The organism is Corynebacterium pelargi (genome assembly GCF_014635485.1).
Taxonomy (GTDB): domain Bacteria; phylum Actinomycetota; class Actinomycetes; order Mycobacteriales; family Mycobacteriaceae; genus Corynebacterium; species Corynebacterium pelargi.
Window position 1 is genome coordinate 115,343 of the sequence record NZ_BMCX01000004.1, and the last position, 113,358, is coordinate 228,700.

Below are 113,358 nucleotides of genomic sequence, written 5' to 3' on the forward strand. Positions count from 1 at the left end.
GCCCAGGTGGCGTGGCCATAGGTGGCAATTTTGCCGGCCTTGACTAAGAGCATGCCGGCGCCTTCGATAAACACCACGGCCTCTACAAAGAAAGCGGCGATGGAGTTCGAGCCGTAGAAGCGGGCAAGGCGCTTGCGCCCGCCGATGCTCAAGCGAAGGGCGAACAAGAAGGTAATGCCTACAACCGTGCCGATGGCTAAGACCTCTTCGAGGAAGTGGTAGATGCTCCAGGAGGAAAGCAGTGGCCAACCGCCGGCGGGGTTGAAGGTTTGGATATAGGCCTCGAACCACACCAAGGAACCGATGATGAAGCCCAACATGACAAACCAGTGGGCAATTGCCACCGCTGGTTTGCGCATCATTTCGGTGTGGAAGAAGACTTCCTTGAGCATCACTACGAGGCGTCGTAGTGGTTGATCGCTGCGCCCAGGGGAGGGGCGGCCGCTGCCAATGAGGCGATAGAGCCGAGCGACCGCGGCGATGAACATGCCCCACGCGGGAAGGGACAATACGATGCCGATGATGCCAAGGGTAGTTTGCACGTTGTTTACCTTAGAGCCTTTGCGTGGGCATGACGCACCATCTCGTCCCATTCGACGATTTTTTTGCGTTCGCGTCCTTCTTGTTGGCCGAGGGTGCGTTCTTGTTGGTCGAGTTGGTACCAGCCGTCCCAGGTGGTGATGGGGATGTTGTTGGTGGTCAGGTGGTTGATGATGGCTTGGGGGTCGCGGTTGGGTGCGGGGGTGAGGTGGCCTTGGTTCCAGTCGTTTAGCAGTGCGGTGGTGGTTTCTTTGGCGTCGGATTTGGTGTTGCCGATTAGACCTACGGGGCCGCGTTTGATCCAGCCGGTGGCGTAGAGGGCTGGGATGGGTTGGCCGTCGGTGGTGGTGACGTGGGCGCCGTCGTTGGGGATGGTGTGGGTGGTGGTGTCGAAGGGCACGCCTGTGATGGGGGTGGAGCGGTAGCCGACGGCGCGGTAGACGGCTTGGATGTCCCAGTCGGTGGTGGTGCCTGTGGTTTGGACGTTGCCGGTGCCGTCGAGTTGGGTGCGTTCGGTGCGCAGCCCGGTGACGTGTCCGTTGGTGCCGAGGATTTCGGTGGGGGATTCGAAAAAGTGGATGAATAGTTTGTGGGGTGCGCCTTTGGGTTCGCGCATGGCGTAGGCCTCGAGTGTTTGGCAGACGAGGTCTTGGGATTTGGATTCGTGTCGGGTGGTAATGGAGGCGTCGTCGTAGTCGATGTCTTCGGGGTTGACGATGACTTCGATGGTGTCGGAGTGGTCGAGTTCTTTGAGTTCGAGTGGGGTGAATTTGGCTTGGGCTGGGCCGCGTCGGCCGAAGATGTGGATTTCTTTGGCCTGGTTGTTTTTGAGGGTGTTGTAGACGTTGTCGGGGATTTCGGTGGTGTGGAGTTCGTCGGCGGTTTTGGCGAGGATGCGTGCGACATCTAATGCGACGTTGCCGACACCGATGACGGCAACGCGTTCGGCGCTTAGGTCCCAGGTGCGTTGGAAGTCGGGGTTGCCGTCGTAGAAGCCGACGAATTCGCCAGCACCGTAGGAGCCTTCTAAGTCGATGCCGGGGATGGTGAGGTCGCGGTCACCGGTGGCGCCGGTGGCGAAGATGATGGCGTCGTAGTATTCGCGGAGTTCGTCGATGGTGATGTCGTTGCCGACGTCGATGTTGCCGATGAGGCGGATCTGTGGTTTGTCGAGGATGTTGTGCAGGCTGGTGATGATGCCTTTGATGCGTGGGTGGTCGGGTGCGACGCCGTAGCGGATGAGGCCGAAGGGTGCGGGCATGCGTTCGATGAGGTCGATGGTGACGTCTTGGCCGGATTTGATGAGTAGGTCCGAGGCGTAGATCCCGGCGGGCCCGGCACCAACAACAGCAACACGCAATGTAGACACAGATCTTCCTTCTTATTAGTTGACAGTTTTGTTTAGTCTACGCGCTGGTATTGCTAGGAATCTAGCTAGGGTGGGCACCTTAAAACGGGAAAACTCGTGGTTGTCGCATCACGCTGTGATGCGGGGCTCAAAGCTGTAAGCTGTGTGGTTGATGCCATGCGGTGCACGATGCCGCAATGAATGAAAGGATGCCCGTGACTGATTATCAGCCCACCTCCGTGTTGCTCACCCGCGCAGGCCGGAATTTTGACTCCTTTAACCTCGACGCCTTCGCAGATCAGCTTGGTTTGCAGGTTCGCGAATTGATCCAGGACACCCCCGAGCTGGGTGCCATTCTCGCCGAGGATCCCCTAGGCGCGGGCGAGGTGCTGCTGGTGGGTTCCGGCAACGTCGACTTCGACGCCAAGGCAGCCTCCGCACTCGGTGTGCCGCTCCTTTTGCTTATCGACGCCCCCGGTGTGCATATCGACCTTGCTCAACAGGAAGCAGCCGCCCTCGAAGCCACCCTGGCAGCGACCTTTAGCGCAGAAGAGGCCATTAGCGCTGATGGTATTGAGAGGATCCGCAACGCCATCGCCTCCGCCGATGCGCGCCAGGTGATGAGTGCGCCGGTCTTTGAGCATTGGCTGCTTGATAAAGCCCGCCAGCAGCCAGCCCACATCGTGCTGCCCGAAGGCGATGATGATCGCATCCTCGAAGCCGCCCACCTGCTGCTTGCCCAAAAGGTTTGCGAGCTCACCATCTTGGGCGATCCCGACACCATTCAGCGTCGCGCCGAAGAGCTCGGCTTTGACCTCAGCGAGGCTCACTTCCGTGACCCGGAAAATGATCCCCAGTCGGAGGAATTCGCCCAAGAATTCGCGGAATTGCGAAAGTCTAAGGGCGTGAGCATCGAAGAGGCGCGGGAGACGATGAAAGACATCTCCTACTACGCCACGATGATGATTTATAAGGGTCTTGCCGACGGCATGGTCTCTGGTGCCGCGCACACTACCGCGCACACCATTAAGCCTTCCTTCCAAATCATTAAGACTTCCCCCGGCACCTCGGTCGTGTCTTCCATCTTCCTCATGGTCATGCGTGATCGACTCTGGGCCTTTGGCGACTGCGCCGTAAACCCCAACCCCACCGCCGATCAGCTTGCAGAAATTGCCGTCGTCTCGGCACGCACCGCCTCGCAATTCGGCATTGATCCCCGCGTGGCTATGCTCAGCTACTCCACCGGCACTTCCGGTTCTGGCCCCGATGTTGATCGCGCAGCACAGGCCGTGGAAAAGACGCGCGAGCTGGATCCGGAAGTCAAAATTGATGGCCCACTGCAGTTCGACGCTGCCTGTGATCCCTCTGTGGCAAAGAAGAAGATGCCCGATTCCGAGGTGGCAGGGCGCGCGAACGTCTTTATCTTCCCGGACCTCGAAGCCGGTAATATTGGCTACAAAACAGCACAGCGCACTGGCCACGCACTTGCAGTAGGCCCAATCCTGCAGGGGCTGAACAAGCCTGTGAACGACCTTTCGCGCGGTGCTACCGTGCCCGACATTGTCAACACTGTGGCAATTACCGCCATTCAGGCAGGAGGAAAGTAAATGTCTTTGGTTCTCGTCCTCAACTCTGGTTCTTCCTCCATTAAGTTCCAATTGGTTGATCCAACCCAGCACGCCACCGACGAGCCTTTTGCCTCTGGTTTGGTCGAGCAGATTGGCGAGCCTCAGGGCAAGGTCACGCTCAAGCATGCAGGCGAAAAGCATGAGGTGGAAGCGCCCATCCCAGATCATTCCGCAGGCTTGGCGCTCGCCTTTGAGTTAATGGACGAGCACCAGTGCGGCCCGAGTGACGCAGAGATTGTTGCCGTGGGCCACCGAGTGGTGCACGGAGGCATTCTCTTTTCCTCCCCGCAGGTGATTACCGACGAAATCGTCGATATGGTCCGCGACCTGATTCCGCTTGCCCCGCTGCACAACCCGGCAAATATCGACGGCATTGAAGTTGCCCGCGAGATCCTGCCCGATGTGCCGCACGTTGCCGTCTTCGATACCGGCTTCTTCCACTCCATGCCCCCGGCTGCTGCGCTCTACGCGATTGAGGCCGAAACTGCCGTGGAGCATGGCGTGCGTCGATACGGCTTCCACGGCACCAGCCACGAGTATGTGTCGAAGAAGGTAGCGGAACTGCTTGATTTGCCTGCCGAGGCGATTAACCAGATCACGCTGCACCTTGGCAATGGCGCTTCCTGCGCGGCCATCCGCGGTGGCCAGGCCATCGATACCTCCATGGGCATGACCCCGCTTGCCGGCTTGGTCATGGGTACGCGCTCTGGTGATATCGACCCGGGCATCGTCTTCCACCTCTATCGCACCGCCGGAATGAGCATCGATGAGATCGACCAGATGCTCAATAAGCGCTCCGGTGTGAAGGGCCTTTCGGGTGTGAATGACTTCCGTGAGCTGCGCAAGATGATTGATGACGAGAATCAGGACGCGTGGCTGGCCTATAACATCTACATTCACCAGCTCCGCCGCTATATCGGCTCGTACATGATCGCCCTCGGCCGTGTAAATGCCATTACCTTTACCGCCGGCGTTGGCGAAAACGACGTGGATGTGCGCGCTGATGCCCTGGCTCACTTGGAGGGCTTTGGCATCAAGATTGATCCAGAGCGCAATGCTCAGCCCAATACCGGCCCGCGTGAAATTTCCACGGATGATTCGGCCATCAAGGTGTTTGTGGTTCCGACGAATGAGGAGCTTGCGATCGCACGCTACGCCCAGGAGCTTGCTTGCACGTAGTGGGCCTGTTGCGAGCCACCCAACGATAGATAGTCCTGGCCGGGTAGGGCAGTAGCTCAATGAGCCGCCCTAGCAATGGCCAGGGCTTTTTCATGTGCAGAAGCAGTTGAGCTATCGCTTCGTGTTCCACGTACTCTTTGCCCTGCTCAACCCAAAGCGCTGTGCTGTTGAGGTCTACCTGGGTGTCCCACGTTGTGGCGAACGTTGCGGTGGTTCGTGGCCTGCAAAAGTTCACCAGCCGGGTGCAAAGCCCGCAGTCCGAGTCGTAGACGAAGGTTCCCATGGCAAGAGGTTAACAGGAAATGAATATAGAATAAATGTTCGAAAATGCCCTTGTGGGGTTTGGGGTGGTGGCTTAAGGTTGTGTTAGAACATATGAACGACTCAAGGGGGTGACCAATGCAAGCGAACTACAAGATTTGCGACTTCGACGATGAACTCGCCCAACAGGGTGCGTTTATCCGCCGATATGAATATCTCATGTGGGAACAGGCAACACCCGAGGTTGCCGGCACCAACTGGGAGTGGGAAGCCCGAGATGTTGGGGCAAGCCTGGGCATGAGCGATCAAGCGGTACTCAACCGCTTCCTGGCGGTGTACACGCTTCAACAAATGCCCAAACTCATGGCCGTCTTCCGGCGCTACTGGCACCTGGATATGCGCAGAATCCTTGCCATTAGTTCGGCCCTGAATTTCGTAGAAGATGCCGAGGCCTACGACGAAGCGCTGGCAGATTTCCTCACCCCCAGGGTGGAAAACGAAGACATTCCCTCGCCGAGGAAAATCCGTGCCTTCATCGCCGGCTTGGTCGAAGTGCCCACGCCCGTAGAGGAAGAAGACCAGATTTGGACCCGATCCAATGGAGATGGTCGCGTCGCTATCGGGGTGATCACAAGCACCGCCACCGCGGAGCTCATACGCCAAACCCTCAGAGAAAAATCAGCATCGAGCGAACGCCCCCTGGGCGAGCTCTTCTTAGAGCTCATTGGCGGCAAAGTCACCATCAATGTCTACGAAAACACCGCAGGAAAGCTCTGCCGCGCCAGCGGAGCGCGCTTCAGCCACGTTGAAGCCACCTGGTTACGCGAACAAGCAGCGAGGCGCCTTCTCCAGCGCGACGAGGCCACCAACGCCTACCGCTTCACCCCAAGGATGCGTGCCTACATCGCAGGCCGCGACGGCCACTGTCGCTATCCGGGATGCCAGGTCCCGGAGTATGCCTGCGATATCGACCATGTGGTGGAGTTCGATCGAGGCGGAGCAACAAGCCCCACCAATGCCCAGATGCTGTGCCGACGCCACCACAACCTCAAAACCACCAAGCAGGTGCAGTGCCAAATCGATGAGCACGCCGCAGTGACCTGGCAACTAGGACAACACAGTGTCACCACCTTGCCCGGCGGGCCGATACCTCCTTAGAACCACGTCATCGGGCGGACCTTATTGGCCATATCGGCTAAGGCATAACGATGGTGGGCATTCGGGGCGCTACGAGCCAGGGTGCGCAAAGACTCATACAAACCAACCTGCAATCCACGCTGGGTAAAGGGGTAACCAAGCAAATCACTTGCGGCTGCGGCTGCGTCGAGTTGATGCTCACGCAGCCAATTCAGCCCTGCGTTTAACACCGCAACCTTAATCTGCAAGAAGCGAGCCTCATTATTCGGGATCGCCTCAATTCGGCGTGCAGCCCTGCGGATTCGAGATTCTGTGAGCTCACCACTGATCAAATGCAGAATCGCGGTCAGCTCAGCCATGCGGTAGTGCGTTGAAGCAGGGGAGACGGAATCGAGCGTGGCCACAGCCATATCTACCTGCTGCTCGGCCATGAGCTGACGTGCCAAACCAAAAGCCGAAGACACGGTGGTGGGGTTAGTCTTCCACACCAAGGCATAAAGATAAATCGCCTTAAAACGCAGAATCTCCGGCTTGCTGGCAAGCAACCTCCAAGTGCCACCCACTTCCGCGATGGCCTCACCCTCAAGGTTTGCCGCCGCAATCGCAACAGAGGAATCGAGCAACTTGGTGTTGTTTTTGCCCCGGTCTTGCAACAACAGTTCAGAAACTGCTGCGCGAGCCAGTTTGGGGGCCGGCTCACCAGGTAAGACGTTATACACCTCATTGAAGGCGTGTTGGGCGCCGGCGTAGTCGTCGAGAAGCAAGTGGGTAATGCCCGAATACCAAATATGGCGCCAGTCGGTGTCCATGGTGGAATCGAGCTTTTCCAGCCACGAGCGCGCCTCGCGGATAAAGCCCAGGTCAAGCAGTGAACGCACGACGGCCAGCGGGATTTCTTTGGAGGTGGCAAACTCCTCCTGATTCATGGCCTGCCGCATCGTCTCGAGGGCTTCCGAAGGCTCCGAATAGGAAGAACCACTAATCAAGCTGGCGCCGGGATCACTGCGATCAAGCAGCGGCACAGGGAGTGCGGCGTTGATCTCCTCGCTGGTGATTTTTACGCTGCGCTCGATGCCGTCGATAAGCTGATCGGTGCGATACACCAGGTGCTTGGTGCCAAAGGTGGAGCGCTGGGGTGAGTAGAGCGAATGCTGAGCGGGGAATTGCTCATCGCGGTGCACAGCCAAAAACTCTCGAAGCACGCCGTAGAGCTGGGTTTCTAGCGTGCGCACATCCTGAAAACGCGCCTGGGGGTCAGGATCGGTCGCGCGCCGCAGAAGCCTATACAGCGACATATTGTGCGCGAAGAGGGGTTCATCATCAGGCGTTGGAAGATCCTGCATCACCCCATCTTCTTTGGGCATATGCACCACCATCGAGGCCAAAGTGCGGCCAATGGTGAAAATATCGCTGGCAACCGACGGGCCTTCCGTGGCCACCTCGGGGGCCTGGAAACCCTTCGTGCCGTAGATATAACCAAATGCACCAATGCCAGAAACCGCACCCAAGTCGATCAGCATGACTTGATCCTCGGTGAGGATAATATTGTCCGGCTTGAGGTCGTTGTAGAGCACCCCGCGTGAATGGAGATACTCCAGGGCAGGCAGAATTTCGAGGATATAGCCAATGGCTACATCGAGGGAAAAGACCCCGTTTTCCTGGCTTTGCTGCTGTGAGCTCAGCGAAGGCCCTGGCACATACTCCATGACGATGAGCCCACCCACGCGCGGATCGTCGACGAAGTTATAGGCCTTCACAATTTCCGGGTGGCTAATACTTGCCAGGAATTCCCTCTCGGCCTCCGCCGCACCGATCTGCTGAGCCTCAGCCTGTTCGCGGATGCCCTTGAGCACCACCATGCGGCCGGACACATTGCGGTCATTGGCAAGGTAGATATAGCCCATGCCGCCGTGGCCGATCACACCAGCGATCTCATATTGCCCCGCCACCACGTCGCCGGCAACAAGCTGCGGAGGAGGATCGCCCGGTTCTTTCAGCGCATCTTCCAGCGGAATCAGCGGAATAAATGGCAAGGTAACCATGCCATTTGCCACCGTGCGATCGGAGTGGCTTTCCTTGCTTTGGCTACGGAAGGTAGAAAGTGCCTGTTCGCGCGCGCGGATGCCTACCTGGGCGCGGTAATCCTCAGGCTGTAGCTCGGCGACGATGCCGGTGAGGTCATCTTCATCATCAGCAAAGGGGTCGAAGGGGACAGCCTCGGTATGTGGTTCTGTCATGGCTGCTCCTTTCGGTAATTCAATGCGGGTGGATCCTGGGGCGGAAGATATGCCCCAAACCATTCCTCAAACATCTTCTCCCAGGTGCCATCACGGAAAATGCGCTCCAAGGTGACATTGACCTGCCGGATCAGCCCTTCGGTTTTATGGCGCGCACCAGGTTTAGCAAAAGCAACACCATAGCTTTCGCGCGCAAGAGGATCGCCCACAATTTGAGTGAGAGGATCCTGCGCCACCATGCCCGACAAGATCGTGTTATCCGAAACAATGGCATCGGCCTGGTTTTGCTGCAAAGCCAGCAAACAATCGGCGCTGGAACGCACAATGAGGAGGGTGGAATCCGGTGCGGCCTTGGCAATGCGCTGCACTCCCGTAGCGCCCTCAGCAGCGCAAACGGTGCCCTCGCCGATATCTTCGGCCTGTTCAATCCCGGAGTTGCGCTCACTGAGAAGCTGCGTATCGCCCGTGAGATAAGGGGTAGAGAAGAAAACCTGGTCTTGGCGGTCCCGAGTAATCGAGACTGAACGAATGACACAATCGACGTCTTGTTCTTCCAGCGCCTGGATCCAAGAGGCGGAATCCACAAAGCGAAACTCGACTTTTTCAGGATCACCAAAGATATCCCGAGCAATTTCCTTTGCCAATGAGATTTCGAAACCACTGAGTTCCCCGGTCGCGGGGTCACGGAAGCTGAGAAGGTTCTGGGACTGATCCACGCCCACCACCAAGCGGCCGCGTTTCTTGATCTCCGGAATATCCTGCTCATTTGGCCGAAGGGAACCCAAAAGATTGGAAGTAATCAGTTCGTGGTGGCGTATGTCGCCAGCAGGAACTTCCACGGCGCCTTCCGGAAGTGGCAAGGCGGCCGGTGGATTGGGGGCTTCTTCAAGCGGGGCTTCTGGGGCGGCGCAGGCTACCAGCGCGCTGAAAAGGATCGGCAACATGCGGCGCATCAGAGGTACTCCTGAAGTCGGGGGCGAATACCAACCCACACGGCAATAATGGCAAGGCCAGTCATGATGAGCACACCAAGGCTCAGCAGCGAAGACGCCACAATGCCGCGCTCAATAAAGGAGCGGGTCGCGCTTCGCGTATCGCTAATGATGGAGGCGAGTGCCTGATCTAATTGCTCAAAACTTTGGTCACGATCAGTGGTGGCACTCCAAGCAGAATCGAAATCGCCGGTACTGATTGCTTCTGCAATGCGCGTATGCTCCCTCGACCACTGCTCGGCGGCATCGTGTGCGGTATCAATCAAGCCTTCGTTGTCTTTAGCCAAAGGGGAATGCGAAAAATCTTCTAAGGCGCTATCGACGTGCTTGAGCGCGGCATCGAAGCTTTGTTCCGAGTTCTGCAGCGATTGCCTGCGAACCAATGCGAGCGTTTCCGATGAAAGAGCCTGTTGGGCTGTAATGCGTGCGTCGGTAAGCGCCTCCATGGGGGCAATGGCCTGCTCATGGCCTCGCACCCCGGCCTGCCAGGTGACGATGCTGGCCGCCGCAGACCATGCGGTGACCACTCCCAGCAGGATCGTGGCGGCAAGGAAGCCGGCGTTGAGCCTTCTGCGCGTGGTGCGGGCAAGCCACAACTGCGCAAGAACGAGCCCCAATAACGTGATCCCAAGCCCGGCTAAGGGAATCAGGAGCGGGCGAGAAGCATGGTGTTGCTCCTGGGTCACTGTTTCGCCGGTGAGCGTGTAGAGCTCCGAAGCCGCCGGCAGGATTTGCTCGCGCATCAGCGTGGAAGCCTCAGACATATACGCCACGGCCACGGGGTTGCCCTGGCGGGCATTCGCGCGCGCGGTTTCCACCAAGCCCGCATATACCGGCAGCTTTTGCGAGATCGTGCCCACCAATTCCATGGGCCGGCCCTCGCTATCGTTCATGCCACCGGCTGTGGAAGCCACGGCCGCGGCGGCATCTTGAAGCGCCTGGTTATACTGCTGCCTCCGGCTTTCGGATCCTTCTGCGGAATTCACAAAATTGACGGTGGCCAGGGTATTCGCCAGCGATAAATCCGAATAGAGGGTGTGCGCGAGGTAGCTGACGGGTTCGGTGTTATTGACCAACGTGTCGAGCTCCGCGCGACGCTGCGCCGCGGTTTGCGCCATCGTCACACCAGTCACCACCATCGCCACGGTTAGCAACACCACGATGGACGTCATTTTGCCGGGTGTGGTGGTGAGGTAGCGCCACAGTTTTTGAGCCCATGCCTTTGGGTACTTCACTGAGTCGTACCAAAGCTGCTGCCAGCGATTACGACGCTGGCGGCGATGGGCACTAATGCGATCGAGCCAGTGATCCTCGGTATCTTGATCCACCGCGGCAACAGGGCTGAAGGACGTCGCAGGAAGCTTCGTGCGAAGCGTCGAGTGATCCTCCATCCGAAAACCTCCGTGATGTGACAATTGTGATAACCAATTTAGCAGCTACCATGAGGTGCTATGGCTGGCGAAGGCAATGGATGGGCAGCAGGACCTGAAGGCATGCGGATGTGGGGTCGCTTCGGTGCCGCCGGCCTGTTCCTGGTCTACCAAGAGGGAAGCGATTTTCGCGTGCTCATGCAACACCGCGCCGCATGGACAAGCCAGGGCAACACCTGGGCGCTACCGGGTGGGGCCCGAGATTTGTGGGAAACCCCCGAAGAAGCCGCCGGCCGTGAAGCTTTTGAGGAAACCGGCATCCACCCATCGCAGTATTCGGTGCTGGGCTCAAAAATTACCGCAGGGCCATTTCCCGCAGATCCGCTCAGGCCAGAGCTCGCAGGCGACTGGAGCTACACCACGGTGCTCGGCCTTGCCCCCGAAGCGCTTGAAGTAGAAGCGAATGAGGAATCATTTGAGTTGCGATGGGTCGCAGCAAGCGAGGTGGAAACACTTGCGCTGCTACCTGCCTTTGCGCGCTCTTGGCCGCAGTTGCGCACCTGGGCTCAAAAGCTATTAAGCCAAGGCGGTAGCTAAGCGCACCAAGAGACCTCGGATTGGTGGGATCAGCAGCACCACCAGTGTGCCAATCACGTTGTAGAGCAGATGCACCAACGCCACCACCAAAGCAATCTCACGCAAGGGGCCGTCGAGAGCTAGGGCAGCCAGCACGGCGGTAAAGGTAGTGCCGATATTGGCGCCCAAGACGATGGCGATGCTTCGCCGGCTGCTGAGCGCCCCGGAAGCTGCCACCCCGCAGGTGCAGGCAATGGTGGCGGCTGAAAGTTGCAACACCATGGTGCTGAGCACACCAATAGCCACTCCGGTGGTATCGCCAATATTCATGTCATGGCCCGTGCCGCGCAGCAGTCGAGCCGCGATGGCGCGGACACAAAACATCAGTGCAATCAGCCCGCCCACACTCAGCGCCATGGCGATCGGTTGGGCTGCGGTGCCGATGGAAAGCTCTAAGCCCGCATGCGGGGTTTCCGGCTGCGCAATCCAGCTAGCCAGGTGATAGAGCGGATGAAATACCAGCTCAATGGGCAAAAGCGTGGCGGCGCCGGCGAGGTTAAACAAGGCATGTTGCCAGGCCACGGTGCGCGCAGCAGAAGATCGCAGCACCAGGCTTAAGAGCATGGGTGTTAATACCGTGCCGATATTGGCGCCGAAGATCGCCGCAATCGCTGCCTGTGTGGGCAATTGAGAGGTAGCCACCAGATTCACAATGAGCACTGAGGCCAGGGAGGATGATTGCAGCATAATCGTCACGGCAATGCCCAACAGGAGGGCGAAGACCATGCTTTGCGGCTGGGCGAGTAAGTCGCGGCTGGTATCACTCAACAGCACGCCGAGGCTTTGGCTGAGTACCCCAAGGCACAAGGCCATAGCGCATAGGCAAGCAAGCAGCGCGCCGTAGAGTGCCGCCTGCCCCAAGCGTGTGAGCGATATTTCATCCATGCCGCTTCATATTCTTACATGCGCCAAGGAGTAGCGTGGAAAACTCCCCACGTATGAAAGGCGGCGTTGTTGCGCGAATCTAGGATTAGTACCGGTCTTCTTGCAGGCCTAGCCCTGCTCATGGCCTCGGGGCCATTTGCAATCGACATGTATTTGCCCACATTGCCGGCACTGGCAAAGGACCTGCGTACCCCCGAAAGTTCAGTGCAGCTCACCCTCACTGCATTCATGGTGGGCATGGCGCTCGGCCAGCTCATCGTGGGCACCATCTCTGATGCTTTGGGCAGAAGGCGTCTTTTGCTCGTGGGTGCCTTATTGAGTCTCATCTCCTGCATTGCCTGCGCTCTCACCCCGGGCATCGGCATACTCGTCGCCGCGCGTTTATTGCACGGCCTCGGTTCCGGTGCCTGCGTGGTGTTGGCGCGAGCCATCGTGCCTGATCTCGCCCGAGGCGCAGAGGCAGCGAAGGCATTCACCTTGATGATGGTGATTCAATCAGTAGCGCCAGTGGCAGCGCCGGTACTCGGTGGCGTCTTGGCCTCGCCCATTGGTTGGCGGGGCATCTTTTGGGTGCTCGTGGCTTTTTCTGCTCTGCAGGTCTTGGTGGTGTGGCGAGGCATTCCCGAGACTCGCCACCAGCGCGCGCCGCTTCGGATCCGTCCGGTGCTCTCGAATTTCCGCACCGTGCTAGCGAATCGACGTTTCGTGCAGATGCTCCTGGCCTTTTCCTTCGGCTTCGGCTCCATGTTCAGCTACATCTCCGCCTCGTCCTTTGTGATCCAAGACGTGATGGGCTTGAGCGTCCACATCTACACCCTTTGCTTTGCGGGCAATGCTTTAGGTTTGATGCTCACCGGTTTGCTAAATAACCGCCTCATCGACCGTTTCCGCCAAATCACCTTGTTGCGCGCCGGGCTGAGCGTGTTATTGCTGGCCAATATCTCCCTGGTGGCGATCACGCTGTTGGGCATGGCTCCGCTGTTGTATTTCCCGGCCCTGTTCTTCTGCGTGGCGCCACTTCCGATGGTGATGGGCAACGCCTTTTCTATGGGCACAGATGAGGTGCGCGAATACGCAGGATCCGCCTCTTCCCTCATGGGTTTTGTGCAATTCCTCGTTGCGGGAATCGCCACCATGTTGGTGGGAATCGGCGGAAATATGGCGCTATCGATGGGGCTGAGCATGGCGCTGATGAGCGCGATCGCCTTCTTCGCTAGTATGCGAGTGCCTGAAGCTGATCCAGGTACTGCTTCCTCTCGCGTTTAACCTGCTTCTTATCGCTTCCCTTCAGAGCTTTTCGACGTTGCTTGCGTGGCGCAATTGCTGCCGCCACGGCAGGCTCTGGCTGGGGAAGCTTTTCGCTTGCCTGCTTGAGGTAGCGTCGCTCTTCTTTGAGCACATAGCGCAGCACGAAGGAGAAAATGACCAGGAAGATGATGATCTTTATGGCCATGAGCAGGAGGCCAAGGTCTTCTCCAAGTGGAGCGTTCCACACAAAGTGCACGCCCCAGCCCAGCAGGAAGAAGCCGAGGAAAGCGCCGATGCGGGCCCCAAGCGAACGTTGCTTGATGCTTCTGCCAAGGGCAATGGCAACGCCGACGCCAATGATGCCGGTATAAAGCCAGTGCGAGGCGATGCCGACCAGGCTTCGCACAATGGTCACACCGAGCGCGCCCTGCAAATTGCTATTCGCATCCGCAGTGGCCAGGTTGGCGGCGTAGGAGACATTTTCAAAGATCTGGAATCCCAGGCCGATGAAAGCACCCACGAGCAGCCCATGCATGGGGCGCAGCATCGTTTTCGAGGCGATGAGCATAATCAGGAAAACGCCAAGCATTTTCGACCACTCTTCGCTGGTCGGCCCAGCGGCAGCGGCACCCCAGGCAGCGCCCACACCCTGGGGCAAGAGATCTGCGGTGATCCTGACGATGTGCTCATTGGCGTGAACGCCTAGCCAGGTGGGCACCGTGGCGCCAAACACCATGGCCAGCAGGAGCACCCACGGCCTGCGGCTGCGGTAGGGGTCGGTGAGCAAAATGATGGCGGCAAAAATTGCCAAGGTGAGGGCGAAGAGTGGGGCAAGCGTCCACAGTGATTCGCTGGCGGCTTGGAAGGATTGGGCAACGGCAATGCTCACTCCGGCCGTGCCGAGGGCGACGGCGACAACGAATACCCACCAGGTCCAGGCTTGAGGCCTAAAGAACTCGTGCATTATGCCTCCTTTTGGATGCTGATCGAATCAATTAGCGGCTGGATATCTGGGGCATTGTCTGGGTCGGCAGCAAGGTTATACACCAACACCATCTCGCCATCTTTTTCTACAAAACCGCATTCGCCACCGTGTTGATCGGAAGCGCGGAAAACATAGCAGCTTCGGCCCTTGAGACCCTTAGCCGTCTCGATTGGCTCGCCGTCGTAGGCCAGGGCAATGCCAGCGCGGTCGAGCTCGGCGGCTTTTCTGCGTGCGGAGTTATCAAAGTCCTTGACGTCGCTGACAACCTCCACGTCGATGGTGGAACCGTCGTCGTCAAGCAAAGTGATACCGCTGGCAGCGGTTTGGTGCTGGACGCGCCAATCCTGCGGTGGGGTGAAGGTGGCGGTGGCCGTGGCGGATTCCACTTCGAGGGTGGAGGCCGGATCTTCGGTGGCGGTGGGCACTGCTTGGTTGATCAGTGCGGGCACAGACCACGTGGCAGCGAGGCCAAGAGTAATCAGCAGCGCAGGTAAGAACTGCTGTGATGGAAACGTTTTCTTTCTCACTTGAAAAGATGCTGCACTACTGCAGTGCGGAGGTCAAGCGCATAATGTTGTCGACATATCGACGAACGATGCCGCGCTGATTCCACTCATCGAGGGTGAGCACCGTTGAGCTTTGCTTATATTCCTCGGTGAGTTCCGTGAGCTGATCAATCAGGTTGCCGCGGGCCATGAGCAAGGTCACTTCATAGTTGAGGCCGAAGCTTCGCATATCCATATTGGAAGAGCCCATCGCACCCACGGCACCGCCACCGGCCTCGCGCTCTGGATCGGCCAGCACAAACTTTGAATGCAGCACCGTCGGCGCAGCATAGCGATAGATTTTCACCCCGGCCTCTAACAGCGCCTGATAGTAGCTCGATTGGGCGTGGCTGACCATAAACTGATCGCCCTTTTCGCTCACATACAGCTCTACTTCCACGCCGCGATAGCAGGCGCTGGTTACCGCCTCCATCATCGATTCATCGGGAATGAAGTATGGCGAGCACATCACCAGACGCTCCTTGGCGTGGTGAATGATCGAATTGAATAGGCGCAAATTCGGCTCGGTGGTGTATCCGGGGCCCGAGGGCACAAGCTGGAGCACATTCACATCGGACTTATTGTGCTCGGGCAACTGCGGGTTCGGTGGGCGCTCGCCAGAATCGAGCAGTTCTTCGGACTCCAAGTACCAGTCCACCGCAAAGACCACGTCCATGGCAGAAACCACCGGGCCCGAAAGCTCCACCATTACGTCTTTCCAGTGCCTGCCGGCCTTGATATTGCCCTTGAGCAGGTAGGAGGAGTCGATCATGTTTTGTGAGCCCATGAAGCCCAATTTGCCGTCGATGATGAGCATCTTGCGGTGATTGCGCAGATCCGGGCGGCGGAAACGCCAACGCCAAGGCTGCAAGGGGAGCATGAGATGCCATTCCACACCAATGGCGCTGAGCCTTTTGCCCAGTTTGCGATACCCGGGGTATTTCCACGATCCCACTTGGTCGAAAAGCAGGCGCACCTTCACCCCGCGCTGCACCGCGCGCTCCAGGGCTCTAAAGAAGACGTCGGTGGTATCGTCCCAGGCCATGATGTAGATCTCTACATGCACATAGTCCTTGGCCTCATCCACGGCATGAGCCATGCGCGTAATCGAGGCCTCGTACTCGGGCAGAAGGCCATGATTTACGCCAGTTACCGCGGGCAGACCCGTGAGCGTGCGATTCAGGCGAATCATCGACTCCAGCTCATCGTTAATTTTTGCATGAGGTGGAAAATCGGGAATGGAGTCCTGCTTTTCATGGATCTCCGCCAAAGCCTCTAACTGCACCTTGTGGCGCCGCCTATTGATATAGGGGCTGCCCATGAGCAGGAATAGCGGCAGGCCCACGAAGGGCAGAAGCAAAATGGCCAATAGCCACGCGGTAGAAGAACTTGGCCTACGTCCTTCGGGCACGAAGCCAATGGCAATGATCTTGATGGAGTAATCAATGATCAGGCCGATGGTTTGCCAGTTGGCGATATCGATATGCCAATTCATTCGCGAACCTCATAATCAACCACCACCGGTGCATGATCAGACGCGCCCTTGCCGCTTCGCTCTTCGACGTCGATAAAGGCATGCGTGGGCTCAAGTTGCTTGCTGGCAAGCTGGAAATCGATCAGCATCCCCTCATTCTTGCCAAAGCGCCCAGCTTTATAGTCCCAATAGCTATAGCCTTCTAGGGGGCTCGTGACCCGCAGGCCGGTATCGAGCAAATGCTCAAAGGCCTGGCGCTCAGGTTCGGTGACGTGGGTGAGGCCATCAAAGACGCGGATATCCCACACATCTTGATCGCGCGGGGCAATATTGAAATCGCCAAGCAACACCGTGGGCGTGCCTAATTCCTGGCCAATAAATGCCCCCAGGTGATACAGCCAGCGCAGCTTGTAGTCGTAGTGGGGATCGGCAATCGCGCGCCCATTTGGCACATAGAGGCTCCAGATCCTCACCCCACCACACAGCGCACCAATCGCGCGAGCCTCAATGTTTTGTGGGGCAAGGGGATCCTTGGCAAAGCCAGGCTGGTTGGGGAAATGCGTCTGCACATCCTCGATGCCCACCCGCGAAAGAATCGCCACACCATTCCACTGATTGAGGCCAACATGCGCGACCTCATAGCCAAGAGCTTCAAAGCGCTCGCGCGGAAACTGCTCGTCGGTGCATTTCGTTTCCTGGACGGCGAGAACATCCACGTCCTGTCGGCGCAGGAAATCCACCATGCGGTCTGCCCTCGTGCGGGCAGAATTGACGTTCCAATTGGCTATGCGCATAGCCAATACTTTAGGACAATGTGGCGTAACGATGTCGGTGGTGTTCTTCGAAGCCTAATTTTCGGTACAAGCGAATACCCGCCTCATTCGAGGCGATCACTTGCAGATAGGCCTGCGTGGCACCATGGGCTTTGCCCCAGGCCAGCATCTGTTGGCCCAGCGCGGTGCCGAGGCCGCGGCGTCGAAAAGCTTCTTTGACCTCCACCGCCGAATACCCAAGGTACTGGTCGCTAATGGTGCCTCGGGTAATCGCCACCGTTTCTCCCTCATGCACCAGCCGGCCAAAGCCCATCTGACCATCGATGCGGGTACGCAATAACTCAAGGGCATGCGCAGGAAGAGGCTTGCCGCGGAAGTGATACATCTGCAGCCACTCGGCATCCGGCTGATCATCAATCCTGAACTCAAAACCTTCAAGATCCACCGGCGTGATGGCATCAAGCTGGCGCAGCATCACCACGATCTCTGGTCCAAGCTCATGGTCTTGCGCCAAAGCCTCCGCGGGCTTGGCAATGCGCTCCGGGATCAAGATGCGGGCAGGAAGCTGATGGCGGGCATAAAAAGCGCGAATCTCATCCACCGGCACCGGCTCAAACATCGCAGAAGGGCCAAGGGGTGCTGCAGAATTCGAACGCTCAGTAATGCCATCACCAGCGCGAAGCAGCCACTGGCCGCACCAGGTGTGCTCGATGCCAGGAAACGCCTTGGCGGTGGCTAATTCAATGGCGCGGATATCGCGATTACGCACCGTGCGCGGGCTGAGCCGCTTGATGATGAGCGCGTCCTCGGTAGGGATCCACACCTCGGGCAGGCTGGAAACGAAGCCACCAACCTTTTGGGGGCGAATAGCAATGCCGGTGGCATCAATGCGCTGCACATGGCCGATGACGTCGTTGTGGGTACGTCGAACCACCACCCGGTCGCCGGGGGAGACTGCATCGGAACGGAAAATGCGCGACACTACTCGTCCCAGCCGAAGGGATCGGGATCAATACCCGGAGTCCAGGTCTGGCCGGCCTCGGTCCAACCATTGCGCTTAATGGTCTTTTTGGCCTTGCGGGCATTGCGGCCAATGAGCACATCGGTGTACACAAAGCCATCGAGGTGGCCAACCTCATGCTGGAAGCAGCGCGCCAAAAAGCCGGTGCCTTCTACCTCAACGGGGTTGCCGTCTTGATCCAGGCCGCTCACCTTCGCCCACTGTGCGCGGCCGGTGGGGAAGCTTTCGCCGGGAAGCGAGAGGCAGCCCTCGTCATCGCTGCCATCTGTTTCGGGCATCGTCTCTGGGATCTCAGAGGTTTCGAGCGTGGGGTTAATGATGCAACCGCGATGAAGGTGGCCTTCATCATCGGGGCAGTTATACACAAATAGGCGCTTATTTACGCCAATTTGATTCGCGGCGAGGCCAACGCCGTGGGCGGCCTCCATCGTCTCAAACATATCGGCGATGAGCTGGGATAACTCACTTGCCGGCTCGCTTACAGGTTCGGTGGGGGTGTGTAGCACCGGGTCGCCGCAGATCACGATTGCTCGAACAGTCATGCCCTACAGTGTAGGCATGAGCGAAGCCGAACTAATTCAACACCAGCTTGCACTGTTGGAGTTTGAAGCGCAGGCTCCTCGAAGTGCAGGTGCCAAAGAGGATGCCATCGTGGCAACTTTTGGTATCTCTCCGATCCGTTATTATCAACAGCTCAACGTGGCTATCGATCAGCCCGCTGTGATGCAGCGCTTTCCAAGCCTCAGTGCGCGGCTTCGCAGAATTCGAGATACAAGAGCAAACGCTAGGATGAACAAGCGTGACTGAGCAATCTGAATACCAAGGTGGCGCCCACCGCCTCGAAGACGCCGAACCCGCGCAACGCTCCCTCCCGTTGCGTGGCCTTGCCATGATTCTGATCGCCGTGGCAGTGCTACTCGTGGCCTGGGGCATCTATGCCGCCAACTCCGATGAAGACACCGTGGCAGAAGTTGAGCCAACCCAGGTGGAGCAAACTCAAGAGCAGACCCAAGCCACCCAGCAGAGCGAAGAAGCCGAGCAGCCGCAGCCATCGCCGGAGCCCACTGAGCAGCAGGCAAAGCCGGTGAAGCAGGTGACGGTGCTGAATAACTCCACTGTGCAGGGCATGGCCGCCGATGTGGCCAACACCCTGGCCGCAGAGGGCTGGCAAAAAGGCGAGGTGGGTAACTTCTCCGACGCCGTCTTGCCCCAAAACACCGTGTACTTCAACCCCGAAAACCCTGGTGCTGAGCAGTCTGCTCGCGAGCTGGCCGATCGCGTCGGTGGCGTGGCTCAAGCTGGTGGCCCAGCCAATGATCCCAATGCCTTAGTGCTGGTGTTGGCGAAGAACATTCCTTAACACCTGCACGTTTTAGAGTTTGAGCACGCACCACTAGGAAAGGGGCTACTTATGGCCCAGGCCTTTCATGCCTCTCCGGAACCAACCATCGGGGTGGAATGGGAGCTTGCGATTGCAGACCCACGCACCCGCGATCTGATCCCCGCCGCCAAGGAACTCATTGAGCGTGCCAGCGCCATTGACCCGAAGGTGCAATTTGAGCATGAGTTCTTGGCAAATACCGTCGAGATCGTGACCCCGGTGTGCCAGAACACCGCCGAGGCGCTTGATGCCTTGCGCCGCGGTTTGCGGGCCTTGCTGCAGGCTGCCGATGAGCAGCAGGTGGCGCTGTGGAGCTCCGGTTCCCACCCCTTTGCTAAATCCGCTGAGCAAAAAGTGGGGGAGAAGGGGCACTACAACGAGATCATTGAGCGCACCCAGTTCTGGGGCACCCAAATGCTGATTTGGGGCTTGCATGTACACGTCGGCATTAGCGATAAAGATCGCGTCTGGCCGATCATCAATGCGCTGATGACCTACTACCCCCACCTGCTGGCGCTCAGTGCCTCCTCTCCTGGCTGGGAGGGTTTGGATACCGGCTACGCCTCCAACCGCACCATGCTGTACCAGCAACTGCCCACAGCCGGCATGCCCTATCAATTCCAAAGCTGGGGCGAGTGGGAAGCCTTCATGGAGGATCAGGACCGCTCCGGCGTGATCAGCCACACCGGCTCCATGCACTTCGATATCCGCCCAGCGGGTAAATGGGGCACCATTGAGGTTCGCGTTTCCGATGCCGCCCCCAAATTAGAAGAAATGGCCGCCGTGATCGCCTTGACCCACTGCCTGGTGGTGTACCTGGATGAGGCGCTGGCCCGTGGCGAAGAGATGACGGTGCTCCAGCCCTGGCATGTGGCTGAAAATAAGTGGCGCGCGGCCCGCTATGGCCTCGACGCCATCGTGGTCACTTCCCGCGATACCGATGAGCACCTCGTGAGCGATGAGCTGCGAGAACTTGTCACCTTGCTGCTACCAACGGCCAAGCGCCTGGGCTGCGAGCGGGAATTGCTCCTGGTCAACACCATCGTGGATCAGGGTGCGCCCTATCAGCGTCAGCGGGCGCTGTACCAGCAGAGCGGATCTTGGGAGGCTGTGGTGGATCAGTCGATTGAGGAAGTACGTGCCAGTGCTGAAGGATAAAGGGCCTTTATTATGTGCGCCTTTCCTCCTTGTGCTGAGCGCACTGCTGGCCTTTAAGGTGCTGGTTCGCGAATCCTATATCCCTGCTGAAAAGCAGATTAATAAGTGGATGCCGGTGGACCTGGAGGTCTATACCTTAGGCGGCAAAGCGGTGGCGGAGCATCAACCGCTGTATGCCGGGCCTTTTGTTAAAGACCTCCCCTTTACCTACCCGCCCTTTGCCGGGCTGGTGTTCTCGCCTTTTTATCGCCTGGATCCTCAACTGCTCACCATCGCCTGGCAGACGCTGAATTTTTTCGCGCTCGTTGCTGTGGTGCTCATGGTGTTTGCTCGCAGGCGTGAGTGCACCCCGCTTTTGTGTATTGCGGCGCTGACCTTTGCTACGGCCATGTTTGCCTCCGAACCGATCAGGGCAAACTTCTACTATGGGCAAATCAATCTCTTGCTCATGGCGCTGATCGCCCTGGATTTTCTGCCTAAGGAGCATCGTTGGGCAGGCATTGGCGTAGGCCTTGCCGCCGGTTTGAAACTCACCCCAGCGCTTTTTCTCCTGCTTTTTGTGCTGCAGCGTCGTTGGCGGGCTCTGGGCGTGGCGCTGGCCACCTTCGCCGCCACCGTGGTGCTCGGGCTGGTGTTCGTCCGCGATGCGAGCCGTTTCTGGACGGAGGCGATCAGCGATTCTTCGCGCGTGGGCCAGCACACCAACCCGGGGGCGCAATCGCTGCAATCGGTGCTTATCCGCGTCTTCGATGCTCATAGCCCCTGGCTGTGGTTGGCCTTGAGTCTGCTGGTATTAGCGCTCACGGCCTTGGCCTCCTATTGGGCGATTCGCCACGACCACATGGCACTAGCACTGGCACTTTGCGGTTTTGCCGCTTGTTTAATTTCGCCATTTGCCTGGTACCACCACTGGGTGTGGGTGGCCCCGGCTGCGGCTGGAGTTATCTTGCTTGTCGACGAACTCGCCTATCGTTTTCATGGCTGGCGCCGTTGGTTGGTGTCCCAGGCGCTCTTGCTGTGCTCGATTGTGCTGTTGTGCCTCTGGCTGCTGCCCACCGTGAATAAGGCTTTGGCCCCGGATGTGGCCCAGCGAATCCGCGGGGAGGCCTTTATGCATGAGCCCTTGAATGTGCTCTTTGTATGCGTAGGGCTTGTGGCTATCGCTGGCTATGCGGCCTTTGGTTGGTTGGGCTTAACTACGAGAACCGTAGAGAAGTTCTCCGGCGGTGCTTAAAGCAGCGGCGATGGATTGTTCGGGGGTGCCGCCAAAGCCCATGGCCCAGCGGGTGTGAATATCGTTGCCGGCCAGGATGAAGGTGACGGTGGATTCGAAGATCTGGCACTGGTGAAAGCGCAGCATTTCAATGCGGCGGCCTCGATCAGCCAGCAATTGGGTACATGCCATAGCAGCGCCGGTGCTGCGGATGCAGTGGTGTTCTTCCTGCAGCCCCTGCTCGGTGTTGTTGAGGATGGTGATGTGGAAGTTCTTTAAGGTGCCGGGCAGCGTTTCAACTTCGGTGATGCGAAGGCGCAGATCGGCGATGGGCGCGAAGGTATCTGAGAACGTAGCCCAGGAAATACCTTCTGCTTGTTCTCGCAAGCCGGTGGGCAGTTCTTTGCCAAAACGAGCGGCAAATGGATCTTGGGTGCGAGTTTGGGTGAACATCATTTTTCTAGGTCCAATCAGTTGTGGTGGAAAAACTGTGGACTGACTCTGTTGCCTTGGTGTTTAACGGCCACTCCCCTCGAAGCGGGGAGTCGGTCCTAATTTCCCGCTTGAGGGTACGTAGCCCAAAGCACTCGCTTGGCCACTACGGCCGCGAGGAGCACTGCGAGAAGGGAAATGATGTAGGTCACGAAGATGAAGATAGAAAATGACTCACGCCACTGCAAGTGTGTGGCGCGAGTCACCCCCTGTGCGGGGGTATTAGAGATGACGGAGGAAGGCCGCTTCTGCCGTTGCAATGTGCAAAATCTCATTGGGATCCACCGACTCATTGGGGGAGTGGATCTTGCACAGCGGTTCCTCCACCCCGTACAGCGCCAATTCGGCGCTGGGGTTGACGTCGATAAGCTCCGAACACAGTGGAATCGAGCCACCGGAACCAACCACCGTGGTCTTCTCGGCACCATAGGCTGAGCGCAAGCACTTGCTCAGCAGGGTCAGCGCCGGGCCGGAAATATCCGTGGAGAAGGGGGCATTGACATCGGCAACCTCGCACTCAATGCGTGCATGCCACGGCACATGAGCCTTGAGGTGCTCAACCACCTTCTCGGCCGCATCGCGGGCATCCATTCCCGGGGGAACGCGCAGATTCAGGCGAGCCTGGGCGGTAGCGGGCACCGCATTAACGGCCTCGGCAACAGGGGTGGAACTAAAGCCGGTAATGCTGATTGCAGGACGCGCCCACACCAGGTCAGCCGGGTTATCGCTACCAAGCAAATCCACCCCATCTAACACGCCGGCATCCTCGCGGAAGGTATCCGGATCGTAGCTCGCGCCCTCAAAGTGCTGAGTGGTTTCGAGCCCATCCACCTGGATTGCGCCCGAAGCGTCCTTGAGCGAGTCCAAGGTGCGGATCAAGGCGGCGGTGGCATCGGGGGCGGCGCCGCCAAAGCTGCCCGAGTGCACGGGGGCTTCGAGGGTATCCACCTTGACCGTGATCTGTGCGCCACCGCGAAGGGAGGTGGTCAGCGTTGGCTCTCCCACCTCGGCGTTGCCGGAATCGGCAATGAGGATCACATCGGCTTTGAATAGCTCCGGCTGCGATTGAATCAGCGCCGAAAGCTCCTCGCCACCCATCTCCTCTGAGCCTTCCACCAGGAAGGTGATGCCCAGATCCGTCTCGCCTACCTCTCGCAGGGCGGCTAAGTGCATGACCAAATTGCCCTTACAATCCGCCGCGCCGCGGGCGTACCAGCGGCCATCGCGCTCGGTGAGCTCGGTGGCGGGAGTGATCCAGGCCTTCGGGTCGCCGGCGGGAACCACGTCATAGTGGCTATAGAGCAAGACGGTCGGCGCGCCATTTTTGGCTTCCTTGCGGCCAATGACGGTGGGCGCATTGCTGGGATAGACGGTGACGTCGAGGCCCGCCTCGGAAAGGGCGTTGCGCACCCATTCGCAGGCCTGGGCGTGATCTTCAGCATCGGCCGGGCTGGAATGCACTGAGTGGTAGGAAGTGAGCTCTTTGAGCTCCTGGAATACGCGCTCGCGCTGAGCAAAGATGGCGTCTTTGATCGTTTCAATTGAATGGCTCATGGTGGCCAGTGTAGGTCGTGTCCGCTGCCAGCGAACGTTGCTTGCACTCAAGGGGTGCGACTGCTAGAACGGATTTAGCACTTGGGTTAGCCGAGTGCCAACAACTACGAGTGAGGTTGGTACACACTCAGCCAACCAACGCCGTCGCGGGCGCTACGTAGCGATCGATAGACGTGAGTGTCGTCTTTGAACAAAAACAAGGAGCACAAAAACACATGGCAAAGATGATTGCCTTTGATGAGGAAGCACGTCGCGGACTCGAGCGAGGCCTGAATACCCTCGCCGACGCCGTGAAGGTCACTCTTGGCCCTAAGGGTCGCAACGTAGTGTTGGAAAAGAGCTGGGGCGCGCCCACCATCACCAACGACGGCGTTTCCATCGCTCGCGAAATTGAGCTCGAAGATCCCTATGAGAAGATCGGCGCCGAGCTTGTTAAAGAAGTAGCAAAAAAGACTGACGACGTAGCAGGCGACGGCACCACCACCGCCACCGTGCTGGCACAGGCGCTCGTGCGCGAAGGTCTGCGCAACGTCGCTGCCGGCTCCAACCCCATGGGCATTAAGCGCGGCATCGAGCAGGCCGTATCCAAGGTGACCGAGCAACTGCTTTCCGGCGCCAAGGAAGTAGAAACCGAAGAGCAGATCGCTGCTACCGCCGGCATCTCCGCTGCCGACCCGGCTATCGGTGCTCAGATTGCCAAGGCCATGTACGCCGTTGGCGGCGGCAAGCTGAACAAGGAATCGGTTATCACCGTTGAAGAGTCCAACACCTTCGGTGTGGACCTCGAGGTAACCGAGGGTATGCGCTTTGATAAGGGCTACATCTCCGGCTACTTCGCCACCGATATGGAGCGCCTCGAAGCCGTACTCGAGGATCCCTACATCCTGCTGGTATCCGGCAAGATCTCCAATATCAAGGAACTGCTGCCGCTGCTGGAGAAGGTTATGCAGACCTCCAAGCCGCTGCTGATCATTGCCGAAGACGTCGAAGGCGAAGCACTGTCCACCCTCGTGGTGAACAAGATCCGCGGCACCTTCAAGTCTGTGGCCGTAAAGGCTCCGGGCTTCGGCGATCGTCGCAAGGCTCAACTGCAGGACATGGCCATCCTCACCGGCGGCCAGGTGATCTCCGAAGAAGTTGGCCTCTCCCTTGAAACCGCCGATCTGCCGCTGCTGGGCCGCGCACGCAAGGTGGTCGTGACCAAGGATGACACCACCATCGTGGAAGGCGCTGGCGATGCCGCACAGATCGAAGGCCGCGTAAACCAGATCCGCGCCGAGATCGAGAACTCCGACTCCGAGTACGACCGCGAGAAGCTCCAGGAACGCCTGGCAAAGCTCGCCGGTGGCGTTGCTGTGATCAAGGTTGGCGCAGCCACCGAAGTTGAGCTCAAAGAGCGCAAGCACCGCATCGAAGACGCCGTGCGCAACGCAAAGGCAGCCGTGGAAGAGGGCATCGTTGCCGGCGGTGGCGTGGCCTTGCTCCAGGCAGCCCACGTGCTCGACGGCGACCTTGACCTCGCAGGTGATGAGGCAACCGGCGTGAAGATCGTGCGCGAAGCACTGTCTGCACCGCTGAAGCAGATCGCCTTCAACGCAGGCCTGGAGCCCGGCGTGGTTGCAGACAAGGTTTCCAACCTGCCCGCAGGTGAAGGCCTCAACGCCGCCACTGGCGAGTACGTCGACCTCATGGATGCCGGCATCAACGACCCGGTGAAGGTCACCCGCTCTGCACTGCAAAACGCAGCCTCCATTGCGGCACTGTTCCTCACCACCGAGGCAGTGGTAGCCGATAAGCCCGAGCCCGCAGCACCGGCAATGCCCGGCGCTGACGAGATGGGCGGCATGGGCTTCTAAGCTCACCAAAGACACACTCCCCGACGCACGTCGGGGAGTTTTTGGGTTTGGGGGTGCCCACCGGGGGCAGGGGAGGGTGCGCTGGGGCGAAAATACCCCGGTTTTAGGGAAAAGAGGGTGCGCTAAGGCGCTATTATCGGGGGTATGAGCGAAGACAGTGGCGAGCTTCCAGTCATCGATCTTGCGGCCACGGAGGGTTATACCGTGGACGATACCGATGAGGACGATCCGGTTCTCTTGGCCCCCGATGGGCGCCCGGTCGAGACGTGGAAAGAAAATTATCCGTATCAGGAGCGCATGACGCGCGATGAGTACGAACATGTGAAGCGCGCGCTGCAGATCGAGCTGCTGAAGTGGCAGAACTGGACCAAAGACACCGGCCAGCGCCACATCATCTTGTTCGAAGGCCGCGATGCTGCCGGCAAGGGCGGCACCATTAAGCGCTTCAATGAGCACCTCAACCCCCGTGGTGCCCGTACCGTGGCGCTTGAAAAGCCCTCGCCTCGCGAGTCCACCTCCTGGTACTTCCAGCGCTATATCCAGCACTTCCCAGCAGCCGGCGAGATCGTCTTCTTCGACCGCTCCTGGTACAACCGCTCCGGTGTGGAGCGCGTGATGGGCTTTTGTACCGAGTCGCAGCACGCAGAATTCCTGCGTGAGGTGCCGATGCTGGAGAACATGATCCTGGGCTCTGGTATTTCGCTTACCAAGTTCTGGTTCTCGGTGAGCCAAAAGGAACAGCGCACCCGCTTTGCTATCCGCCAGGTGGATCCCGTGCGTCAGTGGAAACTTTCGCCCATGGACATTGCCTCTTTGGACAAGTGGGATGATTACACCCGCGCCAAGGAAGAGCAGTTCCGCTACACCGACACCGACGAGTCGCCCTGGATCACGATCCGCTCCAACGATAAAAAGCGCGCCCGCATCAATGCGATGCGCTACATCTTGAATAAGTTCGACTACACCAACAAGGACTATGACCTGGTTGGTGAACCGGACCCCAATATCGTGATGCGTGGTCGCGACCAGATCGGCGACTAATACAAAAAACCCGCCCGAGGGCGGGTTTTTTCATGTGCGCTTATGCCGTGGGTAGCCCTGCGGCGATCCAGGCGTCGGTGCCGCCTGCGACGTTAATGGCTTCGATATCGCGCGCTGCCAGGTACTCAATCACGCGGGCGCTGCGGCCACCTGCCTTGCAGATGACGTAGATATCGCGGCTTTGATCGAGCTCCTCGACGTGCGCGGTGAACTCGCTTAGGGGGATGTTCTTTGCCTGCTTTGCATGAACCTCGGCAAACTCATCAACCTCGCGGCAGTCGATAAGCTGGGCATCCTCAGGAACTTCTTCAACAGGTACTTCACGCATTTTAGGCACCGAACCGTTCGATAGCTTCCTGGTGGATCTTTTCTGCCTCTTCCTTATTGCCCCAACCGGAACCGGTGACTTCCTTGTTGGGCTCCAGGTCCTTGTAGTGCACGAAGAAGTGCTCGACCTCATCGCGCAGGAAGGCGGAGACATCGTCGATGTCTTGGAGGTGGTCGTAGCGGGGATCGTCGATCACGCAGAGCAACTTATCGTCGCCGCCGGCCTCGTCGGTCATCTTGAACACGCCGACGGGGCGAGCCTTGACAATCACGCCGGGGAACACGGGCTCGGGCAGGATCACCAGGGCATCGAGCGGGTCGCCATCTTCACCGAGGGTGTGGTCGATAAAGCCGTAGTCCAGGGGATAGGCCATCGGGGTGAAAAGGTAACGGTCCAGGTACACCTTGCCGGTCTCGTGATCGACCTCGTACTTGTTGCGTGAACCCTTCGGGATCTCGATGGTGACTTCGACGCTCATGAGCGCTCCTTTTTGCTTGATCGTTGTACAAAATGCTCCAACCATTGTAGCCGAGCGCTAAGGTGTTATCCGATGAAGAAAGCTCAGTGGTGGACGTCCTTGCTCGGAGCAGGCGTAGTGGTGGCAGTAACCGCAGGTGCGGGGCTGTGGGTAAGCCAGCAAAACGCCCTCGAAGTAGACCCTCCTGCGCAGATCGCGGCGCCACAAGCTGCCATGGAAACACTGGGCGCCCCGGGTGAGCTCAGCCTCAATGCCCAGGTAGCCAAGCTCGCCCAAGACCCAGCACTTGGCACCTTTGGGCTCAGCGTCATCGACGCCAGCACCGGGGAAGTCTTACTGGAATCCAATGCGGAACAAGCGATGGTGCCGGCATCGTCTACCAAGATGCTCACCGCGGCAGCCGCCTTGCTCAAGCTAGGCCCGGAAGACGTGATCGAAACCAAGGTGCTCAAAACCGGCGAAGATTCCATCGTGATTCAAGGCAGCGGAGATGTGTGGTTGAACACCGAGCGCATCGATGCCCTGGCTACCCAAATCCAACAGGCCATGCCGAAGGTGAACTCGGTGCTCGTCGATACTTCCGCCTGGCCGGGGGAGAAGATCCTGCCCGGCTGGAACCCCGAGGATATCGACGGCGGCTACGTGGCCCCCTTGGAGCCGCTGATGATCAACCAGGGCCGCATCGGCGCAAGCAGCGGTGATGTACCGCGTAGCCACACGCCTGCCCTGGACGTGGCCAAGGCGCTGGCCCAAACCTTAGGCGCGGGCACCTTCGGGTACACCGACTCAGGCGAAGGCGAGGTCATCGCCACCAGCCAATCGCCCACCTTGGAAACTCGCATCAGCGCCATGATGGAAGATTCCGACAACGTCATGGCTGAGGCCATCGCCAGGGAACTCGATCCGGCGGCACCCCAAGCCGCAACCCTTGAGGTGCTCAGCGAAGCAGGCATGAATATCACCGGGGTCCAGTTGCTGGATAACTGCGGTTTAAGCCTTGATAACCGCATCCCCGCCCGCCTGCTTTCCCAAATCGCCACCGAGGCCGCCAGTGGTCAGGATCTACGCCCCTTGCTTGCCACCTTGCCCATCGCCGGAGCCAATGGCACCTTAAGCGATCGTTTTGGCGGATTAGATGGCCGCGGTTGGGTGCGCGCCAAAACCGGAACCTTAACCAAAGTGGCTGCTCTGACAGGCGTTGTACCAAGCGAAAGCGGCCACCTGATCGCCTTTGGCATGATTTCCAATGGCGCAGAGGTTGATGGAGCCCGCCGCAAAATGGACGAAATCGCTAGCGCACTGCGTGATTCCTAATGTTCTGGCCAGATAAGAGCCCCCACTTTTTAGCTTGTCGACGCGCCACGCGCCCCACACCCGAACGCGTTGCCGTAGGCCTATCTGGCGGTCCTGATTCTCTTGCACTCCTCGCAGCGCTTCGGGCAGAAGGGGCTGCGGTGACAGCCCTTTGCGTGGATCACCAACTCAACCCCGACTCCGCCGCTGTGGCCGAACGCGCAGCCGAACAAGCCGCCCTCCTGGGGGCAACGCCACGGATTTTGCAGGTGGCAGTGGCCAAAGGCAAAGGCATGGAAGCACAGGCGCGAAAGGCTCGCTATGAAGCTTTGGAAAAAGCCAGCCGCGATGGCGGCGTGCTCGCAGTCGGCCATACCCGCGATGATCAAGCAGAGACACTGCTGTTGAGTGCGCTTCGGGGCAAAGCCGTGGGGATGCCCGAGTGGAGAAACCTAGGCCAGGTGCGCCTATGGCGGCCCCTCTTGGCGGTGAGCAGAGCCGATACCGTGGGCGCCTGCAAAGAACTCGACATCTCCTTTTGGGAGGACCCCTTAAATAACCCCCACGCCTCGCGCCGGGTAGCAATTCGCCAAGAGATCATCCCGCAGCTATCGAGGCTTATCGGTGGCGATGCGGTGGCTGCATTGGCTGCTGCTGCCGCCGAGCAGGCTCGTGATGAGCAAGCGCTTGGCCTTTGGGCTGAGCAAGTAGAAGAACTCACAAGCGCCCCCGGTGCCGTGCGCAGACGCGCCATTGCGGCAATGTTATTGCAGGCAGGTGTGGAAGTGAAGAAAGCCCACCTGGACGCAGGAGAGGATTTATTGTGCAATTGGCACGGTCAGGGGGCGGTGAACGTGGGAAATAGGTTGGCGTTAGTGCGCAAAGATGGCACACTTTGGTTGGAAAGAGCAGAAAGGTAATCATGCACGACACGATGGACTTCGATGTCCCCGATAACCCCTACGGCGATGATGTCGAAGCCGTGTTGGTAAGTGAAGAGCAACTCAAAGCGCGTATCCAAGAGATGGCGGATGCGATCTCCGAGCGCTACCAAGACGAAGAAGAAGACCTCATCTTGGTTGGTGTGCTCAAAGGCGCGGTTTTTTTCATCACCGATCTCGCCCGCGCTCTTCGCATCCCCTCCCAGGTGGAATTCATGGCCGTGAGTTCCTATGGCAATGCTTCCTCCTCTTCGGGTGTGGTGCGCATCCTCAAAGACCTCGATCGCGATATCGAAGGCCGCAACGTGCTCGTGGTAGAAGACGTGATCGACTCCGGGCTCACCTTGTCCTGGCTGATGCGCAACCTCAAAGGCCGCAGGCCAAAGAGCCTCGAAGTTATCTCGCTGCTGCGAAAGCCTGAAGCCGTGAAAGCCCGCGTGGACTTCATGGACATCGGTTTCGACCTCCCCAATGAATTCCTCATTGGCTACGGGCTCGACTTCGCAGAGCGCTACCGCGATTTGCCCTTCGTGGGCAGCTTGCGTCGCAGCGTATATGAACCCTAAAAACACGGAACACTTCGGCTCATTGAGGCGTTAGATTCAGTGTCGAAGTAACTACACCCAAGAAAGGGCCGACGCATGCGTGCGCGTCGGTAGTGCATGAAAAACAAGAAGATCCTGCAGTACGGTTTGGTGGCCGCAGCAGTGCTCATGGCGCTGTATGTTTTTGCCCTGCTGGGCAATGACGCGCGCGGATACCAACCCGTAGATACCTCTGTAGCAATCCGCCAGCTCGACGATCACAACGTCAAAGACGTAGAGATCGACGACCGCGAGCAGCGTCTGCGCATCACCTTGAATAACCCGATCGAGGTGGATGGCAAAAAAGACGTCGAGCAGATCATGACCAAGTATCCGGCGCGCACCGCACCGGAGATCTTTAGCAAGGTCGAAGGCTCAGAGGCAGAAAAATACAGCACCAACGTCACCCAGGAATCCTTCCTGCTATCGATGGCCGGCTATATCCTGCCCATGCTCATCGTCTTTGGTCTGCTGATGTTCATGTTCTCCCGCATGCAGGGCAGCGGCATGGGCATGTTCGGTATGGGCAACTCCCGTGCCAAAGAGCTCAACAAGGATATGCCCACCAACACCTTTGCCGATGTTGCTGGCGCAGAAGAAGCCGTGGATGAGCTGCACGAGATCAAGGACTTCCTCCAAGATCCCTCCCGCTATGAAGAACTGGGCGCCAAGATCCCGCGTGGCGTGTTGCTCTATGGCCCGCCCGGTACCGGTAAGACGCTGCTTGCACGCGCAGTAGCCGGTGAAGCCGGAGTGCCCTTCTACTCCATCTCGGGTTCAGACTTCGTGGAGATGTTCGTCGGTGTGGGTGCCTCGCGTGTGCGCGACCTGTTCAAGCAGGCCCGCGAGAATTCCCCCTGCATCATCTTCGTCGACGAAATTGACGCCGTCGGTCGCCAGCGTGGCTCCGGTATGGGCGGTGGCCACGATGAACGTGAGCAGACCCTAAACCAGTTGCTGGTAGAGATGGATGGCTTTGGCGACCGCGAAGGCGTGATCCTCATGGCCGCCACCAACCGCCCCGATATCTTGGACCCCGCGCTGCTGCGCCCGGGTCGCTTCGACCGCCAGATCCCTGTGGGCAACCCGGACTTAAAAGGCCGCGAGCAGATTCTCAAAGTGCACGCCAAGGGCAAGCCCTTGGCTGCCGATGCTGATCTCACGGCCTTGGCTCGCCGCACCGCCGGCATGTCCGGTGCCGACTTGGCCAATGTCTTAAATGAAGCAGCGCTGCTGACCGCGCGCATTGGCGGCAATGTCATTACCGCCGATGCCCTAGAAGAAGCCACCGACCGCGTGATCGGCGGGCCTCGCCGTAGCTCGAAGGTCATTTCCGAGAAGGAAAAGAAGGTCACCGCCTACCACGAAGGTGGCCACACTCTTGCCGCTTGGGCGCTGAAGAATATCGAGCGCGTGTACAAGGTCACCATCTTGGCCCGTGGACGTACCGGCGGCCATGCCATGACCGCTGCCGAAGACGATAAGGGCATGTATAACCGCGATGAGCTTTTCGCTCGCCTGGTGTTTGCCATGGGTGGACGTGCCGCCGAAGAACTGGTCTTTGGTGAGCCCACCACGGGTGCTTCGGCCGATATTGAGCAGGCCACCAAGATCGCCCGCGCCATGGTCACGGAATATGGCATGTCGCCAGTATTGGGCATGGTCAAGTACGGCGAGGAACAGGGCGATCCCTTCTCTGGCCGCGGCAGCGGCGGATCCTTGGAGTACTCGCCTGAGATGGCCGCAAAGATCGACGCAGAGATGCAGTATCTGCTGAATAAGGCCCATGAGCGTGCCTATGCCATTCTTGAGCGCCACCGCGATCACCTCGATCGCCTGGCCGCGAAGCTGCTGGAAAAAGAAACGCTGCGCAGGCCGGATCTTGAGGCTCTTTTTGAAGATATTGAGCCTGAAGAGGTTGGCGAAGTCTTCCCCGGCCAAGATATGCGTTTTAGCCGCCAGATCGGCCGCGAGCCGGTAAAGACCCCCACCGAGCTGGCCATCGAACGTGGCGAAGAGCCACCCAAGCCCTTCTCCCTGCTGGAGGCTTCGAAGGCGGCGCGGGCTCGTCGAGAAGCTGAATTGGCAGAAAAGAATAAGCAGGCATCTCCTGTGGCACCAGCACAAGGCCCTGCGGTTGCCGAGCAGCGCTATGGTGGCACCCCGCCTCCTGCGAATTGGCAGGCACCCGGTTGGCCTCCGCAGAAGCAGGAGCAGCCGGCGCCCTCAGAGCACCCCGGAATGAAGAACTATCCTCAATCCGATGCCTCCCACCTGGGCGATATTCAGCGCCCCGAGCGCTATGAGCCGAAGGAAGAGATCGGCTTCCGTTTGCCAGAGCATGAGCGCCCCGATAATGAGTCGGGCCGTCACCGGGCGGTGGAAGAATCGCCCGCCGATGACGCCACCGAAGTTATTGAGCTGCCCGAAGATAACAAGGAGCAGTAATTGAGCATCGACCACGCCCGCGCCGAAGCCGCCGTGCGCGAACTGCTATTGGCAATTGGCGAGGATCCAGACCGCGAAGGGCTGCAAGAAACCCCGGCTCGCGTGGCGCGAGCCTATGAGGAGATGTTTGCAGGGCTGCATGTAGATCCCACCGAGGTATTGCAAAAGACCTTCTCGGAGGATCACCGCGAGCTGGTGTTGGTGCGCGATATTCCCATCTACTCCACCTGCGAACACCACCTCGTGCCCTTTTATGGCGTCGCGCATATTGGCTATATCCCAGGTGAAAGCGGCAAAGTCACCGGCCTTTCTAAACTTGCGCGCCTGGTGGATCTCTACGCCAAGCGCCCCCAGGTGCAAGAGCGCCTGACCTCCCAGGTGGCCGATGCGCTGGTGGAAAAACTTCAGGCGCACTCGGTGATCGTGGTGATCGAGTGCGAGCACCTGTGCATGGCCATGCGCGGTATTCGCAAGCCGGGGGCCACTACCACCACCTCGGCGGTGCGCGGCGGTTTCCAACGCAATGCGGCTTCACGGGCTGAAGCGCTGAGTTTGATCAAGGAGTAAGCGCTATGCGATCACAGGTGATGGGCATCGTTAACGTCACCGAGGATTCCTTTTCCGATGGTGGACGCTACCTCGACCCCGAAAAAGCAGTGGCTCATGCCCATGAGCTGATTGCCGAAGGTGCTGACATTATCGACGTCGGCGGGGAATCAACTCGCCCAGGGGCAACCCGCGTGGATCCAGATGTGGAGCTACGCCGCGTGGTGCCAGTGATTCGGGCACTCAGCCAAGAAGGCATTGCCACCTCCGTCGATACCATGCGGGCAAGCGTTGCAGCGGCCGCGGTAGAAGCCGGCGTGGGCATGATCAACGATGTCTCCGGTGGTCTGGCTGATCCAGAGATGCTGGCAGTGATGGCAGATTCTGCCGTGCCGGTGTGCTTGATGCACTGGAACACCTCCCGCTTTGGCGATGCCGCAGGCGCCGCCGATCACGGTGGCGACGTGGTGCGCGATGTGCACCAGCGCCTGGATGAGCGCATCGAAGCCGCTCTTGCTGCAGGTGTGCGCAATGAGGATATTGTGCTGGATCCAGGCTTGGGCTTTGCCAAAACCGCGAAGGATAACTGGACGCTGCTGCACGCACTGCCGAGCTTCGTTGATCGTGAGCACCGCATTTTGCTTGGGGCTTCGCGCAAGCGTTTCTTAGCGGCCATCCGCGCAGAACGCGGCCTTGCACACGACCCAGACCCGGCCACGGCCGCGGTCACGGCGATCGCCGCCCAACACGGTGTGTGGTGTGTACGCGTGCACGATGTGGCAATTTCACGCGATGCGGTGGATGTGGCCGCCTCCTGGAATTTCCCAGGAGATCACGATGGCTGATCGCATTGAGCTCACCGGCTTGGAGGCCTTCGGGTATCACGGCGTCTTTGAGCATGAACGCAGGGAAGGCCAGCGCTTTTTCTGCGATATCACCTGCTGGCTGGATTGCCGCGAGGCCGCAGCCGAGGATGATCTCAACCTCACCGTGCACTATGGCGAATTGGCGGAATTGGCCCACGGGATCTTAAGTAGCACGCCGAGGGATCTGATTGAAACGGTAGCCGCCGAGATCGCCGATAAGGCCATGGAGCGCTTTGGCATGCTCATGGCCTGCGAGGTGAAAATCCATAAGCCTCAGGCGCCGATCCCGCTGCAATTTGCCGACGTAGCCGTGGTGGCGCGGCGTTCAAGGAGGTAGCTTGCCATGGCTCAGGCGCTGTTATCCATCGGCTCGAATGTAGGCGATAGTGCCGCATTGCTGCGAGGGGTGCGCGATGCCTTCGGCACGCAGGTGCTGGGTGCATCCTCGCTCTATCGCACACCGCCATGGGGTGTGCTTGATCAGCCTGATTTTTTCAATGCAGCACTGCTCATCAGCGTCGATGACACCCCTGAGCAACTCCTGCTGCGCTGCCAGGAGCTCGAAGCCCAGGCCAATCGCGTGCGCGAACAGCGTTGGGGGCCGCGAACCCTCGATGTGGACATCATCCAGATGCACGTCGATGGTGAAGAAGTACGTTCCGAAGATCCCCACCTGACCTTGCCGCACCCGCGGGCGCACCTTCGGGCCTTTGTGTTGTTGCCCTGGCTTGAGATCCAACCGGATGCCACCCTCGGTGGCCGCAGGATTGCCGATGTGCTCGCAGAGGTGGACCGCGAAGGCATTGAGCGAGTGGAGCCATTATGAAGCGCAGCAGTATTCCCGGATTGATTGCTGTGGGCGTGGTCGCTGCCATCGCCATGTGGATTCTGACCAAATTCTTCTATAGCTATATGCCCACGGTGCCGGCCTCGGTGGCCATGACCTTGTGGCTGCTGGCGGCAGTGGTGGGCTTTGCTGCCATTCGGGTGCGTCAGCGCATTTCAGAGGATGAAGTTGGGCAGGATCGTTCTCAGCTCAATCCCGTCACCGCGGCGAAATTATTGGTGGTGGCAAAGGCTTCGGCGTGGACTGGGGCGCTATTTGGTGGCGCCTATATTGGCAGGGCGTTGTACGTGGTACCGAAGGCGCAGGAGTTGGTTGCTGCCGGGGAAGATGCGCCGTTGGTCCTCGCTGCTGCCCTTGGTGGCGTGGCGGTCAGTGTCGCGGGTGTGTGTTTAGAGCGCGCCTGTTCGGTGCCACCGCCGCCGCAGGGCGAGTCGGTGCGGTAACTTGGAATGCATGAATGAGAAGGACAACGGGCAAAAGGTTCTCATCGCCTTAGTGGTGCTGGCGCTCATTGCCAGCGTGGTGATGATGGTCACCGGCAACCTCAATGCGTTGAAGTTGGCGTTGCTGGCCGCGCTTTGGGCTGCTGCGCTGGGCTTATTGCTTGTCGTTCGTTATCGTCAGCAGGCGATTGTGGCTCGTGAAGAGCTGGAGCGCTCTCGGGCACAGTTTGAAGAGGAACTGGCCTATGAGCGTGAGCTGGAGCAGCACCGCGAATATGAGTACTACGCCGAGATCCGCGCGCAACTGGATGAGTTGCGTTTCCAATTAGAGGATCTCACCGGGCAGTTGTTTGAAGAGCCCACCATGCTTGAGGCTCGCGCCACCCGCGTGCACGAGCTGGAATCTGCAGAAGAAGAAGCAGCGGCGGCAGAAGAAGACGAGCCCACCCCCGGCTACCCTTCGCAGTGGGCCACCCACCCGAGCGGGCCCATCTCCTCCTTCCTCTTGCAGGAGGATGAAACCCACGAGTTTGATGTGGCAGCGCTCAAGGAATCCGCACCTGAGCCCCAGGAGCCCGAAGAGCCGGAAGTACCTGAAGCGCCGGAAGAGGAAGCGGAGCCTGAAACTCCTCGCCACTTCGATACCGGTTCTTTCCACGCTGTGCCCTGGGTGCAGGTCCAGCCCGAGCCTGAGCCGGAACCCGAGCCCGAGCAGCCGGTGCGCCACGGTCGCCGTCGTCGCGATGAACATTCCGAGGCGGTATCGGTAGAAGAGTTGCTCAGAAGGCAGCGCAAGTGAGCGCACCGCGGATGCGTATTGCCGGCCATGGCGAGCTCCTGCGCCGGCTTGAGTCCGTGGGGCACCAGGTGGTCAGCCTCGATCATGCCGAGTTGGTGCTCAATCCCGTGGTGCCGGTGCGGGCGGGGCAGATGGTGGCCTCTGAAGAGGCCGTGACGCTCAGTGATCTTGATGGCGTTGCTTCTTCGATGCGCTTTGTTTTGAGCGAGCTCACCTTGAATACCTTTGCGGTGAGCGCTTCTGATGAGGTCACCGCCACCGTCGCCGAGTTGCTCATTGCTGAAACCGGCGGGCATGTGGTGTTTGTGCCGGATTCTCAGCGCGAGCGGCTGCTGCTTGCCCAGCATTTTGCCGCCTATGCCCAGGTTGTGGCTCAGGAGGCGAATGCGTTATTAACTGAGGCGCTGGGCAATCCCGATTTGGCCTTGGAGGTGATGGAGCAATCCAGTGGTTTGCTTGCTCCTCCTGCCAGTGTCCAGGAGGTGCAGCGGGCGTTGAACTCGATTCAATCGCCTGAGCGGCGCCGTTTATTTATTGAGCTCAGCAGGCGTAGCGCCGAGCTTTTTCGCAATCGTGAGATCGAGTTGTGGGCAATGAAAGCCCAGGGAGAATAACGCAGTGTTTGCTTTTGGCCAGGCCAAGCTTTTCGACGAAACCGAGATCGCCATGCTCGGCCGTGCCTTTGCCAAACAAGGCCGCCCGGTGGCTTTGGTGCCCCTAGGTGCCGATATTCATGCCGGCCATGTGGCGTTGATTCGCGCTGCGAAGCGACTGAATCGTGGCGTAGTTGTGGTGGTGGCCGATCAACCCCACGAGGCTTTTGCCGCCGAGGGGGTGGATGCGGTGGTGTTGAGCCCGCAGCTTGCTACTCGCACGGTGCTGGATATCCAAGGCCTGGAGCCGGATTTGGCCAGGGAAGTAACCAGGCGCATTCAGCTTGTGAATTTGGTTGGGCCAAGTGATGTCTTCTTCGGTGAAAAAGACTTCGAAGCACTGGTGCGCACCCAGCAGGCCGTGACGGATCTTCGGATGAATGTGCGGGTGCATTCGGTGCCTACGGTGCGTATGCCCGATGGGCTAGCGGTGAGTTTGCGTAATGCGAAGGTTGCGCCTGAGTATCGCAGCCAAGCGCTGGCGTTATCCGCAGCCCTGCTTGCCGGTGCCCACGCCGCGGAGGGTGGGGCTGAGCGTGTGCTTGAGGCTGCAAGGGCTGTGCTCGATGCGGCTGGTGTGCGCCCAGCCTATGTGGAGCTGCGCAGCTTGAGTTTGGGTCAGGCTCCTCAAGAAGGAGACGCCAGGCTGTTGATTGCCGCAGACTTTGGTGGTGTGCGGCTGATCGATAGCGCTGGCGTCCCGGTGGGTGTTGGTTTTAGAAACCTTGAGGCTTAGGCACTGATTGGCTCTACCTCGCGGTCGAATTGCTTCTGGTTGAGGATCTTTTCTCGCTTGGACACGATCACCGGCACCAAGGCCTGGCCGGTGACGTTGACGGCGGTGCGGCCCATGTCGATGATCGGCTCGATGGCCAGTAGCAGGCCCACGCCTTCGAGGGGGAGGCCCAGGGTAGAGAGGGTGAGCGTGAGCATCACCGTGGCGCCGGTGGTGCCGGCGGTGGCGGCAGAGCCAAGCACTGATACGAGCACGATCAGGATGTAATCGAAAAAGCTCAAGGGCACGCCATAGAACTGGGATACAAAGATCGCGGCTGCCGCTGGGTAGACCGCAGCGCAACCATCCATCTTGGTGGTGGCACCAAGGGGCACGGCAAAGGATGCGTAGGACTGGGGCACGCCCATGCGCTCAGTGGTTTGTTCCGTTACCGGCATAACACCCATGGAGGAGCGGGTAACAAAACCAAGGGAGGTCACAGGCCAGACCTTGCGGTAGAAGTGCATGACGGAAATGCCATTGAACTTCAAGGCCAGGGGATAGATCACGCCCAAGACGATGGCGAGGCCAACGTAGATGGTGAGCACGAACTTGCCAAGCGCGCCCATGGCATCAAAGCCGTAGGTAGCCACCGCTGTACCGATCAAGGCTGCGGTGCCGATGGGGGCGAGGCGAATAATCCACCAGAGCACCTTTTGGATGATCTCAAGTAAGGATTTATTGAAGTTGATAAAAGGCTCTGCCTTTTCGCCCACCTTGATCGCTGCGATGCCAAGGGCGATGGAAATAACCAGCAGTTGCAGCACTGAGAAGCTCAAGCCGGTGCTTGCGGTGTCGTCGACAAGCTTGGTCTTGGCCTCCAGGCCGAGGATATTGCTGGGAACGATGCCGTTAATAAAGGCCCACCAGGAGCCCACCGAACTGGGTGCTTCGGGGTTGGCGTCGATGCCGCTGCTCAAGCCTGGTTTGAAGATCAAGCCCACGCCGATGCCTGCCAGCACCGAGAAGAAGGCGGTGATGGCAAACCAGATCAGGGTTTTTGCCGCGAGGCGTGCGGCGTTGGTGACCTGGCGCAGGTTCGAGATCGAGGTGATCACGGCGGTAATGACCAGTGGGGGAATGAGTAGCTTGAGAAGCTTGACGTAATCGCTGCCGATGGTGTCTAAGAGGGTGGCGAGCCAGTTGCCATCACCCATGTTCTTGGCAAAGATGCCGAGGATGACGCCAACGATCAGGCCGTAGATGACCTGCGCGCCGAAGCTGGTGAGCTTCATATTTCGCTCCTTTAGAAATGTTTGGTGTTAACCGTGCAAACACTAATACAGATACGTCTATTCCCAAAAGACTGATTAGTCTAGTTGGTAGGCGTTCTTGCATGCACTACCCTTAAACGCTGTGAGCCAGCAGAAAAACGACGTCCCAGAACAGCTAAGAATTCGCCGCGAGAAGCGTGAACGCCTCCTTGAGCAGGGCAGCGATGCCTACCCAGTGGAGGTGGATCGCAGCACCTCCATCAAGGATCTGCGCGCTAAGTTCAAAATCCGCGAAGAAGACCAAGCAGAACTCGATGGCGTTACCTACCTTGAAGCCGGCGACGAAACCGATGTAGAGGTAGCGATTGCCGGGCGCGTGATGTTTATCCGCAACACCGGCAAGCTCTGCTTTGCTGCGCTCCAAGAAGGCGACGGCACCTATATCCAGGCCATGCTTTCCTTGGCGGAGGTAGGAGAAGAAGCCCTCGCCCAGTGGAAACAACTGGTAGACCTCGGCGATATCGTCTCCATCCGCGGGCGAGTCATTGCCTCTAAGCGCGGCGAGCTTTCTGTGATGGCGAAAAGCTGGCACATGGCCTCCAAGGCACTGCGCCCCCTGCCGGTTGCCTTTGCCGATTTGAGCGAAGATACCCGCGTGCGCCAGCGCTATACCGACCTGATCATGCGCGAACAGGCACGAAACAATGCCATGACCCGCATCAAGGTCATGCGCGCGCTGCGTAAATTCCTTGAAAGCAAGGACTTCTACGAGGTGGAAACGCCCATGCTGCAAACCCTGCATGGTGGCGCTGCGGCACGTCCCTTCATGACGCATTCCAATGCCCTCGACATCGACCTCTACCTGCGCATCGCCCCTGAGCTCTACCTCAAGCGCTGCGTGGTAGGCGGCATGGAGCGCGTCTTCGAGGTCAATCGCAACTTCCGCAACGAGGGCGTCGATTCCTCCCACTCGCCGGAATTTGCCATGCTGGAGACCTACCAAGCCTGGGGCACCTACGACGATGGCGCCAAGCTCTACCAGGACATGATCCAGTTCATTGCCAAGGAAGTCTTTGGTTCCACCACCGTCACGCTTGCCGACGGCACCGAGTACGACTTCGGCGGCGAGTGGAAGACCATGGAAATGTACCCCTCCTTAAACGAGGCTCTGCAGCGCAAGCACCCCGGCCAGCCCGAGGTCACCGTGGAATCTTCTGTGGAAGAACTCAAAGGCATTGCCAAGGAAATCGGCCTGGACGTGCCCGAAAAGGGCGGCTGGGGCCACGGCAAACTCGTCGAGGAGATCTGGGAGCACCTGTGCTCCGATCAACTCTACGGCCCGGTATTTGTGCGCGACTTCCCCGTAGAAACCTCCCCTTTGACCCGCCAGCACCGCTCCAAGCCCGGTGTTACCGAAAAATGGGACCTTTACGTGCGCGGCTTCGAGCTGGCCACCGGCTACTCCGAGCTGGTCGATCCCGTGATTCAGCGCGAGCGCTTCGAGGATCAGGCGCGCCTGGCCGCAGGCGGCGACGACGAGGCCATGGTGTTGGATGAGGACTTCCTCAGCGCCATGGAACAGGGCATGCCGCCAACCTCCGGCTGCGGCATGGGCATCGACCGCCTGCTCATGGCCTTAACCGGCCTGGGTATCCGCGAGACGGTGCTCTTCCCGATGGTCAAGCCCGAGCAGCGCTAAGGCGGCAGCGCCTAGGCGTTGCCTGCCTGCTGTTGAGCCTGGCGAACGAGTTTCAGATCAGCGCGGGTAATTAACTTTGCTTCGATCGCGTGTTGGATGACCTTGATGCGGCGGTTTGACGCCGCTAGATCCTTAGCGCCTACGGTATTGCCCACACCGAAAGAAGCAAAGTACTTACAAATGCCATCTAGCTTGTGATCGAAGGTCTTCTTCGTCCAACCAAGCTGATCTGCCACGTCTTGGTTTTTGAGCATCAAACTATAATCCTGCGTTCCCGACTCCAGGATCTCCTGGGCAATGGCGGCAAGGACGAGGCGTACATCCTCAGGTAGCGGCCCGATCCCGACCGTGTCATCGCCGTGCAAGGAAAACGCGGTGGGATCTGCCAGCGAGGCGATTTCAGCCTGGCAATCTAAAACATAGTGATTGCTGCCCGCAACAAAGCGAAGAAGGAATTCCGGCCACTCCACCGCACAGGTGGATCCCGGCGACAGCGTGGTAATGAGGTGATCATCCTCAGTAGTGATGTGAACGGGAATGAAGCGCCCTACGTTTTTGATGCGCCAGAGGCCACGTGTGAAATTGAAGTGCAGCAGATGCCGGTGCATATGAGGGTCATCTTTGCCAACTAAAAGATCCCCCATCCTGCCCACGACGGTGGTGGCCGAAGGATCCGCCTCTAATTCTTCCTCGCTGCTACCGATCCAAAGTCGCGGTGCCGGTCGCGGGTTGTGGGCGTCTCCCTCGAATTCGATCATTCATTTATCGTAATAGAAAAGAAAACTTAATTGGTGTCATCCATCCACCCCTGAACAAGCTGAATGGCCGCCCCGCATGCTTGGGATTCAGCACTCCTGCCGTCGCCCACTAGGAAGCCATTGTCTGGGTCGAGGCCATAATTGATCTGCACAATGGTCAGGCCAAAATCCTTCGTGGAAAGCGAACACGCCGTCGATTTCTTTCCATCATTGGAAATCCCAGGAATACCAGTTCGGTATCGGGTGAGCATCTGAGCGGCATGGTTATCAGAAACCACGGATTGAGTTTCCTGCGTCGTGTCAGCGCTATTGAGCAGTTGCTCAAGTGCCTCATTTTTGGCGGCCGTGGTTTGAGCATCGCCGCTATTAAACACATACACCACGATCGCCTCTGGGTTCGCGCTGAGGGAATTCGCCTCGGAAAGTGATTCCGGCGATGTGGTGAACACACAGTTATTGGGTACCGATTCGCTGAAGCGCTCGGGGTGCTGGGCAAGAAGATCATTGTCCCTTCCAGGCACACCGACCATCTTGAAATAGTCAAAACGCGGGCATCCAAGGCCAACGGGAAGGGACTGCTCACCGGCTTGTTTTTGAGGAATAAAAGCAGGTTGGTTGCTGTGCTCTTGGGGGCTGCGCTCTTGGGGGCTGCGGAGCATGGCAGTGGCAGCGATTCCTAGCGCTGCGATAGCGGCCAAGGCGATGCCGATCTTTTTGCGCCGCGAAACCCCAATGCCTAGGCCCTTGCGCAGCGCGAGGAGAAACTCGCTGGCAGAGCGATACCGTTGAGCTGGGTTGAAGGCCAAGGCCTTGAGAAACACCCGATCCACTCGCTTCAAGGATGCATCGGCCTTGCTGGCTCTTGGCATGTGGCCAGAGGCATGGAGCTTGCGAAGCGCAGTGATCCTTTCTTCGATGCTCAGGGCATTCCAAGAAGGCACGGTGAAGGCTTGTGTGCCCGTGAAGATCTCGAAGACGGTGCAGGCAAAAGCGTAACGGTCTGATTCTGGGCAGGCATCCTGGCCATTGAGGCGTTCGGGGGAGAGATAGGCTAAGGTGCCGCTGATCGGAGCCGCCGCCTGTTGCCTTGTGGCCGTGGAGTATTTTGATAACCCAAAATCGGCAATCTTGACGAGCGGCGCTGCACCATCCTGGGGGAACACCAGCAGGTTGCCGGGTTTGATGTCGCCATGCACGAGGGATAGTTGATGAAGCCGATCGAGCGTCTCGGCTACCTCACTGAGCAAAGCAACGATGCGCTCATGACGGCTGCGGGCTGAAAGATTTTCAGGCAGCACATACGGCAGGGCGCGGCGTAGATCGCCGAGCTTGGAATACTCCATGGAAAACCACTGGTGCGCATCAATGACGCCAGCGGAATAGACAGTCACCACTCCAGGCAGGCCAGTACTCGAAGCCTTTTGGGCCTCTTCTACACAGTCCGCAGCCTCGCCAGCGCCCGGGTTCTTGAGCACCTTGATGCATTCATCGCGCCCAATGGTGGGGTTGAATGCCCGGTAGGTAGTGCCCGCACCGCCGGAGGCAAGGCGCTCCTCGATGCGCAGTCCCGCGATGACGGTTCCCACGCTTAGTTCGGAATTCACCGTGCATGCTCCTAGCTTCGCGCTTCGAGCCTCGTATGCTCCTCGATGGCGCGAGCCTTCCAATCCGGGTCCGCGGGAGTGCCTTGGGCAAGCAAGTTCACTGCGGAGCCCTGGGGCTGTGCATCACCGATGCCGCCTAAGAGGATCGGGAAGAAAGCCGCCTGCGTGCCTTCGGGGCCGCGGCAGTCCCACGTCCCACGCTCCTCGTCTTCCGACATAGTAACCGAGCAGCTAAACGTGCCGAGAGGCCCTGCATCTACATCGTCAATTTCGTCCGGCATGGTGTCGGGAGTAGAAGGATCTTCGGCTAATTCCGCGATTCTGGAAATGAAAGCCGCACGAACCTTCTGCGCGCCATCGAGGCCGAGGTTTCGATCCGCAATGTGCTCCATTTGCATATTGAAGCGAGATAAGTCCGATACGGGATCGAGGTATTCATCCTCGGCCACATCGTATTGCTCCTGCGCTTCGGTCTCCGTGACGGTCACGGTTGCAAACTCTGCAGTATCCTCCGGCTCGCGATCTTGGAAGAAGAAGAGGGCAAGCCCTCCCAAAAGCAGCACCGCCAACACGCTGAGCACGATGATGCCGCGACGGCTTGTATGCTCCGGTTGCTCTGGCTGGGCTTGCCAATAATTTGCGTACTGTGCTGAATTGGATTGCTGCGCTGGGTTGGATTGGTTGTTCAGGTTTGTCGGTGGCGTTGTTTCACCTTCGTAGTGGTCAGGATTGTGGCTCATGAGACTCCTCGATCGCGGCCTATGGTGGGTCGGTTAAAAAATATTGCTTCGACTGCTATGAACCACCAAGTACTTGGTGGTCAGTGTACTGACTGCGGTATTGCGCTTAAGTGAGTTTTGCTCAATTTCCCTCGGTGACGCGCACTTTGCTTGCAATCCGAATTTCCTCGAAATCCGGTTGCCACGCGGCTACCACCACGTAGTAATCACCTGGTTCAAAGATCTGCACTTCGGCGATACCAAAGCTATCGCTACCAGCGGCAACGATGCAGTTGCCCCGAGTAAATTTCAGGCTCACATCCGCTACTGATTCCGGGACGGGATTGCCCTTTTCGTCATAGACCTCCATGTCTGCCTGGCAGAATTCCTGCGACTGGCCACCATCAGGGCGAAAGACCATATTGAGGTCAATAACGGCAGCATTGCCAAGCAATGGGTACTGCAGCAGCGCATTTGAATTCTCATCGGTGACGGTGACCTTAGCCATGCGGAACCCGCCATTAGCTTTCATTGAAGACGTAGCTGGAATCGAGACGTTCTTGGCACTGCCTTGGCCAGGTTCGGATGGGCCCAACACGAAATTGGCGGCTCTATCTCCAATCACCGCAGCCGGAATGTCCCGATCTGCGCGGGAAGGCCTTGAAGCAGTGGCGTCTTTTTCAGACGTCCAGGTGGGTGCTTGACTTTGCACCGCCTGGGTAGCAGGAGCGCTTGGCGTTCTGGTGATTGTCCTGTGGATGGTCGAGGTCGTGACTTCCGGTGCCTCTTCAACTTCGCTGCAGGCAACGCCGGCCAATCCGATCAATCCAACTGCAGCCAAGGATGCAATGCTGCGGGTTTTTATCATCTGAAACTCCTTCATGCGCGAGTGGGTTTTTTGAGGTTTCGGCACAAACAACCTTGTTGCCGTTGATCAAAATTCTTCAGGCTCAACGCCTGCTCGGGGAAGGGGAGAACTCCCGGTGCGATCTTTTCGCCCTCGGGGCACAGTTTGGGTTGTAGCAAGCAAAGGGCTACATCGCTGAAGCCTTAAAAGGAGAAAAAGATGAGTTTTCAAGATGAAGCTAAAACGCGGATCGAAAACGCCAAGCGTTTGGCAAACTCGGGCGCAACGAGCGCATATCAGCGCGCAAAGGGATACGGGATTATTCCTACCCAGACCGCTCAGACCCCAGACGGTGCCGTGATTCCGCCCTATTACGCGTGGTGGGCACCGTGGGTGTTGAGGGTGATCCTGTTCTTGCTCGCCCTTGTGGCCCTAGGGCCGCTGCTCGATTGGCTTTCACCGAATAACAGGACCCTCACATTCGAAGGTGTCAGCGGCATCTTCGCCTTCGCGGGCCTGGAGTTTCTCTTTCACAAGACCAAAAGGCTGAGCGCGCTGGTGCCCTGGCTTGTATGCGGGCTTGGTTTTCCGCTCATCGGCGGGGCTCTACTGGGCTCTGCAAGCGCGGGTTTTTGTATAGCGGTATTCGCCCTGCTGCTCATCACAGTTGAGCAGACCTATTGGAAGGCCCGCTTTGATCTCGAAGCTTGCGCGCTGCTTGAAGACATCACGCAGGCCAAGGAAAACGGAGGAGTGCTCTACGTCTTAGAAGACATCGTGCGTGAGGAACAGTCCGAAACCATCGTGACCTTGGGGCGCCCAGGTTTTACGGGGGTGGAAAACAAAAGTGTGCGCTATCTGCCTGACTCGGTAGTGCCTGGTTGGGTGATCGTGCTCGACGGCGGACGACGATTCATGGCCGGTATGCCACCAGAGATGGTGGAGCGAATCGAGGAATTAGGAGAGCAACAATGACGCACTTCGATACTCAGAGCAAACAAGCCATCCAAAGGCTGCTCGATCACGCACAGGATGCCGCTACCGAGGATCTGATTGCCCTTATTGGACAGGTCCCGGCGGATCCGAGCGCCCCAGAGCCGCAGCAGTGGTCAGCTCGTATCCACGCCATTCGCCAATGCGTGCTCTATGCACCGCATAGCCTGCAGGCTGCCCGGGTGATGTGGCGGGTGCTATCGCCTGAATTCGCAATGAGTTTTGAGCAATCAACATCGTGCGCAATGCAAGAAGTGCTCCAAGACCTTGCTGCAAACTGCGCCTTTTTACCGCACGAGGTGCAGGCACTGGAGCGTTTATTAGACAACCTGGAATCCGGGCAGGCACGCTTTGATGCACAGCAGTTGCTGGTTCTTGCCCAATCGGATTGGCAGGCATTGGCCAAGGTGGATGTTTCCGTGCCGCGCAATCGCCCGGAAAAGAGGGTGTGGGATGCCTATGAGCAAATGGAGGCATCGGCTGGCACTACCAGCATTGCCGCCTGCTTGCTGGGGGATTTCGGCTCCCAATCCGAAACGCATATTGATGGGCGTTTGATTGACAGCGCTTTGCTCAAAGAGGCCTCCCAAAGCCTGGGCAACCGGTTTAGAACGGGCTCGAAGCAGGCGGTGGCTGCCGTCGAATTGATCCAGCGGATCCAGCAACTCGAAGCCTCGGCGCCGATCATTGCTCGGCATACCTGCTGGCTTTTGGCCGGATCCGAGGTACCGGCACTGGCACGAGTGGCAATGCGCCTTGATGCCGATTCCTATTGGAGGGATATCGAAGGCTTGCTCAGCGTGCTCGCCTCCGGTGAAGGCCTACTGGGCGAGGATCTGCTCCTGGTGAGCGAAGATTCGCGTGGCGGCTCCGCGCCGGTAGCCGGGGCCAAAAGCCAGCTTTCACCTTTCGCGGCAGCCATGTACACGCTGCTGAGCATCGAGGTGCTGCTGACGCTCCTGGCGCTTGGAGGCTCACAACTGTGGGGCGGATTGCTCACAGGTGTGGTGGCGACTATCGCAATGATCAAGCTCCAGCCAAGAACTCCCGCAGGCAAATTCACCCTGCTTGGCATGCTCATCGGCCTTTGTAGCCTCCCCATCCGCTTTTTCGGAATGACGGGGCTGCTGATCATCCTCGGATCGATCATCGGGGGCCTGATCAGGCTCACGCAACGTCGATAAGCCTCGAAACTAAAAGGAGAAACTATGTTCAAAGCACCAAAGCCCACGGCAACCCACGAGGACGAGGGTGTGGATGTGCCTGAATTTGATATCGAAGAGGCGCTGAGCAGGTGTGATGCGCGCTTGGACACGATGAATGAAGTGCTCAGGCGCCAAGAAGCCACGTTGCAGGAGCTCACGCAGCGAAATTGGTACGCCAGGATCACAGGTGGGTGCGCGAAGCTGGCTGATCTTCATGATGAGTTGATCAACGATCTCTACCTTGCCCAGCGCGCAGGGGAGGAGACTGAACAGATTTCCTATCTTGTCGACGCCACACGCGATGCATTGGAGGCCTTCGGCGTCGGAATTGTTGAGGTGAAACAAGGCGATGCATTCAATCCTCGGCTGCACCGAAGAACTCGCGTGGAAGAGGTGAGTGACCCGAGCCTCGACCGCACAGTGGGAACGCTCAGAAGACCAGTCCACGCCTACCTTTTCCCCACATCAGACCCATTGATCGTGCTGAGCCAAGCCAAAGTGCCGGTGTGCCAAATGCGAGTAGATAGCGAAGAAGCTGAAAGGAAAGAACATGGCTAAGAACGTATTCGGGATTGATTTGGGCACATCAAATAGTGCGATTGCCTATTTGGATGCGCTCGGGGTTCCCAAGATCAAAGAAAATAGGGAAGGTGACCTCGTCACACCGAGCGTGGTGTGGTTTGAGGGCGAAACCAGCACGGTTGTGGGTAAAGCGGCAAGGGATGAGAAGCTTTTTAGCCCTGAGCAGGTAGTTGAGCTAGTCAAGCGAGAGATGGGAACCGATAGGCGGTGGCAATTCCACGGCAAGGAGTTCACCGCTGAGTCGATCTCTTCGCTGATCCTGCGCTCTTTAGTAGACCTTGTTGAAGACGGCCCTGGAAAAACGCCCGTGGTGATTACGGTGCCTGCTTATTTTGGGGCCAAGGAGCGCGAAGCCACCCGAAACGCCGGGGAGATCGCGAATGTGGAGGTGCTGAATTTGGTGCCGGAGCCGGTGGCCGCCGCGCTTTTCTACGATGCGCAATCGCCGCTCAGCGGCAAGAACCTATTGGTCTATGACCTAGGTGGCGGCACCTTTGATGTCACGGCTGTTCGAGGCGAAGGCAATGTATTCGATATCCTCGCAACCGACGGCGATGCTCGGCTCGGCGGTGCCGATTGGGATCGGATGTTAAGCGATTATCTGCTGGATAGGTTCATCGAAGAAACATCCGATGAGCAGGCAGAAGAAGACGATACCCTCCGGCTGAAACTGCAGGAACAGGCCGTGGCCTGCAAAGAGGCACTCAGTTCAGCCCAGTCTTATACCGTGCGCCTTGCCAGCGATACCGGTAGCCGCGCCAAGATAAAGGTGACGCGAGAAGAGTTCGAGCAATTAACCGCACCCCTGCTTGAGCGCACCGAGCTGTGCATGGAGCGGTTGTTTCAGCAGGTGGAGGAAAAAGAACCCGGATTTGCATTCGATGAAGTCATCCTGGTTGGTGGATCTTCCAGGATGGTGGCGATCAGCGAGCTGGTGCAGCGAGCAACTGGTTTGAAGCCGCGGATATTTGAACCGGATTTGGCGGTAGCCAAGGGTGCTGCGATTTCTGCAACGATCAGCCAATTGCAAGTGCTCGCAGGTGAGGGTTCCGCCGAGGCGGCTGTTGCGGAATTTGCCAGGGCATCGGGCATTGATGCCGCGCAATTGGCGGCGTTGTCGAGTAAGAAGGTCTTGAATGTGATTCCGAAGGCGATCGGGTTCAAGGTGTACGACCGGGAGACTGGCGAGCCTTTTATTGATCACGTGATCGCACAGAACACGACCATCCCGCTTGCACAGAAGGCGTGTCGCCATTACCTCACGCTTGAGGATTATCAGCAGGCTGTGGAGCTGACCTTGTATCAGCAAGCCAGTGATATCGCCTCTGATAATCCAGATTTGAATGAGGTGATTACCGGTTCAGAGGCGCGGCTTACGGGCATTCCGCCGCTGCCTCAAGGACAACCAATCCAGATCGAGGTGGATGTTGCAGGCGATGGGCTCATCACCGTGCAAGGAACACACCTTCCTTCAGGAAAATCAATGACCTCGAATGTGCGCATCGGTGTGATGTCTGAGGCCGAGATTTCCAAGGCTAAAGAAAGCCTGAAGGGGATGCGGGTGAGCACCGGAGATGCGAGCTAGAAGTGGCAATGATGAAACCCTGGTACATGATCTGTACCAGGGTTTTGTGTTGGGCGCTTATCGACGCCGCGTGCGCCGGTAAGTCAGCCCCTTGATCGGGGTGTGAAGAGTTTTGGTGCGCGATCCATTGGCGTTGCGTGTGAAACGCACAGGGCCGAGGCGATACGAGTAGCCGACGCCTGATCTGGATACCGTGACCCTTGATCGCTTGGTGGGACGGAAAATTTTGCGGAAACTAAACAACATCCTGTGCCTCCTTATCGAGTTTCAGTGTTGAAAGTAATTGCCGTATCTCCGATGGTCACCGGGAGTTCTCCCCTGTACATCGGCCACTGTGCTTTTGAGCCTTAAAGGGGCAGTGGGGCCGAATATTTTTCTTCCTGGCGTCGTTGTGAGCAGGGGCTTTAAAAATTTGTCAGACAACTGATGTTTTTGGGCGCTAAACTGAGAAATACAAGCGCAAGGTTTCGGCGAGAGCGTCGCTTATGCTTCTTGCCGCCTCTCGTCGAAAGGCTTGCTTTTCCCCTCAACGAAAGGAAGTGCCATGAAGACGGTGAGTGCGCAACTGCAGCGTCTAGGCAAAGCCTTGATGGGCGCGGTGGCCGTGATGCCGGTGGCCGCGATCCTGCTCGGCCTTGGCTACTGGGTGGATCCCGCAGGCTGGGGCTCCGGCAACGTTGTATCCATGGTGTTGATCGCCTCCGGCAAAGCGGTGCTGGATAACCTCGGCTGGATCTTCGCCATTGCCATTGCCTTCGGCTGGGCAAAAGATTCCAACGGTGCCGCAGCACTCTCAGGTTGGGTTGGCTTTGCCACAGTCACCACCTTGATCTCGCCAGAAAACGTCGCCACCTTCAAAGGGCTCGGCGACCCAACAGAACTCACCGGCGATGCAGCCCTCGACTGGGCCTCGCACGGATGGGACGCCATTAATGGCAAGAACGTGCTCATCGGTATCGCGGTGGGTATCTTGGCCGGCTGGACCTACAACAAGTTCCACACGGTCAAACTGCCCCCATACCTAGCATTCTTCGGCGGCAGGCGCCTGGTGCCGATTTTGACCTCGGTCTTTTCCATCGTGCTCGCCGGCATCCTCTTTATTGCCTGGCCGTACATCTACAACGTGCTGTTTAACTTCGGCGAATGGATCCAAGGCATGGGCGTGCTCGGCGCCGGCATCTACGGCTTTGCCAACCGCCTGTTAATCCCCACCGGTTTGCACCACGCACTGAACTCCATTTTCTGGTTCGATGTGATCGGCGTGAACGACATTGGCAAGTTCCTCGGCGGAGCAGAGACCATCGAGGCCGCACGCAACGCCACCGACGCCGCATCCTGCCCCGGCCTCTGGGAAAACAACGTCTGCCAGGTAGAAGGCATTACCGGCCGCTACCTCGCCGGCTTCTTCCCCGTGATGATGTTCGGCCTGCCCGGTGCAGCACTTGCTATGTACCTGCGCGCCGATGCCTCCCGCAAGAAGGTGGTGGGCTCCCTCATGCTCGCCGGTGCGCTGACCTCCTTCCTCACCGGTGTAACCGAGCCGCTGGAATTCTCCTTCATGTTCCTTGCACCGGCCCTCTACGTGGTGCACGCGCTGCTCACCGGCCTGTCCTTGGCCCTGGCCGCGGCCTTTGAGTGGACCTCGGGATTCGCCTTCTCTGCAGGCTTTATCGACATGGTGCTCCAAGCCCGCAACCCCTTGGCGCATCAATGGTGGATGCTCATCGTGCTCGGCGTGGTCTACTTCGCCGTGTACTTCGGCATCTTCTACTTCCTCATTGGCAAGTTCAACCTCTCCACACCTGGACGCAATGAAGAAGTAGAAGGCGAACAGGAAGCCGAACTCCCGGCCGATGCCTCCACCGAGCAGATTGCCGCCCAGATCCTGGCAGGCCTGGGAGGCTCGGAAAACATCAAGGTGCTCGACCACTGCGCCACGCGCCTTCGCGTGAACGTGGAGGACTACACCAAGGTTGATGAAGCAACCATCAAGCGCGCTGGGGTGGTGGGCGTGATGCGCCCATCCCAAGACAACGTGCAAGTGGTCATCGGCCCCGATGTTGAATTCGTCTATGACGAAGTTGGCAGGCAGATGAAAACCAGCGCCTAAAACTGCTGAGTAAACCTGCGCAACCACCCCATGATCAGTGGGGTGGTTTCTGCGTCATAAGGGGCCCCAAGTACTTCATGGCGCCCACCGGCAACCTCGTAATACTGCACGTCCACGCCACGGCGCTCTGCGCTTTTGACCAATTCGCGGGTGCCTTCGGGGTTCACAATCTCATCGGAGGTGCCCTGGATAGCAAGCAGCGGCACCCAAAGCGGCCACTGCTGCTTATCTTCTAAGGCCTTCTGGCCTTCGGCGTACATGGTAGAAGCACTCAACAGTGGCACCTTGCCCACATAATTCAGTGGATCTTCTACATATTTGCGCTGCACATCTTCATCGGAAGTCAATTGCTCAGGCGGAATCGCCGCGGTGCCCAGCCGGGGTAACACCCGAGCCACTTGGCGAGCAGCACGCATGATCGGCTTGGGCATGGCATTGCCCAGGCTTAAAGCCGGTGCAGAAAGAATGACACCGCCAATGCCATGGGGGTGCTGCAGCGTGGACGCAGCGGTAATGAGCCCACCCATGGAGTGGCCAAGCAGAATCATGGTGGAGGTGCGCATCGTGGAGGCCACCTCATTTCTGGCTTTGAGGTGTGCACGAATCAGTGCTTCTACATCCACACAGGCCTTGGATTTTTCTTCCTCAACATTGCTGCCGTGATGGGCGTGGTCGTAGCTGACCACGTCGAATCCGTGATGGTTGAGTTGATGGATAAGCTGTGTGTAGCGGCCTTGGTGTTCGGCAAAACCGTGAGCGATGAGAACGGTTGCGCCAGGCTCGTGTTGCGTGTGGTGAGACTGTAGGTTCATAGCCTTTAGTATGCCGTGGCGCAGCCGAGGCCGCGCGTTTTCCGCAAACTTCGCGATTGGAGCATCATGCCCAAGGTCATCTACGACTGCGACCCCGGCCACGACGACGCCGTAGCCCTCTTACTAGCGTGGGGCAACCCCGATATTGAACTGCTCGGTGTTACCACCGTTGCAGGTAATCAAACCCTAGAAAAGGTCACCAACAACGCACGAGCGCTGGCTCGCGTCGCTGGCATCAGCGGGGTGCCTTTTGCCGCCGGCGCCGATCGACCCCTGCTTGGCCCACAGCTCATCCCCGAAGAAATCCACGGGGACTCCGGGCTCGACGGCCCACAACTGCCAGCCGCAGGAGTAGAGCTGGACTCACGCCACGCCGTGAACCTCATCGCCGACCTCGTGCGCGAGCACGCGCCGGGCGAGATCACGCTGGTGCCCACCGGTGCGCTGACGAATATCGCGCTATTTGCGCGCTTGTACCCGGAGCTGATTGAGCGCGTCGCCGGTATCACCTTGATGGGAGGAGGCCACCACAGCGGCAATATGACCCCGGCGGCCGAATTCAATATCTTGGCCGACCCGGAAGCCGCACGCATCGTCTTCGAAGCGGCGTGGCCAATCACCATGGTGGGCCTGGACGTTACCCACCAGGTGCTTGCGGTGCCCGAGCGCCTCCAACAGCTTCAGGGCGTTGGCACCGATGTATCCCAATTCGTAGCCGAACTCATCGAGTTCTTCGGCCAGGCCTATATGCAAGAACGTGGCTATCCCGGCCCGCCCATGCATGATCCACTGGCGATGGCCGCGGTGGCAGACCCTAGCGTGCTGCGCACCGTTGCCGCCGATGTCTATGTAGAAACCCAAGGCGATTATGCCCGGGGCCAAACAATCGTCGATTTCCGCACCACCTGGGATGATGGTGAACCCGCAAGGCTTGGGGTTCGCGATGCTCAGGAAGGCGCACCGCGCCATCGCGTGGCAATGGATGTGGATCGCGAAAAATTCTGGACGCTGCTCGTCGATGCTCTTGAACACATCGGCAACACCAACTTCGCCTAAGAAAAAGAAAGACTGCTGATGAAACATTCCGACCCGGTAGATACACGCAAAGGCGGGTTGCCGCTTTTGATGTTCGTGCTGCTTAGCGCAGCCGTTGCATTCCAGCTCAATGCATCGATGCTTTCGCCGGTGCTCAAAACCATGGCGCTTGAGCTCAACACCACCGAAGCCAAGGTGGGGCTGACTCAAACCGCCTTCTTTACCGCAGGCGCGATGTGCGGACTCTTCTTGCCGCGCTTTTCCGATATCGCAGGCCGTAAGAAGGTCCTGAGCTTCATGCTCGCCGTGATGGCTCTAGGCGGTGTGCTCGCAGCACTCGCGCCGAATATTTGGGTGCTGCTGTTTGCCCGCGCACTGCAGGGCATCGCAGGCCCGACCATCCCAATGACCCTGATCATGCTGCGCAGCCAGGTCAAAGACGAAGTGCGCCTTGGCACCCTGCTTGGCCTGATCGCCGCCGTCAACGGTGGTATTGCAGGCATCGACGTGATCGTCGGCGGCTGGATGGCTGAGCACTATGGTTTCCGCTCGGTGTTCTGGCTCATCGCCATCATCGGCGCGTTGGCGTGCCTGGTGGTAGTGAAGTGGGCTCCCGAATCCAAGCCCTCGAATAGCGTGCGCATGGACTGGATCGGTGCCGCCATTCTTGTGGTTTCCGTGCTGGCCTTTACCCTGGCCGCAAATGAGGCAGGCAAGGCCGGTGCCGCCAATTGGTTCCTCGTGCTCGGTTTGATCATCTTCGGGCTCGTGGTCTTTGCCATCTTCTGGAATTACGAGAACAAGCACACCCAACCGCTGGTGGCGCCGAAGTACCTGAAGCGCCGCGAGACGTGGGCGCTGCTGCTGACCACCGTGCTCACCATGACTGGTGTGTTCGCTGCCGTGAATGGCGTGGCTATCTCGCTGGCCCAAAACCCTGACGCGGGCTTTGATATGCGGCCTGACTTCGCCAGCTTGATCATGCTCACCCCCTATGCGCTGGTGGGCTGGCTGGTAGGCCCGTTCGCTGGCCGCCTTGCACCAAAGATTGGCTATGGCCGACTTCTGCGCATGGGCAATATTGCCTCCGCGCTGCTGTTGTTAGTGCTTGCCTTTGTGGGCGTGCACTCGCAGTTCATGCTGGTAGCAGTAGTGATCCTGCTTGGTGTTACCTACGCAGGTATTGGCAATATCGTGCTCAATAACCTCGGTGTGGTGAATTCGCCTGAGGATAATGAGGGCTTCTTGCCAGGCATGAACTCCGCGGCATTTAACCTCGGCGCAGGTATCTCCTTTGCGGTGCTGCCGGTATTCATGGTGGCTGGCTCGCCCGAGGGCTCGGATTCCACCGCCGGATACACCACGGCCTTTATCGTGGGCGCGGTGATCCTTGGTATCTCGGTTGCCACCAGCCTGTTCATCCCGAAGGTGCGCGCGCAGCGCGAAGCTCGGGTGCAATAAGTTAGACCACGAAGTGGCGGCGAAGCAGGCGGTTGACGTCGCTCGCCGCCTCTACGTTGAGGATATGTGAACCGGGGCTAATCACCTGCAACATCGAAGGCCCACCAACGCCATCGGCGATGGCCTCGAGCTCTGCAGGTGGGGTGCCTTGGTCATTAGCACCGGCGATGGCCAGCACGGGGGCGGAGATATTGCTGAGCTGATCGCTGAAATCAAAGTCTGCCAAGGCTTCGCAGCAGCGGATATAGCCGGTGTCATCGGTTTGGGCGAGCATACGACGAAACGCCGCCACGGTGGCGAGATGTTGCTCGGCATAGTTGGGGGTGAACCAGCGGGCCACAATATCGTCTGCCAGAGCCTTGGTGCCTCGTTCCTTGGCAATCCTGATTCGCTTGGCCCAGACTTCCGGGTCTGCGAAATTGGCGGAGGTGCACATCAGCACGGTGCGGGTCACTCGCTCGGAGTTTGCTGCGAGGTATTGGGCCACTGCGCCGCCAAGGGAAAGGCCCACCACCCCGAAGTGGCGAACGCCCAGGGCGTCGAGGGTATCGAGCACGTCATTGGCCATGTCCTGGATGGTGCAGGGCTTATCAATGACTTTGGATTCGCCGTGCCCGCGGTGATCGAGGGCGATCACGTGGTGGGTGGGGGCGAAGGCATCGAGCTGAGGGGTCCACATTTGCGCGGTGGATCCGATGGAACCCAAAAAGACGATGGTTTTTGGGTTGCCATAGCCGAATTGCAGGCTGTGAAGAATAGCCATGAGGAACCTCCTAGTGTGTGTTGCTAGGCAACCCTACACCGTCACCTGCGGCCTGAACTCCTGGTACTTGAATTGTCGCTCGCGAGCAGCGGCGAAGGTGGAGCCAAGCAGGAAGAGCACCAGGATGCCAACCAGCACCGCAAGCGAGATCCACATGCGGTGATCCACGGAGAGATCGGTGTCGAAGATCATCTGGCGCATCAGGTTCACTGAGTAGGTCATCGGGTCGAAGGTGTGGAACCAACGAAGTGGCGCCGGCTGTGTTTCTGCTGGGTAGAGACCACCGGAGGAGACCATCTGCAGCGTCATCAGCGCCATGCCCAAGGTGCGTCCAAGAGCGACACCAAAGATGGCGTTGAGCCCCTGGGCAATGGCCATCGCCGTCATGGACCATAAGTACATTGCCGCCAGCAGCCCGAGGCCGCGGTGTGCTTCGAGCCCGAGGGCGAAGTGCTGCACCAAGTACATCACGGTGGCTTGCGCCAGGCCGATGATGACGGTGGGCAGGAAGGAGGCCATCACCACCTTGAAGGGGGCGGCGCCGGATTCGATCACGCGGCGCTGCAGCGGGCGGAACACCATGTAGGTGGTGGTTGCGCCCACGAAAAGGCCCATCGAGATGAAAATCGGCGCGAGGCCCATACCGGAGAGTGGCAGGCCGGGGTTGGTGCTGGTGGCTTGTTCTGGCTTGTCTTCATCGCCATTAGCTACCTGCAGGGCCAACTGGGAGCCATCGGTGCCTAATTCCACCAGGCCATCAGAAAGCATGGAGGCGGCCACCACCATGCGGTCGGTGCCTTCGGCGAGTTGCGTGGTGCCGTCGGCGAGCTGGCGGGTGCCTACGGTGAGTTGTTCGGAGGCGTCGAAAAGCTGCTGGGTGCCGTTTTTCAGCCTGTCGGTACCGCCTTGGACCTTGATCAAACCGCCGCGATACTCAGCCTGCGGATCAAGCAATTGGCGCTGAACCTCGGCTGCACCGGCGGCCAGGAGCTGGAGTTTTTCTAGGGATTCGGGGTCTTGGCCTTCTTTAATCGCATCGATGAGGCCTTTGGTTTGATCGGCCAGCCTCATGGCCTCAGGTGTGCCGATCTCGCGCAAGCCAGTATCAATATCCACCAGCGCGGAGGCCAGGAGCTTTTGCTTGCCGGCTAGTTGCTCGGCATTTTCCTGCACCTGGCGCACGCCATCGGCGACCTCTCCGGCGCCGCCACCAAGCTTGTCGGTGGCGCCTTGAAGCTGCTTCAAACCATCTGCAAGTGCACCGACGCCATCATTGGCCTCGCCCACACCGTCTTTGAGCTGCACGCTGCCATCGGCAAGCTGATGCGCTCCAGCGTCGAGGCGATCAATGCCTTCTGCAATGGACCACGTTCCCTCCGCCGCGGAAGGGTTCTCTGGAGGGGCAGCGGGGTCGGGCACAGTGGAGTAGCCAACGAGCAACCTGGCGGTGACTTGGGAACCGAGCAGGCTATCGATGTTTTTCACCACGTTGCTCACAATGGTATTGCCCATCACGGCACCGAGGTAGCCATTGGCGTTATTAAACACCGCCGTGAGCGTGGTGCGATCAGGAGTGCCAGTCTCCTGGGCCGTCGCCACTGCCTGCGAGAAGTCCTTGGGCACCTCGATGGCGAAATAGTAGGTGCCGTCCTTCACGCCCTTTAAGGCTTCATCGGGATCGACCTGCTTGAATTCCACGCGCCCGGAGTCGATGAGGGTATCGACCACATTTTGGCCAACGTTGGCGTCTTGGCCATTAATTTTTGCGCCCTCATCGGAATTCACCAGGGCAACGGGGAGATCTTTCACCCTGGACGCCGGATCCCAATAGGACCACACAAATAGGCCACCAAACAGCAGGGGAATCAAAATGAGCACGAACACAGTGGCCAGGGGGAATTTACCCGTGCCAAAGCGGCGAAGCTCAGATCCGATATGAAAGAGGTTCATGTGCGTGGTCCATTAAATCTTGGAGGGAATTGGGAAGCTTGTCGACGCTTCGGTGGTGCAACGATCTGCGGTTTTGGCTTTTGGAACTCGCCATCACTTCGGTGCCGCTGCGATCCCGTGCGCTCACCCGAACTACGCCGATAATCCAGCCGCGGCTTTTGAAAACTCGGCACGTCGATCTGCTTTTTTGCCCGCGAAGTGCTCGGAGGTGCTTCGATTTGTGGCGGGGCCTGGAAAGCCTCGCCGAGGGGATTGTTGTCTAGATCAATGAAGTGATCGCACAGCTCCCGGTCGAGCGCATTGGTGCTTAAGACCACCACGGCCATCTTTTCGGCTACGCCTTTGAGCCTTTGCAGCAATTCGCGCCTTAAAGCGACATTGCGCACCCCATCAATGTCATTGACTAAGAGCACCGAGGCTTCCGGGCGGGCGATCAGTGCTAAGACGATGCGAAGCTGAAAGGATTCCAAGGGGTTGAGGGATGCAGGCGCGGTGGTTTTGGCTTGCTCGTCTTCGAGGTGGAAATCCAGCAGCTTGGCGGCCTGCTGGTAGCGGTCGATCTGGCTGAGCTCTTTGGGCACCTGCTGCCACCAGTGCGAGGTCCACACCACCTGTTCGCGCACGATGCTGCGAATTGGTACGCGCGGCTCGATGGAATCCACTTCTGGAACGCCGGCTAGGGCAATGCTTTTTTGAATGACCTTCTTATTGCTCAGCCGCTTATGTCCGCTGCGCACGAGCACTTCGCCGCTTTTGCTGGCCAGCCTGCCGCCGATGGTCATGGCCAGGGTGGCTGCATCGAGCAGGGGATTGCAGTGGATGAGGCTGAGGCCGGGAAGGATGTCTAAATCGGGCACTGAGTCGCCGTTGACCAACACGAGCTCGCGGGTTTGGAGGACTGCGTGCATCTTCGAGGGTGATGTGCGTTGTCGATCCATAATTCCTCTCGAGAGGTCAAGGGCTGTGGTATCTGGTGACATGCTACTCGCCAACCCCCGATTTTCAGAACTTCTAAGGTGGGCAAAAGCATTGTTTTGGCATGCAAAAGCCCCGCCGAGGCGGGGCTAGAGCACAGTGAAGGCTAGTGCTGCACGGCCTTTTCCACACCGACACCGGTGAGGGATCGAACCTGCATCTCCGAGGCCTTGCCCTCGAAGTTATCGGGCTTACCAATGAAGGTGCCAACGATGCCGAGGATGAAGCCCATGGGGATGGCGATGATGGAGGGGTTGGTCAGCGGGAACCAGGCAAAGTCGATGTTCTCGCCCAAGAAGGAGGTAGGAGTACCAGAGACAGCGGGTGAGAAGATAATCAAGATCACGCTGGTCAGCAGACCGCCGTAGATGGAGAACACTGCGCCGGTGGTGTTGAAGCGCTTCCAGTACAGCGAGTACAAGATGGTGGGCAGGTTGGCCGAGGCCGCGATGCCGAAGGCGAGTGCCACCAGGAATGCAATGTTTTGGCCGATGGCGCCGATGCCCAGCACGATGGCGAGCACGCCGATGACCACCACGGTGATGCGAGAAACGCGAACCTGCTCTTCTTCAGTTGCCTGGCCGTGGCGGATCACGGAGTTATAAATATCGTGGGCCACCGAGGCCGAGGCGGTAATGGCCAGGCCTGCCACCACAGCGAGGATGGTGGCGAATGCGATTGCAGAGATGCAAGCCATGAAGATGGTGCCACCAACTTCTGCAGAGAGCAGCAGCACAGCGGAGTTCACGCCACCTGGGGCGTTCTTGATGGCCTCGCTGCCGACCAGGGCGGCTGCGCCGTAGCCCATCACCACGGTCAAGAGGAAGAACAGTGCCACGATGGCGATGGTCCAGGTAACTGAACGACGTGCCTCGCGTGCGGTGGGCACGGTGTAGAAGCGCATGAGCACGTGCGGAAGGCCAGACGTACCGAAGACCAAGGCCATGCCGAGGGAGATGAAGTCGAGCTTGGTCAGCTCGTTCTTGCCGTATTTCAGGCCAGGGCCCAAGACGCGGTCGCCGTCGGGGTGATTCGCTACAGCCTGCGAAAGCACCTCGTTAAATCCGCCGCGAACTGCGAAGAAGGTCAGCAGGGCGATCACGATGGAGCCACCAACGAGCAAGACGGCCTTAATCATCTGCACATAGGTGGTGCCCTTCATGCCACCGACGAGCACGTAGACGATCATGAGCACGCCGACGATAGCCACCACGCCGGATTGCGCGGCACGGCCCTGGATGCCAAGGAGCAGGGCGACAAGGCCACCTGCGCCGGCCATCTGTGCGATGAGGTAGAACAGCGAGATCGACAGGGTGGAGATAGCCGCAGCCATGCGCACGGGGCGCTGCTTGAGGCGGAAGGAGAGCACGTCGGCCATGGTGAAGCGGCCGGTGTTGCGAAGCGGCTCTGCTACGAGCACTAAGGCCACGAGCAGTGCGATGAGGAAGCCAACGGAGTAGAGGAAGCCATCGTAGCCGTAGAGGGCGATGGCGCCGGTCACGCCGAGGAAGGCTGCGGCGGAAAGGTAGTCGCCGGAGATGGCGAGGCCGTTTTGCCAACCGGAGAAGCTGGCGCCGCCGGTGTAGAAGTCGGAGCCTTTTTGGGAGGTCTTGCGAGTAGCCCTCACCACCACCGTCATGGTGACGACGATGAAGAGGACGAAGATGCCGATATTGAGTAAGGGGTTGCCGGTATCGACGGTTTCTGAGGCTGCCAGGTGAGCTGTGTGCATGGTTTAGGCCTCCTGTTCCATCTGCTGGCGGATCTTGGCGGTTTCGGGATCGAGTTTGTTATCAGCGAATCGGACATAGGCCCAGGTGATTAGGCCTGCGGTTGCGAATTGTGCAAGGCCGAGGATCATGCCGATATTGATGACGCCGATCACGGGGGTGGTGACGAAGTCATAGGCGTAGGTGGCCACCACGATGTAGAAGAGGTACCAGGCCAAGAAGGCGATGGTGACGGGGAAGGCGAAGCCGCGGAAGGTCTTGCGGAGGTGTTGGAAGTCATCAGACTTTTCCACCGCAATGAATTCCGCTTCGGTTGGCACTCGCTTGCGGGAGTGAGATTGAGAGTTCATAAGAGGCTCGAGAGGTCAGTCGGCCCGCCTGGGCGGGGTTTGGTCAAAAGAGGTTGGCGGCTGACTTCAGTGGTCGAGGTTGAACCTGCGGCCAGCTGCTTGCAAAGAAACGTACTGAGCAAATGCCGAGCCCGCGGGAAATCTGTGAAACCGGGGTATTGCAAAATTAGCAAAACGCTGTGAACAGCAGGTTTGCAGAGCCAGTGTTACCCCCGTGGGTGTAACCTGGGGTAGTGATTTAAAGCACCTTTAGCGAGTAACTATCGCGCAAGACACACAAAAACTGGGGTGAGAAGGTGTGTGATTGTGGCTCATGGGGTGCAAGGGGTTGGATTATTTTTATGCAGCGTTGCTGAAATTGACATGCAAAAGCCGGGTACGCACAGTGCGTACCCGGCTTTTAGGCTTGAGGGATTACTTGCCCTCGACGCTCACAACACCGGTGTTGGTGTTCAGGAAGTCGGAGGAGCCGAAGTCGGAGGAGCCGAAGTCGGAGGAACCGAGGTTGAGGTCACCGAAGGAAGAACCGAAGTTCAGGTCGCCCACGTTCTCAGGGCCGTTGATGGTGAACAGGTTGGAAAGGTCAACGTCCGGGAGGGAGGTCTGAAGCTGAATCAACAGATCCTTGATGGGGGCGTCGACAATCTGCTGAATTTGGAGGAGGAGGTCCATGTGATCTTCCTTCTTAAAAGTGGACTTGTAACGTAAGGAGGTCGGAAAGCGATAAGCCTTCGCTGTTGCTTAAGTAAAGCGCACTTAATCGGATTGTGCAACACTTTGCAGATGAATTTTTGTTTAAATAGTTGTCTAATTATTTGAATTTTGCAGCAGATTATTCAACGCATTTTTAACCCAGTCACCTCACGCCTGTAATCCTCGCCTGTTCGCTTAAGGCGTACACGCCCAAAAATATGCGATGACCTGCAATAACGAAGTGGTCGCCACTGTGAAAGTGGAAAATACGGGATTGCTTCGCCCACGACGGCGTTAGAGTGGGTAGACATTCACGCCCAAGGCCTTTTTTAGGGCCGATGGGGAAAGAAAAAAATTTAAGGGAGCAACCATGTTCGAGCGGTTTACAGACCGAGCCAGGCGCGTGATCGTGCTCGCGCAAGAAGAGGCGCGAGGACTCAACCATAGCTATATCGGCACCGAGCACATCCTGCTCGGACTTATCCACGAAGGCGAAGGCGTTGCCGCCAAGGCCCTAGAATCCATGGGCATTTCGCTAGAAGCGGTGCGCCAAGAAGTAGAAGAGATTATCGGTCACGGCACCGAGGCTCCTGTTGGCCACATTCCTTTTACCCCCCGCGCAAAGAAAGTGCTCGAGCTTTCCCTGCGTGAAGGCCTGCAAATGGGCCACAAATATATCGGTACCGAGTTCCTGCTGCTCGGCCTGATCCGCGAAGGCGATGGCGTGGCTGCCCAGGTGCTGGTCAAACTCGGCGCAGACTTGCCGCGTGTGCGCCAGCAGGTTATTCAGCTTCTCTCCGGCTACGAGGGTGGTGAAAGCCCAGAGTCCGGTGGCCAAGGCGATGCCGTAGGTGCTGGTGCCACCGCCGCTGGTCGCGCATCGCGGGCTACCCAGGCCGGCGAGCGATCCAACTCGCTGGTATTAGATCAATTCGGACGCAACCTCACCCAGGCTGCCAAGGATGGCAAGCTGGATCCGGTTGTTGGTCGCGAACAAGAAATCGAGCGCATCATGCAGGTGCTCTCGCGCCGCACCAAGAACAACCCGGTGCTCATCGGTGAGCCCGGCGTAGGTAAAACTGCCGTAGTTGAAGGCTTGGCATTAGACATCGTCAACGGCAAGGTGCCCGAGACGCTGAAGGATAAGCAGCTTTATACCCTCGACCTTGGCTCCCTGGTAGCCGGTTCCCGTTACCGCGGTGACTTTGAGGAACGCCTGAAGAAGGTGCTCAAGGAAATCAACCAGCGCGGCGATATTATTTTGTTCATCGACGAGATCCACACCCTCGTCGGCGCCGGTGCCGCCGAAGGCGCGATCGATGCTGCCTCACTGCTTAAGCCCAAGCTTGCTCGCGGTGAGCTCCAGACCATCGGTGCCACCACCTTGGATGAGTACCGCAAGCACATTGAAAAAGACGCCGCCCTTGAGCGTCGTTTCCAGCCGGTGCAGGTGCCCGAGCCTTCGGTGGATATGACCATCGAGATCCTAAAAGGTCTGCGCGATCGCTACGAGGCGCACCACCGCGTCTCCATTACCGATGGCGCCCTTGCTGCTGCGGCACAGCTTTCCGATCGCTACATCAACGATCGCTTCCTGCCGGATAAGGCCGTTGACCTTATCGACGAAGCAGGTGCTCGCATGCGCATCAAGCGGATGACCGCACCGGAGTCTGTGCGCAAGGTCGATGACCGTATCGCGGAGGTTCGCCGTGAGAAGGAATCGGCTATCGACGCCCAAGACTTCGAGCTCGCAGCCTCCCTGCGCGATAAGGAACGCCAGCTCAACGAGGAACGCGCCGAGAAGGAACAGCAGTGGCGCTCCGGCGAATTGGTCGACATTGCAGAGGTCGGCGAGGAGCAAATCGCTGAGGTGCTCGGCAACTGGACCGGCATCCCCGTATTCAAGCTCACCGAGGAAGAGTCCTCGCGTCTGCTGCGCATGGAAGATGAGCTGCACAAGCGCATCATTGGCCAAGACGATGCCGTCAAGAGCGTCTCGCGCGCCATCCGCCGTACCCGCGCCGGGTTGAAGGATCCGCGCCGTCCTTCCGGCTCCTTCATCTTCGCCGGGCCTTCCGGTGTGGGTAAGACCGAGCTTTCCAAGGCACTGGCCAACTTCCTCTTCGGTGACGATGATGCACTCATCCAAATCGACATGGGTGAGTTCCACGATCGTTTCACCGCTTCGCGTCTCTTCGGCGCGCCTCCCGGCTACGTCGGCTATGAAGAGGGCGGCCAGCTCACCGAGAAGGTGCGTCGCAAGCCTTTCTCCGTGGTGCTTTTCGACGAGATCGAAAAGGCCCACAAGGAGATCTACAACACCTTGTTGCAGGTGCTTGAAGAGGGCAAGCTTACCGACGGCCAAGGCCGCGTGGTGGACTTTAAGAACACCGTGCTGATCTTCACCTCGAACCTCGGTACCCAGGACATTTCCAAGGCCGTGGGCATGGGCTTTAGCGCCTCCGGTGCCGATGATGAGGCCGGCCAATACGAGCGCATGAAGCAGAAGGTCAATGACGAGCTCAAGAAGCACTTCCGACCTGAGTTCCTCAACCGTATCGACGATATTGTGGTCTTCCACCAGCTCACCCGTGAGCAGATCGTAGAGATGGTTGACCTGCTCGTGTCTCGCGTATCCAAGGCACTGGCACAAAAGGACATGGAGATCGAACTGAGCGATAAGGCCAAGAGCCTCCTGGCTACCCGCGGCTTCGACCCCGTCCTTGGTGCACGACCCTTGCGTCGTACCATTCAGCGCGAGATCGAAGACACCCTCTCCGAGAAGATCCTCTTCGGTGAGGTTGCCGCAGGCGAGGTTGTCTACGTGGATGTCGACGGCTGGGACGGTGAATCGAAGGACACCGACAAGGCCAAGTTCACCTTCACCTCAAGCCCGAAACCGCTTGAAGATCTCGAGCTTGAATCGGAAGAAGTGCTTGAGGCGCAGCAGGCAGTGATCGACGCTGCCGATGATCCAGAGGACGTGCCCGAAAGCTAAGTGAAAAAGACCCAGGCAAAGCCTGGGTCTTTTCTTTTCCTCGCTGTGAAAACCTGCCGTGGTCCTTGGTTAGGATATGGGGGAAAGAAAGGATCGAACGTGGGCATCTTTTTCCGCCAAAGAAAGAAAATTGGCAAAAATAGCTGGCTGAATGTATCCAAGTCGGGCACCTCTGCGAGCACCCGCATTGGGCCAGTGACGCTGAATAGCAGGGGTGGCGTCTACGTTAATCTCCCCGGCGGCCTGCACTATCGCGGACGCTGGAAATAATTAATCCGCCGCACCCCTAGCGATCAGGGCATCTGCGATGGCGCGGGCTCGTCGAATAGCTCGAATCAACACCGGCGTACCAATCGCGGTGATGGAGAAATTCACACCCCGTGCCTTGCGGGCATCAAGCACCTCAAACACGGTGCCGAACATCAAGGGGATCAAGCGGATGGTCAGGGAAATGGCCAGCACAATCTGATCCACCGGCAACCAGCGCTCGAAGGGGCGAAGCGCCCGCTCAAAGGCGTCCATCATCGCCTCAAGGGTGGTGGTGAGCGTAAGCAACGCAGCCAGCATCACCGAGGCCAAAAGCGCACCTGTAATGCCAAGGGCGCGATCCAAGCCATATTGCCACCACTGAAACGCGCACAGCAGGGCGAGCACGGGCAGCGTCATCCAGATCTGGGACCAAGCAATAGCAACGGGAATCCGCGCCAAGGCGTAGAGCGCAATCACCGCGATGATCAGCCCCAAAGCCGCGAGGGCACTATGCACCCAGATGGCGCTGGCCACAATAAAGAGCACCAGGGCAAGAAATTTCGCCCCCGCGGGCATCCGGTGAATGGGGGTGGAGCCTGCAACGTAGACGCCTAGGGGAAGATGCTGCCTATTCATGGCCAACGAGCTTCTTGTACTCGGCGATCACTTCACGCGGGGGTCCGTCGAAGGCCACGCGGTGATCGTGCAAACAAATGGCGCGATCGAAGTCCTCGACAAATTCCAGGTCGTGGGTCACCACAATGAGCTGCTGCTCAAGGGTGGAAAAGATCTGGCGCAGACGATCCCTATTGCGCAGATCCAACAAGGTGGTGGGCTCATCGGCAACGATGAGCTTCGGGTTAATCACCAACACAGCCGCCAGCGCCAGGAGGTGTTTTTGCCCACCGGAGAGCACATGGGGCGATTGCTCCTGCTGCTGCTCTAAACCAAAGCGGTGCAAAATATCTGCCACGCGCTGCTTGCGCTGCTCTGCGGGAAGCTTGAATCTGCGCAATGAAAAGGCAATATCGTCGGCCACGGTGGGCATCACGATCTGATTTTCTGGATCAGAAAACACGAAGCCGACCTCTTTGCGCACCTGCTTTGCGTGCTTGGCTACATCGAGGCCATCGACGCTTACCTGCCCGGAGGTGGGCGAGCCCAAGCCATTGATCAGGCGCACCAAGGTCGATTTACCGCCACCGTTTTCACCGATGATGGCGATGCGCTGTTCTTTGAGCTCCAAGGTGGTGGGCTCAAGTGCTGTGAACTCGCCAAAGCGAACGCACGCCTGTTCAAAGCGGATAATTGGCACGCCTTAGGCCTTCTCGCGCAGGTCGGGGAAGGCCTTATGCACACCGGTGGCAATGGCTACGGCGGCGGCCAGCTTAATCAGGTCAGGGATGATAAAAGGCGCATTGGCTGCCAGCGCAGGGCCAAAGCCCATATCGGCGCGAAGCATCAAGCCGAAGCTGCCGAGCAAATACTGAACGGCCAGACCTGCAACCGCTGCAATGGCGAGCGTGACCACGGCAGAGGTGCCCTTGGTGGCGCGATAGGCAATAGCGCCTGCAACCAGCGCGGCAAACAGGTATCCAACCACGTAGCCAACGGTCGGGCCGGCCAATGCCGCAAGCGTGGAGCGCCCACCCGCGAGCACCGGAATGCCAAGCAGGCCGATAACAAGGAAGAGGGCAGTGGCCAAGAAGCCGCGCTTGGCGCCGAGGATCAGGCCGCTGAGGATCACGATGGCGTTTTGAAGCACAATCGGAACGCCCGCGGCGCCCACGGGGATGGACACAAACGCAAAGACGATGATCAAAGCGGCAAAGACGGCGCAATAGGCGAGGTCTTGCATATTGCTATTTCGAGATGAGGATTTCACCCCAATAGCTTAACGCTGTTCAACTCCATGGCAAGACCCTCCAGCAATAGCCACTGGGCGCACAGTGGTGTCCTGCCTAATGCGGGAGCCTAAAGGTTCCCTGCTCAGTTTGTTCAGCCAGACGATCTTCAATCAATGAAAACAGCGCCCGCGAACGCTGCGCAGCATCAGGCCACACCACGTCGATCTCCTTTTGGCTTAAGGGCTGATCGGCACTACGCAAGGCATCCATGATGAGGCCGCGCACCTGCCTATCGGTGCCCTGGAACTTCTGCTGCCTGCGCTTTTTAGCGGCAAGTTCTTCCTTTGTGGGCATGGGTTTGCCAAGGGCTTGCCATTGGCAGTGTTGGCGCACCGGGCATTGCTCGCAGGAGGGCTTGGGCGTGCACACCAAGGCGCCGAGTTCCATAAGCCCCACCGAAAACACCGGCGCGTCTTGTTCTGGCAATAAGGCTTCTACCTCTTTGAGCTCACGCTTTGAGGCATTGCCTGCTAAGAAGCGGCCGTGGACAAGGCGGCTGAGCACCCTTCGCACATTCGTATCCACCACCGGCACGCGCTGGCCATAGGCAAAGGCCGCGACAGCGCGTGCGGTGTAGTCGCCAATGCCGGGTAGCCCAAGGAGATCATCCACGTCTTCTGGGACCTCGCCGTTGTATTGTTCGCAGATGGTTTGGGCACATTCATGCAGCCTGAGTGCCCTGCGCGGGTAGCCGAGCTTGCCCCACGCCCGCAAAATCTCGGCTCTTGGTGCCGCGGCGAAGTCCGCGGGGGTAGGCCAGCGCCGCATCCAGTCTTGCCAGATGGGCTCCACGCGAGCCACTTGGGTTTGTTGGCTCATTACCTCGCTGAGCAGCACACCCCAGGCGCTGGTGTGGGGATTGCGCCAGACGATGCTGCGAGCATTGGCTCGATACCAGGCGATAATGTCGCGTTCTAAGGGGGCAAAATTCACGAGATTAGAAAGTTTTCCGGTTAAGTCTTAACAAGCAGGGTGCGTGAAGTGCCAGAATACTGTGTATGAGTGCGAATTCTTCTTCTACCCTCTGGAACACGATGTTGGAGGCCAATCAGCGTTTTGCTGAAGGCACACCCGCCCGCCCCAACCAGGACGAAGATCGCCGTGCAGCGCTGCAGGCCGGCCAGAACCCCTATGCGTGCGTGTTTACCTGCTCGGATTCCCGCGTCCCCGCGGAGCTGATTTTCGATGCTGGTCTTGGCGATCTTTTCGTGGTGCGCACCGCAGGCGAGGTGGTAGACACCGGCGTGATGGCCACCTTGGAGTTCGCCGTGGCAGGCCTTGGGGTGGAGCTGCTGGTGATCATGGGCCACCAAAACTGTGGCGCCGTGAAGGCCACCGCCGAGGTATATGAGGGCGCCGATCTTCCTCCTGCGCAGCAGCGCGTGTTGGTAGAGCAGATCCTGCCCAGCATTACCAAGGCCAAGCAGGCTGGGATGCATGATCGTGAGGATTTCGAGCGCCAACATGCTGCGCGTATGGCCGAAAAGATTCTGTCTACTTCCTCGGTGATCCGTGAGGCAGTGGAGGCGGGAAGGCTCAATGTTGTTGCAGCCCGCTACAAGCTTGACGACGCCACCGTGGAAACAGTGGCGGCCTGGTAGATCATTCTTGCAGTAAGCCCGGGGTGTAAGCGCAGCCTGGAGCTAAAAAGTTCGTATTCTAAAGAACGTGGATTCCCAAAACTTGCGCCCGGAACGTCTGCCAGAAAAGTACTACAAGCGCCGCCGAGCAGCGGCCGCGATTGTGCTCGTCATTCTCGCCCTGCTCTTTGTGTGGTTGGTGTCTAGCCTGCGCGGCAATGATGACACTGAGCAGGTCGCACAAAGCTCAAGCGTGACTGCCACGAGCGGCACCCAAACCTCCAGCAGTGCCACCGAAGAAGAAAGCACCGAAAGCACTGCGCCGAGCGAGGAAAGCACCGAGGCTGCATCCAGCGAAGCAGCCCCCGAAGATGCCACCTGCCGGGTGGAAGATTTGCAGGTGATTGCGAAAACCAATCGCCCGGATTATCCGGCAGGGGAGCAGCCGGTGTTTTATATGACGGTGCGTAACCCCACGCAGGTAGATTGCGAGATTGATTTAGACGAGCACCCCTTGCGCTTTGAGGTCTATGACCTTGGCACCAATCAGCGCGTGTGGTCGGATATCGACTGCAACAACCCGGTGGCTCAGGGGCGTCAGACCTTCAAGGCTGGCCAAGAGCGCAGCTTTGAGGCCGCATGGTCGCGCACCCAAAGCGCACCGAATGAGTGTGGGGATCGCCCGCAGGCGGCCCCAGGCGGCTACTACCTCCACACGGTGATTGGACAGAACCCCTCGCAGCCAGTGACCTTTAACCTGGCCTAGGCGCCCACCAAGGCCAACGCCTCAGCGATCGTTCCCACCCGCTGCATCTGCATTCCGGGTATATCCACATCGGCATTGGGAATGATCGCTTTGCTATATCCAAGGCGGTGCGCCTCTTGGAGCCTGCGCTGCACATTGGGCACGGCGCGGATTTCTCCCGCCAACCCCACCTCGCCTAACACCACCGTGCGCTTGGGTAGGGCACGGCCTGTCATGGCGCTGGCAGTGGCAAGGGCAATGGCGAGGTCTACTGCCGGTTCGCCCACTTTCACCCCACCCACGGTTGCCACATACACCTCTTTATCGTGGGTGCGCTTCTTGGCCCGCGCGGAAAGCACCGCCAACACCATGGGCACGCGGGTGGCATCAAGGCCTGTGACTGCGCGCCGGGGATTCTTGGATTCCGTTGGCACCACCAGCGCTTGTACCTCAGCCAAGATGGGGCGCACCCCATCCATGGCCACGGTCACGGCTGTGCCATCGGGAGTGGCATCGCGGTGCGATAAAAACAGCCCAGAAGGATCAGGCACCTCGTGGATGCCATCGTGTTGCTGCTCGAAGCAGCCCACCTCATCGGTGGCACCAAAACGGTTTTTCATACCGCGCAGCATCCTCAGCGTCGAGTGGCGATCCCCCTCGAAGTTCAGCACAACATCAACCAGGTGCTCAAGGGTGCGCGGGCCTGCAACATTGCCGTCTTTGGTCACGTGGCCGACGAGGAGCACGGGGATGCCGGTGTCTTTGGCCAGGCTGGTCAGCGCCGCAGTGACCGCGCGCGATTGCGCCACGCCGCCAGAGACACCTTCCACACCACTGGCCTGCATCGTCTGCACGGAATCCACAATGAGCAAGGAAGGCTTGATGGCCTCCACGTGGCCGAACACCACATCGAGTTGGGATTCGGCAGCCAGGTAGAGATTTTCTTGCAGCGCGCCGGTGCGCTCAGCGCGCATCCGCACCTGGCCGGCGGATTCCTCGGCGGTGATATACAAGGCCTTGCGCTTTTTGCCATCGCCGCCTTCGCACTGCGCCCATTTGCTTGCCACCTCAAGCAGCAGCGTTGACTTACCCACGCCGGGCTCACCGGCAAGCAGGATTACAGAACCCGGCACGATGCCCTTGCCCAGCACGCGATCAAGCTCGCTAATGCCGGTGCTGCGCACGGTGGATAGCGTTGGGTCAATCTTGGTGATGTTCAGCGCCGGGGCATTGGGCGCTATGCGCAGCGCAGATGGGGCATGTGCGGTGGCGGGGGCGTGTTCTTCAAAAGAGCCCCAGGCCCCACATTCGGGGCATCGTCCTAACCACTTTGGTGCCTCGTATCCACACTCAGAGCACACATGGGTGCTGCGCTTTGCTTTTGCCATGGCTCCTACCTTAAAACACGACCCCCGATTTGGCTTCTGACATGCAAAAACGCGCAGCCGAAGCTGCGCGTTTTTTAAGGAGGATGCTGTTATTTAGTGCTTCTTCTCCGGTGCCTGGCGTTCGAGGGAGCCGGCCTCAGGCAGGGGCTCGGAGATGGTGGCCACCATGTCTACCTCTTGGCCATCGTCAAAGACGAACTTCACGTTGGTGTTACCGCCAACGGGGAAGCCGGGGTTGTCGACGGAGGTAGCAACCTTGTTCAGGCAGGCCTTGTTGGTGGAAGGAATGTTCTTGAGCTCACCTTCGAGGTCGGCTACCAGGGAGCAGCCGGGGGCCATGCTCAGGTCGCCGTCGAGGGAGACGTCCTTGCCTTCAATGCTGACGCTCTTGAGGGTGTGCTCGCGGTCGCCCTTATCCAGGTTGGAGGCGGTGAACTTCAAACCGGCCTTGCCGTTGTTTTGCACCTGGACGGTAACGTCGCGCAGAGAAACAAGGTCATCGGCGGTGTTTGCGGACGCGCCATCTACGGCTGCTACCTGGGTATCGGTCTGGGTGATCTGGCCTGCGCCGCAAGATGCGAGCACAAGGGCGCAGCAGGCGAGACCGGGTGCGAGTGCGGCCGACTTAAGGGACTTCACGTGTACGTCCTCCATCGTGAAAACGGATAAGACAGTGGCGGATGCGTCGAAAAGCTCATCCGAAGCTGTCGCGAGCATTTTACTTCACCCCACTTTAGTGCTTTGTGGCCGGTGGTACACAGTCAGTGTGTGATTGATCAAGCCAAACGGGGTAAAACGAAAGGATTAGCATTTCTGCCCCTGCGAACAGGGCGTCAGGTGCGTCCAGTGCTACAATACGGCAGTTACGCGTGCGTACAGCTTGAAGGAGAGTTCCATGGATTTTAAGGTCGGCGACACCGTTGTGTACCCGCATCACGGCGCTGCTGTGGTGGCAGATATCGAGCAGCGGGAAATGGGTGGGGAGACCTTAGAGTACCTAGTGCTGCAAATTCACCAGTCTGACCTGGTGGTTCGCGTGCCTTCTAAAAACGCCGAGCTCGTGGGCGTGCGCGATGTGGTCGATGATGCAGGCCTGAAGAAGGTCTTTGGCTTCCTGCGCGAAGCAGATGTAGAAGAGGCCACCAACTGGTCGCGTCGTTTCAAGGCCAACCAGGAGCGCCTGGCCTCAGGTGACGTGAATAAGGTGGCCGAGGTCGTGCGCGATCTTTGGCGTCGCGACCAGGGCAAGGGCCTATCGGCAGGCGAGAAGCGCATGTTGGCAAAGGCGCGTCAGGTTCTCGTCGGTGAGCTTTCATTGGCCGAGGTCAATGACGAAAAGAAGGCCGATGCGCTCTTGGCTGAGGTGGATGCCACGATCGAGCGTCACCGTGCGGCCGAGAAGACGCCGGAAGAAGCGATGAGCTTTGACGATAAAGAAGTAGACCTCGACGAGCTCGCCTTCTAACATGGCACGCCCGGTCACCGCCATCATCGCGGCCGCCGGCGTGGGCAAAAGGCTTGGGGCTGATATGCCTAAGGCCTACGTTGAACTTCATGGGCGAAGCCTCCTCGAACGTTCAATTCAGGCGATGATCCGGTCGAAAATTGTCGATCAGATCTTGGTCGTGATCAGCCCAGCCATGCGGGCCTATGCCCACAACCTCCTGCACAAAGCGGGTCTGGATCGCGCGGAAGTGCCTATTCAGCTTGTCGACGGCGGCGCGGAACGCTTCGACAGCGTGTGGTGTGGCCTGCAGGCGATCCCCGATGAACACGGCGTGGTGCTCATCCACGACGCCGCCAGAGCGCTCACGCCTCCCGGCATGATCGCGCGGGTCAGTGCCGCGGTGCTTGAAGGCCACGCCGGGGTGATTCCCGTGCTGCCGGTATCCGACACCATCAAGCAGGTGGAGGGCCACTTCGTGCTCAACACCCCGGAGCGCTCCTCGCTCATGGCGGTGCAAACACCACAAGGCTTTGACCTGCAAGCATTGCGCGAAGCCAATCGCCGCTACTTCGATGCACCCTCAAGCTTCCAGCCCACCGACGATGCCTCGCTGATGGAATGGGCTGGCTATCCGGTGCGCTGCGTACAAGGCGACCCGATGGCCTTTAAAGTAACCACTCCCATGGATTTTGCCCTCGCCACCATCGTGAGCGCAGAGGCAGAAAGCACAGAATTTGAGGTTCCCGGTGACTGAACACATCATCCCCCGCGTCGGTATCGGCACCGATGCCCACCAGATCCAAGAAGGCAAAGTGTGTATGCTTGCCTGCCTTGCATTCGAAGGCGCCGATGGCTGCGAGGGGCATTCCGATGGGGACGTCGTAGCCCACGCCATCGTCGATGCCCTCTTAAGCGCCGCAGGCCTTGGCGATCTTGGCAGCTTTGTGGGGGTGGGCAGAAGCGAATACGACAATGTTTCCGGCGAGCGCCTGCTGAAGGAATGCCGCGAATTACTTGAGCGCGAAGGCTTCGTCATTGGCAACGTGGCCGCTCAAATGATTGGCCAAACCCCGAAGATGGGGCCGCGCCGCGAAGAGGCTCAAGCCGTGATTGGCGATATTTTGGGCGCACCGGCCTCGATTTCCGCCACCAGCACCGATCACCTTGGATTCACCGGGCGCGGCGAGGGTCGTGCGGCCGTAGCAACGGCGGTGGTGTGGCACGCTCCTAGCGCAAACCCCGCAGCAGGGGCTTCGATACAATAAAGCGCGTGACCCTACAGATCTTTGACACAGCCACCCGCAGTCTTCGTCCCTTCCAACCTTTACGTGAGGGGCACGCATCGATTTATCTCTGCGGCGCCACACCTCAAACACAGCCACATATTGGCCATGTTCGCTCCGGTGTCGCCTTCGATATTCTGCGCCGATGGCTGCTTGCCCAAGGCTATGACGTGGCCTTCGTGCGCAATGTCACCGATATTGACGACAAGATCTTAAACAAAGCCGCAGAACATCAGCGCCCCTGGTGGGAGTGGGTCAGCACCTATGAGCGCGAATTTACCCACGCCTATAACCAGCTCGGCGTGCTCCCACCCTCCGTGGAACCCCGCGCCACCGGGCACGTCACGCAAATGGTGGAGTACATGCAGCGCCTGATCGAGCGCGGCTATGCCTACGAGGCCGAAGGCTCGGTGTATTTCGACGTCGCAGCGTGGGTGGCAGCAGAAGGCTCCGACTACGGCAGCCTTTCTGGCAACCGCGTAGAAGAAATGGAACAGGGCGAAAGCGATGTGCAGGGCAAACGTGGTGCCCACGACTTCGCACTGTGGAAGGCCGCTAAACCAGGCGAGCCCTCCTGGCCTACCCCCTGGGGTGCAGGCAGGCCCGGCTGGCACCTCGAATGCTCGGCCATGGCCACCTGGTATCTGGGCGAATCCTTCGATATTCACTGCGGTGGACTCGACCTGCAGTTCCCGCACCATGAAAACGAAATTGCCCAATCCCATGCCGCAGGCGATGGCTTTGCTCAGTACTGGATGCATAACCACTGGGTGACGATGAGCGGCGAGAAGATGAGTAAATCTTTGGGCAATGTTTTAAGCGTGCCCAATATTCTCGAGCACGTGCGCCCCGTGGAACTGCGCTACTACCTAGGTTCGGCGCATTATCGCTCCATGCTGGAGTACTCCGAAACGGCACTGCTTGAGGCAGCACAGGGCTATAGGCGCATCGAGGCGCTATTAGAAAAAGTCGGTGATGTACCGGTAGGCTCATGGACTCCCGCATTTGAAGCTGCCATGAACGAGGATTTGGCGGTGCCGAAGGCACTGGCAGAAATTCACGGCCAGGTACGCGCAGCAAACACAGCGCTGGGGCAAGGAGACGAGGCGAAAGCCCGCGAGATTGCATCCCAGATCCGTGCCATGACTGCGGTGCTTGGTGTTGATCCTCAATCTGAGCAGTGGGCCGATGCTTCTGCCGATAATGATGCAGAGCACCACGCACTCGATGTGCTTGTGCAAGCAGAACTGCAGCGCCGTGCCGATGCCCGCGCCGCTAAGGATTGGGCACAAGCAGACGAGGTGCGCGACCGCCTCAGCGCCGCTGGCATTAAGGTCACCGATACCGCCCAAGGCCCGCAGTGGGACCTGCAATAAGAAGAAAGACAAGGAAACACTATGGGTTCAAATAATCACCGTCCCGGTTTGCGCAAAACCTCAAAGAAAGGCGCAGCGAAGGGCTCCGGTGGGCAGCGTCGCCGTGGCCTTCGCGGCAAAGGCCCCACGCCGAAGGCCGAGGATCGCGTCTATCACGCAGCACATAAGCGCAAATTAGAGCGCCAGCGCCGCGATTCCGGACGCCACCAAAAAGAAACCCAAGAGCTGGTCGTTGGCCGCAATCCCGTGATCGAGTGCCTCAAGGCGAAGGTGCCGGCCACCGCCATGTACGTGGCCGAGGGCACCAAGAATGACAATCGCCTGAGCGAGGCCGTTGCCATTGCGCACTCTCGCAGCATTCCGCTGGTTGAGGTGGCCCGCCACGAGCTGGATCGCATGACCGGCAATGGCATGCACCAAGGCATCGGGCTGCAGATCCCGCCATTCGAGTACGCCGATGTGCACTCGATTATGGAGGCCGCAGCAGCTCAAGCCGGCATGGTGGTCGTAGCCGATAACATCACCGATCCGCGCAACCTCGGCGCCATTATCCGCTCCGTGGCGGCATTCGGTGGCCACGGCGTGGTGATTCCAGAGCGTCGTTCGGCCTCCGTGACCGCCGTGACCTGGCGTACTTCCGCCGGTACCGCAGCCCGCCTGCCGGTGGCCAAGGCAACGAATATCACCCGCACGCTCAAAGAATTCCAGAAGAACGGCTACCAGGTGGTTGGGCTCGACGCCGGTGGCGAGCACACCCTGGACACCTACGACGGCCGTGGCCCGGTGGTAGTGGTTGTTGGCTCCGAGGGCAAGGGGCTTTCGCGCCTGGTGGCAGAAACCTGCGACACCATCATGTCCATTCCCATGGAGGGATGGGTGGAATCACTCAATGCATCGGTAGCCGCCGGTGTGGTGCTCAGTGAGTTCGCGCGGCAGCGTCGTCAAGGCTAAGCAGGAACTGCTCAAGGTGGCCGCCTAGATCCACCGTGCCGGAGGCAGGCCCTAAAAGGGGCGATGTGACCGGATGCAGCGAGGGGATCACATGCCCCTCATTGGGCAACGCCCACGCCTCTAGGGGCGCGTCCCCGGCGTAGCGCCGGGGATGAGTGCTGCGGATGAGCTTGGCATTGTTGAGCTTTGCCAATAATTCGCAGGAGGCATCGAAGCTTAAAAGCTCCCCGCGGTCTTGGCCTGGCATACCAGCGCGGCCACCGGCAAAAGGCACAATCGGATCGTTGAGTCCGTGCTGGCAAAACAGCGGGGTGGGTTGAAACCCCTGCGCATCGCAGCGCCAATTGCTTGCTGCTGGGTGCGTGGCAGAAAGCAGGGCCGCGGCACTTAATAACCCAGGGCGGCGATAGAGCAGGCTGAGCACCATCATTGCGCCATTGGAAAAGCCCACGGCCGCTATGCGTTGAGGCTTGAGGTGAGCGATGAGCGCTTCGAGGAAGCCCACATCATCGGTGCCTTCTTCGCGGGTGCGTTCTGCTAGATGGACGCGATCATCATTCCAGTGGTTGGCCACCCCATCGGGGTAGCACACGGTCCAGCCAAGGGCTGCGAAGCGATCAAAACTACCGGCGCTAAATCTCTGCAGCACCGATCCGGATTGTTTGGAGCCATGCAGGGCCAGGAGTAGATCGCCGCTGGGCTGGCCTTGGGGGCGCAGCAGGCGATATTGGCGCTTGCCAAGGCGGTGGCGTTCTAAGGGGGCTAGTGATGGCATCCGGTTTGTCCAGGGGCGGCTTGAATCGAGGTGTCTGGCGTTGCGCGTTTGGCTTTTCTTGAGCCTAGTAAACGGCAGAGCAGGTAGATAAAGAAGCTAATGCTGGTAACAAACACCGACACCGGCACGCCGGGGGCGAGCGAGAGCACCAAACCGCCCACCGCCGAGACTTCGGCAAAGAGCACCGAGAGCCCTAGAGCTGCCACGGGGGAGCGGGTGACTTCCACGGCTGCTGCGCCGGGGGTGATCAGCAGCGCCATCACCAGCAGTGCGCCCACAATCTGAACGGATTGTGCAGCACTTAAACCCACGAGGACTGCAAAGAAGATGGAATAGCGGCGCACCGGCACCCCGGAGACTTTGGCCATGAGCGGATCCACGGAGGCAAAGAGCAGCGGGCGCCAACAGATGGCCACGCTGAGCACCACAATCACGCATACCAGCGCTAATAGCAGCAAAGAATCATTGCGCAAACCAACGATCTGGCCGGTCAGCAGTGACAATGCGGCCTTGGAGTTACCGGGGTAGAGGTGGATAAACAGCACCGAAAGGCCAAGCCCGAAGCTCATCACCACACCAACGGCGCTATCTTGTTGCTTTGAGCCCAGCAGCGCGAGCACGATGGCTGCCACCACCGCGCCGACCACGGCTCCGAGGCCTACATTGAGCCCGAATAGCAGCGCTGCCGAGGCGCCCATTAACGCCAATTCGCTTGTTCCGTGCACAGCAAAAGACATTCGGCGCAGCACGATGAGGGTCGTCATCACCCCGGAAAGCAGGCCAAGCAAAGCGCAGGCGATGAGTGCCTGAATAACAAAATCTTGGCTCAGAAGGTACTGGGTATCAGCCAACCAATTCACTTAGATCACCACGACCTTGCCATTGATGCGCGTGACAGTGACCTCAGTTTGATAGAGCTCCGAGAGGGTTTGGCTATTCATAACCTCATCCACGCTGCCGAGAACAATGCCGTTGTGGGTGATGTATAAGACCTTATCCACGTACTCGAGCACTGGATTAATGCCGTGGGTAACCACCACCACGCCGGTGCCTTCTTGGCAGCGTTGGTGCAGCAATTTCACCACTTTTTGCTGCATGTTCACGTCTAAGCTGAGCAGCGGTTCGTCGCAAAGCAAAATATCAGGATCTTTGGCTAAGGCCTGGGCTTGGCGGATGAGTTGCTGCTGGCCGCCGGAAAGGGTGCTTACGCGATGATCGGCAATGCCGAGCGCACCTACTTTGGCAAGCAGGTCATCGACGCGCTTGGGATCTGGCCTGCGAAAGAGGCGGTGTTCAAGCGCTAAGGAAACGAGATCGCGTGCGCGGATGGGTAGATGCTCCGGGAACATCCGCTGCTGGGGGATAAAGCCGATCTTGCCTTGCACCTCTAGGCTGCCCGCGGTTAAGGGACGTAGCCCTAAAACGGTATTGAGCAAGGTGGATTTGCCCACACCATTAGGGCCTAAGATGGCGAGAAATTCGCCGCGGTCCAAGGTGAGGTTGAGATCATCCCACAAAGGATCCACGGCGGCGTGGTCGAATCGAAGCAGCACGGTTACATGCTAGTTCTTCGTAGCATTTGCCAGACCATCGACTGCCTTGGAAAGGAAGTCGATATAGCCTTCGCCCTGCTCAGGGGTCTCGCGGATCTCGACTACCGGAATGCCCTTTTCCTCTGCGGCCTTGCGAAGCTGCTTGCTCATCTCATTTTCGGTCTGAGGGTTATACACCAGTACTTCCACCTCGCCGCTATTGATGGCTTCGAGGAAGGTCGCCACATCGGCTGCGGAAGGTTCGCTTTCATTCAACGTGGCCTGGCGGTAGCCCTTGGGGGTGACCTCTTCTAGGTCGGAAGACTCGATCAGGTATTCAGCAATGGGCTCGGTTTGTGCCACGCGCTTCTTGGGCAGCTTATGCACCTGCTGGTGGATTGCCTCCAGATCCTTCATAAAAGGCTCTGGGTTGGTGGTGGCACCGGCTTCCTTGAGGCGCTTATCAATGTCTTCGGCCACGTGCTCTACCACGTGAACGTCGTACCAAACGTGCTCGTTTTCCCCACCGTGATGGTGGTGTTCGTGGCCATCGTGTTCTTCGTGCGCGTCATGGCTGTGGCTGTCGTGGTCATGGCTGCCGTGATCGTGGCCTTCATCCAGTGGCAGGGCAGAGATGATCTTCTTCTTATCGTCAATGCCTTGATATGCCCAGGCATCATAGCCGCCACCATTGACCACCACGAGGTCGGCTTCATTGATCTTTGCCATATCGGCAGCCGAGGGCTCGAAGGTGTGCGGATCGACGGCGCCGCCGTTGATGATGGTGTCTACCTGCACGTTCGGGTCGTCAACGATGCCATCGACCACGCCTCCCCACACATTGGTGGAGGCGGCTACTTTGATGGCGTTTTCGTTGTTGTCCTGTGCGGAGGAACAAGCGCCCAGAGCGAGGGCGCCAATGGCGAGGGTGGCGATGAGACGTTGCTGCATAGCAACCACGAAAGCACTATTGGCATTTATTGTCAATTGAAAAGGTGTTGAAAAAGCAGGCAGGAGGCTAGAGCCGTACCCCTAGTGGGCTAAGTTAGAAACCATGGCAGCTCGGAAAAAGAAGCGACTTTCGCTGGCTAGCGTGGCAGAAGAACTCGGTGTTTCAAGAACCACCGTCTCCAACGCCTATAACCACCCCGAGCAGCTTTCAGAGGCCTTAAGGGCCGATATCTTCGCCACCGCCGAGCGCCTTGGGTATCCAGGGCCAGATCCCACCGCGCGATCCCTGCGCACCAGGGTGACCGGAAGCATGGGGGTGCTGTTTACCGACCACCTCACCTACGCCTTTGAAGACGTAGCCTCATTGGATTTCATGGCCGGCATGGCAGAAGTGGCTTCACAAGACAGCACCTCTATGACCCTGGTGCCGGTAGGCCCTGATTACACCGAAAGAGAAGAAGCACGAAGCAGGGTCAATCAAGCCGTGGTTGATGGATTCGTGGTGTATTCGGTAGCGCGCGAAGATCCTTTCCTGGAAGCAGTGGTGGCCAGGGGCTTGCCCACTGTGGTGTGCGACCAGCCCAAAGATCCCCGCTTGCCCTTTGTGGGCATTGACGACGCAGAAGCCATCGCCCCGGCAGCCCAGGCCCTGGTAGAAGCCGGGCATCGCCATATCGGCATTTTGTGTATTCGTCTTGATCCCGTGGCCAACAATGGTCCGGTCAGCGCCGAGCGACTCAAGCGAGCGCGCCATGAAACCCAACGCAATCGCGTCAATGGTGCACTGGAGGTATTCGAGCGTGCCGGGATCGCCCGTGAGCAGGTGCCGGTAGTAGAACGCCACATCAACGATATGGCCAATAACGTCGATGCCGCACGGGAGCTACTCAGCACCAACCCAAGACTTACTGCGGTGCTGTGCACCACCGATACCATGGCCCTCGGTGTGTTGGATTACGCCGCCAGCCAGGGGATTCGCGTGCCAGAAGATCTTTCGCTTACTGGCTTTGACGGCATTGCCCCGGCCTTAAATAGGAACTTAAGCACAGTGCTGCAGCCCAATAGAGAAAAAGGACGGGCTGCCGCCACTTTGCTGGCCAAGACCATTGCAGATCCCACCCTGCCACGCAGAACTACCCTGTTGGCCACCAGCTTTTATACAGGTGGCACCATCGCACCACCTGCGGTTTAGGCCTGTGCTGCTTCGCGCGCTTGCGCAATCTGGCTCAGCAACACCGCTACTGCCGAAACATCTGCCACCCGCGTTTTTGCCAAGGTCTCGCCCTCGCCTACTTTGACGCCCAAGTCGTTGTTGCCCAGGATGGCAAAGACGGTTTCATCGGTGGTGTCATCGCCTAGGAATAACACTGCATCGGCGCCGAGCTCTTCTTGCCTATTGCGCACCCAGGTGCCCTTATTAATATCCAGCACCGCTGCTTCTACTATATTTTTGCCCGGCTGCAGCAGCAGGCCGTCGATATCGGTATCGAGCGCTTTTGCTAGAAGCTCCTGCGCGAGGCCGCGATCTTCCACCTTGGCCACATGCAGTACTCGGTGGAAAGGCTTATATTCCACAAAGGCTCCATCAACCCCTTCGATGAGCTGCTCGAATACCTCACCGGCAGCCTCTAAGGTGCGTTGCTGGGCATCGCTGAGCTGGATTTCTGCACCGCTGCTCTCTGCGCCGTGTGAGCCCACCAGCGTGAACTCATCACCGAAGCCACTGGCCAAACGCAGGCCATCGACATGCCGGCCAGAAAGGATAGCCACCTCGGTATTGTCCAGGCGGCTCAGCCGCTTCAAGGCGCTTACGGCGTCCTCATTGACGGGCACATTGGCGGGGTCGGTAGAGAATTCAGCCAAGGTGCCGTCGAAGTCTGAAACAACGAGCAAAAGTGGTGCTTGTGCCACTGTGGCAATGTCGTGGTCGGTGGGCAGCATCTGCATTAACTTCCTTATACGGTGGCGATTCGAAGCCCCGGTCGCTGGAACTGATCGCTTTGTTTTAACAGCACCTTTGCGCTGCTATTGGGCTCGGGGCGGATATCAAAGCGTCCATCATGGAGGATGTCCACCATGTGGTCGTGAATAAAGCGGGCATGCCCGGTGCACTGTTGCTCATCGATGGGATCAAACACGATCTCGCGCACCGTCATCTCTTTGGCCTCGGAAGGATCCTTGGTGTCGTAGTCCACCACGGCCTGCAAACGCGCGCAGCCCGTGGAACCTGTCAGGCTGGATGCACCAAAGGTCAAGGTGACAGCGCCGGCAACGGAGTCGGGAACCTCGCTCGGATACTCCGGGGTGGTGTAGACGTTGGTAACCTGCCACTGCACGTTTTGCACCGGCTCCGGTTGGCTGCAGGCGCCCAGAGACGCACCCAGGCACCCGCCTAATAGCAGCATTGTGGCTACGCGCTTCATTGCGAACTCAACAACTCCTCTAAGAAATTCTTTGCCCAACGTTCAACATCGCATCGCATGACCTGCTCATGCATGGTGCGCATGCGCTGTGCAGCTTGCTCAGAGCCCTGATCTTGGATTGCGCACAACATCTGGGATTTGATCGAGTCGATATCGTGAGGATTGCACAAATAGCTCGATTGCAGCTCCTGGGCGGCACCGGCAAATTCGCTGAGCACCAGCGCCCCACGCCCATCGGCATGGCTTGCTACATACTCTTTGGCCACTAAGTTCATGCCGTCTTTAAAGGGCGTTACCACCATCACGTCGGCAGCCTGGTAGAGCTCGATCAGCTCCGCGCGGGAAAGCGATTGGTGGTGATAGCGCACCACCGAATGCCCGATTGAGCCGAAGCGCCCATTAATTCTTCCCACAGCCTCTTCTACCTTGGAGCGTGTGAGGCGATAGTGCTCTAAACGCTCGCGCGAGGGGGTTGCTACCTGCACAAAGACGGTGCGTTCTGCGTCGATAAGCCCCTCTTCGAGCAGCTCTTCAAAGGCCTCAAGGCGCTGCAAAATGCCCTTGGTGTAGTCCAGGCGATCAACACCGAGCAGCAGCGTATCTGGGTTGCCAAAGCGTTCGCGGGTGCGCTCGGTATCGGTAGTGCTTGCAAATGCGCCGGTATCGATGGAGATAGGGAAGGCGTGAATGCGATCGGCCGCCTGCGGTGCAAGTGCTTGGAAATTGCTTGCACAGCTTGGGAGCTGGAAGCCCAAGACGTCGGCGCCCAACATGCCTTCGAGGATCTGATCGCGCCAAGGAAGCTGCAAAAACAGGCTCGGCGGCGGGAAGGGGATATGGAGAAAGAGCCCGATTTTTAGGTCGGGGCGCATGGCTTTGAGCATCCCCGGCACGAGTTGGAGTTGATAGTCTTGCACCCACACCACGGCATTGGGTGCAGCTACCTCGGCGGTGCGCTGGGCAAAACGGAGGTTCACCCGCTCATAGGCCTGCCACCAGGGGCGATGGTAGCGCGGGCGCATGATCAGATCGTGATACAGCGGCCAAAGCGTGGCATTGGAAAAGCCCTCGTAGAACTCTTCAAAATCATGCTGGCTCAACGCCACCGGGTGCAGGCGAATCCCACCATCGGTGCTAAAAGGCTCAGGGGCATCGCCCACGGTGCCAGGCCAACCAACCCAGCCACCCCGACGCTGCTCTAGTACCGGCTGCAAGGCTGCAACTAAACCACCCGGGCTGGGTTTGGCATGGATCTTGCCTGCCTCGTCGATATGGATATCGACCGGCAGGCGATTGGCCACCACCACAAAATCGTGGCGCTCGGCAGTGGCGGGCATGAGGAAAACCTAGGCCTTCTTCGTCGTCTTTTTCGTAGCCTTCTTGGTGGTCTTCTTCGTAGTTTTCTTGGTCGTCTTCTTCGTGGCCTTCTTGGTGGTCTTCTTTGAAGTCTTCTTGGTGCTCTTCTTCGAAGTCTTCTTCGTTGCCTTCTTCGGCTGTGCCTCTTCGCGCTCCTCGGCTACCTTTTTGTAGCTCAAGCCTTCAGGTTCTACACCCAGCATGCACATCAAGGTGACGCCATCGAAGAAGTCTTCGGCATAGTTCGCCACTACTCGACGGGCAGCGGCGGCAGTTTCAGCCTCAACGGCGTGCAGCGCCTCGGCTGAGGTATTGCGGGTATCGGTGACCTTAGGTGGCAAGACGTGTCCTTCCTAGAAGCTTTGATGGCATCAATCCCTCTACGCGGGTGCCAAAAGCAGCAACAACGGGCAGTGCAATCAATTAATTCTACGCTACTGCTTGCGGGCGTGTCGTGGAGGTGTGGGGGCTGCGTGCTTTGCTGGCTGTTTCCCCGTTGCTTTGGCGGGGCGCTTCGGCGCAATCACCGCGGTGGCCAGCCCTCGGGTGGCGCGCCCGGTGCGTCGAATAGCTGCATAGGCGTGGAATTTGCGCGGGCGGCGGATCTTGCGGGCCACCCACTCGCCAAAGACCACACCGGCAGCCAAACCGCAGGCAGTGGCCAATGCCACAGCCATGTTGCTAAAGCCGAGCAAGGTCTGATCGTTCAGCGCCGCATACATCGCCCGGTACATGGGCAAACCTGGCAGCATCCACGCGATACCCGAAAGGGCGGTAATCAGCGGCGGGACGAGGAAGCGGCGAGCCAAGAGCCCACCAGCTAGGCCGATGGCGGCGGCCGAAAGCGAAAGCCCGAACACGGGGCTGATGCCTAAAGGCATGAGCACGAAGTAGAAGATCAAGGCACCGGTGCCGCCAGTGAGCACCGACACCAGCACCGAAGACACCTCGGCAAAGCAGGCCACGGCGAAAGCACCGGCGGCCACGGCCGCGGCGATCACGCGCACCGTGAAGTCCACATAGCTGGTTTCCACCGCGGCTTCGAGCGGGGGAAGGGAGATGCCAACGACTTCGGCAAAGCGGATACCTGCGCCCACGCCGCCGATAATGGCGCCGGTGAGCAGGATCGTTTCGAAAAACCTGGCACTGGCGGTCACGGGGGCGCCGGTGATGCCGTCTTGGATGGATTGCACCAATGAGAGGTTGGCCAGCATCACCACGATCACGCCGGCTACCACGTGGCTGGGGGTGAAGTCGATGCCCAGGTAAGAGGTAAGAGCGAAGACCACGGCGGTCGGTGCCGTCGCCACGAATCCGCCCATGGCGTTTTGGAAGAACACCGGCAGGCGGCGTTTGCCCAGCAGAATCGAACCGGCGACCACCACAACCACCAGGAAGAAGCTCAGCACCGCCGCCAAGAGGTTGCCGCCAAGCATCACCGACACCGCGGCACCGAGCGTGCCCCAGCCCAGCAGGGAAGTGCCACGACCATAGGAGGCTGGCCTTGAGGTGATATCGCTGAGGATCTTTTCGGCCACATCGGGTGGCGTTGCACCAGCCTGGATCGAGCGGATGAGGCGGTCTACCTCAATGAGTTTGGAAAAGTCGGTGGTCATGGAACGCACCACGCGCAGGACCGTCACCGGCTGCTTGTGGGTTGTGCCGATCACGCTGAACACGGTGATGGTGTTGAGCGTGATATCGACGTGCGCGGAGTACAGGCCATAGGCAGAGGTGATCGCGTGGATTTGCGCCTTGGTGTCGTGATTTGAGGTGCCGGAAGAAAGCAGAATCTCTCCCACTCGCGCTGCCAGCTCCATCACCGCGGAGACCTGCACTGGGTCGGTGAGGTCAATCGGTGCCAGTGGTGAAGGCGGGGGTGCGGCTTTGACGGCATCGATCGTGGCGATGCGTCCGCTTCGGTTTGACAGTGCCCGAAGCTTATCGGCAAAAGACACCTGCGCTGCTCCTTTCGCTTTTCGACGTCTCCCTGTGGCACACACTTTCGGCCTGGGTGACCCCTCGTGTTGTCAATTTATATGGTGTATCCGGTACTGTGTTGATTCGTGCCGAGCACTGGCACGTGCTGGAGTGGCGCAATCGGTAGCGCAACGGTCTTGTAAACCGTAGGTTGCGAGTTCAAGTCTCGTCTCCAGCTCATTTCTTGGTCTGCACCCCAAACCGTACTTGTGCGCGTCGGGTGCGGATCATTTTCTTTGCCAACTGCTTGTAGGTGGCCATCGTCGGTGGGCGACGAAGCTGACGGGCCACCCACTCACCAAAGACCGTGCCCGCGGCCAGCATGGTGCAGGTAGCAATGGCGTACACCAGGCCACTAAAGCCGGCGAGCAATTGCTCCTGCATAAGCCCATACAGCCCGCGATATACCGACAAACCAGGCAGCAGCGGGGTGGCACCGGCAATGGCAATCACCAGCGGCGGGATTTGGAAGCGGCGGGCCAAAAGACCACCGCTGAGGCCAATCACGAAGGTGGTGCCGAAGGTGGCCGCCATGCCGTCAATGCCGACTGGAACCAGTACAAAGTAATAGACCAGCGAACCCCAAAGGGCGGTGAGCCCAGCGATGATCGCGGTATTCCAATTGGCGTAGCAGGCTCGTGAGAACCCGATGGTGGCGATGGTGCCGCCGAGGGTGCGCACGGTATTAGAGGCGAAGTTTGGAACCGGCACCGTCTCCATTGGTGGAAGCTGCAGGCCAAGCACCGAGGTAATGGCGATGCCCATACCCACACCGGCGACCACTCCGGCGGTAATGGTCATGGTGTCGAATAGCCTGGCAAGGGCCGTAATGGGCGCAGAGGTCACCCCGTTTTGGAAGGCCTGAAGCAGGGTCAAACCAGCCAACATCACCACGATTGACGTGGAAATCACGATGGAGGGCTTGAGCGATAAATCGTAGAGAAGACCCGCGTGATAGGCGTAGGTGGCCACAATCGCCGCGAGCACGCCACCGGCGGCGTTTTGATAAAACAGCGGCAAACCGTGCTTGCCTAAAAAGCCCGAAAGCCACATGATCACCGCAGCGACGATGGTGGAGATGATCTGCACGGGAATATCGCCACCGATGAGCATGGACACGCCAAGACTCATGGTGGCCCAGGAGGCGATGATGGACCATTCGCCACGAGATTCCCTGGAGTTCTCAATCGCATCGAGGCGCGCTGTGGCATCCACCAACGCGGCGCGGCCGGTGTGGATATCGCGGATGAGGCGGTCTACCAGGGCGAGCTTGCGAAAGTTTTGAGCCTCCGGCTTGATAATGTGCACCACCTGCACGCCCTGCTGGCCGCCTACAGAAGTAAAAAGGCGAATGCGCTTGTGTGTGGCATCGGTGTGGCAGTTCCACACACCAAAGGCCTCGGCGATCGAGCGCACTTGCTCCTCGGCATCGGAGTTGGGGGTGCCTGCGGTAATGAGCAAAGCCCCGATGCGCGCAGAGACTTCGAGAGCTGCAGTGATTTCCGCGCGGTCTGCCAGGTCCACAGGCGCCAGCGGTGCCAGTGGGGGAGCCGCCGCCACGTCGATGGTGGCGTTGTTCGGCGACTGCTGCTGGCGCTTGCGCAGCGTTGCCAAATGATCGAGCCGAAAGATCTTCACCATGGTTTCTCTGAGCCTACTGCACCGCCGATTTTTTCCCACCTCAGGTGTATTCATCCCCTCCGGACGCGTAAGCCCTGGGAGATCAAATATTGCAAAGTGCTTACTTTTTGCGGAAACTTGGTGGCATATCAAAAGAAAGGGATATCAATGGCAAAAACCTTTGCACATCAGATCGTCGAAACGCTAGAACGGCTCGGGGTGAAACGCATCTATGGCCTCGTCGGCGATAGCTTGAACCCTGTCGTTGATGCAGTACGCACATCCAATATCGAATGGGTGCACGTGCGCAACGAAGAAGCAGCAGCCTTCGCCGCCGAGGCAGACTCACTCACCACCGGCGAGCTCGCCGTGTGCGCTGCCTCCTGCGGCCCGGGCAACACCCACCTGATCCAGGGTCTTTATGATGCCCACCGCAATGGTGCCAAGGTGCTTGCGCTGGCAAGCCACATTCCCTCCCGCCAGATCGGTTCGCACTTTTTCCAAGAAACCCACCCGCAGCGCATCTTCCAGGAGTGCTCCGGTTATTGCGAGATGGTGAATTCCGCCGAACAGGGCGAAGTAATCCTTCACCACGCCATCCAGTCCACCATGGCAGGCAATGGCGTATCGGTGCTGGTGATCCCCGGTGATATCACCATGCAAGACGCATCGGATCTTGGCTTTGCCAAGTCTGCTATCTCCAGCGGCAGGCCCGTGGTGTACCCGGATCCCGCTGAGGCAAGTGCCTTGGTGCAGGCCATTAACGAGGCAAAGACCGTGACCCTGTTCTGCGGTGCTGGCTGTAAGGATGCCCGCGAGCAGGTCTTAGCGCTGGCAGAAAAGATTAAGGCGCCGGTCGGCCACGCCCTCGGCGGCAAGATGTATATCCAGTACGACAACCCCTTCGACGTGGGTATGTCGGGCTTGCTCGGCTACGGCGCCTGCCACGATGCATCCAATGACGCCGATCTGTTGATCCTGCTGGGCACGGACTTCCCCTATAACGACTTCCTTCCCACCAAGAACGTGGCGCAGGTGGATATTAATGGCCGCAATATTGGTCGCCGCACCCGCATTAGCTACCCCGTGGTGGGCGATGTTGCTGCCACTATCGAAAATATCCTTCCCCACGTGGAGGAAAAGACCGATAGGAAGTTCCTGGACAAAATGCTCAAGGAACACCACAAGAAGCTTTCCGACGTCGTGGAGGCCTACACCCACAACGTGGAAAAGCACACCCCGATCCACCCGGAGTTTGTTGCCAATATCATCGACGAAATTGCTGATGAAGACGCCATCTTCTCCGTCGATACCGGCATGTGCAATGTGTGGTCGGCCCGCTATGTCACCCCGAATGGGCGCCGCGAAATGATTGGCTCCTTCCGCCACGGCACCATGGCCAATGCGCTGCCGATGGCGATGGGTGCATCTGCCGCAGACCGCAAGCGCCAGGTGGTGTCCTTCTCCGGCGATGGTGGCTTGGGCATGCTCATGGGCGAGCTGCTGACGGTGAAGCTGCACGAGCTGCCCGTCAAGATCTGCGTGTTCAATAACTCCTCGCTTGGCATGGTCAAGCTGGAGATGATGGTGGAAGGTCTGCCGGAATTCGGCACCGACCACGAGGAAGTGGATTACGCCGCTATTGCCAAGGCCGTCGGTATTCCGCACGTGAAGATCACCGACCCCGCCAAGGCGCGTGAACAACTCACCCAGGCATTCGCCATGGAAGGCCCGGTGCTCATCGATATGGTCACCGACCCCAACGCCTTGTCCATCCCGCCGAATATCACCATCGAGCAGATGCTGGGCTTTTCTAAGTCCGCGGTGAAAACCGTCCTTGATGGCGGCGTAGGCCACATGTTGGATCTGGCTGCCTCCAACCTGCGCAACATCCCTAAGCCTTAAACGCTTTCCGGGAAAAGAACAGCGGAGCTTGTGCAACAGCACAAGCTCCGCCTTCTTTCTAGGCGCTGCCTATTCCACCTCGGTGAACTTTCGATCCCATGCGGAACGAACCGGGTTGGCGTCGGCAAGCAAAATATCGAAGCGATCATTGGCAATCTCAATGATCTCTGAAAGCACCGTGCGACGCTCCTGCGCATCGGAGTTGGCTAGACGCCTCACACCTGCATCCAACACGGTGTCGATCGAGTCATTGGTGCCAAGATAGGCCACAAAGGGCAACCCAAAGCGATCGCGATAAGCGGCGGAAAGGTCGAGCAATTGGGCGGTTTGTACGTCGTCAAGCTCCTCTAAGTTCAAGGAACCTCGCGCGGCGCTTGTCTCGGTGGTTAAAAGCTCCGCCATGTCGGGATAATCCCTGATCAGGGCTTCCTGCTGCTCGGGGCTGCCGGTGAGGACGGCTACCTGGATGGCCTCGCGCAATTCATTGATATTGCTAAAGGGGCGCGCCTCCCATGCATCGTGCAGTGACCAGGTTTCGTTATTAAACAGCGGCGCCAGGGTGGCCTCGAACTCCTTTTGATCCATCTGGTTGAGCTCATCCAAGGACACGCCACCTTCCTGATTCCTGGCCACATCGCTACCGCTTTGGCGGCCAACGTGGAAGAAGAGCAGGTTGAGGATGATCGCAGTGATCGCACCGATGGACATGCCCGAAGAAACAAAGGTGCGGGTCCACTCAGGCAAGGATTCGGCCACCTCTGGCTTGAAGGTGATCAGCATGGCCAAGCCCAAAGCGGTGGTGACGATGACGGCGTTGCGATTATCGCTTAAGTCCGTCTTGGCAATGGTCTGCAAACCAACCCAGGCAACATTGGCAAAAAGTGCTAAGGAGGCCGCACCGAGCACCGGGTGGGGGATTGAGGCGACAATCGCGCCGGCCTTGGGCAGCAAGCCAAGCAGGATCATAAAACCAGCGGCCGAGGCGGCAACCCAACGCGACTTCACCCCGGTGATGCGCACCAAACCGACGTTTTGGGCAAAGCAGGTATAGGGGAAGGAGTTCATCACACCGCCGAGGAAGGTGGACACACCATCGGCGCGAAGGGCGCGCTGAATATCATCGCGGCGGATACGCTTCTTCACAATCTCACCGGTGGCAAAGACATCGCCGGTGGTTTCCACCATGGTGATGATCATGACCACGATCATGGAGAAAATCGCGCCGATATTAAATTCTGGGGTACCGAAGTAGAAGGGCGTAGTAATCCCCAGCGGATCTGCCTCAGCCACAGCATCGAGGTTGGCATCGCCCAAAGCCAAGGCCACCAAAGTGCCGGCCACCAGGCCGATGAGGATAGACAGCGTGCCTAAAAAGCCCTTGAAAAAGCGCTGCACCAGCACGATCAGCGCGAGCGTGCCAAAGCCATAGGCCAGATCGCGGCCTGCGGGGTTATCGGCGTAATTGACAAAGTCATTGGCAGAAACGGCCAGCAGCGAGGTGCCCATCACCAGCAGCACCGTGCCGGTGACAACCGGCGGGAAGAACTTGAGAAAGCGCGCGAAGATGGGGGTGGCAAAGAAGGTGAAAAGGCCAGCGGCGATCACGGCGCCGTAGACCGTGGGCAGTGATTCCACACCGCCCTGGCCATCGGAAACGCTGAGCCCGATGGCGATGATGGGCGCAACGGCGGTGGTGGTCACGCCTTGGATGATGGGCAGGCGCACGCCGACGTGCTTGCCAATGCCGACCGATTGGATCAAGGTGGCCAAACCACAAGTGAGCAGGTCGGCATTAATGAGGTGGATGGTGGTGGCGGTATCGAGGTTGAGCGAACCCGCGATCAGCAGCGGCACGATCACCGCACCGGCATAGAAGGCGAGCACATGTTGTAATCCGAGCGCTGCCAGTTTTGGTGGCGAGGGGACGGCGTCTACGGGGTGGGTCAGGGCAGTCAAAACGATGCTCCGGATACTAGGAGGGAGGATGACCGCTTTAGCTTATTACTTCCAATGCAGCGAGTGCCCCCGCGGTGAGGCAAGGCCGGTGGCTATTCGTGATCGAAGGCGGTGCCTTTGGGGTTATCGCGCAATAGCCAGCCAGTCAGTGCTGCACCCAGCAGGGAGCACACGGCGGCGAAAGCCAGCAACCACTCAAATGCGTGATTAAAGGCGCCGCTATCCACGGCCTGGGCAAAGGAGGCATCTTGGCCACTGGTGGCCGTGTAGAGCGCTGCCAGGAGGGTGCCAAACACGGCCACGGAGATCAGTGCGCCGAATTCATAGGAGACTTCCTCAATGGCCGAGGCCATGCCGGAGCGCGCCCGAGGTGCTGAGCCGATGATCGCCGTGGAGGCAACGGACATGGCAAAACCGGCACCAACGCCGGCGATGAGCATGCCGATGATAAAGACACTGAATGTGTCGGTGCTAGTGCCCAGGTAGCACACCCAAAAGCCCACGGCCATGATACCCAGCCCGCCGCCGATCAGGGGCAAGAAGCCAACGCGGTGTAGGAAGATGCCGCCAATGAGCGAGGTGGGGAAGGCCGCCAGGGCGGCAACGGCGGTGAGGAGTCCTGCCTGTAGTGGGGAGAAGCCCTCGGTGAGTTGGAAGCGCTGGGTGGTTACAAGCATCACGCCGGATTGGGTGAACATGGCAAATAAGGCGGTGAGCACGCCTGCGCTAAACAGGCGATTGCGGAAGATATCAAAGGCGATCAGCGGTTGGGTTTGGCGCCTTCCGCGCACCCAAAAGGCCACAGAACCGATGACCGTGAGCAGCAGTGCTAACCAGATGGAGCTTGGGTGTGCGATCTCTTTGATGAGCAAGACCAGGCCCGTCATGGCCAGCATCGCGTACATCGAGGAAAGCAGATCCCAGGGCTGGGTGGGGTGCTTGATATTTGCTGGGGCGAAGATGAAGGTGGCAAAGAGCGCAAGCAGCGCGATGGGGATATTGATTAAGAACACTGATCCCCAGTAGAAGTGTTCGAGGAGGAATCCGCCTAAGACCGGGCCTGCGGCCGCGCCGATGGTGGCCACCGAACCCCATATGGCGATGGCGAGGTTGCGTTCTCGCACGTCTTGGAAGGTCAGGCGCAGCAGCGCCAGGGTTGCCGGCATCATTACCGCCGCACCAACGCCGAGGAGGGCGCGGGAGGCGATCAAGACGCCCACGTTGGGCGCGAGTGCTGCGATAGCAGAAGCGAGGGCAAAAAGCACCAGGCCGATTTCGAACATTCGGCGGTGCCCGATGCGATCCCCCAAGGTGCCGGTGCCAAGCAGAAGCCCGGAGATGACCAAGGAGTATGCGTTAAGAACCCACAGACCTTCGAGCTCGCTCATGTGCAGTTGGGAGCGAAGTGCCGGAAGCGCGGTAAACAGGATCGAGTTATCGGCGCTGATCATGAGCAGGCCGAAGGAGATGACCGCGAGGAAAAGCCAACGGTTGGAGGTCTGGGAAGTCACGGGTGGCAACCTTACCCAATGCAGCCGGGCGAGATTGCATCTCAGCTTTTGCGCTGGCTCACAGCTAACACACAGCAAGGTGGTCTTTACTGGAATTGACTATTGCGAATTCGAATCCTTCAAAAGGAAGTAGCTATGAGCGACAATGCCACCCGTGTCTTAGTTGTGGATGATGAACCGAACATCGTTGAACTGCTCAATGTCTCGTTGAAATTCCAGGGCTTCGAGGTAGCTACGGCCACTTCCGGCGACGAGGCATTGGAGGTGGCCCGCCAATTCCAGCCCGATGCCTTCATCTTGGACGTCATGATGCCCGGCATGGACGGCTTTGAGCTTCTGCCAAAGCTTCGCGCAGAAGGCATGGACGGCCCGGTGCTGTACCTCACGGCAAAAGATGCGCTTGAACACCGCATTCACGGCTTAACCATCGGCGCTGATGATTATGTAACCAAGCCGTTTTCCCTCGAAGAAGTGATTACTCGCCTGCGGGTGATTCTGCGCCGCGGCAATCACAGCGAGGAGCCCCAAAACGACGCCACGCTCAGCTACGCAGACCTCACCCTCAACGACGACACCCACGAGGTAACCAAGGCCGGCAAGGTGGTCGAGCTTTCGCCCACCGAGTTCAACTTGCTGCGCTATTTAATGATCAATGCCGAGGTGGTGCTGAGTAAGGCCAAGATCTTGGACAATGTGTGGCACTACGATTTCGGCGGCGATGGCAACGTGGTGGAAAGTTACATTTCCTATCTTCGCCGCAAGGTCGATACCAGTGACACGCCCTTGATCCACACGGTGCGTGGTGTTGGCTATGTCCTGCGTAAGCCACGGAAATCTTAAAGCATGAGCGTTGCTAATCCCTATGCTTCCGCGGTGGTGGATCCACCGGCGAAGAAGCGCCGCAAAGGTTCCGGCCAAGCCCCCAAACAAGCGGGGCTCAAAGCAGTGCCGCTGCGCCTGGGCCTGACCATCATCATCGTGGTGGTGTCGGGCTTAGGGCTTGCCGCAAGTTCGGTGGCCGTGAACCGCACGATGGTGGAGTTGGTCTATTCGCGTATTGATGCCGATCTTGAGCGTGGTCTTGGCGGCTGGGCTTCTCAGGATTCGCTCTTCCAAGATTCCACCTCTGTGGCAGCCCGCCCGCCCACTGATTTTTATGCGGTGAAGTTCTTCCCCGATGGCACCGCGCTGGAATTTAATGAACACGACACCGCGCCCAACTTGGATCTTGTTGAGCCAGGTCGCGGCCCTCAGACCGTGGAATCCAAGGGCGATTCCGATGTGCACTGGCGGGTGATGGCTCAAACCGATAATGGTGTCACCACCGTGGTGGCGAAGGATATTGCCCAAGAGTCGATGATTTTGCAGCGCCTTGCCATCGGCCAGGTGGTCATTGGCATGTCGGTGCTGCTGATTACCGCGTTATTTGCCTTCTTCCTGGTTCACCGTGCGCTGCGTCCTTTGCGCGAGGTAGAAGCCACGGCAAAGGCGATTGCCTCGGGTGATTTTGATCGCCGCGTGCCAGAAGGTGGGGAGAACACCGAGGTTGGCGAGCTTTCCCATTCGCTCAACGTGATGCTGGAGCGCCTCCAGGGCTCCATTATCGAGCTGCAGAATAAAGAAGAGCAGATGCGCCGCTTTGTAGGCGATGCATCCCACGAGCTTCGCACCCCTTTGACCAGCGTGAAAGGCTATGCGGAGCTCTATCGTTCGGGTGCCACCGATGATGCAAAGCTGGTGCTTGAACGCATCGAGGCCGAGGCAAGCCGCATGAGCGTATTGGTGGAGGACCTCTTGGCCCTCACCCGCGCCGAGGGCTCGCGCTTTGAAGAGGCCGACGTGGATATTCTCGAGCTTTCCCTTTCCGTGGCATCTTCTCTGCGCGCTGCCTATCCGGGCCGTTGCATTGATGTGCGCAGTGAATGCGAGGCCATCCCGGTGGTTCGCGGCGATGCTGCTCGCCTGCACCAGGTGCTGACCAACCTCACCGTCAATGCCATCAAGCACGGTGGAGAAGAGGCCAAGGTGGCCATCAAGCTTTTCGACGCCACGCCCGGGTGGGTCACCATCGAAGTGGCAGACGATGGCGTCGGTTTAAGCGAGGAAGACGCCGCCCACATCTTCGAGCGTTTCTACCGTGCCGATACCTCAAGGGCTCGCGCTACCGGCGGCAGTGGCCTTGGGCTGGCCATCACCAAAACCCTGGTGGAATCCCACAAGGGCAGCATCGGTGTACAAAGCCAGCTCGGTGAGGGCACAGTATTTCGCATCGACTTGCCCAAAGACCCAAAGCGCATGCCCCCGAAGGCCTAAGCCACCAGCGCTAGTGAATAAGGGCTAAGGCCTCAAGGATCGGCACCGTTTGGCGCGGCAACTCCTCGTGGCGCACCCCATCTAACTCGATTGTGTGCCCAAGCTTGCTCGAAGCTGCCGGCACAATGCGGTCTGCAGTGGAGTAGATGGAGATAAGCTGCACGCCCTCCGGAGCTGCGGCGGGCAGTTGCTGGGTGATATCCACAAACACCTGGCCTGCAACAAAACGCACCAAGGGGCTGAGCATGGGCCGGCTGAGCCTATTAAAGGGCAGGGTTCGTGGCACGCCCTTAAAGGCAGCGCCAAGCCCAATAAGCCCACGCACCATCGTGGGGTGCTGCTGGGCAAGCCTTAAGCCCAATAAGCCTCCGGCTGAGTGCCCGACGATATCGACCTGCTGGATGCCCTGGGCCTGGAGCTTGGCCATATAGCTGTTGAGCTGGCCTAAGGAGGTATCCAAAGAGTCGGTGCCATGGGAGCCATAGCGCGGAGCAAAAAATGCCCTGCCGCGGTTGGCTAAGGCGCGCGCCGGGAACTCGAAGTTGCCGGGCGAACCAAGCGTGCCGTGTAAGAAGAGCACGGGCACTTGATCGCGCTGCAGCGGCGGTGAGGCTGGGAGGATGCCCATGGCAGGCACCCATTTCAGCAGTGCCATTAAGCTTCGAGTGCCTCGCGGATGCGCTGGGCTGCATCGTCCATGAGCGCTGGGTCTGTTTCGTTCATGCCCATGGCTTGGGAGAAGTCATAGTCGCCCATCTGGGAGGTGGGGAAGACGTGGATGTGGGTGTGGGGCACATCGAAACCGGCGATAATAAAGCCCGCACGTGGGGCGTCGAAAGCCTTGATAATTGCCTGCCCGATTTCCTGGGCCACCTGGCTGAGGCGAGTCCAAAGCTGCGGATCAAGATCGGTCCAGCGATCCACTTCTTGTACGGGCACCACGAGGACGTGGCCATAAGCGAGGGGTTCGATGGTAAGAAAGGCCACCACGTCTTCGCTGCGGTAGACGAATCGGCCCGGGAGTTCACCTGCGATGATCTTGCTAAATACGCTCATGTCTACCCAGGGTAGCCGGGATGTACTGTGCAGGGGCACCCGCGCGGGCAGCCTAGATACACTTGAGCCCATGCGCATTCTTCTGATTGGTTCTGGAGCGCGCGAGCATGCGCTTGCGCTTGGTATGAGCAAGGACCCGCAGGTAACGGAGCTTCACGCAGCACCAGGTAATCCTGGTATTGCCCAGGTAGCCACGTGCCACGCGGATGCCGGCCCGGTAGATGATGCCGAGGCCATGGTGAACCTTGCCAAGAAGGTCGATGCAGAGCTGGTGGTGATTGGCCCAGAGATCCCACTGGTAGCCGGCGTTGCCGATGCCCTGCGCGAGGCCGAGTTTGCCGTGTTTGGCCCGAGCAAAGCGGCCGCACAGATCGAAGGTTCTAAGGCCTTTGCCAAAGACGTGATGGCCGCTGCGGGGGTGCGCACTGCCCATGCAGAAAGCATCCAGCCCGGTGCCGATGAGGCCAGCTTGGACGAGGCATTGGGCCGTTTCGGGCCGAACTATGTGGTTAAAGACGATGGCCTTGCCGGCGGCAAGGGCGTGGTGGTCACCCGCGATCTGGAGCAGGCCAAGGACCATGCCCGCGCCGTGTTAGCTGCCGGCAATCCGGTTTTGCTGGAAAGCTTCCTCGACGGCCCCGAGGTTTCGCTGTTTTGCCTTGTCGACGGCTCCACTGTGGTGCCACTGTTGCCCGCCCAAGACCACAAGCGCGCCTTTGATCAAGACGAAGGCCCCAATACCGGCGGCATGGGTGCCTATGCGCCATTGCCGTGGTTGCCTGAAGATGCCACCCAGCGCATCGTGGATGAGGTCTGCGTGCCGGTTGCCAAAGAGATGGTTCGCCGCGGCACTCCTTATTCGGGTTTGCTCTACGCCGGTTTGGCCTGGGGCGAGGAAGGCCCGGCTGTGGTGGAATTCAACTGCCGCTTTGGCGACCCAGAAACCCAAGCCGTGCTCGCACTTTTGAATACCCCACTTGCGGGGGTGCTTTCGGCCGTTGCGCAGGGCCAATTGGCCACATTGCCACCGCTTGATTGGCAGCCAGGCTATGCGCTGACGGTGGTGCTGGCCGCCGATGGCTACCCGGCCTCACCAAAGACCGGCGCAGAGATCCGCGGCGCCGAAGGCGATCATGTGCTGCACGCCGGTACCGCTCTAGCAGGTGAAAAGCTTGTTTCGGCAGGCGGCCGCGTACTGAATGTGATTGGCGTGGGTGAGGATCTCGCGACCGCACGAGCCAAGGCCTATGAGGCCTTGGACGGCATTGAGCTTGAGGGATCGTTTTTCCGCAGCGATATTGCGCTGAAAGCAGAGCGCGGAGAGATCCGAATCTAAGTTCCTTATTAATTGTCGGGCCAAAACCTCGGGAGTAAGCTAACGGCTCGTGCATAAGACCCCAGCCCGACTAGTGGCCAGTAGCTTTGGCAGCCTCATTATCGTTGGCTGCCTCTTGCTGCTGCTGCCGGTGTCCCGAACCGGCGATGGCGGTGCGGATTTTGTTACCGCGCTGTTTACCGCCACCTCAGCCGTGTGCCTTACCGGCCTGATTGTGGTGGACACGGCCACGTATTGGACGCATTTTGGTCAGCTCGTCATCCTAATCCTGATCCAGCTCGGCGGTTTGGGCATCATGACGCTTACCACCTTCGTAAGCTGGGTGCTTGCCGGAAGGATCGGCGTGCGCAGCCGCCTGCACGCGGCTGCAGAAGGACGCGGCCGCCAGTTGGGCGAGGTCAAAGGGCTGCTGCTTGCCACCGTCTCTTTTACCTTCGTCGTGGAAACAGTGCTGGGTATTATCCTCACCCTGCGTTTTCACTCCTATGGCTACGACTGGCCAGCAAGCCTGTGGGAAGGCACCTTCCACTCCATTTCTGCCTTTAATAACGCCGGCTTCTCGCTGAAAAGCGATAACCTGGTGCAGTTCGTAGGCGACTGGATCATCATTTTGCCCATCGCCTTTGCCATCATCATCGGTGGTTTGGGCTTCCCGCTGCTGCTTGAGTTCTATCGTCGCTGGCGGGCACGGAGGCGTCGACAAGCACCTCCGCGCTTTTCCATCTCCGGCATCTTCGTCATGGTCGGCACCGTCACCCTGCTTACTGTGGGTTTTATCGGCACCGCCATCATCGAGTGGAACGGTGTGTTCAGCCACCTCGACACTCCCACGAAGATTCTTTCCGCCTTCTTCCACTCCGTGAGCTCTCGTACCGCAGGGTTTAACTCCGTGGACGTCGGCGCGATGCACCCCAACTCCTTGTTGCTCACCGATATCTTGATGTTCATCGGCGGTGGTACCGGTGGTACCGCAGGTGGCATGAAGATCACCACCATGGCAGTGATCCTCGCGGTGATGGTGGCAGAGGTTCGCGGTGACGAGCACGTCTTGGTGCACAAGCGCCGCATCCCCAACCGCTCGGTGCGACAGGCCATCGCCGTGACCGTGATGGCTGGCCTGCTGGTGGTGAGCGCCATCATGCTGATCATGCTGGTTGCCCCACAATTCGACCCCCAGCGCGTAACATTTGAAGTGGTGAGTGCCTTTGGCACGGTGGGTCTTTCCACCGGCATTACAGGCGATTTGCCCAAGGTTGCGCAATTGATCATCGTGGTGCTGATGTTCGCCGGCCGTATCGGTCCGGTGTCCTTGGTATCCGCTCTTGCAAGCCGCGATAGTAAACGTTTGTACTGTTATCCTGACGAAAGGCCTCTCATTGGCTAAGCATCATAATCACGCTCCCGTCGTTATCCTTGGCCTCGGCCGTTTCGGCATGGCCTTAGGCGAAGAGCTGGTCAATACCGGCGTGGAAGTCCTCGGCATCGATAGCAATGAGACGGTGGTAGACAAGGCATCCCAGGTGCTCACCTTCGCCGCTACCGCTGATACCACCAATGTGGAGGCCCTGCGCCAGCTCTCTGTAGATGAGGCCTCCCGCGTCGTGGTTGGCATCGGTACCGACATGGGTGCTTCGCTGCTCACTGCCTCCACGGTGGTGGACCTGAAGGTGCCAAGCATTTGGGCCAAGGCCGTGAATAATGCCCACGCCAAGATCTTGCGCCAAATTGGTGTGCACCACGTGATTCGCCCCGAGCAAGACACTGGACGACGTATTGCGCACCTGATGAATGGCCGCGTGCAGGAATATGCGGAGTTCGATCGCGACTACGCCATTGAAAAAGTGGCGCCGCCCGTGTCCTATCTGGGCAAGAAGGTATCGGATATCAAGGGCGTGCAGATCATCGCCGTGCGCCGCGCCGGTGGCCGCTTTGGGCCTTCCGATGGCGACATCGTATTGAAGGCCGGCGACTTGGTGCTCGCTGCCGGGCACCCGGATGAGCTGGAGCGCTTCGGCACGACGGACTAAAACGATCGCACTCACGCCTTTGAGATGAGGTGTTGCCCAGGAGGTTGATCAACCTCCTGGGCTTTTTGTGTGTTTTAGAGGTTTTGCAAGATGGTGCTGCTTAAACGCTTGCGGTTGGCATCATCTAAGGCGGAACCGGTGGCGTAGAGATACCCCCAGGCGCCATCGGCGCTCATGCGTGCCACCAGGCAGAGGAGTTCTTCTTTGCTGAGCTCGCCAATGGGGGTTTGATCCTCGGGGAACCATCGCAGATACACCTGCATCCAGGGCTCAAGCCACTCGGGTTCTTGGGATGCCTCGATAAGAAAGCGTTTTTCGCCCACGCTTGGTGCGCTAAGCGCTGCTTCTACATAGCCCTGGGTGCGTTCGCGCAGCGTTGCTTCTTCCAGGGCAGTTCCGGTGGCTTCTTTGAGAGCCTGCTCGAAGTGTGCTGCCAATTGTTGGTGCACGCCGGTAATCAGTGCGTGCTTGGTGGGGAAGTGGTAAAGCAGGCCACGTTTGGTCACCCCTGCTCTTTGGGCGACGGTATCGAGGCTGAGTGCTCCCATTCCGCCTTCTTCTACTACTTCCAGTGCTGCCTGAATTAGGCCATTACGTGCGTTTTTTCTTGCCATGTTGCCTCCGATCAAAAGTAACTATACCATTTGGTGTACTACACCAGTTGGTGAAGTAAACGGCGAACCTGCCGGCCAGGCTGCGCAGAAGACGCCGTCTCGCACACCAAGGGCTTAAAAAACACAACGCACCACAACCTAAGAAAGGAAGGGCGCATCATGGCGCAGGCAACAACACCCAAAGCCAACAAGAAATCATGGATCGGGCTTGCAGTACTCGTGCTTCCCATGCTCCTTATTGCCATCGACGGCATGGTCTTAGTCTTCGCACTGCCAGAGATCACCCAAGACCTCCAACCCACAGGCACGCAGCAACTCTGGATCCTGGATATCTACTCGCTCATGCTGGCCGGGTTGCTTATCACCATGGCATCCCTCGGAGATCGCTTCGGGCGCAAGCGAGTCTTGCTCATCGGCGCGGGGCTGTTTTCCATCGCATCCATCATCGGCGGGCTCTCGCCTAATCCCGAAACACTGATCTTTGCCCGAGCACTGTTGGGTGTGGCCGGATCGATGATGATGCCGGGCACCCTATCGCTGATCCGCAACATGTTCCTCGACCGCGATCAACGCCGCATCGCCATGGCCGTATGGGCCGCCATGGGCGCACTGGGAGCTGCCGCAGGACCCATCGTGGGTGGCTGGATTATCGAGTACTTCAGTTGGCACGCTGCCTTCTTTATGAACCTGCCCGTCATGATCCTGCTGCTCATCCTCGCGCCCACCTTGGTGCCAGAAAGCAAAAACCCCACCCCAGGGCGCGTGGATGTGTTGAGCATTATCTTGTCGCTCGGCGGCATGATCTCTTTGGTCTATGGCGTAAAAACGCTGGCTAATGATGAAGACACCGCAGTAGCGCTGCTCACCGTGGCAGCAGGCGCACTCCTGCTGGGCGTGTTCGTGGCGCGCCAACTTCGCCTGGCCGAGCCGATGATTAATGTGCGGCTGTTTAAAAACAAGGCGTTTAGCGGCGCAGTACTTACCAACCTGCTGTCTGTATTTGCCATGGTGGGTGCACTTTTTGCTCTCACCCAATACCTGCAGTTGGTCGCCGGGCTGAGCATTATCAAGGCCGCACTATGGCTACTACCCCAAGCATTCGTATCTGCCATCGCAGGCTTTATCGCCTCGGCGCTGGTAAAGAAGGTGCCCACCGCTGCGATCGTGGCAAGCGGCATGCTCATTACCGCTGGTGGCTTTGCCATGCTCATGGCGTTAACGCCCACCACGCATCCCTGGTTCGTGTCTGTGGCACTGTGCCTGGTGGGTCTGGGTTCAGGCATCGGGCTCACGCTCACCAACGATCTGATCATGAGCTCGGTGCGCCCCGAGGAATCGGGCCAAGCATCGGCTATTAGCAACTCCGGCTATGAGCTCGGCACCTCCTTCGGCATTGCCATCTTGGGCTCGCTGCTGCTGAGCTTCTACCGCAGCGGCGTGGAAGGCGCACTGCCGGTTGGCCTTCCTGTGCAGGTAGTAGAAGGGGCAGAAGAAACACTGGCCACAGCCTTAGTCTTTGCCCAAGAATTGCCAGGAGAGCTCGGCGCTCAGTTAGCGGCAGCGGCAACTGATGCCTTTACTCATGCCCTTGCCGCCACCGGCGGGGTAGCCATGGGCATCATGGTTGGGTTGGCTGTTTTTGCCACCGTGATGCTGCGCGGAGTATCTGCCCAAGAAGACATCGCAGAAGATCCACAGCCAGCACTTGAGCCTGCGAGCTAAAACAATCAACAACCCACAAGGGGGGGCACTGGCAACAATGCCAGGCGCCCCTTTTGTGGTTTTGCGGGCCTAGTTCACCTCGGTAGACCAGGTATGCACGGGCTTGCCGGTTTGCTGCTGGGCGATGTAGGCCTTGAGCATGCGGGCGATGGCCTCCCGGCGAAGCGGCGTATCGGGACCATCGAGCAGATCGCTGGCGGAGGCCGGCTGCCCATCTTGGCTCTCGCGGTTGTGAGACAAGACAGCGGCGGTGGCGTTTTCAAGTGCCATGAGCTGCCAAGTTGCGCCGTTTTGGTGGGTTATGGCACGCCCTTCGATGATGCTCAGGTTTTCGTCGATAAGCTTTGGATCCACCTCAAGCTGCTTCAAGCCCTGCTCGGCATAATCCAGAAGGTGCTCGGTGACGAGCTCGGATACGGGAATGCGACCAAGGGTAGGCCACTCAAGGTGGGCGTAGAGGCCATCGCGGGCGCCGGCGAAGAAGTTGCTGGTGGCGTCCTGGTAAGAAAGGCGCGACCACACGGGGCGGGTTTGGCCAACCAGGAACTTCACCATGCCGTAGTAGAAGGCGGCGTCGGCGACGATATCTGCCACGCTCGGGCCTGCAGGCAGCAGGCGGTTTTCCACGCGAATGTGAGAAAGCTCGGTGTTTGGATCGTAAATCGGGCGATTCCAACGCCAGATGGTGCCGTTTTGCAGGTTCAAGTAGTGCAGGCCGGGCTTGCCATCGGTGATGATCGGGGTGCCGGCCTCCACGCGGTCTTCGGGCAGGAGTGGGGAGAAGTAGCGAACGTTTTCCTCGAAGAGGTCGAAGGCGCTGGTAATCCAGCGCTCGCCAAACCACACGCGCGGGCGCACACCCTGGGTGATCAGTTCGGGCGTGCGGGTATCGATGGATTGCTCGAATACGGGAATGCGTGACTCGTGCCAAAGCTTATGGCCTGCGAACAGGGGAGAGTTGGCACTCAAGGCCGTCTGCACACCGGCGATGGCCTGCGAGGCATTCCACGCCGCGGCGAAGCGGTCGGGAGCTACCTGCAGGTGAAGCTGGATAGAGGTGCAGGTGGATTCGGGCGCAACATCTTCAAAGTCCTCGTGATAGCGCTCCTGGCGCTCCACATCGATGCGCACCAGCTCGCCGCGCGATTCCAACACGGAATTGGAAAGCGCCTTGTAGCGATTCTCGGGCGTCATCCAATCCGGGCTGTGCAGGAAATCGGTGGTGATACTGGGCAGGGTGCCGATCATGGCCACCTTAGCGCCGGCCTTGTGTGCCGCATCGCGCACCACGTCGAGGCGCTGCGCGAGGCCATCGTGGAGTTCGCGCAGGCCATCGCCGGCAATGGACAGCGGCGGGTGATTGAGCTCTACGTTGTAGGCGCCGATCTCGGACTGGTATTCATCGGCGTGCTCTTCGGGCAGCGCATCAAGCACATCGGCATTGCACAGCTTAGGCTGCATATCCTCGTCCACGAGGTTGAGTTCGAGCTCCAGGCCGATGGTGCCGTGGTTGATGAATTCAGCCTCTTGCAGATGCCTATCAAACACCTCCAGATCATCCATCAAACGCTGGCGGTAGCGCGTGCGTTGGCGGGGCGTATAAGACTCGGTGCTGACTGCATCTCCCATGGGAACACAGTATATGCACATTTTGGCATGATTTCTTGCTAGCTTTTCGACGCTCCCGCGTTTCGGATTTTTTTGTGGGGTTGAGGGGAGGGGTGGGGTTGGGAGCTATTGCTCGGCTGTGTTGGCTGAAAGCCTGAGAAAACGTGATGAACTCCCGGGCGGAGGTGAGGACGCAGCATCGCCCGCAGGTTTCGCATCTTCAGTAGAACTTGGCGCCGCCATTCGGGACGTGAGGAAGAAGTACATGCTGACTCAAAAACAACTTGCCGAATGAATCGGAACTTTCGACCGCACCCTCCGGGATATTGAGAAGGGCAGCACGAGCCTCAGCGTCTGGGCGGTGCAGACGGCGCTGGATGTGCTGGGGGTCCCGTTGCTTGCCGAAACTGAATTATGGTAAGGCAAACCTAATTTAATCATGGTACGGTAAACCTGATTTATTCGGAGAAATAAGAATTGAGGGGTATCCCATGATCAAGAGTCGGAAGTTAACTACACGGTCGCTGATGGCCTGCGTTGTACTGGGAGGCGCATCAGCGGTTTTCGTGTGGATTTCGGTCATGCTGAACGGGGTTCTAGCAGGCAGCGTTCCCTGGCTGGCTTACGTAGCTCCGTTACCATACTTCTGGGGAGTTATCGCAGCGGTTTTGCTCATCAGGCGGCCCGGTGTTGCTACATTGACGGGCATCGTGGCGGCAATTATCGGGTTCGGAGGGGTGATGGCTCTGCTAGCGGCGCTTCTCATTGAACTCGTCGCCTTCGTCGGCAAGGGGTTGCTGGATGGTACTGGTCCCTTGTTTGGGCGCTCGGCACTCATCTGGGCTGTATGCGCCGGCTTCGTCGGAGGCCTGTCACAGGGCATGGGCATTTTCATGGTAAGCGCAGCTCGAGACGCTCTGCCGTGGAATCTGATCCTATTGGGAGTAATCGTGAAAATCCTCATCGGTGGGGTCTATGGCTTCCTCACATTCCTGGTGGCGCGTGTGATTTACCGTTCTGGAGTGAATCCCCAAGGCTTGCCTGCCCGTGTGTAGTGACATCCTTCAATCGATGAGCGGACAATCGATGAACGGGCAGGGCCTCGAAGTATCTGGTCTATCACTGGGCTATGAACCAGATATCCCGGTTCTCTCATCACTGTCGTTTTCTCTGCCGCCGGGGTCCTACACGGTTGTGGCGGGATGCTCGGGCAGCGGAAAAACGTCGTTGGCCTACGCGCTGACGGGGTTGTTGACCTCCAGTGCGCATGGCTGGCAAGAAGGGGACATCCTTGTCAACGGAGTGAATCTCAACTCTATGCTTCCCGGTCAGTGGGCTCGCAAAGTCTCTTGTGTCTGGCAGCATCCGGATGCGCAAATGTGTGCAGATGAGTTGCTGATGGAGCCAGCGCTTCCTAGGGATTACCAGTCCCTCTCGGCCAATGAGACTGACGCTTACTGCAGAGAAATCCTCTCCTGGGTGGGACTATCACACCTTTCTGAAGTTACTGACCCACTGGTTCTTTCCGGGGGCGAGCAGCAGCGCTTGGCTTTGGCCGCCGCTATCGCGCAGGGGGCTCCTGTCATCATTCTCGATGAAGCCGCGGCAGCTTTGGATGCTGGTGCGCGGCAGCAATTCCACGACGCTGTGAAGCGCGTGTGCTCGCGGACAGCCGTGACCGTGCTCGCTATCGATCATCGTCCAGAGTTCCACCGGGGGCTGGCGCAGCGCATGATAGTGCTCGATCAGATGGGTCGCATCGCCTTCGACGGTGACTTTGAGGAAGGTTTGACCACGCCGAGGATTCTTCGCCGGCACGGCGTGCGCACGGAGGATGGACCTGGCCGCGAAGCACCGCCTGCCGTTGTCAGTGCCAGCTCCACCGCCAGCGCTGCACGGCTAGAGAGTGGCTCGGAGACACAGTCTGGTGCTGTGACATTGACGGATGTTTCGTACCGCCTAGATTCCGGACAACAGACGCTTTTGCCCGTAAACGTGCGGGTTGAGCCGGGAGATCTGGTGGCCATCACTGGGCCGAATGGCAGTGGCAAAAGCACACTCCTGTCTTGCATAGCGGGCCTCCTTCAAGGTTCGGGGAGGATTGAACCACCCCTGCCTGAACGGATCAATAGTGGCATGCAGTGGGTGATGCAGCGGGGCGAGAACTTGTATGAGCACGGCAGTGTTGAAGCCGAGCTCGTCAGCGCAGCAACCCGCGGCTCGTCCATGCGTCTTGACCAGCTCGATGAGGCGAATCGAACTCACATCACGCAGACTCTCACGGACCTCGGGCTTTCTGATGTGCTGGACAAACACCCCATGCACCTATCCGGTGGATTTCGGCAACGCCTCAATCTGGCACGAGCCCTGGTGTCGCAGCCGGAGCTTCTGCTGATCGATGAACCAACCAGTGCGCAAGATGCCCAAGGTGTTGAAAGAATTATCCGATCACTTCGAAGCCGCCGGGCAAACATGGCGTGCCTGGTGGTGACCCATGATGAACAGCTTCTGCGGGCTCTGCAACCCACGCAGACGATTAAGCTCACGCGACCGCCTGCGGAACCGTGCGAGCATGAAGCAGACCACACCGGTGCCCCTGCACCTTCTTCAGAGAGGAATGTGCTGCGCAGCGCGCGTCAGGAATCTGCTGGAAAGCTTGGCTTTTTGCATCCAGCCACAGCGCTAGCCTGTGTGGCAGCGGTATGGATAGCGGCGGTGAGGAGGACGAACCTGCATGAGCTATCACTCCTGGCTACGGTGCTGCTGCTGATGGCGGTGATCTTTGCCGTATCGACGAAGAGTCTTCCTAAGCTATTCCTGGGGTTGGGGGTAGTGTGCGGGATTGGTGCGCTGACATGGCTGGGATTTTTACCCTGGGTGGATACGGCGGGTTCTGCGCCGTGGTTCAGCGCAGAGAGAGCCACTAAGGCGTTTCTCCCGGCTGCCCAAATCTCAACCCTTGTTCTGGCTTATGTGGCTTTCGCCAGTATGGTCAATGCGAAACAACTTGTGGACTCATTACTGGCCGCGGTGCCCATTCCTTACCGCTTCCTGGATGTTGCGATTTATGGCTCGAGGTTTGCTGCCCGCATCAAGCGTGATCTGCGTTTTGCCAGACACCAACGGTGGCTGGCCACGCGGCGCAGGCGCCCGGGCTTCCACCCCTTGAAAACGATGGCCATGCTGGTTAGTGCTTCCCTGCGCGATAGCGAACAATTGGCAGATGCCTTAGATACGAAGGGTTTTGGGGCCAGCAGCACACGGACGATTAGGCACGCCAGAAAACTCAAAGTTCGGGATTGGTTGTTTGCAGCGGTCTTTCTGGTGTTCCTCTGTGCGCTGCCGTACGTCGCGAACGTCGTGTGGCATTAGGCCGCCCAATCCGTTCAGCCTCACTATGCCCCCCCCCGCATTACCCACCACCGAACTACCGCGCCTGCCATAATGTCCCCACGTCATCTTTTTCTGAAGCACTGAGCCAACTGCGAGATAACCAACCCCAAGGCAAGTACGGCCTCGCTTTTGAAAAGATGATGGTGAACTACTTCCGCACCGATCCGGTTTTGTGCAGCGAGTACGACCAGGTTTCTCGCTGGACAGATTGGCGCTACAACGACGGCAAGGCAGATACCGGCATCGATCTGGTGGCTCGCCGCCAAGAGGATCGCCGCTGGGTGGCGATCCAGTGCAAGTCTTATAAGCCCACCACTTCCATCCAGAAATCTCACCTGGACTTCTTCTTCGAAGCATCGGGGCGCACCTTCACCACCGAAGAAGGCACAGAATCTTTCGCGCAACGCATCATCTCCACCACGGATAAATGGTCTTCCAATGCTGAAGTCATGCTGGAAAACCAGGGCATCCCCACCAACCGCATTGGTGCTGCCGCCATCGCAGACGCACCGATCCACTGGGACCTCACCTTCCCCGGCTCGGAGATTGAGATCAATCTATCCCCGCGCCAGACCTTCGAGCCCCGCCCGCACCAGGCCACCGCGATTGCCAAGACCATTGAGGGCTTCAACACTCATGACCGCGGCAAGCTCATCATGGCCCGTGGCACGGGCAAAACGTTCACGGCTCTCCGCCTAGCCGAGCAGGTCGCCGAGCTCAACGGTAATCGCGCCCGTGTGCTCTTCCTTGTGCCGTCGATCTCCTTGCTCTCGCTGACGCTCAAGGAGTGGACTGCTCAGGCCCGCCTGGATCTGAAGTTTTATGCGGTGTGTTCCGATACCAAGGTCTCGAAGAAGGCTGAGGATATCGCCTCCTATGACCTGGAAGTTCCCGGTTCTACCAACGGCGCTGATATTGCCGAAGCCCAAACGACCCGCATCCGCAGCCTGCTCGATAACGCCGATGCCACGCTGCTCAAAGAGTTCGATTCCTTCGTGGAAGGCCTACGCGCTAACCTCAACGATTCCATCACGGGCGATGAGGCGATCGGTATGCTCTCGCAACACCTGATCACCGCGCCGGTGTTTAATGCGCTGTTCTCGGAATACGACTTCGCGGCGCACAATCCGGTCTCTCGCGTGATGTAGCGCATGGTGGATGCGCTGGCGGATAAGCGCTTGGAGTCGGAGATGGAAGGCTTGGAGAAGTTCTACCAGTCCGTTCGCGTGCGTGCCAGCGAGGTCACGAGTGCTTCCGGTAAGCAGCAGGTGGTGAAGGAGCTCTACGAGCGCTTCTTCCGCAAGGCCTTTAAAAAGCAGGCAGAGGCCCTGGGCATTGTGTACACGCCGGTGGATATAGTGGACTTCATCTTGCGCGGTGCCGATGAACTTTCAAAGAAGCACTTCGCCCGTGGGCTGACGGATGAGGGCGTGCACGTGCTGGAAGCTTTCAATCCGACTTGGATACAAAATGGCGGCACAGTCGAGTTGGCTGCGTGAGTGGTTCAAATGGGAAGTCATTGGTTCAGCCCAGGGAGAATGAGGTACTAGGGTGAAGATTTGCTGTGTGGAAGGGTGCGGCCAACTCGGAGCGTTTACTACTCGCACGCGGCCGACGTGGTGTCTCGATCACCTCCATCAGTTTTACTCTCAGGGTGGTCTTACCTTGCTTGAAGAATTCACCAAGGCATCTGCCTACTTGCTGACTCGGTGTTTGCGTTGCGGTTTTGAGGGGCACTACCGCTTCGATTATGTTCTTGACCGGTTGCAAGCCGGTGAACTTGTTTGCCGGGCTTGTTACTGGCGTGCGTGGGCGAAGGGAGCCCGCGCCATGTCGGGCTGTTTCGATCAGCCCGTGGAGATATCTTCCGTCAAGAAGAACGCCGAGGCTCATGGCTACACATATCTGGGGCCACTGACGAATCCCAGCTTGGAGGATGATCCTCACGCCACGCGCTGCAATTTCTGCGGCAGGATCGAAGCGCAACGCAATGGGGATATTGGTTGGCGTTGTCCCTGTCGACGGAACCCGAAGTCCGCAACTGCAGGAACCAAGAAGGCCCGAGGCGCTAACCTCCTCAAAAACTCCAGCAACAGAGCTGTCGAATGGTGGGATCACGACCGCAATCCGGAATCCCTCTGGGACACAGCTACTTTAAAAGCGCGCCGAGAAGCATGGTGGACCTGCTCTGAAGGGCATTCGTTCAGGGCTCGCATCCTAGATGTCACGAATGACTATTTCTTCTGCCCTGAGTGTCAGGAGATTCGACGGGTTGCCTGGGAAGAGAAAAGAGCTTCTTTTGCAGGTAAGAATATCGCTGATGTACCCGAGCTGCTGGCCGCTTGGGACGACGACCTCCCTCCTGAGAGTGTTCGAGTCGACGAGAGTCACTGGGGATCGGGTTATAGATTCCGGTGTCCTGCTGGTCACCGAAACACGCGCCAACCTCTCAGCTATCTGTTTGGGGGCTGTTCTGCTTGTAAGGCAATTAAGACCGGGAAAGCTAATGCGGATGCTGCGGCAGCTAATCCCTCCGCGAGCAGGTTGACACCAGAGATCGGCAGCCAGTGGCATCCCACCAAAAATGGCAATTTGCGCCTTGCAGACGTCTCTCCCGAGTCTCGTCGCGTTGTCTGGTGGCGAGACCCTGTCTGCGGACATGAGTTCCAAGCCACTCCCCGAGAACGTGATAAATATGAGCGGTATCGCTGCCCTGTGTGCCATACCATCCTTGATTCCCTGGCATACCATTACCCAGAGGTTGCCGATGAATGGTCGCCAGATAATCCGCTCTCGCCGTGGGAAATCCGTCCGAACACCGCTCAGTTAGCTGAGCCGCCCCTTTGGGCGTGCAAAAACGATCCGGCTCACAGGTGGCGGGCTATGCCAGCAGCGCGAGTCAATGGGTCGCAATGCCCGGAGTGCATCGAAACAGGAAAATCACAGATCGAGGCCGAGTACCATTCGGCAGCCCTTGCGCACTGGGGAAACGCGAAATCTGGTTCCCGCATTCATTCTGCAAAGTTCCAGGCTCACTCTTCCTGGACTGTTGATATTTGCGTGGATCTTCCATCCGGAAAACAGCTCGCCATCGAATATGACGGCTCGTACTGGCATCGGGCCAAGGCGGACGTTGATCGCGTCAAGAGCTTAGATCTCCTGGCATACGGGTTCATTGTTGTTCGACTCCGTGAAGCACCACTCCCTTCGCTGAACATCGCAGACCCGAACTATCGGGAGATCACCGTATGCCCCGGCGCTCAAGACCCTGTACACGATGTCGCAGTTATTGCTGAGACGATCACTTCTTGAGCGGGATCGCCTGCGACCTTCCATCCCTGAACGTGAACGCGATGGTGGAGTCGACGCTGACTTCGGCGTGGTCGACGAGGGTGTGCCATAGGTATGGGGTGAATTCGATGCTTGAGGGGTCGGGGTGCGATTTGTTCCTTGTAGTAGCGGTAGGCGGCTTGCCGGTTCTCTCGGTCGCTGATCTGGTCGAGGAGCTGGTGGTGAGTTCTTTGACGACGTGCTGAAACTTGGGCTCGTTCTCCTCCCGCATCCCGTTCTCGTAGGCCATCCATGCGGTCGCCGGCGAATAGCAGATCCGGCCCGCGTACTCGCCAACCAGGTTCGTCGCCTGGCCGACGTCGGTGAAGTCCTCCGGCTTCAAGCTCGATCACCGGCAGCAGGCCACGCGTGTTCTACAACAGGTCATAGATGAACAGCCAGCCCTTCTGCGTCCAGTACATGTGGGTGCGGGTCTTGCCCTTGTCGTACTCGTGCGTCTTGGGCTGGGTGTAGGCCTGCTCAACGAAGCAGGTCTAGAAGAACCAGCGGCCGGACTGGTGAAACTGCACCTGCTCCTCGCGCAGAATCTGGTTGAGTTTTCTTCGCAGGAAGCCCGTAGTCCTTGGCGATCTCGGTGGTGGTGATCAGCGACGGCGGTGCCACCTCCAACACTGCCTGTTCAGCGGAGAGCCTCTTGGTCCGCTCAGCGCAGGGTGGCGATCGCCCGCTCAAGGAACTCGTCATCATTGAGCAGCTCGTCGATGGCGTACATGCCGTGGCGGCGGATGGACGGGAGGACGTCGTCGAGCACCCACGCCTCGAACTGCTCGGCGGCGGGTAGCTTGAAGGAGACAATCAGCCGGTACAGGTCGCCCTCGCTGATGAACCTGACCTGCTGGATGTCACCAGACGCCTCAAGGGGGTATTGATTAACGGGCCCTTGCAGTGACGCGCCAGGGCATCATTCGTGTTGGCGTAGCCGAGGGCGGTCGCCACGGCCCGGCCGCAGAACAGGATCTGCCCGCCGGAGGTGATGGTTCGGATCGTGCCGAACTCGTGATTGGTGAACGCTTGTAGCGCTGTAGCCATGACCAGCTGCTTTTCTAAGAGCCGGGTAGACAAATCGCGGGCGCGGGATGCGCCAGGCTCTCACCTGGCAGGCATGGCAGGCACCGAAACCGGACACGGTGTGAGGAAGACTCTCGCTCATACGCCCCCGAGGGCCGGCGAATCCGGACGGGTCAGAGGGCACACTAATGTGTGAACGTACCGATGGCTCCGTGCCCCGTGCCATTGCTTCGGCGTCATCAACGAGGTAGCATTGTAGTCAACATGACCGGTTCCGCTGCCCGCCTCGGTGGGAGTCCAGGGCCGGTCTTCGTTTTTCGTATCAAACAGGGGTGCGCGTGGAGCAGGTGAAGCAGTTCAAGACCTACGGTGAACAGGTCGAATTGCTTCGTCAGCGCGGGATGCTAGTGAATGATCCCAAGCATGCCGAGATGCTGCTGGCTCGATTGAACTACTACCGCTTGTCCGGATACTGGTACCCGATGCGCCGTTTCTCCCAAGACGACGGCACCGCCCAAGATGAATTCGTTGACGGAGCATCGTTTGACTTGGTGGTAGCTCTCTACGGGTTTGACGAACAATTGCGCCACAGCGTGTTCTTCGAGCTTGATCGCGTGGAGTTGGCTATTCGGACCAAGCTCGGTCACGAACTGGGCCGCCTTGACCCGCTGATCTATTTGGATCCGCAACGTTTGAACGCCCGGGCACGGCAGCAGAACAAAGACGGGCGTAGCGTGCATGAGGTGTGGCTGAGAAAGTACCAGTCGGCATTGAAAGCGTCGAAGGAGGACTTCGTCGCCCACCACAAATCAAAATATGGCGGGACTCTACCCATCTGGGCGGCCGTCGAAATCATGGATTGGGGAATGCTGTCATACCTGTACGGCATGTCGCCCAATATCGTGCGCAAACGGATTGCCCAACCCTGCGACCTAACTGGTCCTCAGTTCGAATCGTGGCTGAAATCCTTGAATATTCTGCGCAACTACGCAGCTCATCATGCAAGGATGTTCAACCGTGTTTACGACATCAAACCGAAACTGAACAATGACGTCAGGCTGGCTCCGGTAGCTGAAGGAATGAATCGCGTGTTCGGGCAGCTCTCCCTTATCCAATACTTGCACCGCCAACTGGACTTGTCTCCAGCCGACCGGCTACCGACGCTGTTCGACACTTACCCGCACAACCCCATCGTGCCGTTTTCTCGCATAGGCGCACCTGACAACTGGCGCGAGTTGCCTCTTTGGCGTGTTTAATCCTTGCGGTAGTAGTCGCATTCGTAGCCGTCGGCGTCGAGTGGGAGTCCTGCTGCCCAGTCGGGTGGGGTCATCATGAGCTGGCAGGCATCGGCGACGGTGAAGTCGGAGTTTTCGGGTTCGTCGATGACGATTTCGTCTTGGACGTGCATGACAATCGTGTGCCCAGCCTGAGCGGCGGGTGTCATGGCGCGGACAAGAAGGTCACGAGCGACTGCTTGGACGATGTTCTCGACGAGCGTGTCGCCGTAGGTTTCCAGCCGCCCCCATTTGCGTCGGGTCGTGACACCGCTGTAGATGATGGGGTGCCGCCCCTCCGGTTCTCGCCCAGCTTGGGCTTCACTTAGGCCAGCCGTCTGTCTGACGTCGGTGTGATGAACAGGATGCCGGACTCGGCGGTGAAGCCGAGGTTGCGGGGCTGAACAGCCTGGCGGGTGGTGATGGTGTCGAGTGGGGTCTGCTTGACGTTCGCCCAGAGTTGCACGATGTTAGGGTTCGCCGCCCGCCAGGCGTCGACGATGGGTTTGAGTTCGTGCTCGGCCAGCCCCATCCGTAGGGCACCAATCGCCTTGAGCGCTCCGACGGAGCCGTTGTAACCGCAGGCCAGTGTGGCGATCTTCCGCTTCTGGCGCAGCTCAGTGTTGATGCCGTGTTTTTCGACAGGGACGGACGCCGAACATGCGCGACGCGGTCTCGCAGTAGAGGTCTTTGCCGTCGCGGAAGGCTTGGAGGGTGGATGTTTCTCCGGCGAGCCAGGCGATGACACGGGCTTCAATCGCGGAGTAGTCGGCGACGATGAATCGACATCCGGCGCTGGGGATGAACGCGGCACGGATCAACTGGCTCAAGGTGTCGAACACCGAGTCGTAAAGCAGTTAAAGGGCGGCGAAGGTTGCCTTGTCGGGTGAGGGTTCGGGGGCATCGAGGTCAGGCAGGTAGTTTCGGGGCAGGTTTTGGACTTGGACGAGGCGTCCGGCGAACCTGCCGGTGCGTCCCCGCTCCATAGAACTGGATGAGGCCGCGTGCCCTACCGTCCGCACCTGCGAGTTTATACACCGCCTGGTGCTTCTTCACCGAGGATTTCGCCAGGTCACCGCGCAGCTCCAGGACTTCCTCGATCTTGCCCGTGGCGGAGTCGAGGGCTGCTTCGACATCGGTCTTCGCAAGGGAATCGATGTGGCAGCCGTGGGTGGTGAGCCATTCCTTTAACTGGATCGGTGAGTTCGGGTTCTCCAACCCGGTCAACTCCCGCGCCCGTGCAAACGTCACGCTACGGTTCTGGTCGTCGAGAGCGACGGCAGCATCTGCGAGGGTCTGGTCGAGCAGGATTCCCGTGTCGTTGATGTTCTGATCCAGGGCGTAGGCGGCCCACTCGGCGTCAGGCATCGGACACAGCGAGAGTCGGTCGTGGATCGCGAGCTCAAGCTCGACAACGCGCCGGCTGTACTCGACGAACTGTGACCTACCATCTGGGTGGCTGCCGGGGAGATTCGTGGTGCCGTCACCATTCAACACGGAGGATGTGGCTGGCGTGTAGAACTGTTTGATCCGCTGCTTACCCGCCGTGCCCTTCTGAACGTCGAGGTTAAGAGCCACCCCACCGCATCCAGGCTCATCGGCAGACCGAGGTAAGCCGACCACACCATCGTGCAACGCCATTGGCTCGGGTCAAGAAACCCGAGTGTCAACAGCTCGGAAAAAGCTCAATATTGTCAACCACGCTTCAATGAAGTCGATGACGGGGGAATCGATTGAACCCAATATCTATGGAGACTGGTTGAATCAGCGCTCGGAGGAGTTCGAGACCTGACCGGTGTTGGGTGATAAGAAAACTCGCAGTTGAAGAAGTTTTTTTATGGCTACTCGATGGGATTAAGGACAAACCGCGCTTCCTAGCTTTATGCGTTTGCTAAACCGGCGGTAATCAATAACGTTGTTAGGCTGGTTAAGGCGTATTCTGAGGCAGTTGCCGCGCTCCGCTCTGACGAGAAGCCCCAAGAGCTGTTTACGCGTTTGCCTGAACTTGTTGATCCGAAAGAAATTAAGTGGTCATCTAGTTTGACCAATTATTTAACCCGACGTGTCCAGATCGTGCCGAATAGAGGACAAATCGTTCAGTCAATTTATCGACCATTTTGTCGACAGTGCGTGTACTTCGATGAACATTTGAAGCATCGCCTAGCTCAACTTCTCACTATGTTCCCGCCGCCGGAGCACGACAACATCGGGTTTCACATTGTGAATCCGGGAAGCGCTAAACCATTCTCGGCGGTGGCCGTCAAGATGACTCCTGACCTCGTAGCTTGGATTTCTAACGCTGGGCAGTTCTTCCCATGGTGGACGTGGAAATGCGTTGAGGTTGCCGACGGTGTGTTGGATTTGAATTTGGGGCGGACGGTGTCCACTGGCCAAAAAGGGCAGGATGGAGAAACCCGTTCTCGTTACCGGCACGTGGACAACGTTGCCGACGAGATTCTTTCCAAGTATCGTGCGGCGCTCGGGGATGTGACGAAGGACGACATTTTCCATTTCGTGTACGGGCAGTTGCATGACACTGCGTATCGCGCGAAGTACGCGGCTGATCTGAAGAAGATGCTGCCGCACATCGAGACGCCTATCTCACGGGAGTGGTTCGACATGGTGGTGGCGGCTGGCAGTGAACTCACGGCTCTACACGTCGAATACGAGGATGTGGAGGCGT

The 113,358-nt window shown here is 58.7% G+C and carries 112 protein-coding genes, 1 tRNA gene and 3 pseudogenes (2 of these 116 only partly in view); 57 read left to right on the forward strand and 59 right to left on the reverse strand.

Translation table 11 applies throughout. From position 1 onward, the window contains the following. A protein-coding gene (locus IEU99_RS08875) for a heterodisulfide reductase-related iron-sulfur binding cluster (RefSeq protein ID WP_128889105.1) crosses the window boundary here: on the reverse strand, positions 1-593 show its start. It extends 2,344 nt beyond the left edge of the window; only the first 593 of its 2,937 coding nucleotides appear in the window; it begins with the start codon at positions 591-593; its stop codon lies off the left edge, out of view. Next, on the reverse strand, positions 548-1,909 hold the full coding sequence (locus tag IEU99_RS08880; RefSeq protein ID WP_188358304.1) for an FAD-dependent oxidoreductase: 1,362 nt from the start codon (positions 1,907-1,909) through the stop codon (positions 548-550). Before IEU99_RS08880 ends, IEU99_RS08875 begins: the two co-directional genes overlap by 46 nt. A gap of 188 nt (positions 1,910-2,097) precedes the next feature. On the opposite strand from IEU99_RS08880, the gene pta reads away from it, so the two are divergent. Beyond that, on the forward strand, positions 2,098-3,495 hold the full coding sequence (gene pta / locus IEU99_RS08885) for a phosphate acetyltransferase (RefSeq protein WP_371869485.1): 1,398 nt from the start codon (positions 2,098-2,100) through the stop codon (positions 3,493-3,495). Beyond that, positions 3,496-4,695 carry an acetate kinase gene (locus IEU99_RS08890; protein WP_128889156.1) on the forward strand — a complete coding sequence of 400 codons (1,200 nt, stop codon included), beginning with the start codon at positions 3,496-3,498 and terminating at the stop codon, positions 4,693-4,695. Here the strand turns inward: IEU99_RS08890 and IEU99_RS11075 are convergent. After that, on the reverse strand, positions 4,622-4,978 hold the full coding sequence (locus tag IEU99_RS11075) for a thiol-disulfide oxidoreductase DCC family protein (RefSeq protein WP_128889157.1): 357 nt from the start codon (positions 4,976-4,978) through the stop codon (positions 4,622-4,624). The two genes, IEU99_RS08890 and IEU99_RS11075, sit on opposite strands and share 74 nt — an antisense overlap. Before the next feature lie 116 nt (positions 4,979-5,094). Here IEU99_RS11075 and IEU99_RS08900 point away from each other — a divergent pair, with 116 nt between their 5' ends. Next, positions 5,095-6,114 carry an HNH endonuclease signature motif containing protein gene (locus tag IEU99_RS08900; protein ID WP_128889158.1) on the forward strand — a complete coding sequence of 340 codons (1,020 nt, stop codon included), beginning with the start codon at positions 5,095-5,097 and terminating at the stop codon, positions 6,112-6,114. On the opposite strand, the gene IEU99_RS08905 is transcribed toward IEU99_RS08900, so the two are convergent. Genes IEU99_RS08905 through IEU99_RS08915 form a run of 3 tightly spaced genes read right to left on the reverse strand, consistent with a single transcriptional unit; the run spans position 6,111 to position 10,713 of the window. Continuing rightward, the gene (locus tag IEU99_RS08905) at positions 6,111-8,330 is read right to left on the reverse strand and encodes a serine/threonine protein kinase (RefSeq protein ID WP_128889159.1); all 2,220 of its coding nucleotides are present in this window, start codon (positions 8,328-8,330) and stop codon (positions 6,111-6,113) included. The genes IEU99_RS08900 and IEU99_RS08905 overlap by 4 nt on opposite strands. Then, the gene (locus IEU99_RS08910; protein WP_371869486.1) at positions 8,327-9,286 is read right to left on the reverse strand and encodes a glutamate ABC transporter substrate-binding protein; all 960 of its coding nucleotides are present in this window, start codon (positions 9,284-9,286) and stop codon (positions 8,327-8,329) included. Before IEU99_RS08910 ends, IEU99_RS08905 begins: the two co-directional genes overlap by 4 nt. After that, on the reverse strand, positions 9,283-10,713 hold the full coding sequence (locus IEU99_RS08915) for a GlnX family signal transduction membrane protein (RefSeq protein WP_128889161.1): 1,431 nt from the start codon (positions 10,711-10,713) through the stop codon (positions 9,283-9,285). Before IEU99_RS08915 ends, IEU99_RS08910 begins: the two co-directional genes overlap by 4 nt. Before the next feature lie 60 nt (positions 10,714-10,773). Here IEU99_RS08915 and IEU99_RS08920 point away from each other — a divergent pair, with 60 nt between their 5' ends. Continuing rightward, the gene (locus IEU99_RS08920; protein ID WP_128889162.1) at positions 10,774-11,289 is read left to right on the forward strand and encodes an NUDIX domain-containing protein; all 516 of its coding nucleotides are present in this window, start codon (positions 10,774-10,776) and stop codon (positions 11,287-11,289) included. On the opposite strand, the gene IEU99_RS08925 is transcribed toward IEU99_RS08920, so the two are convergent. Continuing rightward, positions 11,269-12,213, reverse strand: coding sequence for a Na/Pi cotransporter family protein (locus IEU99_RS08925; protein WP_128889163.1), 945 nt, complete (start codon positions 12,211-12,213; stop codon positions 11,269-11,271). The genes IEU99_RS08920 and IEU99_RS08925 overlap by 21 nt on opposite strands. Before the next feature lie 69 nt (positions 12,214-12,282). On the opposite strand from IEU99_RS08925, the gene IEU99_RS08930 reads away from it, so the two are divergent. Continuing rightward, positions 12,283-13,479 carry a multidrug effflux MFS transporter gene (locus IEU99_RS08930; protein WP_229718455.1) on the forward strand — a complete coding sequence of 399 codons (1,197 nt, stop codon included), beginning with the start codon at positions 12,283-12,285 and terminating at the stop codon, positions 13,477-13,479. On the opposite strand, the gene IEU99_RS08935 is transcribed toward IEU99_RS08930, so the two are convergent. Genes IEU99_RS08935 through IEU99_RS08960 form a run of 6 tightly spaced genes read right to left on the reverse strand, consistent with a single transcriptional unit; the run spans position 13,427 to position 18,801 of the window. Beyond that, positions 13,427-14,425, reverse strand: coding sequence for a PrsW family intramembrane metalloprotease (locus tag IEU99_RS08935; protein WP_128889164.1), 999 nt, complete (start codon positions 14,423-14,425; stop codon positions 13,427-13,429). The genes IEU99_RS08930 and IEU99_RS08935 overlap by 53 nt on opposite strands. Then, a complete protein-coding gene (locus IEU99_RS08940; protein WP_128889165.1) occupies positions 14,425-14,973 on the reverse strand; it encodes a hypothetical protein in 549 nt (182 codons plus the stop codon). The genes IEU99_RS08935 and IEU99_RS08940 overlap by 1 nt, the downstream gene beginning before the upstream one ends. 16 nt (positions 14,974-14,989) lie before the next feature. Beyond that, on the reverse strand, positions 14,990-16,486 hold the full coding sequence (cls, locus tag IEU99_RS08945) for a cardiolipin synthase (RefSeq protein ID WP_128889166.1): 1,497 nt from the start codon (positions 16,484-16,486) through the stop codon (positions 14,990-14,992). Next, positions 16,483-17,259, reverse strand: a complete 777-nt coding sequence (locus tag IEU99_RS08950) for an exodeoxyribonuclease III (RefSeq protein WP_128889167.1) — start codon at positions 17,257-17,259, stop codon at positions 16,483-16,485. Before IEU99_RS08950 ends, cls begins: the two co-directional genes overlap by 4 nt. A gap of 10 nt (positions 17,260-17,269) precedes the next feature. Continuing rightward, positions 17,270-18,220, reverse strand: coding sequence for an N-acetylglutamate synthase, CG3035 family (locus IEU99_RS08955; RefSeq protein ID WP_128889168.1), 951 nt, complete (start codon positions 18,218-18,220; stop codon positions 17,270-17,272). After that, complete coding sequence (locus tag IEU99_RS08960; protein ID WP_128889169.1) at positions 18,220-18,801, reverse strand: peptide deformylase; 582 nt, start codon at positions 18,799-18,801, stop codon at positions 18,220-18,222. Before IEU99_RS08960 ends, IEU99_RS08955 begins: the two co-directional genes overlap by 1 nt. Here IEU99_RS08960 and IEU99_RS08965 point away from each other — a divergent pair. From IEU99_RS08965 to IEU99_RS08980, 4 genes are read left to right on the forward strand one after another with little or no spacing between them, the layout of a single operon-like run. After that, positions 18,800-19,066 carry a DUF3263 domain-containing protein gene (locus tag IEU99_RS08965; RefSeq protein WP_128889170.1) on the forward strand — a complete coding sequence of 89 codons (267 nt, stop codon included), beginning with the start codon at positions 18,800-18,802 and terminating at the stop codon, positions 19,064-19,066. The two genes, IEU99_RS08960 and IEU99_RS08965, sit on opposite strands and share 2 nt — an antisense overlap. Beyond that, positions 19,059-19,619: a LytR C-terminal domain-containing protein gene (locus IEU99_RS08970; protein ID WP_128889171.1), complete on the forward strand. Its 561-nt coding sequence runs from the start codon at positions 19,059-19,061 to the stop codon at positions 19,617-19,619. Before IEU99_RS08965 ends, IEU99_RS08970 begins: the two co-directional genes overlap by 8 nt. A gap of 51 nt (positions 19,620-19,670) precedes the next feature. Beyond that, positions 19,671-20,798 (forward strand): glutamate--cysteine ligase, encoded by a 1,128-nt coding sequence (locus IEU99_RS08975; protein ID WP_128889172.1) that lies wholly within the window; start codon positions 19,671-19,673, stop codon positions 20,796-20,798. Next, the gene (locus tag IEU99_RS08980; protein WP_128889173.1) at positions 20,779-22,032 is read left to right on the forward strand and encodes a glycosyltransferase 87 family protein; all 1,254 of its coding nucleotides are present in this window, start codon (positions 20,779-20,781) and stop codon (positions 22,030-22,032) included. The genes IEU99_RS08975 and IEU99_RS08980 overlap by 20 nt, the downstream gene beginning before the upstream one ends. Here the strand turns inward: IEU99_RS08980 and IEU99_RS08985 are convergent. Further along, on the reverse strand, positions 21,991-22,467 hold the full coding sequence (locus tag IEU99_RS08985) for an acetyl-CoA acetyltransferase (RefSeq protein WP_128889174.1): 477 nt from the start codon (positions 22,465-22,467) through the stop codon (positions 21,991-21,993). The genes IEU99_RS08980 and IEU99_RS08985 overlap by 42 nt on opposite strands. Positions 22,468-22,725: 258 nt before the next feature. Next, positions 22,726-24,057: a dipeptidase gene (locus IEU99_RS08990; RefSeq protein WP_128889175.1), complete on the reverse strand. Its 1,332-nt coding sequence runs from the start codon at positions 24,055-24,057 to the stop codon at positions 22,726-22,728. Positions 24,058-24,272: 215 nt separating this feature from the next. On the opposite strand from IEU99_RS08990, the gene groL reads away from it, so the two are divergent. Beyond that, positions 24,273-25,913 (forward strand): chaperonin GroEL, encoded by a 1,641-nt coding sequence (gene groL, locus IEU99_RS08995; RefSeq protein ID WP_128889176.1) that lies wholly within the window; start codon positions 24,273-24,275, stop codon positions 25,911-25,913. Positions 25,914-26,057: 144 nt separating this feature from the next. Next, entirely contained in the window at positions 26,058-26,954 is an 897-nt protein-coding gene (gene ppk2, locus IEU99_RS09000; RefSeq protein WP_123959472.1) for a polyphosphate kinase 2, read from the forward strand. A 40-nt stretch (positions 26,955-26,994) separates the two neighbouring features. Here the strand turns inward: ppk2 and IEU99_RS09005 are convergent, their stop codons facing one another. Together IEU99_RS09005 and IEU99_RS09010 are read right to left on the reverse strand one after the other, a co-directional pair. Then, on the reverse strand, positions 26,995-27,282 hold the full coding sequence (locus tag IEU99_RS09005) for a rhodanese-like domain-containing protein (RefSeq protein ID WP_128889177.1): 288 nt from the start codon (positions 27,280-27,282) through the stop codon (positions 26,995-26,997). A 1-nt stretch (position 27,283) separates the two neighbouring features. Next, positions 27,284-27,760, reverse strand: coding sequence for an inorganic diphosphatase (locus IEU99_RS09010; protein WP_128889178.1), 477 nt, complete (start codon positions 27,758-27,760; stop codon positions 27,284-27,286). 72 nt (positions 27,761-27,832) lie between these two features. Here IEU99_RS09010 and dacB point away from each other — a divergent pair, with 72 nt between their 5' ends. The 12 genes from dacB (at position 27,833) to IEU99_RS09070 (ending at position 37,916) form a co-directional block, all read left to right on the forward strand. After that, positions 27,833-29,074, forward strand: coding sequence for a D-alanyl-D-alanine carboxypeptidase/D-alanyl-D-alanine endopeptidase (gene dacB, locus IEU99_RS09015; RefSeq protein WP_128889179.1), 1,242 nt, complete (start codon positions 27,833-27,835; stop codon positions 29,072-29,074). Continuing rightward, positions 29,074-29,973 carry a tRNA lysidine(34) synthetase TilS gene (tilS, locus tag IEU99_RS09020; protein WP_128889180.1) on the forward strand — a complete coding sequence of 300 codons (900 nt, stop codon included), beginning with the start codon at positions 29,074-29,076 and terminating at the stop codon, positions 29,971-29,973. Before dacB ends, tilS begins: the two co-directional genes overlap by 1 nt. A gap of 2 nt (positions 29,974-29,975) precedes the next feature. Then, a complete protein-coding gene (gene hpt / locus IEU99_RS09025; protein WP_128889181.1) occupies positions 29,976-30,560 on the forward strand; it encodes a hypoxanthine phosphoribosyltransferase in 585 nt (194 codons plus the stop codon). Between the two features lie 96 nt (positions 30,561-30,656). After that, the gene (ftsH, locus tag IEU99_RS09030) at positions 30,657-33,026 is read left to right on the forward strand and encodes an ATP-dependent zinc metalloprotease FtsH (protein ID WP_128889182.1); all 2,370 of its coding nucleotides are present in this window, start codon (positions 30,657-30,659) and stop codon (positions 33,024-33,026) included. Next, positions 33,027-33,593: a GTP cyclohydrolase I FolE gene (gene folE, locus IEU99_RS09035; protein WP_128889183.1), complete on the forward strand. Its 567-nt coding sequence runs from the start codon at positions 33,027-33,029 to the stop codon at positions 33,591-33,593. It abuts the gene before it with no gap. A 5-nt stretch (positions 33,594-33,598) separates the two neighbouring features. Further along, positions 33,599-34,417, forward strand: coding sequence for a dihydropteroate synthase (gene folP, locus IEU99_RS09040; RefSeq protein WP_229718456.1), 819 nt, complete (start codon positions 33,599-33,601; stop codon positions 34,415-34,417). Then, positions 34,410-34,775, forward strand: coding sequence for a dihydroneopterin aldolase (gene folB, locus IEU99_RS09045; protein ID WP_128889184.1), 366 nt, complete (start codon positions 34,410-34,412; stop codon positions 34,773-34,775). Before folP ends, folB begins: the two co-directional genes overlap by 8 nt. A 6-nt stretch (positions 34,776-34,781) precedes the next feature. Then, a complete protein-coding gene (gene folK / locus IEU99_RS09050; protein ID WP_128889185.1) occupies positions 34,782-35,264 on the forward strand; it encodes a 2-amino-4-hydroxy-6-hydroxymethyldihydropteridine diphosphokinase in 483 nt (160 codons plus the stop codon). Then, entirely contained in the window at positions 35,261-35,728 is a 468-nt protein-coding gene (locus tag IEU99_RS09055; protein ID WP_128889186.1) for a DUF3180 domain-containing protein, read from the forward strand. Before folK ends, IEU99_RS09055 begins: the two co-directional genes overlap by 4 nt. Before the next feature lie 10 nt (positions 35,729-35,738). Beyond that, positions 35,739-36,527 (forward strand): DUF6779 domain-containing protein, encoded by a 789-nt coding sequence (locus IEU99_RS09060; RefSeq protein ID WP_229718457.1) that lies wholly within the window; start codon positions 35,739-35,741, stop codon positions 36,525-36,527. After that, on the forward strand, positions 36,524-37,141 hold the full coding sequence (locus tag IEU99_RS09065) for a 6PGD fold domain-containing protein (protein ID WP_128889188.1): 618 nt from the start codon (positions 36,524-36,526) through the stop codon (positions 37,139-37,141). The genes IEU99_RS09060 and IEU99_RS09065 overlap by 4 nt, the downstream gene beginning before the upstream one ends. A gap of 4 nt (positions 37,142-37,145) precedes the next feature. Beyond that, positions 37,146-37,916 carry a pantoate--beta-alanine ligase gene (locus IEU99_RS09070; protein WP_128889189.1) on the forward strand — a complete coding sequence of 257 codons (771 nt, stop codon included), beginning with the start codon at positions 37,146-37,148 and terminating at the stop codon, positions 37,914-37,916. Here the strand turns inward: IEU99_RS09070 and IEU99_RS09075 are convergent. Beyond that, positions 37,913-39,190, reverse strand: a complete 1,278-nt coding sequence (locus tag IEU99_RS09075) for a dicarboxylate/amino acid:cation symporter (RefSeq protein ID WP_128889190.1) — start codon at positions 39,188-39,190, stop codon at positions 37,913-37,915. The genes IEU99_RS09070 and IEU99_RS09075 overlap by 4 nt on opposite strands. 121 nt (positions 39,191-39,311) lie before the next feature. Here IEU99_RS09075 and lysS point away from each other — a divergent pair, with 121 nt between their 5' ends. Then, a complete protein-coding gene (gene lysS, locus IEU99_RS09080) occupies positions 39,312-40,868 on the forward strand; it encodes a lysine--tRNA ligase (protein WP_128889191.1) in 1,557 nt (518 codons plus the stop codon). A gap of 11 nt (positions 40,869-40,879) precedes the next feature. Here lysS and IEU99_RS09085 read toward each other — a convergent pair whose 3' ends face one another. The 4 genes from IEU99_RS09085 to IEU99_RS09100 all read right to left on the reverse strand — a co-directional run bounded on the left by IEU99_RS09085 (position 40,880) and on the right by IEU99_RS09100 (position 44,817). Then, the gene (locus IEU99_RS09085; RefSeq protein ID WP_128889192.1) at positions 40,880-41,626 is read right to left on the reverse strand and encodes a hypothetical protein; all 747 of its coding nucleotides are present in this window, start codon (positions 41,624-41,626) and stop codon (positions 40,880-40,882) included. 26 nt (positions 41,627-41,652) lie between these two features. Then, entirely contained in the window at positions 41,653-43,230 is a 1,578-nt protein-coding gene (locus tag IEU99_RS09090) for a serine/threonine-protein kinase (protein ID WP_164931129.1), read from the reverse strand. 11 nt (positions 43,231-43,241) lie between these two features. Further along, positions 43,242-43,970: a hypothetical protein gene (locus IEU99_RS09095; protein WP_128889194.1), complete on the reverse strand. Its 729-nt coding sequence runs from the start codon at positions 43,968-43,970 to the stop codon at positions 43,242-43,244. Positions 43,971-44,091: 121 nt separating this feature from the next. Further along, positions 44,092-44,817, reverse strand: coding sequence for a hypothetical protein (locus IEU99_RS09100; protein WP_128889195.1), 726 nt, complete (start codon positions 44,815-44,817; stop codon positions 44,092-44,094). A 198-nt stretch (positions 44,818-45,015) separates the two neighbouring features. Between IEU99_RS09100 and IEU99_RS09105 the strand changes: the two genes are divergently transcribed. Genes IEU99_RS09105 through IEU99_RS09120 form a run of 4 tightly spaced genes read left to right on the forward strand, consistent with a single transcriptional unit; the run spans position 45,016 to position 49,161 of the window. Further along, positions 45,016-45,771: a hypothetical protein gene (locus tag IEU99_RS09105; protein ID WP_128889196.1), complete on the forward strand. Its 756-nt coding sequence runs from the start codon at positions 45,016-45,018 to the stop codon at positions 45,769-45,771. Next, positions 45,768-46,973 carry a hypothetical protein gene (locus IEU99_RS09110; protein ID WP_128889197.1) on the forward strand — a complete coding sequence of 402 codons (1,206 nt, stop codon included), beginning with the start codon at positions 45,768-45,770 and terminating at the stop codon, positions 46,971-46,973. Before IEU99_RS09105 ends, IEU99_RS09110 begins: the two co-directional genes overlap by 4 nt. Before the next feature lie 24 nt (positions 46,974-46,997). Next, a complete protein-coding gene (locus tag IEU99_RS09115; protein WP_128889198.1) occupies positions 46,998-47,552 on the forward strand; it encodes a hypothetical protein in 555 nt (184 codons plus the stop codon). Further along, entirely contained in the window at positions 47,545-49,161 is a 1,617-nt protein-coding gene (locus IEU99_RS09120; RefSeq protein ID WP_128889199.1) for an Hsp70 family protein, read from the forward strand. Before IEU99_RS09115 ends, IEU99_RS09120 begins: the two co-directional genes overlap by 8 nt. 57 nt (positions 49,162-49,218) lie before the next feature. Here the strand turns inward: IEU99_RS09120 and IEU99_RS11080 are convergent, their stop codons facing one another. Further along, complete coding sequence (locus tag IEU99_RS11080) at positions 49,219-49,407, reverse strand: DUF4236 domain-containing protein (protein ID WP_128889200.1); 189 nt, start codon at positions 49,405-49,407, stop codon at positions 49,219-49,221. Between the two features lie 298 nt (positions 49,408-49,705). Here IEU99_RS11080 and nagE point away from each other — a divergent pair, with 298 nt between their 5' ends. Next, the gene (gene nagE / locus IEU99_RS09130) at positions 49,706-51,271 is read left to right on the forward strand and encodes an N-acetylglucosamine-specific PTS transporter subunit IIBC (protein WP_128889201.1); all 1,566 of its coding nucleotides are present in this window, start codon (positions 49,706-49,708) and stop codon (positions 51,269-51,271) included. Here the strand turns inward: nagE and IEU99_RS09135 are convergent. Then, positions 51,268-52,083: an alpha/beta fold hydrolase gene (locus tag IEU99_RS09135; protein ID WP_128889202.1), complete on the reverse strand. Its 816-nt coding sequence runs from the start codon at positions 52,081-52,083 to the stop codon at positions 51,268-51,270. The genes nagE and IEU99_RS09135 overlap by 4 nt on opposite strands. 66 nt (positions 52,084-52,149) lie before the next feature. Between IEU99_RS09135 and IEU99_RS09140 the strand changes: the two genes are divergently transcribed. Both IEU99_RS09140 and IEU99_RS09145 read left to right on the forward strand, forming a co-directional pair. Beyond that, a complete protein-coding gene (locus IEU99_RS09140) occupies positions 52,150-53,139 on the forward strand; it encodes a nucleoside hydrolase (RefSeq protein ID WP_128890763.1) in 990 nt (329 codons plus the stop codon). An 18-nt stretch (positions 53,140-53,157) separates the two neighbouring features. Beyond that, a complete protein-coding gene (locus IEU99_RS09145; protein WP_128889203.1) occupies positions 53,158-54,579 on the forward strand; it encodes an MFS transporter in 1,422 nt (473 codons plus the stop codon). A gap of 1 nt (position 54,580) precedes the next feature. Here the strand turns inward: IEU99_RS09145 and pcaD are convergent, their stop codons facing one another. The 6 genes from pcaD to IEU99_RS09175 all read right to left on the reverse strand — a co-directional run bounded on the left by pcaD (position 54,581) and on the right by IEU99_RS09175 (position 61,019). Continuing rightward, complete coding sequence (gene pcaD, locus IEU99_RS09150) at positions 54,581-55,342, reverse strand: 3-oxoadipate enol-lactonase (protein ID WP_128889204.1); 762 nt, start codon at positions 55,340-55,342, stop codon at positions 54,581-54,583. Between the two features lie 33 nt (positions 55,343-55,375). Next, positions 55,376-57,292, reverse strand: a complete 1,917-nt coding sequence (locus IEU99_RS09155) for a YhgE/Pip domain-containing protein (RefSeq protein ID WP_128889205.1) — start codon at positions 57,290-57,292, stop codon at positions 55,376-55,378. After that, positions 57,289-58,230, reverse strand: coding sequence for a hypothetical protein (locus IEU99_RS09160; protein ID WP_128889206.1), 942 nt, complete (start codon positions 58,228-58,230; stop codon positions 57,289-57,291). Before IEU99_RS09160 ends, IEU99_RS09155 begins: the two co-directional genes overlap by 4 nt. 143 nt (positions 58,231-58,373) lie before the next feature. Next, the gene (locus IEU99_RS09165) at positions 58,374-59,999 is read right to left on the reverse strand and encodes a monocarboxylic acid transporter (RefSeq protein WP_128889207.1); all 1,626 of its coding nucleotides are present in this window, start codon (positions 59,997-59,999) and stop codon (positions 58,374-58,376) included. A 3-nt stretch (positions 60,000-60,002) separates the two neighbouring features. Beyond that, positions 60,003-60,347 (reverse strand): DUF485 domain-containing protein, encoded by a 345-nt coding sequence (locus IEU99_RS09170; RefSeq protein WP_128889208.1) that lies wholly within the window; start codon positions 60,345-60,347, stop codon positions 60,003-60,005. 414 nt (positions 60,348-60,761) lie between these two features. Beyond that, positions 60,762-61,019: a hypothetical protein gene (locus tag IEU99_RS09175; RefSeq protein ID WP_128889209.1), complete on the reverse strand. Its 258-nt coding sequence runs from the start codon at positions 61,017-61,019 to the stop codon at positions 60,762-60,764. A 391-nt stretch (positions 61,020-61,410) separates the two neighbouring features. Here IEU99_RS09175 and IEU99_RS09180 point away from each other — a divergent pair, with 391 nt between their 5' ends. Next, entirely contained in the window at positions 61,411-64,038 is a 2,628-nt protein-coding gene (locus IEU99_RS09180; protein WP_128889210.1) for an ATP-dependent Clp protease ATP-binding subunit, read from the forward strand. Between the two features lie 99 nt (positions 64,039-64,137). After that, entirely contained in the window at positions 64,138-64,308 is a 171-nt protein-coding gene (locus IEU99_RS09185) for a DUF4236 domain-containing protein (protein WP_123959506.1), read from the forward strand. On the opposite strand, the gene IEU99_RS09190 is transcribed toward IEU99_RS09185, so the two are convergent. The 4 genes from IEU99_RS09190 to IEU99_RS09205 form a co-directional block, all read right to left on the reverse strand. Continuing rightward, a complete protein-coding gene (locus IEU99_RS09190) occupies positions 64,309-64,923 on the reverse strand; it encodes a CbiQ family ECF transporter T component (RefSeq protein ID WP_128889211.1) in 615 nt (204 codons plus the stop codon). Beyond that, on the reverse strand, positions 64,916-65,602 hold the full coding sequence (locus IEU99_RS09195) for an energy-coupling factor ABC transporter ATP-binding protein (RefSeq protein WP_128889212.1): 687 nt from the start codon (positions 65,600-65,602) through the stop codon (positions 64,916-64,918). The genes IEU99_RS09190 and IEU99_RS09195 overlap by 8 nt, the downstream gene beginning before the upstream one ends. 3 nt (positions 65,603-65,605) lie before the next feature. Further along, positions 65,606-66,145 carry a biotin transporter BioY gene (locus IEU99_RS09200; protein WP_128890764.1) on the reverse strand — a complete coding sequence of 180 codons (540 nt, stop codon included), beginning with the start codon at positions 66,143-66,145 and terminating at the stop codon, positions 65,606-65,608. Positions 66,146-66,248: 103 nt separating this feature from the next. Then, positions 66,249-67,127 (reverse strand): HhH-GPD family protein, encoded by an 879-nt coding sequence (locus IEU99_RS09205; protein ID WP_188358305.1) that lies wholly within the window; start codon positions 67,125-67,127, stop codon positions 66,249-66,251. Positions 67,128-67,192: 65 nt separating this feature from the next. Between IEU99_RS09205 and IEU99_RS09210 the strand changes: the two genes are divergently transcribed. Further along, on the forward strand, positions 67,193-67,795 hold the full coding sequence (locus IEU99_RS09210) for a carbonic anhydrase (protein WP_128889213.1): 603 nt from the start codon (positions 67,193-67,195) through the stop codon (positions 67,793-67,795). A 67-nt stretch (positions 67,796-67,862) separates the two neighbouring features. Further along, complete coding sequence (locus IEU99_RS09215; protein ID WP_128889214.1) at positions 67,863-68,540, forward strand: hypothetical protein; 678 nt, start codon at positions 67,863-67,865, stop codon at positions 68,538-68,540. On the opposite strand, the gene radA is transcribed toward IEU99_RS09215, so the two are convergent. Then, a complete protein-coding gene (gene radA, locus IEU99_RS09220) occupies positions 68,537-69,907 on the reverse strand; it encodes a DNA repair protein RadA (protein WP_128889215.1) in 1,371 nt (456 codons plus the stop codon). The two genes, IEU99_RS09215 and radA, sit on opposite strands and share 4 nt — an antisense overlap. Positions 69,908-70,000: 93 nt before the next feature. Next, the gene (locus IEU99_RS09225; RefSeq protein WP_128890766.1) at positions 70,001-70,561 is read right to left on the reverse strand and encodes a hypothetical protein; all 561 of its coding nucleotides are present in this window, start codon (positions 70,559-70,561) and stop codon (positions 70,001-70,003) included. A gap of 241 nt (positions 70,562-70,802) precedes the next feature. Here IEU99_RS09225 and IEU99_RS09230 point away from each other — a divergent pair, with 241 nt between their 5' ends. Genes IEU99_RS09230 through rlmB form a run of 5 tightly spaced genes read left to right on the forward strand, consistent with a single transcriptional unit; the run spans position 70,803 to position 74,964 of the window. Then, a complete protein-coding gene (locus IEU99_RS09230) occupies positions 70,803-71,372 on the forward strand; it encodes a CarD family transcriptional regulator (protein WP_128889216.1) in 570 nt (189 codons plus the stop codon). A 1-nt stretch (position 71,373) separates the two neighbouring features. Next, positions 71,374-72,108: a 2-C-methyl-D-erythritol 4-phosphate cytidylyltransferase gene (ispD, locus tag IEU99_RS09235; protein ID WP_128889217.1), complete on the forward strand. Its 735-nt coding sequence runs from the start codon at positions 71,374-71,376 to the stop codon at positions 72,106-72,108. Next, positions 72,101-72,619 (forward strand): 2-C-methyl-D-erythritol 2,4-cyclodiphosphate synthase, encoded by a 519-nt coding sequence (gene ispF, locus IEU99_RS09240; RefSeq protein WP_128889218.1) that lies wholly within the window; start codon positions 72,101-72,103, stop codon positions 72,617-72,619. Before ispD ends, ispF begins: the two co-directional genes overlap by 8 nt. Before the next feature lie 5 nt (positions 72,620-72,624). Continuing rightward, positions 72,625-74,013, forward strand: coding sequence for a cysteine--tRNA ligase (gene cysS / locus IEU99_RS09245; protein ID WP_128889219.1), 1,389 nt, complete (start codon positions 72,625-72,627; stop codon positions 74,011-74,013). A gap of 21 nt (positions 74,014-74,034) precedes the next feature. Further along, entirely contained in the window at positions 74,035-74,964 is a 930-nt protein-coding gene (rlmB, locus tag IEU99_RS09250; RefSeq protein WP_128889220.1) for a 23S rRNA (guanosine(2251)-2'-O)-methyltransferase RlmB, read from the forward strand. Here the strand turns inward: rlmB and IEU99_RS09255 are convergent. The 4 genes from IEU99_RS09255 to IEU99_RS09270 are packed head-to-tail and all read right to left on the reverse strand — an operon-like array spanning position 74,930 to position 78,222. Beyond that, a complete protein-coding gene (locus IEU99_RS09255) occupies positions 74,930-75,739 on the reverse strand; it encodes a CE1 family esterase (RefSeq protein ID WP_128889221.1) in 810 nt (269 codons plus the stop codon). The two genes, rlmB and IEU99_RS09255, sit on opposite strands and share 35 nt — an antisense overlap. Beyond that, a complete protein-coding gene (locus tag IEU99_RS09260; protein ID WP_128889222.1) occupies positions 75,727-76,599 on the reverse strand; it encodes a metal ABC transporter permease in 873 nt (290 codons plus the stop codon). The genes IEU99_RS09255 and IEU99_RS09260 overlap by 13 nt, the downstream gene beginning before the upstream one ends. Continuing rightward, a complete protein-coding gene (locus IEU99_RS09265) occupies positions 76,600-77,292 on the reverse strand; it encodes a metal ABC transporter ATP-binding protein (protein WP_128889223.1) in 693 nt (230 codons plus the stop codon). Positions 77,293-77,301: 9 nt separating this feature from the next. Continuing rightward, positions 77,302-78,222: a metal ABC transporter solute-binding protein, Zn/Mn family gene (locus tag IEU99_RS09270; protein WP_128889224.1), complete on the reverse strand. Its 921-nt coding sequence runs from the start codon at positions 78,220-78,222 to the stop codon at positions 77,302-77,304. A 103-nt stretch (positions 78,223-78,325) separates the two neighbouring features. On the opposite strand from IEU99_RS09270, the gene IEU99_RS09275 reads away from it, so the two are divergent. Beyond that, positions 78,326-79,414 carry a LacI family DNA-binding transcriptional regulator gene (locus IEU99_RS09275; RefSeq protein ID WP_128889225.1) on the forward strand — a complete coding sequence of 363 codons (1,089 nt, stop codon included), beginning with the start codon at positions 78,326-78,328 and terminating at the stop codon, positions 79,412-79,414. Here the strand turns inward: IEU99_RS09275 and otsB are convergent. From otsB to thrE, 5 genes are all read right to left on the reverse strand, one after another. Further along, complete coding sequence (gene otsB, locus IEU99_RS09280; RefSeq protein ID WP_229718459.1) at positions 79,411-80,169, reverse strand: trehalose-phosphatase; 759 nt, start codon at positions 80,167-80,169, stop codon at positions 79,411-79,413. The genes IEU99_RS09275 and otsB overlap by 4 nt on opposite strands. A gap of 8 nt (positions 80,170-80,177) precedes the next feature. Beyond that, positions 80,178-80,645, reverse strand: coding sequence for a hypothetical protein (locus tag IEU99_RS09285; protein ID WP_128889226.1), 468 nt, complete (start codon positions 80,643-80,645; stop codon positions 80,178-80,180). Next, complete coding sequence (locus tag IEU99_RS09290; RefSeq protein WP_128889227.1) at positions 80,642-81,982, reverse strand: alpha,alpha-trehalose-phosphate synthase (UDP-forming); 1,341 nt, start codon at positions 81,980-81,982, stop codon at positions 80,642-80,644. Before IEU99_RS09290 ends, IEU99_RS09285 begins: the two co-directional genes overlap by 4 nt. A gap of 9 nt (positions 81,983-81,991) precedes the next feature. Continuing rightward, the gene (locus tag IEU99_RS09295) at positions 81,992-82,342 is read right to left on the reverse strand and encodes a hypothetical protein (RefSeq protein WP_128889228.1); all 351 of its coding nucleotides are present in this window, start codon (positions 82,340-82,342) and stop codon (positions 81,992-81,994) included. A 93-nt stretch (positions 82,343-82,435) separates the two neighbouring features. Beyond that, positions 82,436-83,959: a threonine/serine exporter ThrE gene (thrE, locus tag IEU99_RS09300; protein ID WP_128889229.1), complete on the reverse strand. Its 1,524-nt coding sequence runs from the start codon at positions 83,957-83,959 to the stop codon at positions 82,436-82,438. A 127-nt stretch (positions 83,960-84,086) separates the two neighbouring features. On the opposite strand from thrE, the gene IEU99_RS09305 reads away from it, so the two are divergent. Next, a tRNA-Thr gene (locus tag IEU99_RS09305) sits at positions 84,087-84,159 on the forward strand. Here the strand turns inward: IEU99_RS09305 and IEU99_RS09310 are convergent. Then, a complete protein-coding gene (locus IEU99_RS09310; RefSeq protein WP_128889230.1) occupies positions 84,159-85,622 on the reverse strand; it encodes a threonine/serine exporter family protein in 1,464 nt (487 codons plus the stop codon). The genes IEU99_RS09305 and IEU99_RS09310 overlap by 1 nt on opposite strands. A gap of 147 nt (positions 85,623-85,769) precedes the next feature. Here IEU99_RS09310 and IEU99_RS09315 point away from each other — a divergent pair, with 147 nt between their 5' ends. After that, on the forward strand, positions 85,770-87,506 hold the full coding sequence (locus IEU99_RS09315; protein ID WP_128889231.1) for a pyruvate dehydrogenase: 1,737 nt from the start codon (positions 85,770-85,772) through the stop codon (positions 87,504-87,506). Positions 87,507-87,575: 69 nt separating this feature from the next. Here IEU99_RS09315 and IEU99_RS09320 read toward each other — a convergent pair whose 3' ends face one another. Both IEU99_RS09320 and IEU99_RS09325 read right to left on the reverse strand, forming a co-directional pair. Continuing rightward, positions 87,576-89,462 (reverse strand): solute carrier family 23 protein, encoded by a 1,887-nt coding sequence (locus tag IEU99_RS09320; RefSeq protein ID WP_128889232.1) that lies wholly within the window; start codon positions 89,460-89,462, stop codon positions 87,576-87,578. A 92-nt stretch (positions 89,463-89,554) separates the two neighbouring features. Further along, positions 89,555-90,973 carry an MFS transporter gene (locus tag IEU99_RS09325; RefSeq protein ID WP_268234367.1) on the reverse strand — a complete coding sequence of 473 codons (1,419 nt, stop codon included), beginning with the start codon at positions 90,971-90,973 and terminating at the stop codon, positions 89,555-89,557. A 135-nt stretch (positions 90,974-91,108) separates the two neighbouring features. On the opposite strand from IEU99_RS09325, the gene IEU99_RS09330 reads away from it, so the two are divergent. Both IEU99_RS09330 and IEU99_RS09335 read left to right on the forward strand, forming a co-directional pair. Next, positions 91,109-91,813 carry a response regulator transcription factor gene (locus IEU99_RS09330; protein WP_128889233.1) on the forward strand — a complete coding sequence of 235 codons (705 nt, stop codon included), beginning with the start codon at positions 91,109-91,111 and terminating at the stop codon, positions 91,811-91,813. Between the two features lie 3 nt (positions 91,814-91,816). Continuing rightward, on the forward strand, positions 91,817-93,286 hold the full coding sequence (locus tag IEU99_RS09335; RefSeq protein ID WP_128889234.1) for a sensor histidine kinase: 1,470 nt from the start codon (positions 91,817-91,819) through the stop codon (positions 93,284-93,286). 10 nt (positions 93,287-93,296) lie between these two features. Here the strand turns inward: IEU99_RS09335 and IEU99_RS09340 are convergent, their stop codons facing one another. Both IEU99_RS09340 and IEU99_RS09345 read right to left on the reverse strand, forming a co-directional pair. Then, on the reverse strand, positions 93,297-93,941 hold the full coding sequence (locus tag IEU99_RS09340) for a lipase family alpha/beta hydrolase (RefSeq protein WP_128889235.1): 645 nt from the start codon (positions 93,939-93,941) through the stop codon (positions 93,297-93,299). Then, positions 93,941-94,342: an HIT family protein gene (locus tag IEU99_RS09345; protein ID WP_128889236.1), complete on the reverse strand. Its 402-nt coding sequence runs from the start codon at positions 94,340-94,342 to the stop codon at positions 93,941-93,943. The genes IEU99_RS09340 and IEU99_RS09345 overlap by 1 nt, the downstream gene beginning before the upstream one ends. A 70-nt stretch (positions 94,343-94,412) precedes the next feature. Between IEU99_RS09345 and purD the strand changes: the two genes are divergently transcribed. The 3 genes from purD to IEU99_RS09360 are packed head-to-tail and all read left to right on the forward strand — an operon-like array spanning position 94,413 to position 97,705. Beyond that, positions 94,413-95,678: a phosphoribosylamine--glycine ligase gene (purD, locus tag IEU99_RS09350; protein ID WP_128889237.1), complete on the forward strand. Its 1,266-nt coding sequence runs from the start codon at positions 94,413-94,415 to the stop codon at positions 95,676-95,678. A gap of 49 nt (positions 95,679-95,727) precedes the next feature. Then, entirely contained in the window at positions 95,728-97,062 is a 1,335-nt protein-coding gene (locus IEU99_RS09355) for a TrkH family potassium uptake protein (RefSeq protein WP_128889238.1), read from the forward strand. Continuing rightward, entirely contained in the window at positions 97,055-97,705 is a 651-nt protein-coding gene (locus IEU99_RS09360; RefSeq protein WP_268234368.1) for a potassium channel family protein, read from the forward strand. Before IEU99_RS09355 ends, IEU99_RS09360 begins: the two co-directional genes overlap by 8 nt. A gap of 74 nt (positions 97,706-97,779) precedes the next feature. On the opposite strand, the gene IEU99_RS09365 is transcribed toward IEU99_RS09360, so the two are convergent. Beyond that, positions 97,780-98,319, reverse strand: a complete 540-nt coding sequence (locus IEU99_RS09365) for a TetR/AcrR family transcriptional regulator (protein ID WP_128889239.1) — start codon at positions 98,317-98,319, stop codon at positions 97,780-97,782. A gap of 159 nt (positions 98,320-98,478) precedes the next feature. Between IEU99_RS09365 and IEU99_RS09370 the strand changes: the two genes are divergently transcribed. Beyond that, positions 98,479-100,041: an MFS transporter gene (locus IEU99_RS09370; RefSeq protein WP_128889240.1), complete on the forward strand. Its 1,563-nt coding sequence runs from the start codon at positions 98,479-98,481 to the stop codon at positions 100,039-100,041. A gap of 69 nt (positions 100,042-100,110) precedes the next feature. Here IEU99_RS09370 and IEU99_RS09375 read toward each other — a convergent pair whose 3' ends face one another. Further along, positions 100,111-101,670: a glutamate-cysteine ligase family protein gene (locus tag IEU99_RS09375; RefSeq protein ID WP_128889241.1), complete on the reverse strand. Its 1,560-nt coding sequence runs from the start codon at positions 101,668-101,670 to the stop codon at positions 100,111-100,113. A gap of 719 nt (positions 101,671-102,389) precedes the next feature. Between IEU99_RS09375 and IEU99_RS09380 the strand changes: the two genes are divergently transcribed. From IEU99_RS09380 to IEU99_RS09395, 4 genes and pseudogenes are all read left to right on the forward strand, one after another. Beyond that, positions 102,390-102,704, forward strand: a complete 315-nt coding sequence (locus IEU99_RS09380; RefSeq protein WP_128889242.1) for a hypothetical protein — start codon at positions 102,390-102,392, stop codon at positions 102,702-102,704. Beyond that, positions 102,697-105,021, forward strand: coding sequence for an ATP-binding cassette domain-containing protein (locus IEU99_RS09385; protein WP_128889243.1), 2,325 nt, complete (start codon positions 102,697-102,699; stop codon positions 105,019-105,021). The genes IEU99_RS09380 and IEU99_RS09385 overlap by 8 nt, the downstream gene beginning before the upstream one ends. 101 nt (positions 105,022-105,122) lie before the next feature. Then, positions 105,123-106,448 (forward strand): annotated as a pseudogene (locus IEU99_RS09390) (restriction endonuclease); the annotation flags it as partial. A 259-nt stretch (positions 106,449-106,707) separates the two neighbouring features. Next, a complete protein-coding gene (locus tag IEU99_RS09395) occupies positions 106,708-108,354 on the forward strand; it encodes a zinc-ribbon domain-containing protein (RefSeq protein ID WP_128889244.1) in 1,647 nt (548 codons plus the stop codon). On the opposite strand, the gene IEU99_RS09400 is transcribed toward IEU99_RS09395, so the two are convergent. Then, on the reverse strand, positions 108,344-108,715 hold the full coding sequence (locus IEU99_RS09400) for a hypothetical protein (protein ID WP_128889245.1): 372 nt from the start codon (positions 108,713-108,715) through the stop codon (positions 108,344-108,346). The two genes, IEU99_RS09395 and IEU99_RS09400, sit on opposite strands and share 11 nt — an antisense overlap. A 31-nt stretch (positions 108,716-108,746) precedes the next feature. Then, positions 108,747-108,806, reverse strand: a pseudogene (locus IEU99_RS11110) (hypothetical protein); the annotation flags it as partial. Positions 108,807-109,027: 221 nt separating this feature from the next. Between IEU99_RS11110 and IEU99_RS11115 the strand changes: the two are divergent. After that, entirely contained in the window at positions 109,028-109,174 is a 147-nt protein-coding gene (locus IEU99_RS11115; protein ID WP_229718471.1) for a hypothetical protein, read from the forward strand. 14 nt (positions 109,175-109,188) lie between these two features. Here IEU99_RS11115 and IEU99_RS11120 read toward each other — a convergent pair whose 3' ends face one another. Further along, positions 109,189-109,329, reverse strand: coding sequence for a hypothetical protein (locus IEU99_RS11120; protein ID WP_268234369.1), 141 nt, complete (start codon positions 109,327-109,329; stop codon positions 109,189-109,191). On the opposite strand from IEU99_RS11120, the gene IEU99_RS11125 reads away from it, so the two are divergent. Together IEU99_RS11125 and IEU99_RS09410 are read left to right on the forward strand one after the other, a co-directional pair. Next, complete coding sequence (locus tag IEU99_RS11125; protein WP_268234370.1) at positions 109,279-109,410, forward strand: hypothetical protein; 132 nt, start codon at positions 109,279-109,281, stop codon at positions 109,408-109,410. The genes IEU99_RS11120 and IEU99_RS11125 overlap by 51 nt on opposite strands. Before the next feature lie 329 nt (positions 109,411-109,739). Next, entirely contained in the window at positions 109,740-110,657 is a 918-nt protein-coding gene (locus IEU99_RS09410; protein ID WP_128889246.1) for an Abi family protein, read from the forward strand. On the opposite strand, the gene IEU99_RS11000 is transcribed toward IEU99_RS09410, so the two are convergent. The 4 genes from IEU99_RS11000 to IEU99_RS11015 all read right to left on the reverse strand — a co-directional run bounded on the left by IEU99_RS11000 (position 110,654) and on the right by IEU99_RS11015 (position 112,253). Continuing rightward, positions 110,654-110,845: a hypothetical protein gene (locus tag IEU99_RS11000; RefSeq protein WP_229718460.1), complete on the reverse strand. Its 192-nt coding sequence runs from the start codon at positions 110,843-110,845 to the stop codon at positions 110,654-110,656. The two genes, IEU99_RS09410 and IEU99_RS11000, sit on opposite strands and share 4 nt — an antisense overlap. Before the next feature lie 155 nt (positions 110,846-111,000). Continuing rightward, positions 111,001-111,207, reverse strand: a complete 207-nt coding sequence (locus IEU99_RS11005) for a hypothetical protein (RefSeq protein WP_229718461.1) — start codon at positions 111,205-111,207, stop codon at positions 111,001-111,003. Between the two features lie 85 nt (positions 111,208-111,292). Beyond that, on the reverse strand, positions 111,293-111,505 hold the full coding sequence (locus IEU99_RS11010) for a DNA polymerase (protein ID WP_229718462.1): 213 nt from the start codon (positions 111,503-111,505) through the stop codon (positions 111,293-111,295). Between the two features lie 79 nt (positions 111,506-111,584). Then, entirely contained in the window at positions 111,585-112,253 is a 669-nt protein-coding gene (locus IEU99_RS11015) for a DNA polymerase family A protein (RefSeq protein ID WP_206731209.1), read from the reverse strand. 315 nt (positions 112,254-112,568) lie between these two features. Here IEU99_RS11015 and IEU99_RS09420 point away from each other — a divergent pair. Then, positions 112,569-113,358 (forward strand): annotated as a pseudogene (locus tag IEU99_RS09420) (type ISP restriction/modification enzyme); its annotated part runs 323 nt beyond the window's last position; the annotation flags it as partial.

What these genes read in the sequence shown, in the direction of transcription:
- IEU99_RS09225 (WP_128890766.1), bottom strand. Translation starts at nt 70,561, where the DNA reads ATGGAGGACGTACACGTGAAGTCCCTTAAGTCGGCCGCACTCGCACCC.
- IEU99_RS09365 (WP_128889239.1), bottom strand. Translation starts at nt 98,319, where the DNA reads ATGGCAAGAAAAAACGCACGTAATGGCCTAATTCAGGCAGCACTGGAA.
- IEU99_RS09060 (WP_229718457.1), top strand. Translation starts at nt 35,739, where the DNA reads ATGAATGAGAAGGACAACGGGCAAAAGGTTCTCATCGCCTTAGTGGTG.
- IEU99_RS09210 (WP_128889213.1), top strand. Translation starts at nt 67,193, where the DNA reads ATGAGTGCGAATTCTTCTTCTACCCTCTGGAACACGATGTTGGAGGCC.
- IEU99_RS09160 (WP_128889206.1), bottom strand. Translation starts at nt 58,230, where the DNA reads ATGGATCGACAACGCACATCACCCTCGAAGATGCACGCAGTCCTCCAA.
- IEU99_RS09095 (WP_128889194.1), bottom strand. Translation starts at nt 43,970, where the DNA reads ATGAGCCACAATCCTGACCACTACGAAGGTGAAACAACGCCACCGACA.
- IEU99_RS09145 (WP_128889203.1), top strand. Translation starts at nt 53,158, where the DNA reads ATGAAACATTCCGACCCGGTAGATACACGCAAAGGCGGGTTGCCGCTT.
- IEU99_RS09175 (WP_128889209.1), bottom strand. Translation starts at nt 61,019, where the DNA reads ATGGACCTCCTCCTCCAAATTCAGCAGATTGTCGACGCCCCCATCAAG.
- folP (WP_229718456.1), top strand. Translation starts at nt 33,599, where the DNA reads ATGCGATCACAGGTGATGGGCATCGTTAACGTCACCGAGGATTCCTTT.
- IEU99_RS11000 (WP_229718460.1), bottom strand. Translation starts at nt 110,845, where the DNA reads ATGACACCCGCCGCTCAGGCTGGGCACACGATTGTCATGCACGTCCAA.
- IEU99_RS09370 (WP_128889240.1), top strand. Translation starts at nt 98,479, where the DNA reads ATGGCGCAGGCAACAACACCCAAAGCCAACAAGAAATCATGGATCGGG.
- rlmB (WP_128889220.1), top strand. Translation starts at nt 74,035, where the DNA reads ATGGGTTCAAATAATCACCGTCCCGGTTTGCGCAAAACCTCAAAGAAA.
- IEU99_RS09310 (WP_128889230.1), bottom strand. Translation starts at nt 85,622, where the DNA reads ATGGTGAAGATCTTTCGGCTCGATCATTTGGCAACGCTGCGCAAGCGC.
- cls (WP_128889166.1), bottom strand. Translation starts at nt 16,486, where the DNA reads ATGAATTGGCATATCGATATCGCCAACTGGCAAACCATCGGCCTGATC.
- IEU99_RS09180 (WP_128889210.1), top strand. Translation starts at nt 61,411, where the DNA reads ATGTTCGAGCGGTTTACAGACCGAGCCAGGCGCGTGATCGTGCTCGCG.
- radA (WP_128889215.1), bottom strand. Translation starts at nt 69,907, where the DNA reads ATGGCAAAAGCAAAGCGCAGCACCCATGTGTGCTCTGAGTGTGGATAC.
- ftsH (WP_128889182.1), top strand. Translation starts at nt 30,657, where the DNA reads ATGAAAAACAAGAAGATCCTGCAGTACGGTTTGGTGGCCGCAGCAGTG.
- ispD (WP_128889217.1), top strand. Translation starts at nt 71,374, where the DNA reads ATGGCACGCCCGGTCACCGCCATCATCGCGGCCGCCGGCGTGGGCAAA.
- IEU99_RS09190 (WP_128889211.1), bottom strand. Translation starts at nt 64,923, where the DNA reads ATGAATAGGCAGCATCTTCCCCTAGGCGTCTACGTTGCAGGCTCCACC.
- IEU99_RS09155 (WP_128889205.1), bottom strand. Translation starts at nt 57,292, where the DNA reads ATGAACCTCTTTCATATCGGATCTGAGCTTCGCCGCTTTGGCACGGGT.
- folK (WP_128889185.1), top strand. Translation starts at nt 34,782, where the DNA reads ATGGCTCAGGCGCTGTTATCCATCGGCTCGAATGTAGGCGATAGTGCC.
- IEU99_RS09075 (WP_128889190.1), bottom strand. Translation starts at nt 39,190, where the DNA reads ATGAAGCTCACCAGCTTCGGCGCGCAGGTCATCTACGGCCTGATCGTT.
- IEU99_RS11075 (WP_128889157.1), bottom strand. Translation starts at nt 4,978, where the DNA reads ATGGGAACCTTCGTCTACGACTCGGACTGCGGGCTTTGCACCCGGCTG.
- IEU99_RS09005 (WP_128889177.1), bottom strand. Translation starts at nt 27,282, where the DNA reads ATGCGTGAAGTACCTGTTGAAGAAGTTCCTGAGGATGCCCAGCTTATC.
- IEU99_RS09010 (WP_128889178.1), bottom strand. Translation starts at nt 27,760, where the DNA reads ATGAGCGTCGAAGTCACCATCGAGATCCCGAAGGGTTCACGCAACAAG.
- IEU99_RS09375 (WP_128889241.1), bottom strand. Translation starts at nt 101,670, where the DNA reads ATGGGAGATGCAGTCAGCACCGAGTCTTATACGCCCCGCCAACGCACG.
- IEU99_RS08925 (WP_128889163.1), bottom strand. Translation starts at nt 12,213, where the DNA reads ATGGATGAAATATCGCTCACACGCTTGGGGCAGGCGGCACTCTACGGC.
- IEU99_RS08915 (WP_128889161.1), bottom strand. Translation starts at nt 10,713, where the DNA reads ATGGAGGATCACTCGACGCTTCGCACGAAGCTTCCTGCGACGTCCTTC.
- hpt (WP_128889181.1), top strand. Translation starts at nt 29,976, where the DNA reads ATGCACGACACGATGGACTTCGATGTCCCCGATAACCCCTACGGCGAT.
- tilS (WP_128889180.1), top strand. Translation starts at nt 29,074, where the DNA reads ATGTTCTGGCCAGATAAGAGCCCCCACTTTTTAGCTTGTCGACGCGCC.
- IEU99_RS08890 (WP_128889156.1), top strand. Translation starts at nt 3,496, where the DNA reads ATGTCTTTGGTTCTCGTCCTCAACTCTGGTTCTTCCTCCATTAAGTTC.
- IEU99_RS11080 (WP_128889200.1), bottom strand. Translation starts at nt 49,407, where the DNA reads ATGTTGTTTAGTTTCCGCAAAATTTTCCGTCCCACCAAGCGATCAAGG.
- IEU99_RS08975 (WP_128889172.1), top strand. Translation starts at nt 19,671, where the DNA reads ATGGCCCAGGCCTTTCATGCCTCTCCGGAACCAACCATCGGGGTGGAA.
- purD (WP_128889237.1), top strand. Translation starts at nt 94,413, where the DNA reads ATGCGCATTCTTCTGATTGGTTCTGGAGCGCGCGAGCATGCGCTTGCG.
- IEU99_RS09255 (WP_128889221.1), bottom strand. Translation starts at nt 75,739, where the DNA reads ATGCCATCACTAGCCCCCTTAGAACGCCACCGCCTTGGCAAGCGCCAA.
- IEU99_RS09345 (WP_128889236.1), bottom strand. Translation starts at nt 94,342, where the DNA reads ATGAGCGTATTTAGCAAGATCATCGCAGGTGAACTCCCGGGCCGATTC.
- IEU99_RS08960 (WP_128889169.1), bottom strand. Translation starts at nt 18,801, where the DNA reads ATGACTGTTCGAGCAATCGTGATCTGCGGCGACCCGGTGCTACACACC.
- IEU99_RS09315 (WP_128889231.1), top strand. Translation starts at nt 85,770, where the DNA reads ATGGCAAAAACCTTTGCACATCAGATCGTCGAAACGCTAGAACGGCTC.
- groL (WP_128889176.1), top strand. Translation starts at nt 24,273, where the DNA reads ATGGCAAAGATGATTGCCTTTGATGAGGAAGCACGTCGCGGACTCGAG.
- IEU99_RS09105 (WP_128889196.1), top strand. Translation starts at nt 45,016, where the DNA reads ATGAGTTTTCAAGATGAAGCTAAAACGCGGATCGAAAACGCCAAGCGT.
- nagE (WP_128889201.1), top strand. Translation starts at nt 49,706, where the DNA reads ATGAAGACGGTGAGTGCGCAACTGCAGCGTCTAGGCAAAGCCTTGATG.
- IEU99_RS08920 (WP_128889162.1), top strand. Translation starts at nt 10,774, where the DNA reads ATGGCTGGCGAAGGCAATGGATGGGCAGCAGGACCTGAAGGCATGCGG.
- IEU99_RS08990 (WP_128889175.1), bottom strand. Translation starts at nt 24,057, where the DNA reads ATGAGCCATTCAATTGAAACGATCAAAGACGCCATCTTTGCTCAGCGC.
- IEU99_RS09135 (WP_128889202.1), bottom strand. Translation starts at nt 52,083, where the DNA reads ATGAACCTACAGTCTCACCACACGCAACACGAGCCTGGCGCAACCGTT.
- pta (WP_371869485.1), top strand. Translation starts at nt 2,098, where the DNA reads ATGCCCGTGACTGATTATCAGCCCACCTCCGTGTTGCTCACCCGCGCA.
- IEU99_RS09335 (WP_128889234.1), top strand. Translation starts at nt 91,817, where the DNA reads ATGAGCGTTGCTAATCCCTATGCTTCCGCGGTGGTGGATCCACCGGCG.
- IEU99_RS09100 (WP_128889195.1), bottom strand. Translation starts at nt 44,817, where the DNA reads ATGATAAAAACCCGCAGCATTGCATCCTTGGCTGCAGTTGGATTGATC.
- IEU99_RS09120 (WP_128889199.1), top strand. Translation starts at nt 47,545, where the DNA reads ATGGCTAAGAACGTATTCGGGATTGATTTGGGCACATCAAATAGTGCG.
- IEU99_RS09275 (WP_128889225.1), top strand. Translation starts at nt 78,326, where the DNA reads ATGGCAGCTCGGAAAAAGAAGCGACTTTCGCTGGCTAGCGTGGCAGAA.
- folB (WP_128889184.1), top strand. Translation starts at nt 34,410, where the DNA reads ATGGCTGATCGCATTGAGCTCACCGGCTTGGAGGCCTTCGGGTATCAC.
- IEU99_RS09085 (WP_128889192.1), bottom strand. Translation starts at nt 41,626, where the DNA reads ATGATCGAATTCGAGGGAGACGCCCACAACCCGCGACCGGCACCGCGA.
- IEU99_RS09270 (WP_128889224.1), bottom strand. Translation starts at nt 78,222, where the DNA reads ATGCAGCAACGTCTCATCGCCACCCTCGCCATTGGCGCCCTCGCTCTG.
- IEU99_RS08935 (WP_128889164.1), bottom strand. Translation starts at nt 14,425, where the DNA reads ATGCACGAGTTCTTTAGGCCTCAAGCCTGGACCTGGTGGGTATTCGTT.
- IEU99_RS08900 (WP_128889158.1), top strand. Translation starts at nt 5,095, where the DNA reads ATGCAAGCGAACTACAAGATTTGCGACTTCGACGATGAACTCGCCCAA.
- IEU99_RS09340 (WP_128889235.1), bottom strand. Translation starts at nt 93,941, where the DNA reads ATGGCACTGCTGAAATGGGTGCCTGCCATGGGCATCCTCCCAGCCTCA.
- IEU99_RS08965 (WP_128889170.1), top strand. Translation starts at nt 18,800, where the DNA reads ATGCCCTACAGTGTAGGCATGAGCGAAGCCGAACTAATTCAACACCAG.
- IEU99_RS09115 (WP_128889198.1), top strand. Translation starts at nt 46,998, where the DNA reads ATGTTCAAAGCACCAAAGCCCACGGCAACCCACGAGGACGAGGGTGTG.
- IEU99_RS09055 (WP_128889186.1), top strand. Translation starts at nt 35,261, where the DNA reads ATGAAGCGCAGCAGTATTCCCGGATTGATTGCTGTGGGCGTGGTCGCT.
- otsB (WP_229718459.1), bottom strand. Translation starts at nt 80,169, where the DNA reads ATGCAGATGCTGCCCACCGACCACGACATTGCCACAGTGGCACAAGCA.
- IEU99_RS09110 (WP_128889197.1), top strand. Translation starts at nt 45,768, where the DNA reads ATGACGCACTTCGATACTCAGAGCAAACAAGCCATCCAAAGGCTGCTC.
- IEU99_RS09290 (WP_128889227.1), bottom strand. Translation starts at nt 81,982, where the DNA reads ATGCCCGCCACTGCCGAGCGCCACGATTTTGTGGTGGTGGCCAATCGC.
- IEU99_RS09380 (WP_128889242.1), top strand. Translation starts at nt 102,390, where the DNA reads ATGGCTCTGCTAGCGGCGCTTCTCATTGAACTCGTCGCCTTCGTCGGC.
- IEU99_RS09200 (WP_128890764.1), bottom strand. Translation starts at nt 66,145, where the DNA reads ATGCAAGACCTCGCCTATTGCGCCGTCTTTGCCGCTTTGATCATCGTC.
- dacB (WP_128889179.1), top strand. Translation starts at nt 27,833, where the DNA reads ATGAAGAAAGCTCAGTGGTGGACGTCCTTGCTCGGAGCAGGCGTAGTG.
- IEU99_RS09230 (WP_128889216.1), top strand. Translation starts at nt 70,803, where the DNA reads ATGGATTTTAAGGTCGGCGACACCGTTGTGTACCCGCATCACGGCGCT.
- IEU99_RS09165 (WP_128889207.1), bottom strand. Translation starts at nt 59,999, where the DNA reads ATGCACACAGCTCACCTGGCAGCCTCAGAAACCGTCGATACCGGCAAC.
- IEU99_RS08950 (WP_128889167.1), bottom strand. Translation starts at nt 17,259, where the DNA reads ATGCGCATAGCCAATTGGAACGTCAATTCTGCCCGCACGAGGGCAGAC.
- ppk2 (WP_123959472.1), top strand. Translation starts at nt 26,058, where the DNA reads ATGAGCGAAGACAGTGGCGAGCTTCCAGTCATCGATCTTGCGGCCACG.
- IEU99_RS11005 (WP_229718461.1), bottom strand. Translation starts at nt 111,207, where the DNA reads ATGGGGCTGGCCGAGCACGAACTCAAACCCATCGTCGACGCCTGGCGG.
- IEU99_RS09330 (WP_128889233.1), top strand. Translation starts at nt 91,109, where the DNA reads ATGAGCGACAATGCCACCCGTGTCTTAGTTGTGGATGATGAACCGAAC.
- IEU99_RS09140 (WP_128890763.1), top strand. Translation starts at nt 52,150, where the DNA reads ATGCCCAAGGTCATCTACGACTGCGACCCCGGCCACGACGACGCCGTA.
- IEU99_RS08905 (WP_128889159.1), bottom strand. Translation starts at nt 8,330, where the DNA reads ATGACAGAACCACATACCGAGGCTGTCCCCTTCGACCCCTTTGCTGAT.
- pcaD (WP_128889204.1), bottom strand. Translation starts at nt 55,342, where the DNA reads ATGGCTATTCTTCACAGCCTGCAATTCGGCTATGGCAACCCAAAAACC.
- IEU99_RS08985 (WP_128889174.1), bottom strand. Translation starts at nt 22,467, where the DNA reads ATGATGTTCACCCAAACTCGCACCCAAGATCCATTTGCCGCTCGTTTT.
- IEU99_RS09285 (WP_128889226.1), bottom strand. Translation starts at nt 80,645, where the DNA reads ATGAAGCGCGTAGCCACAATGCTGCTATTAGGCGGGTGCCTGGGTGCG.
- IEU99_RS09170 (WP_128889208.1), bottom strand. Translation starts at nt 60,347, where the DNA reads ATGAACTCTCAATCTCACTCCCGCAAGCGAGTGCCAACCGAAGCGGAA.